At 53.3% G+C, this 115343-nt stretch carries 100 protein-coding genes, 1 tRNA gene and 3 pseudogenes (1 of these 104 only partly in view); 32 read left to right on the forward strand and 72 right to left on the reverse strand.

The window, feature by feature from the left end; genetic code table 11:
- Both H8B09_RS30605 and H8B09_RS20530 read right to left on the reverse strand, forming a co-directional pair.
- On the reverse strand, positions 1 to 199 hold a 199-nt coding region (locus H8B09_RS30605), incomplete at its 3' end, for a hypothetical protein (protein ID WP_224753809.1).
- A gap of 794 nt (positions 200 to 993) precedes the next feature.
- Positions 994 to 3216, reverse strand: coding sequence for a (Fe-S)-binding protein (locus tag H8B09_RS20530; RefSeq protein WP_224753810.1), 2223 nt, complete (start codon positions 3214 to 3216; stop codon positions 994 to 996).
- 250 nt (positions 3217 to 3466) lie between these two features.
- On the opposite strand from H8B09_RS20530, the gene H8B09_RS20535 reads away from it, so the two are divergent.
- The gene (locus H8B09_RS20535) at positions 3467 to 4228 is read left to right on the forward strand and encodes an electron transfer flavoprotein subunit beta/FixA family protein (protein ID WP_191205432.1); all 762 of its coding nucleotides are present in this window, start codon (positions 3467 to 3469) and stop codon (positions 4226 to 4228) included.
- 223 nt (positions 4229 to 4451) lie between these two features.
- The gene (locus H8B09_RS20540) at positions 4452 to 5456 is read left to right on the forward strand and encodes an electron transfer flavoprotein subunit alpha/FixB family protein (protein WP_191205433.1); all 1005 of its coding nucleotides are present in this window, start codon (positions 4452 to 4454) and stop codon (positions 5454 to 5456) included.
- A 124-nt stretch (positions 5457 to 5580) separates the two neighbouring features.
- Here the strand turns inward: H8B09_RS20540 and H8B09_RS20545 are convergent, their stop codons facing one another.
- Positions 5581 to 5949, reverse strand: coding sequence for a hypothetical protein (locus H8B09_RS20545; RefSeq protein WP_191205434.1), 369 nt, complete (start codon positions 5947 to 5949; stop codon positions 5581 to 5583).
- Positions 5950 to 5996: 47 nt separating this feature from the next.
- Complete coding sequence (locus tag H8B09_RS20550; RefSeq protein ID WP_224753811.1) at positions 5997 to 7271, reverse strand: stalk domain-containing protein; 1275 nt, start codon at positions 7269 to 7271, stop codon at positions 5997 to 5999.
- Positions 7272 to 7539: 268 nt separating this feature from the next.
- On the opposite strand from H8B09_RS20550, the gene H8B09_RS20555 reads away from it, so the two are divergent.
- Positions 7540 to 8091: a glutathione peroxidase gene (locus tag H8B09_RS20555; protein WP_191205436.1), complete on the forward strand. Its 552-nt coding sequence runs from the start codon at positions 7540 to 7542 to the stop codon at positions 8089 to 8091.
- 68 nt (positions 8092 to 8159) lie between these two features.
- Here H8B09_RS20555 and H8B09_RS20560 read toward each other — a convergent pair whose 3' ends face one another.
- Entirely contained in the window at positions 8160 to 8861 is a 702-nt protein-coding gene (locus tag H8B09_RS20560; protein WP_191205437.1) for a hypothetical protein, read from the reverse strand.
- Between the two features lie 209 nt (positions 8862 to 9070).
- Between H8B09_RS20560 and H8B09_RS20565 the strand changes: the two genes are divergently transcribed.
- From H8B09_RS20565 to H8B09_RS20575, 3 genes are read left to right on the forward strand one after another with little or no spacing between them, the layout of a single operon-like run.
- Complete coding sequence (locus H8B09_RS20565) at positions 9071 to 9847, forward strand: ABC transporter permease (protein ID WP_191205438.1); 777 nt, start codon at positions 9071 to 9073, stop codon at positions 9845 to 9847.
- Complete coding sequence (locus H8B09_RS20570; RefSeq protein WP_191205675.1) at positions 9847 to 10638, forward strand: ABC transporter permease; 792 nt, start codon at positions 9847 to 9849, stop codon at positions 10636 to 10638. Before H8B09_RS20565 ends, H8B09_RS20570 begins: the two co-directional genes overlap by 1 nt.
- Positions 10639 to 10667: 29 nt before the next feature.
- Complete coding sequence (locus tag H8B09_RS20575) at positions 10668 to 11651, forward strand: ABC transporter ATP-binding protein (protein WP_191205676.1); 984 nt, start codon at positions 10668 to 10670, stop codon at positions 11649 to 11651.
- A gap of 64 nt (positions 11652 to 11715) precedes the next feature.
- On the opposite strand, the gene H8B09_RS20580 is transcribed toward H8B09_RS20575, so the two are convergent.
- On the reverse strand, positions 11716 to 13047 hold the full coding sequence (locus tag H8B09_RS20580; protein ID WP_191205439.1) for a transglutaminase domain-containing protein: 1332 nt from the start codon (positions 13045 to 13047) through the stop codon (positions 11716 to 11718).
- 290 nt (positions 13048 to 13337) lie between these two features.
- Here H8B09_RS20580 and H8B09_RS20585 point away from each other — a divergent pair, with 290 nt between their 5' ends.
- Together H8B09_RS20585 and H8B09_RS20590 are read left to right on the forward strand one after the other, a co-directional pair.
- The gene (locus H8B09_RS20585; RefSeq protein WP_191205440.1) at positions 13338 to 13691 is read left to right on the forward strand and encodes a DUF4870 domain-containing protein; all 354 of its coding nucleotides are present in this window, start codon (positions 13338 to 13340) and stop codon (positions 13689 to 13691) included.
- Between the two features lie 159 nt (positions 13692 to 13850).
- The gene (locus H8B09_RS20590; protein ID WP_191205677.1) at positions 13851 to 14057 is read left to right on the forward strand and encodes a hypothetical protein; all 207 of its coding nucleotides are present in this window, start codon (positions 13851 to 13853) and stop codon (positions 14055 to 14057) included.
- Between the two features lie 108 nt (positions 14058 to 14165).
- Here the strand turns inward: H8B09_RS20590 and mgrA are convergent, their stop codons facing one another.
- Positions 14166 to 15164 (reverse strand): L-glyceraldehyde 3-phosphate reductase, encoded by a 999-nt coding sequence (gene mgrA / locus H8B09_RS20595; protein WP_191205441.1) that lies wholly within the window; start codon positions 15162 to 15164, stop codon positions 14166 to 14168.
- Positions 15165 to 15293: 129 nt separating this feature from the next.
- Between mgrA and H8B09_RS20600 the strand changes: the two genes are divergently transcribed.
- A complete protein-coding gene (locus H8B09_RS20600) occupies positions 15294 to 16136 on the forward strand; it encodes an AraC family transcriptional regulator (RefSeq protein WP_191205442.1) in 843 nt (280 codons plus the stop codon).
- A 91-nt stretch (positions 16137 to 16227) separates the two neighbouring features.
- On the opposite strand, the gene H8B09_RS20605 is transcribed toward H8B09_RS20600, so the two are convergent.
- Entirely contained in the window at positions 16228 to 16722 is a 495-nt protein-coding gene (locus H8B09_RS20605; protein ID WP_191205443.1) for a GNAT family N-acetyltransferase, read from the reverse strand.
- Positions 16723 to 17001: 279 nt separating this feature from the next.
- Between H8B09_RS20605 and H8B09_RS20610 the strand changes: the two genes are divergently transcribed.
- Entirely contained in the window at positions 17002 to 18273 is a 1272-nt protein-coding gene (locus H8B09_RS20610; protein ID WP_224753812.1) for a stalk domain-containing protein, read from the forward strand.
- A gap of 61 nt (positions 18274 to 18334) precedes the next feature.
- On the opposite strand, the gene H8B09_RS20615 is transcribed toward H8B09_RS20610, so the two are convergent.
- The 3 genes from H8B09_RS20615 to H8B09_RS20625 form a co-directional block, all read right to left on the reverse strand.
- Complete coding sequence (locus tag H8B09_RS20615) at positions 18335 to 18778, reverse strand: VanZ family protein (RefSeq protein WP_191205445.1); 444 nt, start codon at positions 18776 to 18778, stop codon at positions 18335 to 18337.
- Positions 18779 to 18814: 36 nt separating this feature from the next.
- On the reverse strand, positions 18815 to 19483 hold the full coding sequence (locus H8B09_RS20620; protein ID WP_191205446.1) for an SOS response-associated peptidase: 669 nt from the start codon (positions 19481 to 19483) through the stop codon (positions 18815 to 18817).
- Between the two features lie 78 nt (positions 19484 to 19561).
- A complete protein-coding gene (locus H8B09_RS20625) occupies positions 19562 to 20413 on the reverse strand; it encodes a helix-turn-helix transcriptional regulator (RefSeq protein ID WP_191205447.1) in 852 nt (283 codons plus the stop codon).
- 164 nt (positions 20414 to 20577) lie between these two features.
- Between H8B09_RS20625 and H8B09_RS20630 the strand changes: the two genes are divergently transcribed.
- Positions 20578 to 22593, forward strand: coding sequence for a glycoside hydrolase family 127 protein (locus H8B09_RS20630; RefSeq protein WP_191205448.1), 2016 nt, complete (start codon positions 20578 to 20580; stop codon positions 22591 to 22593).
- A gap of 181 nt (positions 22594 to 22774) precedes the next feature.
- Here the strand turns inward: H8B09_RS20630 and H8B09_RS20635 are convergent, their stop codons facing one another.
- The 4 genes from H8B09_RS20635 to H8B09_RS20650 all read right to left on the reverse strand — a co-directional run bounded on the left by H8B09_RS20635 (position 22775) and on the right by H8B09_RS20650 (position 25975).
- Positions 22775 to 23596 (reverse strand): hypothetical protein, encoded by an 822-nt coding sequence (locus H8B09_RS20635; protein ID WP_224753813.1) that lies wholly within the window; start codon positions 23594 to 23596, stop codon positions 22775 to 22777.
- 205 nt (positions 23597 to 23801) lie between these two features.
- Positions 23802 to 23948, reverse strand: coding sequence for an RICIN domain-containing protein (locus H8B09_RS20640; RefSeq protein WP_191205449.1), 147 nt, complete (start codon positions 23946 to 23948; stop codon positions 23802 to 23804).
- Positions 23920 to 24897 (reverse strand): RICIN domain-containing protein, encoded by a 978-nt coding sequence (locus H8B09_RS20645; RefSeq protein ID WP_318152688.1) that lies wholly within the window; start codon positions 24895 to 24897, stop codon positions 23920 to 23922. Before H8B09_RS20645 ends, H8B09_RS20640 begins: the two co-directional genes overlap by 29 nt.
- Positions 24898 to 24952: 55 nt before the next feature.
- Positions 24953 to 25975: a LacI family DNA-binding transcriptional regulator gene (locus tag H8B09_RS20650; RefSeq protein ID WP_191205451.1), complete on the reverse strand. Its 1023-nt coding sequence runs from the start codon at positions 25973 to 25975 to the stop codon at positions 24953 to 24955.
- Between the two features lie 196 nt (positions 25976 to 26171).
- On the opposite strand from H8B09_RS20650, the gene H8B09_RS20655 reads away from it, so the two are divergent.
- From H8B09_RS20655 to H8B09_RS20685, 7 genes are all read left to right on the forward strand, one after another.
- Entirely contained in the window at positions 26172 to 26555 is a 384-nt protein-coding gene (locus tag H8B09_RS20655; protein WP_224753815.1) for a GntR family transcriptional regulator, read from the forward strand.
- 44 nt (positions 26556 to 26599) lie between these two features.
- Complete coding sequence (locus H8B09_RS20660; protein ID WP_441343351.1) at positions 26600 to 27262, forward strand: ABC transporter ATP-binding protein; 663 nt, start codon at positions 26600 to 26602, stop codon at positions 27260 to 27262.
- A complete protein-coding gene (locus tag H8B09_RS20665) occupies positions 27259 to 28833 on the forward strand; it encodes a hypothetical protein (protein WP_191205453.1) in 1575 nt (524 codons plus the stop codon). The genes H8B09_RS20660 and H8B09_RS20665 overlap by 4 nt, the downstream gene beginning before the upstream one ends.
- 512 nt (positions 28834 to 29345) lie before the next feature.
- Positions 29346 to 30617 (forward strand): threonine ammonia-lyase IlvA, encoded by a 1272-nt coding sequence (gene ilvA, locus H8B09_RS20670; protein WP_191205454.1) that lies wholly within the window; start codon positions 29346 to 29348, stop codon positions 30615 to 30617.
- A 13-nt stretch (positions 30618 to 30630) separates the two neighbouring features.
- A complete protein-coding gene (locus H8B09_RS20675; RefSeq protein ID WP_224753817.1) occupies positions 30631 to 32520 on the forward strand; it encodes a GAF domain-containing sensor histidine kinase in 1890 nt (629 codons plus the stop codon).
- The gene (locus H8B09_RS20680; RefSeq protein ID WP_191205455.1) at positions 32517 to 33173 is read left to right on the forward strand and encodes a response regulator; all 657 of its coding nucleotides are present in this window, start codon (positions 32517 to 32519) and stop codon (positions 33171 to 33173) included. The genes H8B09_RS20675 and H8B09_RS20680 overlap by 4 nt, the downstream gene beginning before the upstream one ends.
- A 156-nt stretch (positions 33174 to 33329) precedes the next feature.
- The gene (locus tag H8B09_RS20685) at positions 33330 to 33896 is read left to right on the forward strand and encodes an NADPH-dependent FMN reductase (protein ID WP_191205456.1); all 567 of its coding nucleotides are present in this window, start codon (positions 33330 to 33332) and stop codon (positions 33894 to 33896) included.
- Between the two features lie 37 nt (positions 33897 to 33933).
- Here H8B09_RS20685 and H8B09_RS20690 read toward each other — a convergent pair whose 3' ends face one another.
- The 4 genes from H8B09_RS20690 to H8B09_RS20705 all read right to left on the reverse strand — a co-directional run bounded on the left by H8B09_RS20690 (position 33934) and on the right by H8B09_RS20705 (position 38917).
- Positions 33934 to 35736 carry an ABC transporter ATP-binding protein gene (locus H8B09_RS20690; RefSeq protein ID WP_191205457.1) on the reverse strand — a complete coding sequence of 601 codons (1803 nt, stop codon included), beginning with the start codon at positions 35734 to 35736 and terminating at the stop codon, positions 33934 to 33936.
- A gap of 12 nt (positions 35737 to 35748) precedes the next feature.
- Positions 35749 to 36699 (reverse strand): phosphoenolpyruvate carboxykinase (ATP), encoded by a 951-nt coding sequence (locus H8B09_RS20695; RefSeq protein ID WP_191205458.1) that lies wholly within the window; start codon positions 36697 to 36699, stop codon positions 35749 to 35751.
- An 89-nt stretch (positions 36700 to 36788) separates the two neighbouring features.
- A complete protein-coding gene (locus tag H8B09_RS20700; RefSeq protein ID WP_191205459.1) occupies positions 36789 to 36944 on the reverse strand; it encodes a paeninodin family lasso peptide in 156 nt (51 codons plus the stop codon).
- A 29-nt stretch (positions 36945 to 36973) separates the two neighbouring features.
- Entirely contained in the window at positions 36974 to 38917 is a 1944-nt protein-coding gene (locus tag H8B09_RS20705; RefSeq protein WP_191205460.1) for an asparagine synthase-related protein, read from the reverse strand.
- 332 nt (positions 38918 to 39249) lie between these two features.
- On the opposite strand from H8B09_RS20705, the gene H8B09_RS20710 reads away from it, so the two are divergent.
- Positions 39250 to 39825, forward strand: coding sequence for a metal-dependent hydrolase (locus H8B09_RS20710; RefSeq protein WP_191205461.1), 576 nt, complete (start codon positions 39250 to 39252; stop codon positions 39823 to 39825).
- Between the two features lie 81 nt (positions 39826 to 39906).
- On the opposite strand, the gene H8B09_RS20715 is transcribed toward H8B09_RS20710, so the two are convergent.
- On the reverse strand, positions 39907 to 40884 hold the full coding sequence (locus H8B09_RS20715; RefSeq protein WP_191205462.1) for an aldo/keto reductase: 978 nt from the start codon (positions 40882 to 40884) through the stop codon (positions 39907 to 39909).
- A 429-nt stretch (positions 40885 to 41313) separates the two neighbouring features.
- Between H8B09_RS20715 and H8B09_RS20720 the strand changes: the two genes are divergently transcribed.
- The 4 genes from H8B09_RS20720 to H8B09_RS20735 are packed head-to-tail and all read left to right on the forward strand — an operon-like array spanning position 41314 to position 44701.
- Positions 41314 to 42507, forward strand: a complete 1194-nt coding sequence (locus H8B09_RS20720) for an MGDG synthase family glycosyltransferase (RefSeq protein ID WP_191205463.1) — start codon at positions 41314 to 41316, stop codon at positions 42505 to 42507.
- A 13-nt stretch (positions 42508 to 42520) separates the two neighbouring features.
- A complete protein-coding gene (locus tag H8B09_RS20725; protein WP_191205464.1) occupies positions 42521 to 43720 on the forward strand; it encodes an MFS transporter in 1200 nt (399 codons plus the stop codon).
- 15 nt (positions 43721 to 43735) lie between these two features.
- On the forward strand, positions 43736 to 44341 hold the full coding sequence (locus H8B09_RS20730; protein ID WP_191205465.1) for a TVP38/TMEM64 family protein: 606 nt from the start codon (positions 43736 to 43738) through the stop codon (positions 44339 to 44341).
- A gap of 27 nt (positions 44342 to 44368) precedes the next feature.
- Positions 44369 to 44701, forward strand: coding sequence for a hypothetical protein (locus H8B09_RS20735; protein WP_224753818.1), 333 nt, complete (start codon positions 44369 to 44371; stop codon positions 44699 to 44701).
- A 14-nt stretch (positions 44702 to 44715) separates the two neighbouring features.
- Here H8B09_RS20735 and H8B09_RS20740 read toward each other — a convergent pair whose 3' ends face one another.
- Together H8B09_RS20740 and H8B09_RS20745 are read right to left on the reverse strand one after the other, a co-directional pair.
- On the reverse strand, positions 44716 to 46110 hold the full coding sequence (locus H8B09_RS20740) for an extracellular solute-binding protein (RefSeq protein WP_191205467.1): 1395 nt from the start codon (positions 46108 to 46110) through the stop codon (positions 44716 to 44718).
- Positions 46111 to 46198: 88 nt separating this feature from the next.
- A complete protein-coding gene (locus H8B09_RS20745; protein WP_224753819.1) occupies positions 46199 to 47605 on the reverse strand; it encodes an ABC transporter substrate-binding protein in 1407 nt (468 codons plus the stop codon).
- A 300-nt stretch (positions 47606 to 47905) separates the two neighbouring features.
- Here H8B09_RS20745 and H8B09_RS20750 point away from each other — a divergent pair, with 300 nt between their 5' ends.
- The gene (locus H8B09_RS20750; protein WP_191205469.1) at positions 47906 to 48049 is read left to right on the forward strand and encodes a hypothetical protein; all 144 of its coding nucleotides are present in this window, start codon (positions 47906 to 47908) and stop codon (positions 48047 to 48049) included.
- Positions 48050 to 48127: 78 nt separating this feature from the next.
- A complete protein-coding gene (locus H8B09_RS20755) occupies positions 48128 to 48421 on the forward strand; it encodes a transposase (protein WP_397376085.1) in 294 nt (97 codons plus the stop codon).
- An 84-nt stretch (positions 48422 to 48505) separates the two neighbouring features.
- On the opposite strand, the gene H8B09_RS20760 is transcribed toward H8B09_RS20755, so the two are convergent.
- Positions 48506 to 50389, reverse strand: coding sequence for an ATP-binding protein (locus tag H8B09_RS20760; RefSeq protein WP_224753820.1), 1884 nt, complete (start codon positions 50387 to 50389; stop codon positions 48506 to 48508).
- Between the two features lie 217 nt (positions 50390 to 50606).
- Between H8B09_RS20760 and mscL the strand changes: the two genes are divergently transcribed.
- Together mscL and H8B09_RS20770 are read left to right on the forward strand one after the other, a co-directional pair.
- Positions 50607 to 51116 carry a large conductance mechanosensitive channel protein MscL gene (gene mscL, locus H8B09_RS20765; RefSeq protein ID WP_191205471.1) on the forward strand — a complete coding sequence of 170 codons (510 nt, stop codon included), beginning with the start codon at positions 50607 to 50609 and terminating at the stop codon, positions 51114 to 51116.
- A 19-nt stretch (positions 51117 to 51135) separates the two neighbouring features.
- Entirely contained in the window at positions 51136 to 51777 is a 642-nt protein-coding gene (locus tag H8B09_RS20770; RefSeq protein WP_191205472.1) for an NUDIX hydrolase, read from the forward strand.
- Positions 51778 to 51848: 71 nt separating this feature from the next.
- On the opposite strand, the gene H8B09_RS20775 is transcribed toward H8B09_RS20770, so the two are convergent.
- The 8 genes and pseudogenes from H8B09_RS20775 to H8B09_RS31400 form a co-directional block, all read right to left on the reverse strand.
- Positions 51849 to 52358 carry a hypothetical protein gene (locus H8B09_RS20775; RefSeq protein WP_191205473.1) on the reverse strand — a complete coding sequence of 170 codons (510 nt, stop codon included), beginning with the start codon at positions 52356 to 52358 and terminating at the stop codon, positions 51849 to 51851.
- Positions 52359 to 52496: 138 nt separating this feature from the next.
- Entirely contained in the window at positions 52497 to 52931 is a 435-nt protein-coding gene (locus tag H8B09_RS20780) for a hypothetical protein (protein WP_191205474.1), read from the reverse strand.
- A gap of 259 nt (positions 52932 to 53190) precedes the next feature.
- Positions 53191 to 53865, reverse strand: coding sequence for a FapA family protein (locus tag H8B09_RS20785; protein ID WP_191205475.1), 675 nt, complete (start codon positions 53863 to 53865; stop codon positions 53191 to 53193).
- Between the two features lie 28 nt (positions 53866 to 53893).
- The gene (locus H8B09_RS20790) at positions 53894 to 54580 is read right to left on the reverse strand and encodes a hypothetical protein (protein ID WP_191205476.1); all 687 of its coding nucleotides are present in this window, start codon (positions 54578 to 54580) and stop codon (positions 53894 to 53896) included.
- Between the two features lie 22 nt (positions 54581 to 54602).
- Entirely contained in the window at positions 54603 to 55238 is a 636-nt protein-coding gene (locus tag H8B09_RS20795; RefSeq protein ID WP_191205477.1) for a DUF4004 family protein, read from the reverse strand.
- A gap of 288 nt (positions 55239 to 55526) precedes the next feature.
- Positions 55527 to 55602: transfer RNA gene (locus H8B09_RS20800), tRNA-Thr, on the reverse strand.
- 131 nt (positions 55603 to 55733) lie between these two features.
- A pseudogene (locus tag H8B09_RS31315) lies at positions 55734 to 55955 on the reverse strand (ATP-binding protein); the annotation flags it as partial.
- Between the two features lie 645 nt (positions 55956 to 56600).
- Positions 56601 to 56795 (reverse strand): annotated as a pseudogene (locus H8B09_RS31400) (histidine kinase dimerization/phospho-acceptor domain-containing protein); the annotation flags it as partial.
- A gap of 778 nt (positions 56796 to 57573) precedes the next feature.
- On the opposite strand from H8B09_RS31400, the gene H8B09_RS20810 reads away from it, so the two are divergent.
- Positions 57574 to 58182, forward strand: coding sequence for a hypothetical protein (locus H8B09_RS20810; RefSeq protein WP_191205479.1), 609 nt, complete (start codon positions 57574 to 57576; stop codon positions 58180 to 58182).
- Positions 58183 to 58870: 688 nt separating this feature from the next.
- Here H8B09_RS20810 and H8B09_RS20815 read toward each other — a convergent pair.
- From H8B09_RS20815 to H8B09_RS20910, 20 genes are all read right to left on the reverse strand, one after another.
- Positions 58871 to 59599, reverse strand: a complete 729-nt coding sequence (locus H8B09_RS20815; RefSeq protein ID WP_191205480.1) for an EAL domain-containing protein — start codon at positions 59597 to 59599, stop codon at positions 58871 to 58873.
- A gap of 269 nt (positions 59600 to 59868) precedes the next feature.
- Positions 59869 to 60882: a LacI family DNA-binding transcriptional regulator gene (locus H8B09_RS20820; protein ID WP_191205481.1), complete on the reverse strand. Its 1014-nt coding sequence runs from the start codon at positions 60880 to 60882 to the stop codon at positions 59869 to 59871.
- Positions 60883 to 60970: 88 nt separating this feature from the next.
- Positions 60971 to 61777: a 5-deoxy-glucuronate isomerase gene (iolB, locus tag H8B09_RS20825; RefSeq protein WP_191205482.1), complete on the reverse strand. Its 807-nt coding sequence runs from the start codon at positions 61775 to 61777 to the stop codon at positions 60971 to 60973.
- Positions 61778 to 61847: 70 nt separating this feature from the next.
- Positions 61848 to 62858, reverse strand: a complete 1011-nt coding sequence (gene iolG, locus H8B09_RS20830) for an inositol 2-dehydrogenase (protein ID WP_191205483.1) — start codon at positions 62856 to 62858, stop codon at positions 61848 to 61850.
- 120 nt (positions 62859 to 62978) lie between these two features.
- A complete protein-coding gene (locus H8B09_RS20835) occupies positions 62979 to 64439 on the reverse strand; it encodes a CoA-acylating methylmalonate-semialdehyde dehydrogenase (RefSeq protein ID WP_191205484.1) in 1461 nt (486 codons plus the stop codon).
- Between the two features lie 77 nt (positions 64440 to 64516).
- Entirely contained in the window at positions 64517 to 65527 is a 1011-nt protein-coding gene (gene iolC / locus H8B09_RS20840) for a 5-dehydro-2-deoxygluconokinase (RefSeq protein ID WP_191205485.1), read from the reverse strand.
- The gene (gene iolE / locus H8B09_RS20845) at positions 65524 to 66447 is read right to left on the reverse strand and encodes a myo-inosose-2 dehydratase (RefSeq protein ID WP_397376086.1); all 924 of its coding nucleotides are present in this window, start codon (positions 66445 to 66447) and stop codon (positions 65524 to 65526) included. Before iolE ends, iolC begins: the two co-directional genes overlap by 4 nt.
- A 19-nt stretch (positions 66448 to 66466) precedes the next feature.
- A complete protein-coding gene (gene iolD, locus H8B09_RS20850) occupies positions 66467 to 68341 on the reverse strand; it encodes a 3D-(3,5/4)-trihydroxycyclohexane-1,2-dione acylhydrolase (decyclizing) (protein WP_191205486.1) in 1875 nt (624 codons plus the stop codon).
- Positions 68342 to 68520: 179 nt separating this feature from the next.
- Positions 68521 to 69201, reverse strand: coding sequence for an MgtC/SapB family protein (locus tag H8B09_RS20855; protein WP_191205487.1), 681 nt, complete (start codon positions 69199 to 69201; stop codon positions 68521 to 68523).
- 39 nt (positions 69202 to 69240) lie between these two features.
- Entirely contained in the window at positions 69241 to 71514 is a 2274-nt protein-coding gene (locus tag H8B09_RS20860) for a glycoside hydrolase family 88/105 protein (protein WP_191205488.1), read from the reverse strand.
- Positions 71511 to 73277, reverse strand: a complete 1767-nt coding sequence (locus H8B09_RS20865; protein ID WP_318152672.1) for a hypothetical protein — start codon at positions 73275 to 73277, stop codon at positions 71511 to 71513. The genes H8B09_RS20860 and H8B09_RS20865 overlap by 4 nt, the downstream gene beginning before the upstream one ends.
- Positions 73278 to 73362: 85 nt before the next feature.
- Positions 73363 to 74031 (reverse strand): hypothetical protein, encoded by a 669-nt coding sequence (locus H8B09_RS20870; RefSeq protein ID WP_191205489.1) that lies wholly within the window; start codon positions 74029 to 74031, stop codon positions 73363 to 73365.
- A gap of 4 nt (positions 74032 to 74035) precedes the next feature.
- Entirely contained in the window at positions 74036 to 74986 is a 951-nt protein-coding gene (locus H8B09_RS20875) for a sugar phosphate isomerase/epimerase family protein (protein ID WP_191205490.1), read from the reverse strand.
- A 92-nt stretch (positions 74987 to 75078) separates the two neighbouring features.
- Complete coding sequence (locus tag H8B09_RS20880) at positions 75079 to 75954, reverse strand: carbohydrate ABC transporter permease (RefSeq protein WP_191205491.1); 876 nt, start codon at positions 75952 to 75954, stop codon at positions 75079 to 75081.
- 67 nt (positions 75955 to 76021) lie between these two features.
- Positions 76022 to 76933, reverse strand: a complete 912-nt coding sequence (locus H8B09_RS20885; protein WP_397376087.1) for an ABC transporter permease — start codon at positions 76931 to 76933, stop codon at positions 76022 to 76024.
- A 122-nt stretch (positions 76934 to 77055) separates the two neighbouring features.
- A complete protein-coding gene (locus tag H8B09_RS20890; RefSeq protein WP_191205493.1) occupies positions 77056 to 78681 on the reverse strand; it encodes an extracellular solute-binding protein in 1626 nt (541 codons plus the stop codon).
- Between the two features lie 280 nt (positions 78682 to 78961).
- Positions 78962 to 81193, reverse strand: a complete 2232-nt coding sequence (locus tag H8B09_RS20895; protein WP_191205494.1) for a helix-turn-helix domain-containing protein — start codon at positions 81191 to 81193, stop codon at positions 78962 to 78964.
- 265 nt (positions 81194 to 81458) lie between these two features.
- Positions 81459 to 82343, reverse strand: a complete 885-nt coding sequence (locus H8B09_RS20900; protein WP_397376088.1) for a D-alanyl-D-alanine carboxypeptidase family protein — start codon at positions 82341 to 82343, stop codon at positions 81459 to 81461.
- Positions 82344 to 82460: 117 nt separating this feature from the next.
- Positions 82461 to 83918 carry an HD-GYP domain-containing protein gene (locus H8B09_RS20905; protein WP_224753821.1) on the reverse strand — a complete coding sequence of 486 codons (1458 nt, stop codon included), beginning with the start codon at positions 83916 to 83918 and terminating at the stop codon, positions 82461 to 82463.
- 29 nt (positions 83919 to 83947) lie between these two features.
- Complete coding sequence (locus H8B09_RS20910; protein ID WP_191205496.1) at positions 83948 to 84832, reverse strand: multicopper oxidase family protein; 885 nt, start codon at positions 84830 to 84832, stop codon at positions 83948 to 83950.
- 377 nt (positions 84833 to 85209) lie between these two features.
- On the opposite strand from H8B09_RS20910, the gene H8B09_RS20915 reads away from it, so the two are divergent.
- Positions 85210 to 86511: a Rossmann-fold NAD(P)-binding domain-containing protein gene (locus H8B09_RS20915; protein WP_191205497.1), complete on the forward strand. Its 1302-nt coding sequence runs from the start codon at positions 85210 to 85212 to the stop codon at positions 86509 to 86511.
- 109 nt (positions 86512 to 86620) lie between these two features.
- Here H8B09_RS20915 and H8B09_RS20920 read toward each other — a convergent pair whose 3' ends face one another.
- Positions 86621 to 87655: a globin-coupled sensor protein gene (locus tag H8B09_RS20920; RefSeq protein WP_191205498.1), complete on the reverse strand. Its 1035-nt coding sequence runs from the start codon at positions 87653 to 87655 to the stop codon at positions 86621 to 86623.
- Between the two features lie 173 nt (positions 87656 to 87828).
- Between H8B09_RS20920 and H8B09_RS20925 the strand changes: the two genes are divergently transcribed.
- The gene (locus tag H8B09_RS20925) at positions 87829 to 88701 is read left to right on the forward strand and encodes an SDR family oxidoreductase (protein WP_191205499.1); all 873 of its coding nucleotides are present in this window, start codon (positions 87829 to 87831) and stop codon (positions 88699 to 88701) included.
- A 63-nt stretch (positions 88702 to 88764) separates the two neighbouring features.
- On the opposite strand, the gene H8B09_RS20930 is transcribed toward H8B09_RS20925, so the two are convergent.
- The 18 genes and pseudogenes from H8B09_RS20930 to H8B09_RS21010 form a co-directional block, all read right to left on the reverse strand.
- Positions 88765 to 88905 carry a hypothetical protein gene (locus tag H8B09_RS20930; RefSeq protein ID WP_191205500.1) on the reverse strand — a complete coding sequence of 47 codons (141 nt, stop codon included), beginning with the start codon at positions 88903 to 88905 and terminating at the stop codon, positions 88765 to 88767.
- A 255-nt stretch (positions 88906 to 89160) separates the two neighbouring features.
- Positions 89161 to 89880, reverse strand: a complete 720-nt coding sequence (locus tag H8B09_RS20935; protein WP_191205501.1) for a phytanoyl-CoA dioxygenase family protein — start codon at positions 89878 to 89880, stop codon at positions 89161 to 89163.
- Complete coding sequence (locus H8B09_RS20940; protein WP_224753822.1) at positions 89877 to 92321, reverse strand: SAM-dependent methyltransferase; 2445 nt, start codon at positions 92319 to 92321, stop codon at positions 89877 to 89879. Before H8B09_RS20940 ends, H8B09_RS20935 begins: the two co-directional genes overlap by 4 nt.
- A gap of 4 nt (positions 92322 to 92325) precedes the next feature.
- Entirely contained in the window at positions 92326 to 94149 is a 1824-nt protein-coding gene (locus tag H8B09_RS20945) for a hypothetical protein (RefSeq protein WP_191205502.1), read from the reverse strand.
- Positions 94146 to 95855: a DNA repair protein RecN gene (locus H8B09_RS20950; protein WP_191205503.1), complete on the reverse strand. Its 1710-nt coding sequence runs from the start codon at positions 95853 to 95855 to the stop codon at positions 94146 to 94148. The genes H8B09_RS20945 and H8B09_RS20950 overlap by 4 nt, the downstream gene beginning before the upstream one ends.
- 216 nt (positions 95856 to 96071) lie before the next feature.
- A complete protein-coding gene (locus H8B09_RS20955; RefSeq protein WP_191205504.1) occupies positions 96072 to 97175 on the reverse strand; it encodes a toxic anion resistance protein in 1104 nt (367 codons plus the stop codon).
- 43 nt (positions 97176 to 97218) lie between these two features.
- Positions 97219 to 97947 carry a hypothetical protein gene (locus tag H8B09_RS20960; RefSeq protein WP_191205505.1) on the reverse strand — a complete coding sequence of 243 codons (729 nt, stop codon included), beginning with the start codon at positions 97945 to 97947 and terminating at the stop codon, positions 97219 to 97221.
- 71 nt (positions 97948 to 98018) lie between these two features.
- On the reverse strand, positions 98019 to 99101 hold the full coding sequence (locus H8B09_RS20965; protein ID WP_191205506.1) for an ATP-grasp domain-containing protein: 1083 nt from the start codon (positions 99099 to 99101) through the stop codon (positions 98019 to 98021).
- Complete coding sequence (locus tag H8B09_RS20970) at positions 99098 to 99937, reverse strand: HAD family hydrolase (protein WP_191205507.1); 840 nt, start codon at positions 99935 to 99937, stop codon at positions 99098 to 99100. The genes H8B09_RS20965 and H8B09_RS20970 overlap by 4 nt, the downstream gene beginning before the upstream one ends.
- Positions 99934 to 101046 carry a cysteine protease StiP family protein gene (locus H8B09_RS30615; RefSeq protein ID WP_224753863.1) on the reverse strand — a complete coding sequence of 371 codons (1113 nt, stop codon included), beginning with the start codon at positions 101044 to 101046 and terminating at the stop codon, positions 99934 to 99936. The genes H8B09_RS20970 and H8B09_RS30615 overlap by 4 nt, the downstream gene beginning before the upstream one ends.
- A gap of 135 nt (positions 101047 to 101181) precedes the next feature.
- Positions 101182 to 102546: pseudogene (locus H8B09_RS30620) on the reverse strand (phosphoribosyltransferase family protein); the annotation flags it as partial.
- The gene (locus H8B09_RS20980) at positions 102491 to 103714 is read right to left on the reverse strand and encodes an HpcH/HpaI aldolase/citrate lyase family protein (RefSeq protein WP_224753823.1); all 1224 of its coding nucleotides are present in this window, start codon (positions 103712 to 103714) and stop codon (positions 102491 to 102493) included. The pseudogene H8B09_RS30620 and the gene H8B09_RS20980, both read right to left, overlap by 56 nt.
- Before the next feature lie 97 nt (positions 103715 to 103811).
- Positions 103812 to 104537 carry a TerC family protein gene (locus H8B09_RS20985; RefSeq protein WP_191205509.1) on the reverse strand — a complete coding sequence of 242 codons (726 nt, stop codon included), beginning with the start codon at positions 104535 to 104537 and terminating at the stop codon, positions 103812 to 103814.
- A gap of 167 nt (positions 104538 to 104704) precedes the next feature.
- On the reverse strand, positions 104705 to 105286 hold the full coding sequence (locus H8B09_RS20990; protein WP_191205510.1) for a TerD family protein: 582 nt from the start codon (positions 105284 to 105286) through the stop codon (positions 104705 to 104707).
- A gap of 84 nt (positions 105287 to 105370) precedes the next feature.
- Positions 105371 to 105946 carry a TerD family protein gene (locus tag H8B09_RS20995; protein ID WP_191205511.1) on the reverse strand — a complete coding sequence of 192 codons (576 nt, stop codon included), beginning with the start codon at positions 105944 to 105946 and terminating at the stop codon, positions 105371 to 105373.
- 47 nt (positions 105947 to 105993) lie between these two features.
- Positions 105994 to 106590: a TerD family protein gene (locus H8B09_RS21000; protein WP_191205512.1), complete on the reverse strand. Its 597-nt coding sequence runs from the start codon at positions 106588 to 106590 to the stop codon at positions 105994 to 105996.
- Positions 106591 to 106919: 329 nt separating this feature from the next.
- Positions 106920 to 109730, reverse strand: coding sequence for a glycoside hydrolase family 3 protein (locus tag H8B09_RS21005; RefSeq protein ID WP_191205513.1), 2811 nt, complete (start codon positions 109728 to 109730; stop codon positions 106920 to 106922).
- 220 nt (positions 109731 to 109950) lie between these two features.
- Positions 109951 to 111150: a helix-turn-helix domain-containing protein gene (locus H8B09_RS21010; RefSeq protein ID WP_191205514.1), complete on the reverse strand. Its 1200-nt coding sequence runs from the start codon at positions 111148 to 111150 to the stop codon at positions 109951 to 109953.
- Positions 111151 to 111430: 280 nt separating this feature from the next.
- Here H8B09_RS21010 and H8B09_RS21015 point away from each other — a divergent pair, with 280 nt between their 5' ends.
- The gene (locus tag H8B09_RS21015) at positions 111431 to 112171 is read left to right on the forward strand and encodes a GT-D fold domain-containing glycosyltransferase (protein WP_224753824.1); all 741 of its coding nucleotides are present in this window, start codon (positions 111431 to 111433) and stop codon (positions 112169 to 112171) included.
- On the opposite strand, the gene H8B09_RS21020 is transcribed toward H8B09_RS21015, so the two are convergent.
- On the reverse strand, positions 112161 to 113522 hold the full coding sequence (locus H8B09_RS21020; RefSeq protein WP_318152674.1) for a nucleotide sugar dehydrogenase: 1362 nt from the start codon (positions 113520 to 113522) through the stop codon (positions 112161 to 112163). The genes H8B09_RS21015 and H8B09_RS21020 overlap by 11 nt on opposite strands.
- 119 nt (positions 113523 to 113641) lie before the next feature.
- Here H8B09_RS21020 and H8B09_RS21025 point away from each other — a divergent pair, with 119 nt between their 5' ends.
- On the forward strand, positions 113642 to 114484 hold the full coding sequence (locus tag H8B09_RS21025) for a glycosyltransferase family 2 protein (protein ID WP_224753825.1): 843 nt from the start codon (positions 113642 to 113644) through the stop codon (positions 114482 to 114484).
- Between the two features lie 43 nt (positions 114485 to 114527).
- Here H8B09_RS21025 and H8B09_RS21030 read toward each other — a convergent pair whose 3' ends face one another.
- A protein-coding gene (locus tag H8B09_RS21030) for a glycoside hydrolase family 43 protein (protein ID WP_191205517.1) crosses the window boundary here: on the reverse strand, positions 114528 to 115343 show its 3' portion. It continues 159 nt past the right edge of the window; only the last 816 of its 975 coding nucleotides appear in the window; its start codon lies off the right edge, out of view — the gene reads right to left on this strand; it ends in the stop codon at positions 114528 to 114530.

Genomic DNA, 115343 nt, shown 5'->3' on the forward strand with positions numbered 1-115343 from the left:
CACCTTTGACGACTTGGGAACGTATGCCCGCTCTTGCCGCGCCTGCGCGGCAAAGCTCTGTGATCAATGTGCCTAGTAATGTTTCAGCGTTCGCATACTTTGTTCTTTCGTGTCCACCTGTCTCCACCCATTGATGGTACTCGACTGCAGTCCTCTTGGGGCTTTGCCCCTGTGGACCCCATTCCACTTCCACTTCCACTTCCTCTACCCACCCAAACCCTCCCTGCAAGGGAGGGCCCCAAAGGTCGTGTGACCTCTGGACTCCTCACAAGGACGCACCTTTGACGACTTGGGAACGTATGCCCGCTCTTGCCGCGCCTGCGCGGCAAAGCTCTGTGATCAATGTGCCTAGTAATGTTTCAGCGTTCGCATACTTTGTTCTTTCGTGTCCACCTGTCTCCTCCCATTGATGGTACTCGACTGCAGTCCTCTTGGGGCTTTGCCCCTGTGGACCCCATTCCACTTCCACTTCCTCTACCCACCCAAACCCTCCCTGCAAGGGAGGGCCCCAAAGGTCGTGTGACCTCTGGACTCCTCACAAGGACGCACCTTTGACTACTTGGGAACGTATGCCCGCTCTTGCCGCGCCTGCGCGGCAAAGCTATTTGTTTACTGTGCCTAGTAATGTTTCAGCGTTCGCATACTTTGTTCTTTCGTGTCCACCTGTCTCCGCCCATTGATGGTACTCGACTGCAGTCCTCTTGGGGCTTTGCCCCTTGGAGCCGTATCGAATCTCAGCGTTGCTATTTGCGCTTGAAGAGCTCAATTTGTGCTGTTAGGAACTCGGTTGGCGCTATTGGGTCGGAGTTGGAGCTTCATAACAGAAAATCCATCATATAAGCGCGTTTGAGTTCGTTACAATTTGCCGAGACTGATTTGTTGCGAATAGCGCCTCCTCGGTTCGTTAGAACGAGTGCTAGTTGAAGACGCATCCTGTGGGACAGCTTTCTTTCGAACACATTGCTAAGTTATCTGTGAGACTTCGACCCATTGTTACTTGCCGCAGACGGATTCGGCGAGGAGTTCGGCGACGTCGCGGGCTGTGACGGTGTCGCGTTCGAGTTGGCGAAGGCCGTCCTCCATCATGGTCAGGCAATACGGGCAGCCGGAGCCGATGACTTCGGGCTCGGTAGCGAGCGCTTGAGTGACGCGTGCGACGTTGACGCGGACGCCGGCTTTTTCCTCCATCCACATCATGCCGCCTCCGGCACCGCAGCACATGGCGTTACGGCCGGAACGTTCCATCTCGACGATGGACACACCGGGTACAGCGCGCAGAATACGCCGAGGCGCTGCATACGAACCGTTGTAGCGGCCCATGTAGCAGGAGTCGTGGTAGACGACGCGGGCATCAACATGTTTGACAGGTCGCAGCTTTCCTTCATCCAACAGCCTCGTTAACAGCTCCGTATGATGGATCACCTCGACGTCGGATGGCAGGCCAAAATCAATGTATTCGTTGCGCATGGCATGAAACGTGTGCGGACACGCCGTCACGATCTGGCGGATGTTATAGCGCTCGATCGTTGCAATGTTCTCCGCACACAGCTCCTGAAACAGCAGCTCGTTGCCAAGCCTTCGCGGCGTATCGCCAGAGTTGCGTTCCTCCGCGCCGAGCGTCGCGAATCGAACGCCCGCCGCGTCGAGAAGTTGAACGAGCGCAAACAGCACCTTGCGGCTGCGCACATCGTAAGCACCCATCGAGCCTGCCCAAATGACCCAATCCGGCCGCTCGCCCCTCCGCTCGTAATCGCGCACCGTCTCGATCGTGATGCCAGTTTGCTCCTTGCACGCATCCATCCAGGCTGAGCGATCAGCGCGCGGCAGCCCCCACGGGTTACCCTGACGCTCGATGTTTTGCATCGCGCGTTGGCCTTCGACCGGCAGGCGGCCTTCCATCAGGACGAGGTGACGACGCATGTCGATGATTTTGTCCACGTGCTCATTGCCAACCGGACATTGATCCTCGCAATTGCGGCAAGTCGTGCACGACCAGAGCTCCGACTCGGTCATGACGTCGCCTATCATCGCTACATCTTCGATTGCGGTGCCGGCGGCCTTTTGCCAAGACTCGGCTTGTGCCTCCATTGTTGGGGCGATCGACGTATCCGCCGCATCACGGCTGCCATTCCAGATCGGCATCGACGCGCCCATCACGTGCACCTGCTGCTCATCCTTCGAATGTCCTGCCGCCCAAGCCCATGCAGGAACGTACGGCTGACGCTTAGTAACCGAAGCTCCCTTCTCCGTCAAATGATCACGCAGCTTCACAATCAGATGCATAGGCGACAGCAGCTTGCCGGTGTTAGAGGCCGGACACACATTCGTGCAGCGTCCACACTCGACGCACGCATACAGATCAAGCAGCTGCTTTCGGCGAAATTGATCGATCTGGCCGACGCCGAAGGACTCGGCATTGTCATCCTCCAGATTGATAGGCTGGAGCGACCTTCTTGTCACTCCCCTTCCGAGCCAGAGATTGATAGGTGCGGTCAAAAGGTGAAAATGTTTCGACTGCGGCACATACACCAAGAATGCGAGCAGGACGAGCAAATGGAGCCACCAAGCGGTTTCATATCCGTATGACGCAGAATGCTCGGTGAAACCGATCGTCTTCAATAAGTCAGCAATCGCTGATGAGATCGGCGAATACTCCGCGCTGTGCGCCGTATCCGGTGAGGCGATCCGCCCAAAGCCAAGCGTCAGCAGCACCGTTATACATATGCCGCCGATGAACAAGGATACGACGGCAGGTTTTAGACCTCTTCGTAACCGCTCAAGCCGTTCCCCGTACCTGCGGAAAACGCCGTACAGCACAGCGACCAGCACGACCGCAACCGTTATTTCCTGCGATATGGCGAATGCATTCCAACGCGCATACGGCAGCAAATGGTCTGTCAGTCCTTCCCAAATAATCGCCAATGCGCCAAATTGCAGCACGATAAACCCGTAAAAAAGAAGTAAATGCATAACGCCGCTCCGAACATCCCTTAGCAGCTTCCGATGCCCGAACACCTGCCCAGCAACATCCGCCGTCTGCGCAACCGCTGACTTGCCGCTGCCGCCTTCACGTGGAGGCGAACGGAATTTGTCCTGACCCAGACGCATGTAAGAGACCCGATTCATCACAGCCAGCCCGAACCACCCAACCGCCAACCCTATCACGAACCCAAACAACAACCACCTAACCAGCTCGATTACAAAATGGTCCGTCAACGCAGCACCGCCCCCTTCAAGCGCTCGATTGCTAGGACAAGTCGTTGAAGCGCTTTCATGTCTGCGCGTTGTTCCAGTATATGAGTACCGCCCATTGAACATGCATTTGCGTCGCCTTCAAACGCCTGCATCGAGAAACTTGTCTATAGCGGACAAAGGTGCCCGCTAGTCTATTCGATGGTACGAAGTCATATCGTAGCACTGATGGCTATCGATCGACCGAAACCGATCAGGAGGAGGCTGTACGACTATGAATATCGTCGTGCTCGTGAAGCAAACGTTCGATACCGAGGAGAAAATCATCGTCCAAGGCGGCACGGTGTCGCAGGATGGTGTGAAGCTGATCGTCAATCCGTATGATGAATATGCGCTGGAAGAGGCGCTGCGACTGCGGGAGAAGCATGGGGGTACGGTTACCGCCATTACGTGCGGCAACGAGCAAAGCACGGAGGCGCTCCGCACCGCGCTTGCGATGGGAGCCGATGAGGCGATACGGCTGGAGATAGAGCCTGGCGATGACAGCGCTTCGCTCGCCGCAGCAATCGCTGCCGTCGTGCAGCCGCTAAAGCCGGATCTGCTGCTTGCGGGTTTGTTCGCGGTCGATACAGGCTCGGGCAGCGTCGCGCTGCAAGTCGCGGAACGGCTGGGGCTCCCTCATGCTTCAGCTGTTGTGAAGCTGGAGGTTAACGGCAGCACACTTATTGCCGACCGAGACGTTGAGGGCGACACGGCTACCGTGGAGGTGCCGCTGCCTGCACTCGTCACAGCCCAGCAGGGGCTCAATGAGCCGCGCTATCCATCTCTGCCCGGCATCATGAAGGCGAAGCGCAAGCCGCTGCGCGTTGTCAGCCGCATCGAGCTGGGACCAGATGCGGCTGCACCAGCCACGCAGCGGCTATCGGTCGAGACGGTGCCTCCGCGGGCAGCCGGCAAACGGCTCGGCGGCGGTACGCCAGCCGAACTGGCAGCACAGCTTGCGAAGCTGCTGCATGAAGAGGCTAAAGTGCTGTAGAGGCGGTGCCACACAAGCAGGAATTAGGTGAAGCGATTCCTACGAATGTGCAGCCTCTTGAGGCTTAAGCGGCCAATGATGTTCGGAATCTGTACATTTGCATCTTACAGCCACTCCATGGCCGAGGCAAACCGACCGATAACAGCTGCTGATGCTGTGCTGCGTCATACTTTTGCTCGAAAACAACGAATCTCATCATCCATCCGCAAGGAGGTCACCATATATGAGCATAAACTGCCTAGTCTACGCAGAATGCAAAGATGGCAAGCTCCGCCGCGTCGCGCTCGAAGCGCTTGGCGCTGCGCGGCAGCTTGCCGCAGACAGCGGTGCTGTGCACGCGCTGCTCGCCGGCGCGGACAGCACCGCGCTCGCCGAGGCTGCGGCGGAGCTTGCCTCGCGCGGCGCGGCCGTCGTGCACATCGCCGACGACGCGGCGCTGCGAGACGGCGCGCCCGAGGCGGTGCAGGCAGCCATCGCCGCCGCTATTGCCGCGGCGCGGCCAGACGCGGTGCTGCTCGGCCACACCGCGCTCGGGCGCGAAGTCGCGCCCCGCGTGGCCGCTGCCATCGGCGCGGGCCACGCCGCCGACGTCACCGCCATCGTAACGACTGGCGATGGCGGTGACGTTGTATTCGCGCGGCCGCTCTACGCCGGCAAAGCCGTCGAGCGGCTGCGCATTGCCCCTGGCGCACCGATGGTCATCTCGGTGCGCCCGAACAACCTGCCGCCAGCGGAAACGCTGCCGGCAGGAGCCGCGCCTGGCGCGGTGTCGGCGCTGGCTTACAGCGCGCCGACGCTCTGGACGACGGTACGTTCCGTCGTCCGCAAGACGACCGGCGCCGTCGACTTGGCTGAAGCCGACATCATCGTCTCCGGCGGCCGCGGCGTGCGCAGCTCCGATGGATTCGCACCGCTGCAAGAGCTCGCCTCGCTGCTCGGCGGCGCGGTCGGAGCCTCCCGCGGCGCCTGCGATGCAGGCTACTGCGACTACGCGCTGCAGATCGGCCAGACCGGCAAGGTTGTCACGCCGCAGCTGTATATCGCCTGCGGCATCAGCGGCGCGATCCAGCATCTCGCCGGCATGAGCGGCTCCCGCGTTATCGTCGCCGTCAACAAAGACCCGGATGCGCCGATCTTCGGCGTCGCGGACTACGGCGTCGTTGGCGACCTGTTCGATATCGTGCCGCTGCTCACCGGCGAGTTCCGCCGCATACTCGGCGCGAGCTGACTGTCTAGCACTCTGCCCCAAATTACTTAGCTATATCAACAAAAAAATGCCACAAGCGGCTCATCTTGAGCCGCTTGCGGCTATTTTAAACAGCTTTGTCTGCCGATTGCTGAAGAGGTATCCCTTAAGAAGCTTGCGTATAAACCGCGTATCCCCATTCTCCCAGATAGATGAGCTCATGGGTCAACGACGGATTGCCGTTGATATACATATTAAACACCGCGTTCTCGCCTTCCCCTAGCTGCGTGTATACACCATCTTTACATGTCAAATACCCTAATTTCATCCCCGGTTCAGCAGCTTCATCCTTCGTCGCCTTCAGCTCATACTTCTTGTTCGACCAATCGATGAAGCGAGGCGGCACACTGCAGCCCTCCCCATTCAGCTCCTGATTTGGCATCGCATCCGCTTGTTCTTGCTCTCTCGATGAACCGCATCCCGTCAACGATACACACACCAGCAGTACAAGAAGCGCCAGCCTGTATGGTGTCATCCGAATTGCCTCCCTCTGATACACAGCTCAGCCATATACTCGCTGTTTCATGACAACTGCAAGGTATATCGAAGCTCGGTAATACGATCTTCCGTGTACGGAATGCTGTCATGCAAGGTCTCATGAGAGAAGATCAGCACATTACCATCTCTTCGCTCGAATGCAATCCGATCACCCTGGTATTTAAAATCTGTCGGTTCGGTCTTCCACCTATTCATCATCTCGACTTCATCTTGCGGCAGCAGCTCCTTGTACAGCTCTGTCACAGTCCCGGCGTTCATATCGACCAGAAGCATATCGTAGGTGCTGTAAGGCTTGACCAAAGCGATACGCTCCTCCACCGATACATATTCCAGCGTGAACGCTTTATCAAAGGAATAACCCGGCTTATCTACTGTCAACTGCTCATTCACTAACTTCAGAAGATCGATACGCGCAGTCAGTCGGCCATTCGGCTGAACGAGCTGAAGCTCAGTGCCATTCATCATAGCAGCGATTCCCCCTCCAGCCTCCGCGTACTGTATCGGTTGTACACCGAGATAATGAACGAACGATTCGCGAACCAGCATGCCACGGTACACGATGAGCCGGTACTCGTCATTATTCAGTTTAAGCGTCGGCGACCCATAGTTGTGGTTGATAGACAGCAAGGTTGAATTCTCTGCCAGCTCAGTTATCCGAATGGAATACTGGTCGCCTGCCCGAACCTTCGATCGTCCGATCTGATGCGGCATTTCGCTTCCGGCCGCCGTATAGACGATGCCATTATCTCGCCGTACCCAGTAGGTGCCCGAATCTCCCGCTATTACCATGCTTCTCACGGTATAAGCGATCGTTAATTTCCCTTGCGCATCAACGTTGACCGTTCCTCCTGCCCAGCTGACCACATCACGAAGAGGCAGGTATTGGACGCCATTTTGAACAAAAGAGGCTCCTGACATCTTCCGCTTTACTCCGTTCATAACCGCATAACGTGAGCCCATCGACAAGCTTAACGTGTGATTAGGCCCTGATACTTGTATGGAACCGGAAGGTGTACCCACCCTCCAGACCAAATCGCGCAGCATCGCAGCCAGCTGAGACTGGGATATATAGGTGACGCCTTGACGTACGATTATCGACGAATCCTTAGTCTGCAAATTGCAGCTCCACACCTCAGATGTAAGAGCTGCAGCAGGGATCTCCCCCTCAACAATACGAGCCGAAACTGATGCCCCAGCTGACGTTTCCTTGACCACCCCCGCCGAAGCGTTTGCCGACTGACCCGCTATCAGCAGCAGCATTCCCATAAGCATGATAGCAGCCGGCCATTTCATCCTCATTCTCCACTCCATGAGTTCCGCTCACCTTTCCTGATTACAAGGTCACATACACGTTCAACAATGATAGACGTAACCATCATGGAAAAGTTATACATTTCGTAAAATTTTCTCATCCTACCTTCTTCCATCGCCCACTCTATTTATTGTAATTAATTATAAACAAAATAGGTTCTATATATTAGACCAATAACCAAAACCTCCTCTACAATAAATCCATCAAGTCTCCCAATGATGAAGAAACTATCCCACCTGTTAGGAGGTATGTGCATTGTCCGTTTACGATTATCCGATTAACACGATCGATGGAACATCACTCGACTGGTCCCGCTTCAAGAACCAAGTATTGCTCATTGTGAATACAGCCAGTAAGTGCGGCTACTCGCGGCAGTTTGCCGGACTTCAACAGCTCTACGTGGACTATCGGGAGCAAGGATTTACCGTACTCGGTTTTCCATGCAACCAGTTCAACAGCAAAGAACCAGGCGACCATAACGAGATCAACGCCTATTGCGAGCAGAACTTCGGCGTGACATTCCCTCTGTCCGAGAAAATCGAGGTAAGAGGTTCATCCGCGCATCCGCTGTTTCAATACTTAACGGAAACAGCCCCTTTTCAAGGATTCGATCTCGGCACGCAAGGCGGCGAGTGGATGAACCATTTTCTGCAGGAGAAGTATCCCGACATCCTCGAAGGCTGCGGCATCAAATGGAACTTCACGAAGTTTCTCATCGATCGCAGCGGCCAGGTGTTTCGCCGATACGAACCAACGATTGAACCAGCGGAGATAGAAGCCGACCTTCAGCGGCTGCTTGCCCAGTAATATTTTAGACCACACAAAGAGGTGCCCGTCGATCAGGTCTTCCCTGTTCAACTGCACCTCCTGCCTAACTATCCCTCATTCAATCCGCTATCATCCGATGTAGAACGATCGTACGCCACCGTCTCTTTCGTCCCATCCGCATACTCCAAATCAATAGAGTCAATCGTAATAGAGTTCAATGCGCTCTGATATGTAAACCGATTGAAAACAACGATCTCTTCACCTGGCTCGACAGGCCCGACATACTTAACCTGGAACGTACTTTTAGCCGAGTGCCGATCATACGATGGATCGCCTACCGCATTATAAGTACTTACATTGAGCGTATAATAATTGATTTTCTTTCCGGACAAATTGTTGGCGAACCAGGACAACGTAATGCCGTCCGCTGAATTTCTTCCGAATTTAAAATCAGTCGGCTCCGAGAAACGCTCGCTTGCCTTAGCCGTTTCGTGATCTATTATGTTGCCTGTATCATTATCCGATGGAAAATCCGATTCTTCCGGCGCCGCGCTCTCAGACGCCACCTTCTCTCCCGCATCCAGCCCTGCTTCTTTAATGCCTGGGTCATCCTCTGGCGTCTCGACAATTGGAGCTGCGCTTGGTGCAGATGGCTCCTCTGCAATCGGACTCTTCTGTTCTCCAATCTTCACGACGCTATCTCCAAGGTTCAAGGCCGACTTCACGTTATCGGACATTTGAACGCCGGCAAAAAAAGCGACGAGCACAACGATAAGAAATAATAATGCAATATTCACTTTACCAATCATATGGAAGCCCCACTTATCTGTTTTTACTCATCCTATACAATTATTCCATCTATTAAAAGTTAAATTGTGGAAACAGATAAATCTGTTGTCAAATCCTACTGCCTTATGATATATTCTCCTTCCGCTCTCTACGCACTTTCACCTAAACGAGGTTGTTCAAAAAGTCCGCTTTTGAACTCGCACTTAACAGGATGGAGGTGTTTCTTGTCATGCTTTTCTACGTATTGTCCCGCAAAACGTATGCCCGCAACTTGCAATATCGCGGCGCACACATGGTCCACAACATCGCAAGCGCATTATTCGGCTTCATCTACACGTCCATCTGGACAGCGATTGCCGCGGATCAACCGCTTGGCGAATATGGCAGTGCCGGCATCGTAAGCTATGTCGCTTTTAACCAGTGCAGCTTATGGGTAGCAGCTTTCATGACCAACGGTCTCGGCATTGAGCAATCCGTCCGGACAGGCAGCATCGCACTGGAGCTTATGCGGCCGGTTCATCTGTTCTATCAGCTCATGTGCAAGGAATGGGGACAGGTCGCCTATCAGTTCGTCTACAAATTTATCCCGATCTACGCCCTGTATGCTGTCGTTCTCCCCATGTACATCCCTAAATCGCTCATGACTTGGCTGACAACAGCCGTCGCTCTCATTCTCGCCGGTTACCTTTCCATCTGTATTAATTACATCATTGGTGCCGTTGCATTATGGACGACGGAATCGCGTTGGTTGTATTGGGTGAACCACGCCTTCAGCATGCTTTTGTCCGGCTTTCTCATTCCGCTGGAATGGCTGCCAGAACCGCTTGCCTTCATCGCTCGCTGGTCCTTCTATCCATTCCTGCATTATGTACCGACTCGAATCTATTTAGGCATGTCCTCCCCATTATCGCTATTGGGGTCATTGGCATGGGCTGTGATCCTGACTGCCATTTGCCTTGGACTGACAAGCTTGATGAGGCGCAAAGTGGAGGTGCAGGGCGGATGATGAGTGGATTACGCATGTATGGACTGCTGTTTCGAGCGAGTATTCGAAGCCGAATGCAGTACCGCTTCAACTTCTGGTTCTCCTCGGTCATGTCGGCCGTTATCAGCATCGTTGAATTTCTAATGCTTGCCGTTATTCTGCTCAAGTTCGGCCATATCAAAGGCTGGAGCCTCGCCGAAGCCGGTTGGCTGTACAGCGTACTGTCGCTGTCGCGAGCCATCTATCGAACAGTCGCCAATGACGTTCATAACATCGAGAGCTACCTCGTCAGCGGCGATCTCGACGGCTTGCTGCTCCGCCCAATCCCTGTGCTGACCGCACTCATGTCACGCAACGTATCGATCCGGTTCGGCGAAGTGTTCCAGGGCATCGCAGTGCTCGTCGTCAGCATGTCGGCGCTTATACGGGAAGGGCAGATCGGCTGGCTATCCATCCCGCTTACGGTATTCGTCATTATATCCGGCGCACTGCTGCTGTTCTCCGTCGGTTTGCTTACGGCATCGGCTGGTTTCTGGCTGACCCGGATCACCGAGCTTCAGAACATTACCGAAGACGCTGCCCGCACTGCTGTCCAATATCCCGTATCGATCTATCCGCGCTGGCTTCAAGGTATACTGGTGGGCATTATTCCCGTTGGCTTCGCCAATTATATGCCGGGACTATTCGTGCTGCGCGGCGATACAGGCTGGTGGATGCTGCCGCTGACGGCTGGCATTGCCGCAGCTTTGTTCACGCTTGCCCTATTCGTATGGCGGTTCGGCATTAGCCGTTACCAGAGCACAGGTAGCTGAAGAAGAGGAGAATCTAGAGCATGAAACCAATGATTACCGTCCATCAACTGTCCAAAAGCTTCCGATCGCCGCTTCCGGCGCCGGAAGGACCTTTTCGCGGGCTTCGCACGCTGATGTCCCGACAATATACCGAGAAAGAAGCCGTGCGCGGCGTCAACTTCTCCATCGCGCCTGGCGAATTCGTCGGCTACATCGGGCCGAACGGCGCAGGTAAATCGACGACCATTAAGATGCTTGCCGGCATCCTCCACCCGACCTCCGGCGAAGTTCGGATCGACGGCCTCAATCCGCACCGCGACCGGCGCCAAGTCGCCAGACGGCTTGGCGTTCTATTCGGCCAGCGTACTCAGTTGTGGTGGGATTTGCCCGTACGCGATTCATATGACATTCTAGCGGCGATGTACGGCATCGACGCCGAACGTAAAGACGCGCGCATTAATGAGCTTGCCGATCTGCTGCAGCTTGGGGAGTTTATGGACACGCCGGTCCGTAAGCTCTCGCTTGGACAACGGATGCGCGCCGATCTCGCAGCCGCCTTGCTGCATGACCCGGATGTGTTGTTCCTGGACGAACCAACGATCGGCCTTGATGTAGTGGCGAAGCGTAGCATTCGCGAATATTTGCACAGCATTAACATCGAGCTTGGCAAAACAGTGCTGCTTACCACCCACGACATGGACGATATCGAGCAGTTGTGCAGCCGCGTGATCGTCATCAATCGAGGAACGCTTGGATTCGATGGTACGATCGATGAGCTTCGCCGACGTATCGGGCTGCCGACGCTTATTCGGGTTACATATCGGCAGGCGCCGGTGCTGCCTTCTGCCGAGATTAATGAGAATGCCACATCGCTCCGCTTGGCGGAAGTCGATGGACGTACGCTTACAGCCGAGTGCAATCGTGAAGCAATTAGCGCGATGGAGGCGCTCCGTCTCTTGGAGCAATACGGGGACATAGAGGATGTACATATGGAGGAGCCGCATTTCGAAGATGTGATTCATACGCTCTATTAGAGACGAAGGCTCCTCCTGCAAGGCACAATCAATCGCCTGTTACAGGTGGAGCCTTCTGTTATCGTTAGATCGCATCAAGTCGAACGAGCTGGTGGTCATCCGTATAGTAGTAGAGCGTGCTGTGCGCTCCGGCATTATAAACATAAAAACCTGCCAAAGAGCTCTCCCTGGCGCTGCTGTTCAGCAATACCCGGTTACTGCCGTCTATATCTCTCTTGCATATGTCGCTTCTGTATGAGCCGTCTTCTGTAGGCCCGAATGTACTGTAATAAATATGATTGTTGAATACAATGAAATGAACCGCATTACGATCGCCTTCATTCATGATTCGTTCGCCTGAGCCATCCAGCGACGTTTTCTTCAGCCCATCGATCTCCATATAGTATAACTCTCCGTTATAGATTTGCGGTGCGCCGAATACACCGTCTGGCGAGTGTGATATGGCTGTCTTGCCGGACTTGTCTCCGAACTTCTTGCTGTATATGAGATAGTCGTAATTGTTGCCGATATCATAGTAGGTTTCATTGACATAATCGAAATTGAAACCATACCGGATTCGATCCAAATATGTATATTTCACGCTTGTCGCATTCGTCTTCTCGTTCCAACGATGATCCCGCTTCATATTCTGGTCCGGCTGTAAGAAATAATGCAATTGACCGATATAACCATCCCCCCACGTTGGATCGACGTGGTAATAAAGCCCGTCCAGCTTCACCAGATTCCACGCATGCGCTTCATAGCCCTTGCCGCTGCCGTTATTCGCGGTGCCTTCAATCACCTTAGCCTCAATACCAACCTTAGTCAGCAGTAGCTGAAGCGCTGTCGCATAACCGTCGCAGACGGCCAGCCCATTGGCAAGTGCACCATTAGCCGTATGAGAGAGTGGATCTCCGCCGGTTCCGAAATACAGATCATAATCATAGTCTACAAACTCATCCAGCCTCTGAAACAAATAGATAAGCTTGACGAGCGGCGACTTCAACTTCTTCGCCTCAGCAGTCCATGTCGTTACGTTATAGCTGCTTACGGCATCCACCATACAGCTGCGAACTTTCTGTGGCACAGCCTCATACTTGATGCTTGAATTGCCCAGCACATACTTGTCATTATCGATGAAGTAATATTTCTGACCATTCCTTACATCTACACGATATACTCGCGTCACAGAGTCGGTGCTTAATGTCATATCAGACTTATAAGGTTCTGAATCATTCTCAATATAAAGATTGACAGGCTGGGCCTGCCCCTTGACCGTAATTCTACCTTGAGGAACCTTCGTCATCGTCGGTTCATACCAACTCGAATCGCATGCCGGCTTGGCTGGCTGCTTCGCAGTGGCTGCAGCCCGTACATCTGACGGCGTAATCAAGCTCAGTGCAACAATCCCTATCATTCCTAGTACAAGCCACCTCGAGCGTCTCAATGCTTCACTCTCCATTATTCGTGATCCCTATTAATCTACAAAAGGTAGTTCAAACATAAGAACCGTACTTTTTGAACTCGCGCTACTAAGCAATTATATAGGATGAATAGTAAAAAATTAACTATATATTCGCATTCTAGATTTGTATTCTAAAAATGAAAAAACCGAATAGCTACCGTTGCTGCCGCATATCGTGGATCGATAGGCCAACAATCCAATCCGCGCGGCCTGCAGGCACGTCGGATTCGAGGAGGTAAGTGATGTTACCAGGTCAACTGTCGAACGATGAACGCCTGTATGGGATGCTGTGCCACTTGCTCGCTTTCGCCGGACTAGTCATCCCGTTAGGATCCATTATTGGGCCGCTTGTCATCTGGCTCATCAAACGGGAGCAGTATGCTTACGTCGATGCACAGGGCAAAGAAGCGCTCAATTTTCAAATCAGCATCTTAATCTACGGCATTATCTCCAGCATTCTGATCGTCATCTTCATCGGAATCTTGACTTCCATTCTTATCGGGATTGCCTGGATCGTCCTGACCATCATCGGCACTCTGCGTGCCTATGAGGGACGACATTACCAATACCCGCTTACGATTCGGTTCCTCAAATAACGCTCACCCGCTGCATCTCCCTGTGATACATCGTGATCAACAGTCGAGGCATGTGCATACACTATCTCGTCATCAGACTCCATGTGCAAAGGATGAGATATTCGTATGTTCATGCCAACACCTGGTCCTATGCAGCCAGGAGCGATGCTGCCTGGAGCCATGCCTCTGCAGCAGAAGGCGACCAGCCTCATCGGGCGTCCTGTCGGCATTTCGATGCGCAACGGCACGGGTGTCTCCGGCATTCTGTGCAGCGTACAAGGCGGCGAAATCTACGTACTGCAATATATGTACCAATCGCAATTCGCAACATTCCACTATCCGTTCAATCAGGTTGCAGACATTATTCCGTTCCCTGCTTGTCGATAAATCGAATCACACATGTATGCACCAAGAAGCCTTCAGCCGCATCAAGCGGAACTGAAGGCTTCTCTTCTGGTATAGGTAGTTCATTTCTATTGCAACGCCTTGCGGAGATCAGTTCGGCAGCGCAAGAATATCTTCGATACGACGAAGCTCTTCTTCGGTGAACGACAGGTTGTTCAGCGCCGCTACGTTGTCGTCGATTTGCTCCACGCGGCTAGCGCCGATCAGCGCAGACGTCACGCGTCCGCCGCGAAGCACCCAAGCGAGTGCAAGCTGTGCCAACGACTGTCCACGCTCTCGTGCAACGTCGTTCAGCTTGTGGACTTTTGCCATTTTGCCCTCGGTCAGGTCGCGTTCATTGAGGAACACGCTCGAGCCCCCTGCACGGGAATCCGAAGGTACACCTTGCAGGTAACGGTCCGTCAGGACGCCGCCAGCAAGCGGCGAGAAGACGATCGATCCGATGCCTTCTTGGTCAAGCACATCCTGCAGGCCGTTCTCGATCCAGCGGTTCAGCATCGAATACGATGGCTGGTGGATGAGACATGGCGTGCCAAGACGTTTCAGAATAGCCGAAGCTTCTGCCGTCTGCTCAGGCGAATAGTTCGAGATGCCGACATACAGCGCTTTGCCGGAACGAACAGCGCTATCCAGTGCACCCATCGTTTCTTCGAGCGGCGTGTTCGGGTCAGGACGGTGCGAGTAGAAAATATCAACATACTCGAGTCCCATCCGCTTCAAGCTCTGATCAAGACTCGATAGCATATATTTGCGCGAGCCCCACTCGCCATAAGGCCCTTTCCACATATGGTAGCCGGCCTTCGTCGAGATGATCATCTCATCGCGGTATGGCGCCATGTCTTGACGCATGATCTCGCCGAAACTCGTCTCTGCCGATCCCGGAGGCGGACCATAGTTGTTCGCGAGGTCGAAATGGGTAATGCCCAGATCGAACGCTCTGCGTACCATCGCACGTCCATTCTCGTATTTATCGTTGCCGCCAAAATTGTGCCACAGTCCGAGCGACAGCGCCGGAAGGCGCAGGCCGCTTCTGCCGCTGCGATTATATGTCATGGTGTCGTAACGTTGCTCGTCTGCTACATATACCATTTCGTATTCATCTCCTTGTCCGTTATGCCAATATTGTAGCATTTCATGACAACATTGCCCAATGCCAGAATGACGCGTTTATATGGTATAATGTCAGAATTCCAACATGAAAGTTAGCAGGTGTTTAACTTGACCATACAGCCAACCAAAGACGGTATCCGCAAACAAACAGCCCCCTCCAGCGGGAGCAACGATCTGAATGTCTCGTATTGGGGCACACAGCCTTGCCCGCCAGGACATAACTGGGGGCCAGGTGTCCGCGATCATCATAAGCTTCATTTTATCCATAGCGGTAAGGGTCAATTACGCTTCCGAGGCGTTACGTATGAACTTAGCGGCGGACAGGGCTTCTATGCGCCGCCGAACGAAGTCGTTCATTATACCGCTGATACGGACGAACCGTGGGTCTACAGCTGGCTCGGCTTCAGCGGCAGCCAGGCTAGTGCGATTATTGCAAGAACAGCGCTGCCGGATCAACCTGTGTTTGATAACCCGATTGTCGTGAATGAAAGCTGGTTTGACCGGTTATCCGAAATGGCGAATCGACCAGGCGGCGACTTGCTGCTGCAAGGCGTATTGTTCGAGCTGCTTGCCGCGCTCATTAAACAGGCTCCCGCCCCGGCGAGCAATCCCGATACGGTCAAGCCTCGCGAGGAATATGTGCGCCGCGCCGCCGACTTCATCCATCGCCACTATGACGAGGAGGTGTCGATGAAGCAGCTGTCCGATTATTTGGGGCTGGACCGCAAATATGTCGCGACGTTGTTCCGCGAGTCGCTTGGCCTCCCGCCGCAGCAATATTTGCTCCGCTACCGGATGGACAAAGCGTGCGAGCTGCTGCGCAGCACGGGTCTGACGGTCGCTGAAATCTCGCGCTCTGTCGGCTACAAGGACGCGCTGCTCTTCTCGCGCATGTTCAAGAAAGTCGTTGGCGTTCCGCCAAGCAAGTACGGACGCGAGACGGAACAATAACATGGAAGGCGGGATGGTTGGATAGGATATTTCGATGTATCCTATCCGACTGCCCTGGCTGTGTTGGATACTTAAGTTGCTTTCAACTACTCTATCTCTCCGATGCTCGCCTTACATCGCGAATATACCATGCATCACATGAGTAATGCTCAGACCCGGCAAGCGGGGCCTCCAACGCTTGAAAGCCATGTTTCACATAAAAGCGGTTCGCTGCTTGCATGCTTTGAAGCGTCTCCAAATAGCAGGTGCGATAATGCTGACCTGCAAACCGCAGTGCATGCTCAAGCAGGCTAGGGGCAAGACCTGTCCCTCGCGCCTCCGGCAGCAAATACATCTTCTGCAGCTCACAGACCCCGCCCTCCAACGAACCGAATTCCGCGATCCCGCAGCCGCCAAGCATCTTCCCGCTGTCATCCAACGCAACCCAATAAGCCCTGCCTTCACGATGATAATAATCGGACAAATGACTCAAGCTTTCATCCTCCCACGCCAGCCCCGCACGGTTCCCGCCAAACTCAATTAAACAATTCCGAATAATAGCTTCAATATCCTGATTATCTCCTGGTTGAATGGGTCTGATCATCATGCTGCCGCCCCCTAAACTATATCTATCTCCACGCTTATCCTATCATTGTGCCCAATCAGGCGCGATTTCTCGCTCCAATCCATGCAGTAAAGCTCAACGTCGCTACTCACTGCAACGTTCGAACAACCCCATCGGTTTGTTTTTTTCATACACGTTTTCCATATATTTAATTATAATTGTGCAACTATCCCCTTACGTTTCGCGTTATGATCGAAGAAGCGCTATTACGTTCGGCCAATGGCTTGACGATCATTCCGATAACGTTAAAGGAGATGCACGATGCGCATGAAATTACGAAACTTGTTCCTCTCATGCTGCGCGGCAGCGATGCTGCTAACAGCTGTGCCAGGCACATCGACTGCTGCTGCTGTGACTACACAGGCTAAGCCAGTCACCGTTATGCTCGACGGCTTCCCGCTTCCTTTTCCTTCTGCTCCGTTTAACTCGGCAGGCACAATTATGGTGCCGTTCCGCGCGATCGCCGAAGCGATGAACATTCAGGTCGCTTGGTCGAACCAGACCCACACGTTAACGGCGAAGAAGAAACAAGGCAGCTCTACAACGGAGGTCATCCTCCGTCAATCTCAACTGACAGCTACGGTTAACGGACAGAAGAAACAGCTTACCAAAGCGCCAATCATCAAGAATGGCACCTTCTTCGTCCCGCTCAGCTTCTTCAGCACCCAATTCGGTGCGCAAGTCGGTTGGAATGGCCCCTCGCAGACCGTTACGATTACTTCATCTGTTGAACCCATGTATACCGAGGCGTTCTACGCCATTCGTTCCTTCTTCGAGCTTGAGTATGTGAAGAATTTCGATGCTGTCTCCTATGGCTGGACGCGGATTGATCCTGCGACTGGAGACCTTACGCTGGAGGGGAAAGATTTCTATTGGCCTGAAGCCGCAGGCAGCATTACGCCGGATACGATCGTTGGCGATACGACAACGCAGGGCAGCGGCGCGAATCTGATGGTGGCGGCCATGGACGGCAATGGCGAATTGACCAAGCTGTTAGGCGATGCCGATCAGCAGAAACGTGTAATCGATCAAATGGTTGAGCTCGCTGTGGAGCATCATTTTACCGGTATAACGCTCGACTTTGAAGGGCTTGGACTGACGGGAGATCGTAAGGCGGTACAACAAACATTCAACAGCTTCGTTCAAAAGCTTGATCAGCAGGCAGAAGCAGCAGATCTAACACTGACGTTGGCGCTTCATCCTCAGAACAGCTCGTATCACGGCTATGATTACGCGACATTATCCCGCTATGCAGATGAAATCATCCTTATGGCTTATGACTATAAACCTTACGCTAAGGCTCCCGAGCCACTCTCACTTGTGAACGAAGCGATTCAGCTGGCGCTTAAGGAAGTGCCCAAATCGAAGCTCGTGTTGGGCATTTCGCTAGGCAGCGAAACGGATCAATCGATCGGCAGCAAAATCGGACTAGCCAAACGCTACGGACTCAAAGGCGTCGCGATCTGGCGAATCGGCCTCATCGGCGATAAAATGATGAGCGCTATAGGGAAATCGATCACACCGATTCATTAAGCAGCAGCGTTCGGTACACAAAACAAAGGGACAGAGCCATCCGCTCTGTCCCTTCTGCATTCTAATAATACATACGGCTGTTCCGCCGCGAATCCCGCTTCACGCTTCCTGACAATCGCACGATCAGTGCAGCCAGCACAATGCCCGCACTATCAATGAACATATCGACGATTCTTCCGTCACGGCCGAAGAACGGCTGCAGCAGCTCCGTGAATACCGCGAAGCCAAGCGCGAACAGAAAACCGCGTCTGAATGCCGCGCGGCTCCTCGCTCCGAACGTAGCGATCAGCGTCAGAATGAAGAAGCAGGAGAAATGCCCGATTTTCTGCGTGACATAGATTCGGCTGTGCAGCGAAATATCGCTAACCATCAAATAATCGCTTAAGACAGGATGCCTGTTCAACTGGAACGACACCGTCCCATGATCAAGCAGTTGCTGGAAGTTAACCGTACAGACGCAAACCAGAATAACAAAGCACCATAATACAATTCCTACGTTTCGCAATGTGACACAAACCTGCTTTCCTACAAAATCAACACGCTATATCGTTCCCAGATTCAATTCCAACGTGCAATCCGGCGCTTCATAGCCTTCATCGTTCACGGCATTCGTAACCGGATACGAGCGCAGCTGGAATGGCTCCAGCGGTTGAACATACGTGCGCACCTGAGCAAAATCGGTAATGTCAGGATTCAGCCAAACTTCCACGGCCTCGGCATCCAGTACGACGGGCAATCTCGGCTGCCAAGCTGCCATCGGTCCCGAGGCAGGAACCGTCAGAATCGTAAACGCCCGTTCCTCCACGCCTTGCGGGTTGACCCAGATATCATAGATGCCTGCCATCCCGAACAGCGGTTGACGGTCCACAACGATATGCATGGCCCGCGGATCCCGCTCGATTCCGTCCTGCTTCCAACCGAAGAAGCCCGTGCAGGGCACAATGCACCGCTGACTCTTCAGCATACGGTAAAAATACCGCTTCGATTCTACCCGCTCGCCGTCGGCGTTCACCGATTCCTTCGCCCAGAACGGATACAAGCCCCACCGCGCCGCATCGATCGACCGCTGACGCAGCCGATCCGTCATAATAATCGAAACCGCTTGCCTCGGCGCGATATTGAACCGATTGGCCATGCAATTCTTTACCTTCCATACATTAAACTGATCTACGATATCTGTAACATCCGACCGCAGTGCAAATCGCTCCACAAGCCACGCCTGCCTTCACTCTAGGATACGGTAGTATCTGGCAGAATGCAGGAAGATTATGCATGCGGGCTGCAATTTCTAAATGGTGAACCGTTTGCGGAACCGGAGCGGCGACAGCCCTGTATGCTCGGAGAATAATCTTGAAAAATGCGGCGTCTGTCTGAATCCTGTCTCCTCCGCTACCCGCGCGATCGGCCAGTCTGTCTTAATAAGCAGCAGCTTAGCCTGATCCAGCCGATAGTAGAGCAGAAACTGCTGCGGGGTGCAGCCGAACACCTCGGTCATGCAGCGAGCTATGTAATTGGAATGCAGATGCAGCGCCTCGCTCAGCATCCGATTGCTAACGGATGAACGGTAGTTCAGCTTCATATAAGCGGCAGCCCGTTCAGCAACGGACACGGCAGCCTTCGCTTCGTCCGTCCGCCAGCCCTCGTCCAGCATCTGAAGCAGATGAAGAAACCGCTGCTGCCGCTCCCAGAATGCTGCATGGGTTGAACCCATCGCTGCCTCATGCAGACCTGCAAACATTTCCTTGGCCTCATCCGGATAAGTGAGCGTCATATGCTTAGGAAGCCGAATCGCATAGGTGTAATAGTCTCCGCGGAGCGTACCGGACTGCGGTCCGTCCGTCTCCTCCCAATTGCCTGGCGCTTGGAAGTGGACCCAGTCAAATACCGTCTCCTGCTCGCACGGCTTAGTCGAGTAATGCCAGCGGTCCGGCCGAAGAATAAGCATCTGCCCTTCTCCCAGCGTCCACTGCTTGTCCTCTTCTCCGATATGCAGCATGCCTTTATGAACGAATAACATATCGAACACCCCGAGGTTCGCCCTCGTCGGATGTTCTTCTCCTACCGCATAAGTCGTGCGATTGGATTCAATAAAATAAGGAAGCGGCGGCGATAAATAAGTGAGCAGCTGCTGGTTCGTCATCGGGAGCAACCCTTTCTCGAGTTAGAAGACTGTGTAATTATGCAAAATTAACATTGTATAAGTTGCTGTTTCCCTTTCATTTTATCAAATAAAATAGGGTTGTAAAGCAAACTTATATCGTCATATATTTGAACGAATCTTGCAAAATTAAGGAGACTGACAATATGCCAATCGATCGTTTGAACGACAAGCTTAATCCTGCATCCGCTGTCCCGCTGAAGAGTGTCTCCATCCACGATCCATTCTGGACTTCTTATGCCAATCTGGCGCGTGAAGCGGTCATTCCCTATCAATGGGAAGCGCTTAACGACCGCGTCGAAGGCGCCGCGCCAAGCTATGCGATCCAGAACCTGCGCATCGCAGCAGGCATCGAGCAAGGAAGCTTCAACGGCTTTGTATTCCAAGACAGCGACCTGTACAAATGGCTGGAAGCCGTCGGCTACCGTCTCTCGACCCATCCTGATCCGCATTGGGAGACGATTGCAGACGAGGCGATCGACCTGCTGGAGAAAGTTCAGCTCCCAGACGGCTATATTAACTCCTTCTATCAAATTAACGGGCTGGATAAGCGTTGGTCTAACTTGACGGAAGCGCATGAGCTGTACTGCGCAGGCCACCTCATTGAAGCGGCGGTCTCGTACTATCACGCAACCGGCAAACGCAAAATCCTAGATATCGCTTGTCGCTTCGCCGACTGCATCGACCGCACCTTCGGCACCGAGCCTGGCAAGATCCGAGGCTATGACGGCCACCAAGAGATCGAGCTTGCACTCGTGAAGCTGTACCAAACAACGGGCGAAGAACGTTATATAAAGCTTGCTGCTTATTTCATTGATGAGCGCGGCAATTCGCCAGCCTTCTTCCTCGATGAATTCGAGAAACGCGGCCGCACGTCGATCTGGTCGCCGAACCCGCATATGCCGGACAATACGCGCAAGCCGGATCTGAAATATTTTCAAGCGGATGTACCCGTACGCGAGCAAAAGCACGCAGTCGGCCACTCCGTTCGCGCCGTCTATATGTACACGGCAATGGCGGATCTCGCGGGCTTGAACAATGATCCAACCCTGCTGGAAGCTTGCCGCACGCTGTGGAAGGAAATGACGCGCACGCAAATGTATGTAACGGGCGGCATTGGCTCGACGCATCATGGCGAGGCGTTCACAGCTAGCTACGACCTGCCGAACGATACGGTCTATGCCGAAACTTGCGCTTCGATCGGTCTCGTCTTCTTCGCAAGCCGCATGCTCCGTCTGGAGCCGAAGGCTGAGTATGCAGACGTGCTGGAGCGTGCGTTGTATAACACGGTTATTTCCGGTATCGCGCTTGATGGCAAAAGCTACTTCTACGTCAATCCGCTCGAAGTGTGGCCGCATGCTTGTTCATGCAACCCAGGCAAGCATCACGTAAAGCCGGTTCGCCAACATTGGTTCGGCTGCGCTTGCTGCCCGCCGAACATCGCGCGTCTCTTGACGTCGCTCGGCGAATACATCTACACGACGGATGCTGTAAGCCGTACGGCATATACGCACCTGTACATCGGCAGCGAAGCGAACGTACAGCTGGGTGATTCCTCGTTCAAGCTGACGCAGACGACGGCAATGCCTTGGAGCGGCAGCGCATCGTTCAAACTGAACGAGCTTAACGGTTCCGCTTCGTTCTCGCTTGCGTTCCGTCTGCCAGGCTGGACGAATGGCAAACGCCCATCGGTAGTACTGAATGGACAACCGCTGGCCGACAGCGCTGCTGAAGTTCGCGATGGCTACTTGGTGATTACGCGCGAATGGAGCAGCGAAGATACGATCGAGCTGACGCTCGACATGCCTGTCCTTCGCCTTACGGCGAATGCCGAGGTTCGCTACAATGCAGGTCGTATTGCCCTGCAGCGTGGTCCGCTTGTTTACTGCCTCGAAGAAATGGACAATGGCAGCAAGCTGGCATCGCTCTCGATTAAAGCCGATGGTGAGTTTACGACCGAACAGAACGACAACCTGCTGCCAGGCGCTGTTGTGCTCGTAGGCGAAGGCTATCGTGATGCGGTGGTTGTTGAAGCGGATCAGTTGTACAGTGCGGCATCTATCCCTCAACCGGAAGCGGCTGCAGTTCGTGCGGTACCTTACGCGCTGTGGGGCAACCGTACGCCAGGCGAGATGTCGGTCTGGGTTCGTTACCGCAACTAGCAACTAGTTGAATAAAAAAAGACCTGCCGGCATCTCCGGCAGGGCAAGGCAGCGGCGCGGCACATTAGCGCAGCTGCCTTATTCAATTAAAGGGGGTAGTACGAAACGTGAAACGCGAATGAGTGAAGCATTCGCCATCATTGCCCGACGCACACACGCCTGCGGCGTCGGGCCTTACTACTTAAGGAAGATCCATCTGCAGAATGCCCTCGAACAGCGTTGCCATATACAGCTGGCCATCATGCGTATCGACATCCGTCACCGGGAACCCCAGCTTAACCGCGAACATCGTAATTTGACCGCACAAATAACCAATCCGATACAAACCTTTATCCGTACAAGCATAGACATCACGTCCATACCGAATAAGTGTGAATACGAGCCGGTTGCCAAAGCGGACAACGTCGAAGCCGCCCTGCTTGTTGCCTACGATCAGTTCGCCTCCCTCACCTGTGCCAAGCAAATGACCGTGATAGACCGTCAACGATGTAACGCCAACGCCTAATTGGAAGTCCACCCACTCGTCGGTGAATCGATCATAGATAGAGACGCCTTCCTCGTGCCCAACAATAAGAAACTGCGGCATATTCAGGAAATCGTACACTTTGCGCTCCGGGCAAGCGACCTTATGCCAGGCACCATCTCCACACCGATGCCATAATCCATAGTCTGTACCCATGAAGCTGCATTGTCCTGATGTTTTATATTGATAGCATGGGACCGAATGCTCCGGCTGCTCCCACTGCCCGTCTTCAAATGTATATAACCCTTCATTCGTGCACGCATATAACTTGCCTTGAATCAACTGCAGTCGATTGACCACGAGCTCATCAGACAACGTCTTGCTAATATGCTGCCAGTTACCAGACTCATCGCCGCAATAAATGCCATTGCCAGGCGAAGCTGCGTATAGTTGGCTGCCATCTGTCTTTACCGACGAGAACGGATACGTCATCCAATCCCATGGCGTCTGCTTGCTAAGCGTCTCTCCGCCCTCCATCATGCCAGCCTCCTATTCATATGTGTGATAACGATTATCAATTGGATGTTTTAAATGATAACGATTATCAATCGCATTGTCAACCCTCATTTGGAAACTACTTCTCCTCCTACATTATTCCTCAAGAACCGGCGGCATTCGGCCTGACAAACCATCCAAACACAAAAGAGACAGCCCAACTTCGGCTGCCTCCGATTCGTACAACTGATTACGGCGTCTGGAACGAGAATAGCTGGTTGTCAGCGCCTGTATAAGTCCACTGCTGAACGACAGCGCCGTTAGCTGTCGATACATTTGCGATATCCAACGCTTTGCTGCTGTTGCGATTAATAATCTTGTAATAACCGCCGCTCACCGCGACGACCTGCCATTGCTTGATTGTTGCCGCCTGCTCCGGACAAAGCCCACTGTTGAATAACGCCTCCATTGGCTGTCGAAGCACCGGTGACATCCAACGCTTTGCCGCTGTTCACGTTAATGATGTTGTAATAGCCGTTGCCCGCATCCTTCAAATACCACTTCTGATTGTTCCCGCCTGCATAATCCCATTGCTGCACCTTAGCGCCATCGGCTGTCGATGCGCTAGTGACGTCCAACGCTTTGCCGCTATGCTTCGCGACGATCTTGTAGTTCGTATTCACCACTGGCGTAATCGGCGGTGTGGTCGTGGACGAGCCCGCCGTCCATTTGAATGTAATGGCGCTCTCGGTCGGCACCTGATAGGTGAACGATTGCGAGCCCCATTGAATCTTCACAGACTTGGAGCTAGTGAGACGGTTGGACAAAATAACAGCGATCGAGCCGTCCGGATTCTTGTACGCGACGTCCTCTATATTGTCCTGATAGGTGTTCGAGTCGATGCGAAGCGCACCTGGATCAACGAATTTGCTGCTATGGCCGAGGCCGTAGTATTGCGAATTGTAAGTCACACTGTCGTTCACGTCCGAGCGGATCGTAAGCAGACCCCGGTTGGTGTTGCCGACACCGGCAAGCGCTGGGCCTCCATTTTGATCCAATGCGACATTCCACATGATATACGACTTCGCCCAGTTTCGAGGGAAACGAATCGTATGCATCATCAGATCCTGGAACATGCCCTTGTCTGTGCCGCCGCCGATCCACGTGCCGCTGCCGCCTTCCGTGAACCAGATGTCCTTGCTTGGATAATTGTTATGAAGCGTCGTCAAATTCGAATGGCTGAGTGAGGAGTAGTAGTGGAATGCGCTGCCGCTAACATAAGATGAGGCATTGTTAAGTACAGTGGTCGGATAGCTGATGTCATCGTAGTTGTGGTCATAGGCGATGGTATTAGACTTCTAAGACAGCTTTCTTGTAACACCGATTCTGGCAAGCGGATTGCTAGCCTCGCTGATAGTTGGAAGATTCTCTTATGATGAGCCTCGCATTAATAACGGTCCGCTTACTTCCGCCCGATTGGCCGCTCTCGTTCACGTCGTTCAACTGATCGATGAGCTTCTCGGCCAGACATACGCCCATCTCGTACTTCGGCTGCTCCACCGTGCTGAGCGTTGGCACGATGTAACCTGTGATCCGGTTGTTATCGACGCCAACAACAGCCAGGTCTTCCGGTATGCGCAGCCCCTTCTCCCGACAGGCTCTATATACGCCCAGCGCCATCTCGTCATTGGCCGTATACACCGCAGTGAACGGCTCTTGCCGATCGAACAGCCTTATCGCTGCCTCATATCCGCCGCTTTCCTGAAAATGACCCGAATCAATAAGACTCGGCTTGAAAGGGATTCGATTATCCTTCAGCGCCTTCAAGTATCCTTCCATCCGCTCATAATTTTCCAATGAATCCGAGAAGCCGCCGATATAAGCAATCTGCTTATGACCTTGCTCGATAAGATGGCAAACAGCCGATTCCGAGAACTGCACATTGTTCGTTTTGCAGCTCAGAATGACATCGCTATCAATCTCTCTGCCGATGACGCCAAGCACATAACCCTTCTGAGAGTAATCCTTGATTACTTCATCACTAACGAACGGTGTAACGAGAATCATGCCATCGACCGTCCGATTGGAGAGCAAGCCGAGATATTCCATCTCTTTCTCCAGCTCATTGTCCGAGTCACAAATAATTACTTTATATTTGCGGGCATACGCTGCATTTTCGATTCCTTTGATGATCTCCGAGAAGTAGGAGACGATAATGTCGGGTACGATGACGCCGATCGTCATCGTACGCTGAGAACGCAGCTGCTTCGCAGCCGCATGCGGATGATAATCCAGCTCCTCGATTGCTTGGCGCACCTTCTGCTTTGTTTTGTCCGATACAAGGCCGCTGTCGTTCAACACACGCGATACGGTTGCAGCCGATACGCCGGCTCTCTTGGCGACATCTACGATTTTATTGTCCACGATACAATCAACCTTGTCTTTTTTATCAAAATTATAGGCTTTAAGTCTAGCGATATCAACCTATACCTGTTTTTTTGTCATATCTTGGCATACCCCTCTTGCAGTGTATGGTGACGCGTGATACACTGTTTCCAATATCTAGTGTATGGTCTGTAATCATACACCTCAAACAAAGAAAGGGCTGGTGAACGATCCAATGCCCCCAGATATGATTTGGCGGATTGACGAGTTTCAGATTGATCCGTCCCGCCCGCTGTACGAGCAATTCGTCGAACAGATTCGGGCAATGATCGCCAAAGGCCAGCTGGCACCTGGAACGAGACTTCCCTCTGTCCGAGAAACCGCATCGTCGCTGCGCGTCAATCCAACAACCATCATGAAAACCTACCAAGAGCTGGAGCGACTGTCGCTGCTCGTTACCTATCGCGGACAAGGCACGTTCGTTACGAATGAAGAATCCGCCATAACGCGTTCACGCCGCGAGCTGGCACGCTCAGCGGTTGCGCGACTGGAAGAGCTTGCGCAATCAATCGGCCTGACGCTTGAGCAATTCATCGCCTTAGCCCAAGAGGAGGAATAATCATGATGGAACAAACGGTAACCATTCAATGCACCGGCGTCGAAATGATTTTCAAGAAGAAGCAGGCACTCCGCAATGTCACGTTCTCCACGAACAGCGGCTCTATTGTTGGTCTGCTTGGACCAAACGGCGCCGGCAAATCGACGCTCATGCGTATTCTGACTGGCATTCTTGAACCTACTGGCGGTTTCGTCGAAGTGCTTGGACGCAAGCCTGGCGTCGAAACGCTCGCGCAGCTATCCTTCCTGCCGGACCGTGGACAACTTCCCAATTGGCTGACGGCTGACCAATGGCTTGGCTATGCTTCCGGCATCTATCCCGACTGGGACATTGCGCTGGAACGCGAATGGGTACGCAAGCTGGAGGTTGATCGCACCATGGGGATCGGGACAATGTCCCGCGGTCAAGAGGCTCGGTTGCAGCTGTTAACATGCTTATCCCGTCGCACGAAGATCGTCATACTCGACGAGCCTTTCACTGGTGTCGATTTGCTGTCGCGAGAACGCATCTCCTCGGCGATTGCAGAAGAAACGGCCGGCGGCGATCGCACCTTCCTTATCGCAACGCATGACATTCGCGAGATGGAATCGATGTTCGACCGTATCATTCTAATCGGGGATGGCACGATTAAAGGTGTTTATGATACAGAGGAGCTTCGCGATGAGGGGCACTCCGTCGAATCCTGCTATAGGGAAGTGTTCGCATGAGCCGACATCATCGTTCCTTTAGTCCGATTGTTGCGTTCGAGCACAGCGCTTTTACCCCCTATCTTCCAACAACGAAGAGACGCGCCGCTTACTGGCTATTCGGTATCGCCATCACTGTCCTTGCTTGCCGTATTGTATTCGGCGATCGCAACGAACCGGAAGCCATCTACCTGCTTGGTGCATGCCTATCATGGATTGCATTCATCATGCCGAATAGCATTCGCGCCATGCAGTCAACGCATCAGCCGTTTCAAGAATGGTGGCTGACATTCCCGCTCGACCGCCGCACGCTTATACGGGCAAAGCTGCTAGCCACCCTTCGGTTGAACGGCTATATTGCTGCTGCATTCTGGCTCATAGCCACCATTCATAACTTTGGTGCAGCGATGTTGACGGAATCGCCCTTTCATGCAAGCAACGGACGTTTATGGGCAGACGCAGGAGCATACGGGTTGTTGTATGCAGCGATCGTATTGTTCGTCACAAGCATCACCGCTCTTGTTCCCCTAATGTTGAACGGATGGTTCCGATTTATCCTCCTGCCTTATATCCTCATATGGTCTCTGCCAATGGGGAACTTAGGAAAGTTAATAAACAACGACTATCTGATGCCAGCTCGCTGGCATCAATCGGATATGGTTGTACTCTATGCATTGGGACTCGCATTGCTCGGCTGGGGCGTCTATCATGCTGCGATTCGAGGCGTTGCGAGGTACGGCACGAGGGGACTTACGCCTCGCGAGACTGGGAAGGCTGGCGTCAGTCCGCGTCGTCAACCTAGCCTGATTCAGCGCGCCGTCCGCAGTCGATCGGCAGCAACCGGCTTCCGCTGTCTCATCCAGCTTGAGCGTTCCAAGCACAGGAGCATCGCATCTAACAAATGGATGAAGCTTACAAGAGGAATTCTAACCATCGGGCTTGCTATCGGCGGGTATTTCGCCCTCAGAGAGAACGAAGGCGTCAGCATGGTACGGGTTATTCTTATTTTTCCAAGTGTTTTCGCAGTCACACTCATTACGCTCTCCTACGCGAATGATATTACTAAGCGCCGAATGGAATGGATCTTCAGCTTTCCTTACAGCCCATTCAAGATTGCGCTGTCCAGACTATTCGCTATGTGGACAACAGCCATTCTATGGGTGGGTGGCGCCCTGACCGCAGCAGGTGTAGGCGCAGTCGTCCGCTATATCGTTCAGCGTCCGGATATAATCGCAACAACGAACGACATAGAGGGAGCAAGTTTTCTCCTGATCGCCTTCCTGACTTATTTCTTGTTCGGGACGCTTATCATCCATGCCCAATACGGCAATATGAAGAATCCGTTGCTCGCCGCTATCGGTCTTCCTTTTGCAATGGCGTCGTACCTTGTTCCTACGATGATTAACATGTATGTATTGCCGGACTCATTCGGCGAGAACGGGGTCGCGCCGCATTGGTGGATCGGGCTTGGCATCACGGCTGCGATCGCCATTCCATTCGCTTCGTATATTTTCATAACCTCTGTGCGAACGATCACCACTTCAATGCTGAGCTCGCAGGCCAGAGTTGCCGGTCGATTCAAGTGGAAGTAATAACTTCTTGACAAAGATGACCGTTCGGGAGTATAACATTACCAATCCGAACGAAGTATAATTGCAAGAGGATGACATCTCACATTCAACGAAGGGAACACGTTCACCGTTCACGCACTCCCCAGAGAGTCGGCAGCCGCTGAAAGCCGATGTGTGCGCCCGGATCGAGCATCCTCCCCGAGAAGCCGTGCTGAACCAAAGCTCCAAGCGAGCTGTAAGCGCGGACGGCCGTCCCCCGTTACCGGGAACGCGTATGAACACGTACGCGACTAAGCGCTGCCTTCTCCAGGTTATAATGGGAGCGGCAGAACAAGGGTGGTATCGCGAGTCAATCTCGTCCCTATGAGGGACGGGATTTTTTTGTGTACAATGCAATGCTATTATGGGCTTAAGAGGTAGTTCAAAAAGTCCGCTTTTGATCACGAAGTAGCACAAGAAGTGGATTCGCCATCAGGTGCTGAAAACCGAACTTTTTGAACACGCATTTATAGCCATTGAAAGGATGACGCCAGATGAACGCAACGAGCAGTCACGAATCACGCAAAATTTCACTCGAAGAAATCATGCAAGCTCACCTGCACCTTAAGGAGGTCGTGACGCGTACGCCGCTGCAGCACAGCCGTGTGCTGTCCGAGCGCTACGATTGCGACGTCTATCTCAAACGCGAAGATTTGCAAATCGTTCGTTCGTTCAAAATTCGCGGCGCTTATCATATGATCCGTTCGCTGTCTTCGGAGCAGATCTCGCATGGCGTGATCTGTGCGAGCGCAGGCAACCATGCGCAAGGCGTCGCTTATTCATGCCAAACGCTCGGCATTCGCGGCAAAATCTATATGCCAAGCACAACGCCTCGGCAGAAGGTGAAGCAGGTATCATTCTTCGGCGGTTCAGAGGTTGAGATTGTACTTGTCGGGGATACGTTCGACGATGCTTATGCAGAGGCAATTGCCGAGAGCGGTCGAACAGGCATGACCTTCATCCATCCGTTCGATGATTCGAAGATTATCGCAGGCAATGGCACAATCGGCATGGAAATTATGGAGGCGGCAGAACGCTCGCCTGACTATATCTTCATTACAGTAGGCGGTGGTGGTCTCGCGGCAGGCGTTGCCTCATATGTAAAAGCCGTCTCCCCTACGACCCGCGTCATCGGCATCGAGCCCAAAGGCGCCCCTTCCCTGCAGCGTTCGCTCAACGCAGGCAAGGTCGTCCCGCTTGATGAGATCGATAAATTCGTAGACGGCGCCGCAGTCAAACGAATCGGCGAACTGACCTTCGAGATATGCCAAGAGCTGGTCGACGATGTGCTGATCGTACCGGAAGGCAAAGTATGTACGACACTGCTCGATCTATACAACGAGAATGCGATCGTCGCCGAACCGGCTGGCGCGCTTCCGATTGCAGCGCTGGACCTGTATCGGGAGCAGATCAAAGGCAAGTCGGTCGTCTGCGTCATCAGCGGCGGCAATAACGATGTGGATCGCATGCAGGAAATTAAAGAGCGTTCGCTTATTTATGAAGGACTCAAGCATTATTTCATGGTCAACTTCCCGCAGCGCGCAGGCGCTCTACGCGAGTTTCTCGACGATGTGCTGGGACCCAATGACGACATTACCCGATTCGAATATACGAAGCAGCATAACAAAGATAACGGCCCAGCGCTTGTCGGCATTGAGCTGAAGCATCGGGAAGACTATGCGCCGCTTATGGAACGGATGTATGCGAAAGGCTTAACATTCTATGAGCTGAACAAAGATCCGCTGCTGTTTAATTTGCTGATCTAAGGAGGAATAGGCAATGCCACGAAGCGATAAGAGGGCTTTGCGGAGCGAAGGCACAAGCGCCAGCCATAGCAATAGCAGCGCTGATGACATCCGAATCGAATGTGATGACGAATGTGAAGAAGCAAGAAGCGCCGCAATTCATGACGATAAGAAATGTGCAGAGGCCGCGCTTGCTCCTGGCCCCTCGTCGCTGATTATGCCCAAGCACCGCGTACATGAGATGGTGCTGCTCAAGACCATTGCAGAGACGCTTAATCAGTCCCACGAGCTATCCTCCATGCTGCACTCGGTGCTTGAGAAGCTATTGGAACTGACAGGCCTGACGACAGGCTGGATTTTCTTATCCGAACGGTTTATGGACTTCCGCTGTGTAGCGGAGCAGAACCTCCCCCCTGCCCTGACAGGTAATAATGGCAAGCGGATGAACAACGGCTCCTGCTGGTGTCTCGAACGGTATTGGGACGGCAGACTTGTCAATGCCATCAACATATTGAACTGCAAACGGCTGGAGGATGCGGTTGCCTTCCGCTGGGGGGATACGGAAGGCATTACGCATCATGCGACTGTGCCGCTTCGAACGGGCAAAGAGCTCGTCGGACTTCTTAATGTCGCCGCGCCCGGTAAGGTGCACTTCACCGATGAGGAGCTCGCCTTGCTCCAATCCGTCGCCTTCCAGATGGGCAGCGCGATCGAACGCATTTATTTGTACGCAGCCGAACAGCGCCGTGCGGAAATGTTTGCCCGACTGGATGAGTTCAGCCGCGCGCTCACCAGCCGAACTGGCGGGTGCTCCGATCTGGTGCCTGTCGCCAAGGCTTCACTCTCTCTAATTGGCGAACACTTCAACTGGCCAATCGCGGCGCTCTACGAACAATCTGACAGCAAGCTATCGCTGCGGTCCGTTTATACTAGCGATGAGTCGTTCGAACTTCCGGAACGTATGGCGATGGAGGAGTCCGGATGGATCGGCGAAGCCGTTACCAACCGCCGCCTGCGAACAGCCTCCGCTGAAGAGGCCGCTCTCCTATTCCATGCCGAAGGCCGCGAAGGCAGGCGCCGCCCTGCTGCGAAGCTCGCCACGGCAGCAGTTGTTCCGCTGCCATTCGGCGATACCGGCTACAGTGTGCTTATAGTCGGCAGCACGAAACGCGATGAATTGAAAGCTGAGGATCGTCCTATTCTAGAGGCGCTCGCCGAACATATCGCCGGTGCGCTGGAGAGTACGCTGCTGGCTGATCATCGCAAGGAACTGACCCGAATCGAGGAACGGAACAGGCTGGCGCGCGACCTTCACGACTCGGTCAGCCAGCTGTTATTCTCGTTGTCGATGACCTCCCGCGGTGTGGAAAGCCTGCTGACAGGTCCTTCGCCGGATACGAAGGCTGCACTGTCTGCCGTCCGCGATCTGCAGAGCTTATCACAGAGCGCGCTGAAGGAAATGCGCTCCCTTATTCTGCAGCTGCGCCCCGCTGAACTGCAGGCCGGACTTGTTACTGCGCTGCGTGAATACGCTGAGCGGCTCGGACTCCAGATTGCTGCACGTGTCGATGGTGTCGGCGCGCTCCCGCGTCCAATCGAGGATGCATTGTGGCGCATCGGACAAGAAGCGCTTAACAACGTCAGCAAGCATGCGGGCACGCCGGCTGCTGAAGTTACACTCACGATTACAAGTCTTGAAGTGACGCTGCGCATCACCGATAAAGGAAAAGGGCTGCCGGGGAGTATCTCAAGACTGTACGGCTCCGCCACCTCCATTGGTCTCTCTACCATGCGCGAACGAGCTGAGGGACTCGGCGGGACCATCTCCATCATGCCAAGAAGAAGCGGCGGTACGGCAGTGGAGGTCATTATTCCGATGAGAGCCATCAATCAGTCGAACGGAAATAGGGGGAATGAACGATGACAATCAAGCTGCTGCTCGCGGACGATCATGCCATGGTTCGCAAAGGGCTGCAAATGTTCCTGTCCACCCAATCGGATCTGCGCATTGTCGGAGAGGCGTCGAACGGCCAGGAGGCAATTGACCGAACGAATGAGCTGTCGCCGGATATGATTCTAATGGATTTGCATATGCCCATTATGGATGGCATTGAAGTTACGAAGAGGTTGAAGCAGACACATCCGAATGTAAAGGTCATCGTGCTGACCTCCTTCTCGGATGACGATCACGTCCTCCCTGCCATCCGGGCCGGCGCCAAAGGCTATCTGCTGAAAGACATCGAGCCCGACGAGCTCGTCCGCGCTATTCGCCGCGTCTGGCAGGGCCAAGTCGAGCTTCATCCGGATGCTGCGGTCAGGCTGATGAATCTGCTCTCTACTCAGGAAGATGTCGTCCAAGACGAAGACACCTCCGCCGCCCGCCTTGCCGAACTGACAAGGCGCGAGATGGAGGTGCTTCAGCTCATTGCCGCCGGTAAGAGCAACAAAGAAATTGGCGATCTGCTATCGATAACGGAGAAGACGGTCAAGACGCATGTAAGCCATGTGCTCGACAAGCTTGGCTTCTCGGATCGCACGCAAGCGGCCATCTTCGCCGTTAAACACGGATTGGATTAACCTCTACGACGAAAGTCGCATGCCGCATACGACCGAAGCCGAATCAATTTGTATTCCATAATCATCCTGCGTCCTGACGCTTCTTGACTCCCGTTCCGTTACGATAAGGCTACACAAGAGAGATAGCCATTCGGCTTATCGGAGGAGGAGAAAGCCATGCAAATCGTTATTATTGCTGGCAGTAATCGTCAAGGAGCAACAAGTACGAAGGCAGCCGCCTATGCTGGTCAACGGCTTGCTCAGCAAGGCCATCAGGTTCGGCTGTTCGACCTGCACCAGCAACCGCTGCCGCTCTATTCCCCTGACGCGAATAGTACAGCGGTCGAACCGGCGGCCGCGCTTCAACAGGCAATGCTGGCAGCGGATGCCGTCATTCTATCGACACCTGAATATCATGGCAGCTTCTCTGGCGTTCTGAAGAACGCACTCGACTTCCTCGGTCAGTCACACTTCAGCGGCAAAACCGTTCTCTCCATCAGCACCGCTGGCGGCCCGATTGGCGTCAGCTCGCTGCAGCAGCTTCAGACCATCGTACGCAACCTGCACGGCATTAACTGCCCGGAATGGATATCGATCGGCGGCACGCAGCGCACAGCCTTCGAGCAAGGCGGAGACTACGAGACCCATGCCGCTGTATTCGATCGGATCCATCGTGCCCTTGACACGTTCGTTGACTTAGCGAGCCGATTGCAGCGTTCGGCGGCTGCACGCACGATTGGATAATAACGAAGGCGGCGATCAACGGATCGCCGCCTTCTTTTTATCTACTAACCGCTGCTATCTCTTGCTGGTGCAGCAGTTGACTAAACATGCCGTTGGATGCATTAGCAAGCTGACTGTAGCTTCCACGCTGAATAATGCCCCCATTTTCCAACACGATGACCTGATCCGCGTGACGAATCGTCGACAACCGGTGCGCAATAAAGATAATCGTCATGCTCCCTCTGATTCGTTCGAGTGCCAGCTGGATCTTCGCCTCATTCTCGCTGTCCAGCGCACTCGTCGCCTCGTCCAGGATAAGGACAGAAGGTTTGCGCAATATCGCACGAGCCAATACAATCCGTTGGCGCTCGCCGCCGGACAAGCGAACCCCACGATCGCCCAGCAACGTATCCAATCCATCAGGAAGACGTCTCACGAATTCATCCGCTGCAGAGAAACGAAGCGCTTCCCATAGCTGTTCCTCTGTTGCATCCGGCGCTCCCATACATAAGTTTTCCCGCAGGCTCAAATGAAAGAGAAACGGGTCCTGCGATACATAGCTGACCGTTTGCCTGAATTGAAAGGAGCATGTCCGCATTGGCATCCCATCCACCATAATGTCCCCCTGTTGAGGCTCAATCAGGCCTATTAAGAGATCGATGAGCGTGCTTTTTCCTGCGCCGGATTTCCCTACAATCGCAGTCATGCTGTTAGCTGGAATATTCAAGTCAATGTGCCGCAGCGCGTAAGACGAGCGATGCACGTCGTATTGGTAGCACACACCACGACATTCGATGCCATGCTTCATGCGCCAATCACTTTGTATATCCACAGAGAGATTCTTCAAGTCGAATTCCCTGGCTTGTTCCGAGTTGAATTGCAGTTCGCGTAAGGTTCTGCATGCGGGCATAATTTGCGCAAGCCCTTCCCAGCTGGATTGCAGCTGCGAGAACTTGGGCCACAACCGCGAGAAAATGATAACAATGAGAAGGAGCATAGAGCCTTCTGCATGAAAGAACGCCGTAGCGATATAAACGAATAACGCAATGAATACGCCTGATGCAAGCTTGTAATAAAATTGCGAGCCCGATTGCAGGCGTGAGAATCGAACTACATTGTGCTCCATCCGAATCGTTAGTGCACGGAACCAATCTACATGCTGACTTTCGGTCATATTGCTCTTAATATCTTTAATTCCATTGAAATGCTCGGTCATGCCAGCCATATAGCTCTGCATAAGAGTCGTCATCTCATCGCCAATCGACCGCGAAGCCGTAAAGGACTTCCGGTTAACGAATGCAAGAATTAGACCGCACACTAGGACTAGCAGGGTTAATTTGTAAGAAAGCCACAATGCAATGCCGATCTGCACAAGCGTAAACAACACACTCATTATCATTTGCAGAAACGTAAATATCCCGTAACTGACTCGCGGCAGTTCCGTCGTCATAACGTGTGTAAGATCTGATTTTCTCGTCCCTAAGAAGAAGGGCCAATTGGCTTCGAGCAGTGAGCGATACACATCGTTACGAATGTAACGGATGAATCGCTGCTCCAGCTGAATGTTCCGATTGCCGAGAAACCGCGACAGCGATGACTGGCTGATTAACAGAACGAGGTAAATGAGCAGCACAGCTGGCAGCTGGACGGCTGCATCAAGTGATCGAAGCGGCTGCACAAGAGCCTCCAGATAGGAGTTGCTAAACATGCTTGTAAGTCCAATCAGACTGAGCATCGGAAGCAGCATCAGGATGCCAAGCCCATCAAGCAAGCTGCTGACCGTCATTCCAGCCATATTCAGGTACAGCTGGAGCCCCGCGAACCGTTGAAACTTCCTAAGATAAGCGAGCAAATCCTGCAATCGAAGCCCCCCTTACTCTGCTATCGGACTCAAACGGTTGCTGGCCCCTGCTAATTGAACAATCCGTTCTGCCAAATCATTGATTGTCATTCGCGCGGATGGACGCTGCAATTGATAGATTGGGACCATGCCGCACAGCTTGGCGGTTTCTGTGAAATGCCATTGGGATAAGCCAAAGGAAGGAATTAAGAAATTCCGGAAGGTGTGGGTATGAAGTACGTGGAGCCCTTTGATCCCTTCACAGACGGTGAACGTGGTTTCCTCAAGTTCTTCGTTCTTTACTAGTTCAATAATGCCGCCTAGCGGAGTTACTTCCTTGGAAAACATCCGTGTCACAGGGACAGCAAACTTGTTCTCGTATAACGTGGCATAGGAGCCAGAATTCATTCCTAGCTGGTCCAAACTTTGTTCCCATAGCTTTTGCTGAGGATAGGCCGGAATAACGGCAGGAACCTGTTGATCTGAACCGCACCAAGATAAGGCAATGACATCATCCGTAAGCAGCTTATATCCCTCTTGCAGCAGTGCCGCTGCAAGCGTCGACTTGCCTGCCCCCGATTCGCCGACTATCGCATAGGCTTTACCGCCGATCACAATCGCACTGCCATGAAGCGGCACTATGCGTCGCTGCAGTAATATGGCGCCCATGCAAGTCCCAAGCAAATAAAGCCGAATTTTGTGCTCATCTGCATCCCCATAAGGCGACACAATAATCTGCTTCCCTTCTCGCACGCTGAACAATGCAAGATCAGGGATATGCATCATAAATTGTTCGTTTGAGAACGCGTAGTAGCTGTTATAAATCTCACTCTCATTCCAAGCCTGCTCTAAATCGCCATAAACAATCGTGACATCCGGCTCTTGCTCTTCCTGCACTTCTTGCCAGAATGAAGCCAGCGCCTCCGGCAATGCCAGTTCACTCGCGATCTGCAAGCCGAATGCTCCATAATTCTGCATGCTCACTTGATAAATCCTCCTTTCTTGGAAAGGCCCTTAGATGCTGACTGCCGCCAAGGGCCCACCGGTTCAAACATCAATACTGAGATGATGAATTAGGAAATAGTCGGACCAGGGCCTTCATCGTGGCGGTTGTTTGCGCCTTTGCCGTTTTTATCCGGCACAACGCCATTTGGTCCGCCAGCCGTCATTTTAACATCAAGCGTTTCCAGTACAGGCGCCTGCCATTGTTTCAACGTTTGATTGCTCATCCATTTCACCTCCTTTCATGCGCGCTGCATCACACAATCTTGGTAATAAAACGGGCCACAATCAGGCTCTGCATCACTAGTTTGACATGAGGGTCATAGGCTTGCTCCGGTTTCGGATCTGGACCAATTCGATCAAGCGATGCACGGATCTGATCGATATGAAGCAATCCCTGGGCAGCACTCTGCCTATTCCGGATGAAACTCATGACTTCTTGTGTGATAGCCCCCCAATGGGGACGAACGCGATGGATCCAGTCTGCGCCTTGAATGCCATAGACTCGTTGATTGAGTCGGATCTGATCCGGCAAATAGCCAACGGTTGCCCGCCTGATCAATGAACGACTTACCCCGTCCTGAACATATTGCTCGGTAGGAAGAGAGAGACAGAAGCGGACTACTCTAGGATCACTGGTAGGATCACGCTCCACAACGCCGTAGCGAAGGGAAAGCTTGGTGGAGGATACGCCGTAATGGTTAGAAACGGCGAGTTGGTTGAATTGATAGTCTCTTGCCTCGAATTCATCCATTTCATATTCATACAAGCCTACATCATGTCGCCTCAACCTGTTATAAATATTCGTTCGTGCCGCAAGGTCGGGGTGAATAAGCTGCGGTCGATCGGACGTGCTGTTACGCGTGAAGGCACGTGTGATGAACGGGAATGCCATCCGTGCTACTTCTGGCAAGATACGAGATCGTCTAGTGTATTGATTATGGCCGAACTGCTTCAGCTCTCTATGTAAGCGCATCCATTGAAATCTTCTCAAAAGCCTGGCATAGTAATCATATGCCGGTCCCCATGAGATGGAATAATTGCCGCGAGAGCCGTTTAATACAATGCCGACTTTATCCTGTCGGGCTTGTTCGAGTATTCCTTTTAGCCAAAACGAGTTTTCGATGAATTTATAAGGGGCTTCCATCATATCAAGAATGTCATCGACGTCTTCGAATGAGTTTCTGCCGGGAAAATCCATATAGTTCTCTTGTATATTCCCGACATGCCGAGCGATTGTCTGAATGAATGGCGTTTCATCCGGCATCCAGTTTCTTCCCGTCCAATCGGTAAAGTCGCGGGGCGGCACATAGCTGTATGCTTGGAGCGGCTTTCCGATTTCACGAAGCGGCGATGCTGCGAAGCTAACTACCGTACCGGAATCTAATCCGCCGCTTAAGCTGATACCAACCTGGCGATACGTACGCAACTTTGCATGGACCGCTTCTTGAAACACTTCACGAAACGCTTCCTCATATTCTTCATTTGATTTCAGTTTCAGCGGTCCATCCAGCGGATCCAGACGATCGAACTGCGAGAGGTGCAGCCGACCATCTTCCAATGAAAATGTATGAGCAGGCGGCAGCATCTTAATCTCTTTGTACACCGTCCCGTGCACATCGATGCTGTCCATAATAATCGGGATTGCCAGAAACTCGGCAAGCCACGATTCGTTCAACTGCTTCTTCATTCCAGGCAATTGATAGAGGGGTTCAATTACCGTACAGAATGCAAAATGGCGGGGAGTTTGATGATAATACAGCGTTCGGTTTCCTAGCAAATCTCGGGCACCAAACAGTCGGCGCTTGTCCGAATCCCATATGACGAAGGCATAATCCCCGATTAAATATCGCGGTGCTTGGTCGCCCCATCTTCGGTAGGCCATCAGAATAAGCTCACTGTCAGTGATCTGCTGCCGCCTCGTGGAATTAACCTGCAATTGCTCGAACAGTTGCTGTCGATTATCAAGTATGACATCTGCCGTTATGGCCAGCCGGTACTGTTCATCATAATAAGGCAATGTATCGTACACCGACTCCGGAGTGATCCATTGTGCATGGCACCCCATACTGATCGAGTCGCCATGCCATGTTCGGGCAGCATCAGCAGGATATTTGCGCAGAGAGCGCATCATGCATTGGACCGATTCGTATGAGTCTGCAGCCGGATCGGAATTAAGAATGCCGATTATTGCACTCATAGGACCCTCCATTCCTGCATTCGCATTAGTACTTTGTTACTAGCGTGAGATGATCATAACATACAATGATACAGTTTGTAACTATTTTTTTATAAAAATCTTAACCTTTTGTTACTAAACGTAGCATAGCATAAGTCTAAGTTACGACTTGCGCCTATGTTCAGATTGGTTTGGTCCCCTCTTGTGCCAAGTACATTCCAAAAAACTTATTTATATTGTAAAAGCGCGCTCCCCTCGTCTTTCTTAGGAGAATAGTCTCTTGAAGGCCTGCATTGCTTAAAGCTAACTTATTGTCTGACGTTGCTATATCTATGCGAAAGGAAGTGCTGTCAATGTTCGCAGGACATTTTGGCCTTGCAGCGATCGTTAAGTCTCGTACTAACCGAGTGCCGCTATGGGCGCTGCTGGTCAGCTCGCAAGTGCTGGATGTTGCGTTTATTCCTATGGTGATGACAGGTGCGGAGTCGATGGATGAAACCAAGTATGGCGGCGGCTATGGAGGAGCGATCATTCACGCGGATTACACGCATTCCTTGCTGGGCGCGATTATTCTTACACTCGCAGCGGCATTCGCAGGAAGATGGATATGGGGCAAACGAGCGGGCGTTATTATAGGGGCGGTCGTATTCAGTCATTGGCTGCTCGACCTCATCGTCCATCGGGCTGACATGCCGCTGCTGCCAGGCAATTGGGGGGATCTGCCGCTGCTTGGCTTCGGACTGTGGCAGTATCCTTGGATCTCAATTACTCTCGAGGCTCTGCTCATCGCCGCCGGTACTTGGATGTACGCCAGGGCGGCATTCCAACAGAGCGGTGAACGTAGTCGGTTCGCTCGTGTTGCTGCATCCTCTCTGCTCGGGGTTGTGCTCGTGCTGCTGCTCGTGTCTGATGCGGCAGGCTGGTTCTAAGCTATATTCTCCGGATACCTCTTCTTCTGCACAAAAAAGAGCTCTGGACGCTTCGCGCGCCAGAGCTCTTCTATACCTACCTTACCAAGCATACGCCCGCGGCGCTTCGCCGCCAGGGCCTGGGAAAATCTCGTCGATGCGCTTCAGCGCCGACTCGTCCAGCTTCACGTCGACCACACGCAGCGTGCGCTCGAACTGCTCCATCGTACGCACGCCGATGATCGGCGCCGTTACAGCAGGCTGCGCCAGCAGCCATGCCAGCGCTACCGTATCCTCGCGCTCGCCAAGCTCGTCGCATAGCGCGCCGAACTGCTCAAGCTGCGAAGCGTGCTTCTCCAGACGCTTCGCATCGCCGCTCCGCTTGCTGCCGCCGCCATGGCGAGCGTTACCTGCGAGCAGGCCGCCGTCGAGCGGGCTCCAAGGAATAATGCCGAGGCCAAGCGCTTTCGCGGCTGGCAGCACTTCAAGCTCAGGCAGACGGCAGAGCAGATTGTACTTGTGCTGCTCGCAGACGAGGCCTAGATGGCCACGCGCCTTCGCTTCGCCTTGTGCGACAGCGATATCCCAGCCCGCGAAGTTGCTTGAGCCCACGTAGCCGATTTTGCCTTGTGCCGCAGCAATCTCGAACGCGCCCCACAGCTCTTCCCAGCTTACGCTGCGGTCGATATGGTGCATTTGGTAGAGCTCGATGTGATCCGTTTGCAGCCTTCTGAGCGAACCTTCGAGATGGCGGCGAATTTTGTAAGCGGAAAGTCCCGCTTCTCGGTTCGGTCCATCCAATGGGTCATGCATATCACCATACATCTTTGTTGCGAGAACGGTCCGTTCACGGCGTCCGCCGCCTTGCGCGAACCAACGGCCGATAATTTCTTCCGTCCGTCCCGAATTCTCGCCCCATCCGTAAATATTAGCTGTATCGAAAAAGTTGATGCCCGCATCCAGCGCAGCATCCATAATGCGAAATGATTCCTGCTCATCCGTGTCAACACCGAAATTCATCGTACCAAGACAAAGACGACTTACACGCAGACCTGACTTACCAAGCTTCGTAAATTCCATAATCATTTCACTCTCCTAAACTTGTATAAGTTTCGTGTTCAAAAAGTCGGGTTTTCAGCACCGAGAAGATTGCGAGAACCTGAAAAGCGTATGCTTACGAAGCTGTTATTTGCTCGCAGGTTGTAATACTTGAAGTATCGCAAATAACCTCAGGAGGAACGGAGTGTAGGCAGTACCTACATGTACAAGGTTTCCAGCGGAAACCTACATCGGAAGCATAACCTCCGGACTCCGAAGGTGAACGCAAGCTTCGACGTCGAATAGGCTTCCAGACACTCTTCGTGATCAAAAGACGACTTTTTGAACAACCTCTATAAGGTATGTATTACCTCTGCTATAGTAACATAGCCCAAACTCAAACCCAAATTCAAGCACCGATAATGCTCCGATGACAATTGCAAGGTATACTCCGTCCAGGAGGTGTGTCGTATGCCAATACCTACTCTGACTGCACCGAATTCAGCCGGTCGCATTCTGATCATCTACGCCTCATACGGAGACGGCCATCTGCAGGCTGCCCGTGCTATACGCGATGCTCTTGAGCGTCAAGGAGTCGAGCCGAAACGCATTAAGCTCGTCGATCTGATGGCTGAGGCTAATCCGCTGCTGAATGAAGTATCCCGCCGTTTCTACATGCACAGCTACTCGAAGATGCCCACGCTCTATGGCTGGGTCTATGACCGTACGCGCCCGATGAAGCACGACTCTTTGTTCGGAGGCTGGCTCCATTCCTTCGGCAAAGAAAAGCTGCGCCGATTGCTGCTGTCCGAACGTCCCGATGCAATCGTCTATACATTCCCCGTATTCGCTGCTCCCTCCTCACGCAAAAGCTTACTTCCGCATGTACCGACTTCCGCTGTTGTCACCGACTTTGACCTTCACTGCCGCTGGGTTCACCCGCATGTGGACCGCTATTTCGTCGCTACGGATGAATTGAAACTCGAATTAATGCGACTTGGCATTGCCGAGCGTCGTATTACCGTGAGCGGTATTCCAATCAAGCAAAGCTTCACCGCTCTTCGCCCTAATCCGCAATGGTTTGCCCGATACGGCCTTCCTGAAGATCGGCCTATCGTGCTTATAATGGCAGGCGCTGCTGGCGTCATGCCGGATGTGCCGGAGGTATGCGAAGCCTTGCTGCAGGACAATGCTGTAACTGTAGCGCTTGTATGCGGACGCAATGAAGCGCTGGCATCCTCGCTTCGAGCCCGTTTCCATGGTCAGCTGTCCACTTCTAATGGCGGGCGGTTGCATCTGTTCGGCTATGTCGAGACGATCCATGAGCTGATGGCAATTGCAGACTGCCTCGTTACGAAGCCAGGCGGCATCACACTATCCGAAGGTCTCGCCACCGGTCTGCCGCTGTTTATTTATCGTCCGGTTCCTGGCCAAGAGAAGAACAATGCGCTCTACTTGCACAGCAAGGGCGCTGCTCATATTACCCGTAACCCACAGGAGCTCAGCAATGCGGTTCGGTCGTTGCTGTATGATCCGATTAGGCTCGCTGTTCATCAGCAGGCTGCACGCGCGCTTGGCCGGAGTGGAGCTGCCGACACGGTTGCTTTGGATATTTTGCGACAATGTCTTATAATGGAAGAGGCGTCCTCTCCGACTCATTATTGAAGGAGTTATTGCCGTGGCATCTATAGCTATCCGATGGTTCAACGCGGAGAATGTACTATTCTCCGCTATTCTGTTTCTAGTCGAGTTCATACGTGGTGCAGGCGTCATCAGCTTTCTGCCGATCTATGGCGAGAAGACGCTTGGTCTATCGCTGGATGTCATCGGAATTGCAGTTACCGCCCACTATGTAACCGATACGGTATTGAAATTGTTCATCGGTTACTTGCTTGATCGCATATCTGCCCATATCGTCGTTCAGGTCGGATTGGTGCTCACGACAGCCGGTATCGCCATCCTTCCTTACAGTCAGAGCCCTTGGCTCTTCATCGCGGCGTCCGCCTTGTTCGGCATCGGTATCTCGCCCATCTGGATCGTCTGTTTGACCCGCGTCTCCAATCAGAAGCGCGCAACTCAAATGGGCTTTCTCTACACGATATGGTTCATCGGTCTTGGTACAGGACCGATCGTTGCGAATGTGCTGCTTGACTACACACGATCTGGCACATATATGATGCTGTTAATTGCTTCGGCAGCAGCCCTGGTGCTGTCGCTGCTTATGAAGCCCGGACGCGCAACCGGTATTGCAACGATTCCGTTCAAGGAACAGATGCGCATTCTTCAGCACAAGCTTAGCCAGATGAAACTGCTGCTGCCGGGCATGATCCTGCAGACGACGGGAGCGAGCATGTTGGTGCCCATTCTCCCCAGCTTCGCAACGGATCAGCTCGGATTGACAGGAGCGCAGTATTCGCTGCTCCTCGTTGTCGGCGGCGGTTTCACTGTCGCGGGCTTAATGCCCCTCGGTCGGCTAGCAGACAAGCTTGGCGGGAAGAAGTGGTTCCTTGTGATCGGCTTCTTCTGCTTCGGGCTTATGCTCTACTCGCTCGCTTGGCTGCCTTCCTTCTGGCAGTGTCTGCTGCTTGCAGCCATTCTAGGCCTTTCCTATGCCGCGGTACTCCCTGCCTGGAACGCATTGCTCGCTTCCTATGTTCCAGTGAAGCAGCAGGGTCTTGGTTGGGGGTTGTTCTCGACGGTTGAAGGAATAGGTGTTATGATCGGGCCAATCGTAGGCGGCGTCATTGCATCGCGGATCGGCGTTCCGGCGGTCGTCTGGTACAGCGCCGCGTTGTTCGGGCTTATCGGTCTATTCTACTTGTGGTTCCCGTTTCATCATTTCAAAGAGAAGCAAAGCGATTCGCGCAAGAAAGGTTAAGGTGAATTTATCAGCATGAGTCAATGGCAGGACTGGCTGCATCATCTCAAAGCACTCGATCTCGAGCATATGGAGCGTACGCTGCAAAGCTACTCGGCGTACGGACCGCTGCCTGGATTGCTCATGCCGATTGCGGAGGCGCTTATCCCGGCGCTTCCGCTCATTGTTATTGTTGCGGCTAATGCAAATATCTATGGACTATGGTACGGCTTCCTATTATCTTGGATTGGCGCTACGATTGGCGCAAGCATCGTCTTCTGGATTGCCCGTAAGCTTGGCGGAAAGCTGGGCGGACGTTTTCGTAGACGGTTCCCGAAGTCTGAGCGTTTCTTCGACTGGATCGAGCACAAGGGCTTCACCCCGTTGTTTCTATTGGCCTGCTTCCCATTCACGCCATCTGCACTTATTAATATTGTTGCAGGCTTAAGCAAGCTTCCGTTCCAAACGTTCTTCTTGGCTACGCTGCTTGGCAAATCCGTCATGATCTTCAGCATTTCGATCGTAAGCGCCGATATATCTAATCTAGGACGGCAACCTTGGCGTATCTTTGTACTAATTACAGTGCTGGCTGTCATGTGGTTCTTCGGGAAACAGTTGGAACGCAAATACGCGCTTAAATAAAACCTCTTAAGGGAGTCGAACATACGAATGACGATGAGCATCAACTGGTTTTCGGCTGGCGCGACCGCCCTTGTGCTCCTGTTGACCTTCGGCCTGCTCGGGGCCATGTTCCTTATTATTAAGCTATCATCCGATGATACAGGCAAATACAAGGTGCTCAAGGACATGGTCGAGACGTTGTTCGAGACGCCTGCCCATCTCCGTTCCGGTTCGCCTCCTAAGAACGACGCCGACAACAAAGAAGCGGCCGCACAATCGGCGGCCGCTTTGGAGCCTTTCGTAGAAACATGTCCTGCCTGCGGGGATACCGTTACCGAAGCGCACCAAGAATGTCCTTCATGCGGCCTGCGGCTGCAATGATTGCTGCCTACGGCTTAGCGCTTAGCTGCCTTCTCCTGCGCCATAGCCCAATCGGCGTTAATGCGATCCAACTCTTCATCGAACTTGGCATTGGCCGTAAACGACTTGCCGGCCTGCCCGTCAACTACATCCAGGGCTAGAATTTGCAGCCTCATAGCCGCATCTCCATAGCCAGGCGCTCCATTCAAACTAAACAAATTACCTTCATTCGTCTTCACGATATATTCGAGCCGGTCTGCCATTGTCGGATCCTTGAAACTGCTTCGCCATGCCTCGCGCACTTTGTCCGACAGCACAAGCGGCATTGTAACATGCTCATTCGCGTACACGATGTTCGCATCTTCGCTCCCCGACATATACTGCGCGAACTCGATCGCCTGGTTGCTATGCTCGCTCTTCTTCGATACCGCAAGCGCCTCTATCGTCCCCGCCCCTTGCTGTTTCATGGCACCTGCAGGGAATGGGGCAATGTCCACATCCGGCATGAGCGTCAACACATCCCGTAGCTGTTGGCTGAAGCCTACCATCATCGGAACCTCACCCTGAGAGAATTGATTCGTGTAACTGCTCGCCCCAGCTTCAACATCTCCGCTGATCTTATCCACGTTCAACGCATCCAGCATAACTGACAGACCCTGTCTAAACTCTGCATTGAGCTCCAGCTTGGTCATCGCCTCATTCAGTGGGTCTCCCCCGTAGGACTGCCCAGCGGGCAGAAGCAGCAGCCCTCCCTGCTCCAACCCTGTCTTGAGTTGCTGCTGCTGCATGATTGTTCGTACTGAACGAATCATATTCTCGTACGTCCAATTCAAGGTCGGCATCGAATCGCCGGTCATCAGCTTCTTGTTATAGAAAATCATCATGGATGAATTCACAATCGGAAACCCATAGATGCCTCCGTCTACCATCAATGAACTCACAAGCGAGTCATAATAAGCATCTCCGCCCATGTCGCTCTGGTAAGAGCTCAAATCTTGCACGAGGCCGTCAGCGATAAAGTCCTGAAGATCTGCACGATTCTCGATCCAATACAGATCCTGAGCCTCGCCCGGCTCCATCAATTGATCCAGCTTCACGGGCTGGGTTCTAGGATGCAGCTTCCATACAACATTGACTTCGGGATGGTTCTTCGTGTAACCTTCGGCCGCTTTCTGCAATACAGGCAATGTAAAGTCATCCTGCGCGAAGTAATGGACTGTCAGCGTAATCGGGTCGAGCTGTTCCGAAGCCTTATCGACCGTATCCGTATCAACCGGCTTCGCGCTGCTGTCCTCGACGAAGCCGTCTTCCCAATCTTCTATCGCCTCTGTGTCTTTCCCGCCATTTGTATCACTTGAACAAGCACTGACAGAGAGTATTACTGCGACAAACATAATAAGACCTAACCGACTTGCTATCTTCTTCAGCATACTTATACAACCTCGTCTTCCCTATCAAAATAAAGCAGCCGCATCCATCGGCTGCATCGATTCATCGAATCTGCTAACCGACATATGTTTATGGCTTGGCCGCTTTATCCTGCTCCAGCTTCCAATCCGCATTAATCTTCTCTATTGCTCGATCAAACTCATCATCAAGCTTTCGAGTTCCGCTAATAAGTCCCTTATCCGGACTGATTAATAGATTGGAGAACTGGACCAGCGCATTCTGGAAGCCTGGGGCCGCTGTCGCTGTATACATATTCCCGCTATCCGTCTGCACGATATATTCAAGCTTCTCGGCTAGCGACGGATCTGTGAAGCTGCTCCTCCATGCTGCACGGACCTGATCGGTCAGTACAAGCGGCAGCGAATAATGATCGTTCACATAGACGATGTTCGCTTCCTCGCTGCCTGATAAGTATTGGACGAGTTCAATCGCTTCTTGTTGATGCGTACTTGCAGTAGAAACGGCAAGTCCATCCGTGTAACCTACGCCTTGCTGCTTGGCTGGTCCTGCAGGGAACGGCGCAATATCAACGTCCGGCATGCGCTGCAGCACATCGTGCAGCTGCCAGCTGTAACCGGCCATCATTGGAACTTTTCCTTCGAAGAAGTCGCTGTTGATTGAACTATCAAACCCGGTACCGTTCTTCCAATCGGCTTCTGCCCTGCCATCAATCCGATCCTCCGTGAGCGCGCGGAGCATAACCGACAACCCTTCGCGATACCTCTCATTCAGTTCGAACTGCGTACGATCTGTGTTAAGCGCTTCTCCTCCGTAAGCCTGTCCGGCTGTCTGCAGCAGAATGCCTGCAAGCACGATGCCTGCACTGTTCTGCTCCTTCATGATCGTCTTCGCCGAGCGAATCATATCCTCGTACGTCCAGCTTAACGATGGTGCCATATCCCCTGACATTAACTTCTTATTGTAGTAGATTACATACGAACTGCTCGCAACCGGCAGCGCATAAGAACGACCATCATAGGTGAATCGGCTTGCCAGCGATTCATAATAGGCATCCCCACCCATCTCGCCCTGATAGGGACTCAAATCTAGAAGCTTGCCGCTCGTTACGAAGTCTTGATAGGTCAACCATGAAGGAATCCAGAAAACATCATGCGGATCACTGGATTGAATCAAATCAGCTACATTCGTCGAACTGGATGCATCAATCAGCTTCCAATCAATTCTGAAGCCAGGATGTTTTGCGATATATCCCTCCGCCGCTTTCTTCATAGTGGCGAGCATATTCTCATTCTCGTAAAAATAATTCACGGTAAGCGTTACCCGCTCCTCGTTATCAACCTTAGCATTGTCATCTGTCTCCGTCTTCGGCTGTACAGTTGCAGGTTCTTTCTCTATAAAGCCATCCTCCCAATCTTCCTCTTCATTCGTACTAGAGCCGGAGCCGCTTGAACAAGCAGTTGCTGCTAACATAACAGCAATCAACATCATGCACATTCGACTAATCTTCCGTTTCAAATTGCACGCTACCTCTACTCTCTTACGATAAATTTTTCGGCGATAACGTTCCCCATATTTCTTTTTTTATGATATTTTTACCACCAGGACCATTAAACTGTCAAATAAATTTAACCTTAAAAAACCTTCACAGGAGCTGAATCGCGAACAAGAGGAAGTCCGAATTACAGTATGAACTGAAGGATTATAACTTTTGTTTTCGGCTTATATTTGACCGCCTTTTGCGGCAAACTGTTGAAGCAGCAGCTTCCGCAGCGTCGATTACGATCGGCAATGCCATCATGGAAGGAGAAGGTTAGCATGTCCGGCAAATTACCATCTGACAAACAAAAAGCAGCACGCAAGCAGCAGTCGCTTGCAGATCGGGGCCAAGTGAGCAAATCAGCCGCGAGTGAGCTTCAATCCGATGCGGACAGCGCAGCCGTTCCTAAACACGGGTTGTGAGCCTTATATGGAAAGTGCTAACGAAACTGGCATCGATAGTGCTGTATTCGGGCGAGTAGCACGAAGGAGGAAATCCGTTTGAGTACTGACAATCAGCATAATAAAATGGAGCCCATCTCCGGCGAGCAGGTTGAAGTCGAAGGCGTGTACCGCAATGAGTGGGGCCGCGAGGAGAAGATGGAACGCGGTCAGATGTTTCCTTCGGATCCGATGCTTGGCAATACGGAATGGGAGCTCGTTGAGCTGGATTTCGACAATCATCATAAAGGCCACACTGACCCGCGGCTTGTCCCGCACGACGATGATGACAACCCGGAAGCGCATATGCAGCATCCGCGGCGCCATCCCGAAGATACACGCTCCGAGAAATAAAGACGCTATAGGCACAAAACAGCCCCGTTCATTCCCCTCTTCAATAGAGTGGAGCAGACGGGGCTGTTCAATTCATGAAATCCGCTATGTACTGCGCTCGCGAGTAGCAACGCCGATTTGAGGCGGCCAAGGCAGTACACGGAGCGCCGTATCCGATGAAGCACGGTGCAGCGTGGACGGCTCAACAGGAGCTGTAGGTTGGGATGTTCTTCCGCTTGGCGGCGCTGAATACGGGAGCAATATAGTGAAGATTGCCCCTTCGCCCATCTCGCTGTGCGCGGTAACGGTACCGTTGTGATTATCGATTATTTTGTACGTTACCATAAGACCGAGACCTGTCCCTTTGTCCTTCGTCGTATAGAAGGGCTGCCCCATCTTAGATAGCTGCTCCTGCGAAATGCCAGGTCCCTGATCGGCAATTTGTACAATAACCGACTCGCCTTCCAGCCTGCAGTGAACCGATATTTTCCCGCCGTCGACCATCGCTTCAATCGCATTCTTGAGAATATTAATAAAGACTTGCTTGATCTGATTCTCTACCCCAAAAATCCACAAAGGCTCCTTGCCAGCATCGACTACGATCTGCGTGTCATGCAGTGCGGCTTGCGCTTCAAGCAGTGTTACCACATCATATAAGACGCGTCTTGTATCCTGATGCGTCAGCTCATACACCTGCGGCTTGGACAACATCAACATCTCGCTAACGATCGACTCGATCCGATTCAGCTCCGACTTCATAATGTCGAAGTAGTTCTTGCCGCTGCCTCGTCCCGACGAGATAAGCTGCAGAAAGCCTTTCAGCGACGTAAGCGGGTTGCGAATCTCGTGCGCTATGCCTGCTGCCAGCTGTCCTGCCACATACAGCTTCTCGGAGTTGATCAGCAATTCCTCATTCTTCTTCCGCTCCGAGATATCCCGGATAATGATCTGGAAGGCCGGACTGTTCGGCATCGATGTCGGCGCCAATACAATCTCTGTGTACAGCCGCTTGCCCGTAACGGTGAACCATTCAAGCTCCACGGGACCGTGCGTCAGTCCAGGCTCCAAGGTGCCGAGAAAGCCCGCCATCTCTCCATGATGCTTCGGATCAAGGAACAAATAAATGGACTTCCCGACCATCTCTTCCGGCGTGGAAGCATTGAACATGACAAGACCCGAACGATTCACATACTCCCAATGGTTGCCGTCCAATACAGCGATCATATCGATGGAATTCTCTACAAGCAGTTTGTAGCGCTGATCAGCAAGCCGAAATCGACGATCCGCTACTCGCGTCATCAAGCTGATCGCAAGAATCGTTAAGGTCGCAGCGCCTAGCACAATCGCCAACACGAGATAAAATTCGTTCAACCGCTCGCTCGTCATCACTTCGCTGTAGTGTATCACTATCCCCTTCATACCAAGCATGTGCATCATCATACATGAGCTCCCCAGTACAATGCTTGCCGGCCAGACCGAGGTTTCCATATTCGTCTCGTGCAGCAGCAATGCAATTAACGTACCAATTAGCATAATAGCAATCGACAAAGCAAACATTACCGGATCAAAGTCAATCGAGAGGAAAGGTGAAGATAGCCTGCTCAAATAATGAAGCAGAAGCGCGCCCGAACTGAGCAGCATGGATGCAGTTATTACACGAATGGAGAAATGCTTAATCCGCTCCGTTCCTATTGCGAGGAATGAGAAATAAGCGAGTCCGGCAGCAACAACTAACGTCAGCAGCATTTGGACATTAATAAAGGCATATTGCTCGGTGGATAATAAAGACAAGAAGTGCATCGCCCACAGGCCGATTCCGATTACGGCTGAGCCGCACAAGAGCCACACATGACGGCGCCTGTTCTGCTCTCGCTTAAGATGGCCGATTAGCGTAAACATGGTGAAGGAAGAAAATACGATAATGACGAACGCCAGTATAAGAAATACAAGAAGCTCCGTTCTGACACTCATCCCTAGGTAATCATTCATAGATCAGCACAAACCTTCTTCTTAAGTCTAGTCGCTTCGTTATAGTTCGACAATTTTCCAGATAATCCTTTTAATTTACCAATTATTTTACATAGTTCAATAGACCTAATTTATTCCTCGAGCTCCTCCTAGCTGCATTATCTAGTCGTCGCTCCTGTTCGATATACCTGATTAGCGGGTATAATAGAACGATAATAGGCAGGAAGGATAAGATAGAATGAAAACCTTATTGAAAGAATTCAAATCGTTCGCCGTTAAAGGCAACGTAATCGATCTTGCAGTCGGTGTCATCATTGGAGGTGCCTTCGGCAAAATCGTCTCCTCGATCGTCAACGATCTCATTATGCCGCCGATCGGATTGCTGCTTGGCGGCATGAGCTTCGTCGATCTGTACATTAATCTGAACGATATTGACAAAAGCGGCACGCTAGCCGACGGCACGTCGGTCGCGAAACTGTCCCTTGCACAAGCTCAACAGCATGGCATTCCGGTCATTGCATACGGGCAGTTCATTAACGTCGTGCTTGATTTCCTTATCGTAGCGGCATCTGTGTTCCTGATGGTCAAGCTGCTCAGCAAGCTGAAGCGTACCGAGGAAGAGAAGCCTGCGGCGCCGACAGAGAAGGAATGCCCGTACTGCTTGTCTTCTGTTCCAATCAAAGCGACTCGTTGCAAACACTGCACTTCGCACCTTGAGCCTGCTGCGGAAGCTGGAGTGACCATCTAGAAGGAGTGAAACGCGAGAGATGAAAGCAGAGCTATTCGATATTTTCGATGAAGCAATGAATCTGATCGGACAGGCTGCACGATCGGAAGCGCATGCGAAGGGCTACTGGCATCAGACGTTTCACTGCTGGCTGACTAGGCGCGAGGGCGATCGGCGTCTCGTGTTGTTCCAGCTTCGCACCGCGAATAAAGATACGAATCCAAGCTGCTATGACATTACGGCAGCCGGCCATCTCGCTGCGGGCGAGACGGTCGCTCAAGCGGTTCGTGAACTTGAAGAGGAGCTAGGCGTCGCTGTGCCATTCGAGCAGCTTGTCCCGCTTCTGCGCTGGCAAGAGGAAGATGAAGGCGTAGCGAACGGCGTCTCTTACATCGACCGGGAGTTCAGCCATGTATTTGGACTCGTATGGGACGAGCCGCTGGCGACAATGCGGCTTCAAGCCGACGAAGTGGCTGGTCTCTATGAAGCGGAGCTGACCGATATGATCGCGCTGTTCGAAGGGCAGATCGAGACGGTTGTTGCCTCCGGTATCGCGCTTCAGCAGAGCGGCAGCGGCAATGTGAACGTTGCCAGTCAGGCAGTCGTTCGCGCATCGCAATTCGTGCCGCGCGATCTATCCTATTACATCCAGGTGCTTCGCGCACTGGAGAAGCTTACTTAATATCGGACTCATACGAAGAAGCCGGAGCACACGATGAAGTGCTCCGGCTTATTTTGCACCATAAACCGCGTCTATTCCTTGTCCGTACGAATCGGCCTGCGCCCGCTCTGCTGACCTGTCGCTTGCTCCCAGTTTCGATACCAGTTGTCGATCAGGCCATGAATGCTGTAAAACACCGTATTGCGCGGCGCTACATCAAAATCATTAATGTCCGGTTCGCCATAAATTCTAGCCGCTGTCATATGAATGCATGCGTGTACCTGGCTCGACTCCATGAACCGCCCCAGCTCATCAAGCGTAGCGAATGACTCCGGCTGATTCACGATACGATTCTCTGCCGCCCAGTTGTAGCAAGGCGCACGCCGGATCGCATCCGGCACCTGCGGCCAAGGCGCAACCCAACGCGGGTCAAGTCCTTGTTGTTCATACCAGCTTAATGCCCGGCGAATGAACTGGCGGTGAAACCGGAGGAAACGATCTCCCCAGCCCACTGGCACGAATGTCCCGTCCACATGATTGGCATGGTGCCACAGCCGGTGCTCCTCCAGCAGCTGCGGAGGAAAATTCGGAATCGTCGGCATGCTTCAATGCCCCCCTTCAACAATAGCCCATACTCTCACGTGCTGTAGCATATGCACCCCCCTATTGTCCCGTGACATCCCTAATCCGTTGCCTAAAAGAAACAGCGGCCTCCTTGTGGGAAGCCGCCGTATATGATGCTAGTATCGACCGCAAGACGATTTTCTACGTTTAATGCAGATGTCGAACGTTACCTTGACTTCATTCCATTTGCCGAATTCGCAGCAGATGCGTACGCAATCGGACTCGCTTGTACAAAAGAAGCCGACAACCTTGCAATCGCAACCGCAATGCCTCAGAATTTCTTGAACAACACGGCTCTCACGCCAACGAATCGCTTTCGCTAGTTCTTCTGCAACCGCTCTGTTTTGCATAAAGTTGAAAATGCAGCTCAGCTCTTTGCCAGCATCTTGAATGCCTTCAACCGCTGGATCATCACCGCCGGAGCGACACCCGCCGCTGCTGCGTCCACAGCCGCACGAGTTGTTGGACGACCAGCTTGTCCGGGCGCCGCGTTTCTGTGCAGCGGAGTAACGGATGCGTTTGAAACTCATCGTAGCCGATTTCAATGTCATTCTTTCTCCTCCTTTTTAAATGCTCACCATATCCTATGCCAAGGCGATAAGAAGGTATGGACAAGAACTAGCCGATAAGCGCGCATTGTTAAACTCGTAATGCAACTAAACAACTTACGGCATCCCGTCATTTGCGGCATAGACGAATGCGTACGCGGACAAGGCAACTTATCGGACGAGTGAGGGGGAATGACTGCGCGCCAAAAAAGGATGAGCAGCATTGTGCCCATCCTTCTCCTGTTTGCTCAAGCTCATCAATCTACATTTGTACTTCAACACCCGTCTTAGCTGAACGTGAAACGTGAAGGGATTTCCGATATTCGACGCGACCGATTTCACAGCCTTTGCCGATATGAACCTGGTTGCCCCGAACGACGTCCGCCTTGGTATACTCCAAATAAATATCATCGCCCTCGATCACAGAGGCCGTCAGCTCCGTCTTCGTCTGCGACTTGATCCAATTCTTGACCGACATCCATGAGCTTCGACGTATTCGGATCTCTCTGCCCCCAATTTCTTTGACGCTGCACGGACCATACAGTCCAATGTCAATCTGTTCAGCATTGATCAACCCATCAACCGTAATAGCGCCTTTGATGGTAAGATGCTCGGCCTCGACATACCCCCGAGCCTCCAAGCTGCCGGTCGCCGCTACTACTCTCCCCCGAACATTGCCGCGAATGACGATCTGCCCAAGCAGCTTCAGTTCTTCGCCGCTCCACTCGCCTTCGACCGTTACATCGCCGGTGGCCTTAAACTTTCGGTCTGCATGAACATGACCTTTGATTCTGCAGTTGCCCATACAACTGAACGTATGGCAATCAATCGGACCAAGCACTTCGCTGTCGCCCATTATCCGAACGGAGTCATAAGAGCCGCCCGCGATCGATCCGTTGCCGACCACCTTGGCGCTTCCTCGATATGCTGCATTCATGCCAGTTCCTCCCCATTATCCTAATAGGCTAGATTTGTACGCGTTCTCTCACAGTAGACGAAGGATCAACCTGCAGCTCCGTCTTGTATTCCACGCGCCCGATCGTGCAGCCAGGTCCAATAATGACGCTGCGGCCGCGCACAACTCCCGCTAAGGTCGCTTCCAGCGTGACGTCGTCTCCTTCAATCAGCTTGCTCTCCAGCTGAGGCACAATCATGGGTACAAAATAACGAAGCGGTCCGATCCACCTTTTGTTCGTTTGTTTGACCCGAATAGACGTACCGCCAATTTCATTCACGCGGCATCGCGCTTGCAGACCAATCTCAATATGGCCCGCATTGAGGAGGCCGCTTACTTCAAATCCGCCGTTTACAATGACATTCTCCGCTTCGCAATCGCCTGAGAGCTTAAGCCATCCATTCAAGCGAATATCGTCTCCCGCCACTGAACCGCGCATCCGTACTTTGCCTTCAATTGCAACTGTATTGGCAGCAATATCGCCTTCGCCGTTCATAATGCCGTTCACATCGAGCCGGTCCGCCTCGATGCCGCCTTTCATTTTGCTAATCCCGTTCACTCTCATTGTCTCGCACTTCACGCCGCCATTGATTGTCGCAAGCCCGTCTACATTCACATTGCGGTACCATCCGCCTGCGGCCCGTCCTGTTCCGTTAATCGTCAGATCGCCGCGATTCGTTTCTTGCTTGCTGTCCATTACCGGCTCCTCCTCATCGCTGTCATTCATATGTGTATAGCTTCGACCTGAACGCCTCAGCCGCTTCATCAATTGATAAACTCGCTGCAATTACAACAGCTTCCTCCGGGTACAGCGGACCGCCCTCCAGCAGCACCATGACTCGCTCTTGCCCGGATGTCTGGAGCACGACAAGTTGGCAAGGCCGCTCTTCCAACTGCGGGATTCGTCCGTTCAGCAGCTGCATGAGGCGAGAACCTTCGTCCTCCGTCATCCCCCCTGGCAGCACGCGATGCAGCCAATCTGCAACGAAGAGATAGAACGCCTGATCGAAGGCCAGCTTGCCATCATCGAGCATCTGAAGGGCATAACGCTCCATAATAGCCGTTGATACGATTCGTCCTTGAATCTCTTCTGCCCGAATTCGAATATCGGATTGCAGGGTAGACAGTTTGCCGACAAGCTCATCGAGCGAGAGATCGTCCTTCATCGAGAGAATATGACCGATCCGTCCAACAATAAGTCCCTTAGGAAAAAAGGTCTCCTGACCCGTAAACGTCGACTTGCGGATGAACCATTCCTCTGGAATGAGTCGTTTTCGCTTCCAACGATACAATTGGCCGTAGGATATCCCCATCTCCTCAAGCAGATCCTTCTTCGAAATAAGTTCCTGTTCCATCCTGCCACTCCTTTCCGATCGGCCAGTGCTCAGCATATTAACTAAAATATCGCGAAACATAATAGTGTAACATAACACTGTTACGTTACTTAGATGCAACAAAGCATCAGCTTTGCAGCCTCGGTCCGATTCGAAAACCATTGATCTGTTCTTATCATACAAGAACCATTTTGCTTATTACAGCGCCCGAAGCATGAACATGCATCCGTCTGTAGACGGAGCGCGCGTAGTTTAATTAAAAATCAAAAAACGCGATTCCATAAGGAATCGCGCTCGAATGTGAATGAATGGTGCTGATGAAGGGATTCGAACCCCCGACCTACGCATTACGAATGCGTTGCTCTACCAGCTGAGCTACATCAGCATGTCCGCCTTTTTAAGAGGCCTAGTCGCATTAGCGACTTTTATAATATACCTCGCGGGCGAACAGAAGTCAACCTATTTCGCGAAAAACTTTCACTCCGTTTGCGGTTCGGGCTCAGACACGGTCTGCAGCGGTAATCGCAAGGTAAAGGTACTGCCTTCTCCCTTGACACTCGTTAGCGATAGCGAGCCGCCGAGCAGACGAGCAAGCTGCAAGCTGATCGATAGGCCAAGACCTGTACCGCCATATTTGCGGTTGACGGCGCCGTCCTCTTGCTGGAACGCTTCGAATATAAGCTGCTGTTTCTCGTCATCGATGCCAATGCCAGTGTCGACGACCGACATCGTCAGCCAGTGTTCTTGGTGCTGCTGTGAGTTTTCTTGCTTCCGCTGCCTTCTGGCCGTATCGTACATGTCCGGCTGGAAGGAATCTTCCTGCCACTCCTGATTGGAGGTACTGGACGCTCGAGCTGCTGCAGACTCTTGCACCGCAGCTGCCTCCTGCTTCGCTGCACCTTCGCCCCGCTTCAGCACGGATAGCGCAGGAGCGACTGCCGCTTCATAGACCGACTTGCGAAGGCGACCTGTTGTCGTCTGGCCGGAACGAACAATAATCCCTTGCGACGACGCGGGACGTCCGCGGTACAGCGCGGACGTCCAATCGCGAATACGGCGCTTCGTGACAGCCGTATCGGTCAACGTCTCCATCGCTACGCGAAGCGTTATGGAGCCCTGATCGGTAAATTTGAAGGCGTTAACGAGCAGGTTGCGCATAATCTGGTTAACCCGAAGGGCGTCCGTATACATCGTGTACGGCACGTCCTCTGCGATTTCCACAATAAATGGCAGCGACTGCTGGTCCGCCATCGGCTGGAACATCGCTTGAAGCATCTGTACCAGATCGAGTGGTGAGATCGGCTCGATGACGATGTCCATTTTGCCCGCTTCGACCTTCGACAGATCTAGGATGTCGTTAATAAGCTGCAGCAGCTCGTTGCCCGCAGCGTTAATGATCTCGCCGTAGCGCACCTCGTCCATCCCATATCGTTCATCGTCATTGTCTCGAATGAGCTGCGACATGAGCAAAATGCTGTTCAGCGGCGTTTTAAGCTCATGCGACATATTGGCAAGAAACTCCGACTTGTATTTGGAGGCGAGCATCAGCTGCCTTGCCTTCTCCTCCAGATCCCGCTTCGCTTCGCGCAATTCCTTCGTCTGCCGACGGAGAATGATGTTCATCCCTCGCAGCTCATCGATCCGCTGCTGTTCTTTGTGGAAATCGCGAATCATGAATACGAAGAACCCGCTGAGCAGCGTGGATAACGGCAGCGTGATCGGCGCCACCTCATGCCAATATTCACTGAACGGAATGGAGCCCATCATCGCAACATCAAGCGCGTTTAATAGGTTGATGAGAATGACGGCAACGGTCGTCTTCCAGACGAAGCGCCAATCCACCGCCTGCAGAAAAGCATTAATCGCCGCCGCGAACACGCCGAGCAGCGCCATGTTCATACATCCCGCCCACGAGGTTTCGTTCAATCCGTACATCAGTCGTCCGACACCGATGCCGGTGCCAATCAATACGAATGTGCTCGGCCGCGTAAAGACGAGAATCGCCATTATGAGCGGAACGAATCGCAGGTCGAACAGTTGGGTCTCCCCGACCCGCAGTCCGAATAGCATCGTCAGCCAGCCTGCCAGAATGAAAACAAATACGGAGATGCTCTTCTTCATTCGGCCTGAGATGCTTGGGAACAAATATTTGTAACCGATGTTGAATAAGTAAGCAATCGTGATGAGTACGCTCAAGTTGATAAAGAATACGCTGGAAAAGGAAACCTCCATCCTATCGCCTCGTTCCTGCAATGGTCTACCTTTACCATTGTACACGATTGGCGTATTCGAATCACCGCCAGGCTATCGCCCGCATACCATATAGCACCAGCCTAATGCACCGGAGGGATTTGCCTTGGAAAAGTCAGAGAAGCAACCGAAGATGGAGAAGCTTGAGAAGATGGAAAAGATCGAGAAGCATCACGACAAACACGAGAAAATGCACGAGAAGCACGAGAAACAGCACGACAAATATGAAAAGCATGAGAAGCACGATCACCATCATCACCAGTACCATCAACCGTATGACGGGCAATATGGTCAGTACGGCAGTCAATACGGCGGTGGTCATGGCAATCAATATGGTAATCAATATGGTAATCAGTACGGTGGTCAATATGGTCAATACGAAGCGTATGACAAGTACGAGAAGCATGATAAATATGAGAAGCAGCACAAACAAGTAGCAATTCATGAGCAGAAGCTAATTTACAAAGCCGACCCTGCCCATGTGAAACATGTACTCGATATCCGCAGCAAAATCAATCCGGTTTGCAGCAACTATTTGAACCGCCATGTGACGGTAGAGACGGTCGATGGGCACAAGTATTCGGGCATTATCGTCCATGTGGATGATCGCTGCCTGTACTTGCAATGTGCATGGTTCGATCCGCGCGGCTTCGTACCTTATAATGCGATTCTGCCGTTGGTGCTGTTTGAGCTGTTGGTTATTGCTTTGATGTAGATTAGCCGAAAAAAAGGCATGCTAGAGCCCTCGTGGGAGAAGCGTATTCGACCGCTCCGAGGGCGGCATCATTCTTCCGATCGCTGTTGTGTCCAGATTGTTCTGATTATATAAGTTCAGAAATGGAGACAATCCGGACACAAAGGCGAACGCTCCGCTTCTCCAGAACGATGCAGCCCTCTCCGCTGAAGGTTTGCAGCGTCCAGTCAGCGGGATGGGAAACTTGGTCGTTCGCGATCTTAGATCCGCTCACGGAATGAAAGGCGGCAACATTAGTTTCTGGCTGAGCGCTTACGTTTTCGATGGCGCATAATTGGGTGGTAGAGCATGCTGCGAGTCATGTTGTCGATCAGGCAAGGTTCACTGGATAACGGTTTTGCGCAGAGCTTAATTAGGTGGTAGGGCATGCTTTTGTGGAATAAGGGTTGTGGGCGTGCCTATTGGTCCTGTTTCGAGGGCAAACCGGCCTGAATTGCAGCAATAACACCTGTCATAACCGTTACGAGTTTGCGAAGCCTGATTTGATCGAAATAGATATTGTGGCATCCATTAGGCGTAGCGCGTGACGACAGCGGGGGCGTGTAGTGAGGGGCGTGTAGTGAGGAGCGACAATCAGGGCTGCAGAGAAATAAAAAAACAACTGGTTGAGCGTTAACTCAACCAGTTGTTTTCCTTGCCCGGATCAAGCTTAGCGCCCGCATGGGAGCAGCGCGGGGCGACCGAGCCAGTAGCCTTGGCCGAGCGTTACGCCGAGGCGTTTGGCGATTTGCCAGTCCTGCTCGGTCTCGACACCCTCGAGGATGAGCAATGCGTCATGCCGGCACAACTCCGCCATCATGTTGACGATGCGCTGCTTCTGATTCGAGTCGGACAAGCCGCTCGCGAAGTAGCGGTCCAGTTTAACGACATCCGGCTTAAGCTCAACAAACTTACGCAGTGACGAGGCACCTTCACCGGTGTCATCCAATGCAATGCGGAAACCGCGCTTCCGCAGCAGATTGGTGCCTTGCTCAAAATTCGATGTGTTCCACAGATGAGCTTCCTCCGTCGATTCGTTCAATTCAACGACAATTCGACGGAAATACCGTACGTAATTCACCTCCAGACCTGCGATAAAGGATGAAAACAACGGATTACCAATAGTCGATGGTAGAAGATTGAGGAATAGCAGCGATTCGTCGTCAGCGGCCCGCTCCTTACCGAAGAAGGATTCGATCGCCGTCTCGAATGAGACCGTGTCCAGCTTGAACAACTCTCCTCGCTGCCTTGCCGTCTGGAACAACCGATCCGGGCCGATACCCGATTCACTTCGAATAAGCGCTTCGTAGCCATAAACCTCGGCGGATTGTCCCTCAACAATCGGTTGGAAATGATGAAACAGTTCATCATAATCGAACGACTTTAATACTCTAGACATGAGTGTGTACGTTCCTTTCTCGTCTATGACCCAATCTCCAAAAGGGACTACACCATCTATTCGACATTAATCGACTAATTCCTACTTTCTTCCTAAAAAATTTATTATTATTTCCTCTTGTTTATGTGTATCGGACTGTTATTGCTATAATCATTGGCCAAATCTCGATTCATCCCCCATCCAAAATTCGACATTTTACACTCCATTCCGCCATTTGCAACTGGGTTTTTGCTACGACAACAAGCCGTCCTCGCAAGAGGACGGCTTGTTTACGCAAGTGGAGCAGGCGGCGATGTAGAGTGCCGAACCGTAAGTCGGGGAGGAAGCACGATACGACTCATGCGATCATCCGGATGCTCCTTGGAGCGGACGAGCAGCCTGACGACAGCCTGCCCCATTCCTTCGATCGGCTGCGCGACTGTCGTAAGAGGCGGATTCGTTACGGATGCTAGTATCGTGTCGTCGAACCCCACTACAGAGCAATCTGTGGGTACGCGCAGCTTCAGTTCCCTTGCAGCCTGCAGCGCGCCTATCGCCAGCAGATCGTTGCAGCAGAACAAGCCGGTCGGACGCTCCTCCGCAGACTCGCGAAGAAGCGCGGCTGCGTGTCGTTTGCCATCTCGAAGCTCGCAGGCAAGCACATGCTTCTCATCGAGCATTACGCCTGCTGCAGCAGCCGTCTCACGGAAGCCGCGCACCCGCTCACGGCTGCTGACGACCGTATCCTCTTCGGCCAGTACGGCCAAGCGGCGATGACCAAGACTAATAAGATGTTCGGCCGCCGCAGTCCCACCGGCATAGTCGTCAATGACAACCGAAGGAATGGTTTCCGAAGGAAAGTCCCGAGCAATAAAAGCAACCGGAATCCCCTTGCCCAGCAGAGGGTTAAGCGCTTCCAGCTCACTTAAGCCCGTACCGACGATGACCCCATCAACGCTCTTCTGCTCAAGAAGCGCCGCATAACGCGCAGTCTTCTCGTCCTTGTTGTCCGTGCTGCAGATGAAGACGCTATAGCCAAGACGCTGTCCCTCGTCCTCCACAGCTCTTGCCATCTCCGAGAAGAAAGGGTTCGAAATATCCGGTACCAGCAGCCCTAGCGTAAAGGTCCGCTTGCCTGTCAACGCGGACGCGATGAGGCTGGGCTTATAGTTCATGTCTTCCATGATGCGCAATATTTCTTCCCGACGATCCTTGCTGATCTTCCCTTTCCCATTCAACACATGGGACACGGTTGCGATCGACACGCCGGCTGCCTTGGCAACGTCGTAGATGGTGGCTTTCATGGGCCTCTTTGCTCCGTTCGCAGATTATCGGTAAATTTAATGTTTTTAATATTTTCATTATGCTAGGAAAATGTTCTTCTTTCAATGATTATCTAGGCATCAGCCAGTCATGGTCAGGATCGTTATGAAACTTCCATGTGCGCTTTGGTCCGGCCATGACATTCAAGTAATAGACCTCGTAGCCCGGCGGTGCCGATACCGGATGATAGCCCTCCGGCACAAGTACGGCTTGCCCATCACGTACGGCGAGCGTCTCGTCCAAGCTTCTGTCGTCCGTATAGACGCGTTGAATCGCAAAGCCCTTCTCCGGCTGAATGTGGTAGTAGTACGTTTCCTCGAGCAGCGACTCCGTCGGCAGCGCGTCACGATCATGCTTATGCGGCGGGTAGCTCGACCAGTGTCCGCCAGGCGTGAACACTTCCACGACTAGAAGACTGTCAGCAGGCTGGCTTTCGGGCAAAATGTTATGCACCAGTCGCGCCATATTGCCGTTGCCGCGATTTTCCACACCAACATTATGCGGGGCGATAAGGCGCGCTGGATGCTCCGCTTGCCCTGGAGCCAAGCAGATGGCCAGCTCCAGATCCGTCAACGCCGTAACGTTGTACGCATCTCCGCTCGGTACATAGACCGAATAGGGCGGAATTTTCTCGAACACGCTCATGCGCGAGCCGATCTCGTTCCACCGTTCCTCGTTCGTCGAGACGTCGGCTTTGCCGCTAAGCAGCACAAGGCAAGCTTCCTGCTCGCCCGTATCGCGCTGCAGCGTTTCTCCTGCTGCAAGGCGAAATACTTCAAACCCAACATATTCCCAGCCGGCCGATTCAGGCGTTACTGCCAGCACGCGTCCATCTTGATCCGGTGCGGCGCTAGCCGGTACGATCAAATTCACCATCGCGTAATTCCTCCCTTATAGTCGAGTTCAACAAGTACGGTCTTAAGCACCGCACTTGTTGAACTGCCTCTTATACTTCGCTCAGCTTGATGGGACGGCCCAGTTCCACCGACAGCTTCGCGGCTAGCGCGATGCGCTCCGCCTGCAGTCCGTCAAAGCCCTCAACTGGCAGCGGCGCTCCCGATTGGATGCTTTCGACGAACATGCGAACCTCATTGACATAAGCCTCGTTATAGCGCTCAAGGAAGAAGTGCAGCGGCTTATCCCGAACGATGCCTTCGTCGTCGCTGACGATGGTCGTGTTCGGGTAGTCGTTGTCAGCGGTTACGCTCCCTTTGGAACCGAACACCTCGACACGCTGGTCATAGCCATAAGCTGCGCGGCGGCTGTTGTCAATAACGCCCAGCGCACCATTCTCGAAGCGCAGCGTTGTAATGGCCGTGTCGACATCGCCGTGCTCCGCGAAGACAGGATCGACCAGCACGGTGCCATGAGCCGACACCTCTGCAACTTCGCTGCCGGACAAGAAACGTGCCATATCAAAGTCGTGAATGGCCATGTCCATGAACAGGCCGCCAGATACTTTGATGTAATCGGGATGCGGTGGATTCGGATCGCGGGAAGTGATTTTGATGATATGCGGTTCACCGACACGGCCCTGCTGCACTAGCTCCTGAACGCGCTTGAAGTTATGGTCGAACCGGCGGTTGAAGCCGATCTGCAGTTTGACGCCCGCTGCGCGCACGCTGTTCAGCGCTTCCTTCGTTCGTTCGATATCCATGCTCACTGGCTTTTCGCAGAAAATATGCTTGCCCGCTGCTGCCGCCTCGATGATGAGCGGTACATGCGTATCCGTCGGCGAGCAGATGAACACAGCGTCAATATCCGGGTTGCCGATGATCGCTCCGCTATCCTTCGCGACATGCGTAATGCCTCGCTCGCTCGCCCAAGCGCGCAGTTCTTCGCCCGCGAACGGGTCGCTGATTGCGATAACTTCCGCCCCTGGCATGCGAAGGAGATTATCTGCGTGAATTTTACCGATACGGCCTGCGCCGATGATGCCGACTCTCACTTTACCCATTGCTGCTTCTCCTCCTGAAGTGCCCCGGCATAGAAGGCAAGGCTGCCTTGCCGGGGCTGTTGATGCTAGCATGCATGCTGTGCTTAGCTTGATGCTGCTGTTATAAGCCTCCGCTTACTACTACCAGCGGGTCGTGATCATTTTCTTGCGCGTATAGAACTCCACGCCATCGGTACCGTTCGCATGAAGGTCGCCGTAGAACGATTTCTTCCAGCCCGAGAACGGGAAGAATGCCATCGGCGCCGGTACGCCGAGGTTAACGCCCAGCATGCCTGCATCGATATTCTCGCGGAAGTGACGAACGCTGCCGCCATCCTTCGTGAACAAGCAAGCGCCATTCGCGAATTCTGATTGATTCGCGATGTCGATCGCCTCGTCGAGCGTTTCCGCGCGCATAATGGATAGTACCGGAGCAAAAATTTCATCTTTCCAAATTTTCATCTCGCACTGAACGTTATCGAACAGTGTAGGGCCAACGAAGTAGCCGTCGCCGCTTGTCGCTGCATCTTTTCTGCCGTCGCGAAGCAGCGTTGCGCCTTCCTTCTCGCCCGACTCGATGTAGCCAAGCGTCCGTTCTTTGTGTGGTCCGCGGATAACCGGTCCCAGGAAGATGCCTTCTTCCATGCCGTTGCCGATCGTGATCGCATCCGCTGCTGCCTGCAGCTTCTCGACGAGTACGTCGCCGATATTGCCGACAGCAACAACGACGGAGCAGGCCATGCAGCGTTCGCCAGCCGAACCGAAGGCTGCGCTGATGATCTGCGTAACCGCAGCATCCAGATCAGCGTCCGGCAGCACGATCGAATGATTCTTCGCACCAGCCAGCGCCTGAACGCGTTTGCCATGCGCCGATGCCGTGCGGTACACGTACTCTGCTACCGGTTGGGAGCCTACAAACGACACCGCAGCGATGCCCGGATGCTCGAGGATGCCATTGACCACGTCGTGCGCGCCATGCACGATGCTCAGCACGCCGCTTGGCAGACCAGCTTCGATGAACAGCTCCGCCAGACGTTGTGCCAGCAGCGGCGTACGTTCGGACGGCTTCAGCACGAAGGTGTTGCCGCATGCGATTGCGAGCGGGTACATCCAACAAGGCACCATCATCGGGAAGTTGAATGGCGTAATGCCGCCAACGACGCCGATTGGGTAGCGATACATGCCGGACTCCAGGTTCGTCGCGATATCCGGCAGCTGTTTGCCCATCATCAGCGTAGGAGCGCCTGCCGCGAACTCGACGCATTCGATGCCGCGCTGCACTTCGCCATAAGCCTCGGCGTAGCTCTTGCCATTCTCCTGCGTGATCAGACGGGCGAGCTCCTCCCAATGATCGACGAGCAGCTGTTGATATTTGAACAGAACGCGCGCACGGCGAGGCACCGCTGTGCGGCTCCAGCTCTTGAACGCTTCTTGCGCAGCGCGGACAGCCTGGTCAACCTCTTCCTTCGTAGAGATCGGAACGTAGGCAAGCACTTCTTCGGTAGCAGGATTATAGACAGGCTCGGTAACGCCGGATGCGGAAGGCACCCACTGTCCGCCGATCAAATTGTTCAACGTTACTGCGGCATTTGTATTAGTCATGGTGGGAATCTCCTCTCGAATGGTCAATATAGGATGGAAAAGGAATGAGCTTAGAAGTACCTATTAATTCGTCGCTATTAATTCGCTACAATTTCGCCTCTGTTGCAGCGCTCGATGTAATCATGCACCTGCTCTACGGTCGGCATTGCGTCAGAGCAGCTGTGGCTGGAGATGACAATGGAAGCGGCGGCGCTGCCGAATGCCATGCTGTCGCTGATCGTCCAGCCTTGCATCAGGCCATACAGGAAGCCTGCTGCATAAGAGTCGCCTGCGCCGAACGTCTTAACGACCTGCGCCGGGTAACTTCTTGCACGGTGAGAGTCGCCGTCCTTCGTGTAGGCGATAGAGCCCTCCTTGCCATGCTTGATAATGACGATCTGCGCGGAATGATCGAACCAACGAGCAGCCGTTACGCGATCGTCACGGTCCGGGTTGTGCACGAACCGCTCCATCATGTCGAACTCTTCGCGCGTTCCGAGCAGAATGTCGCATTTCTCGGCGGCTAGGTTATAGTAAGCGGCCGTCTCCTCGTCCGACGTCCACGTGTAAGGCCGATAATCAAGGTCGAACGCGATGACGACGCCGTGCCGCTTCGCGTATTCGAGCGCTTGGAACACCGCCTCGCGAGAAGGGCTCTTCGCAAGCGCAGTGCCGGAGATAAGCAGCATCTGGGACTGTGCGATCACATCTTCCGGCACTTCGGTCGACTCCAGCAGCAAGTCAGCGGCATTGTCGCGATACATAAGAATGCTGCAGTCCGTCGGGCTTTTGATCTCGGTAAAAGCAAGCCCCGTCACCGCACCCGTCCGATCTACCGAGACACCCGTGCGGTCGATGCCTTCACGATCCAAGTATCCCGTAATGAATCGGCCCATCTGATCGTTCGCAACCTTGCCGATAAAGCCGGTGCGCAGCCCCAGTCGGGACATCCCGATGCAGATGTTAGCCGGCGATCCGCCGACATATTTGGTGAATGTCACCGTCTCTTCCATCGGTCGGTTGATCTCGTTTGCATTCAAATCAATGCACAACCGCCCGATGGCGACAAAATGATTCGGCTTGCTCCCGTTCCACGTAATCGGATTCATGCTTGCGCTCCTTTCCCGACCTCTGCGGCCAGCTTCCCGATATGAATGAGTGCTCGCAGCGCATAATCGAATGGCGGATGAAGCGCTGGATCCTGCTCGCCCTCCAGCATCGCCCAGCCATCGTAGCCTCGGCTCAGCAGTTCGGTGATGATCGGCTGGAAGTCTAGACAGCCGTCGCCGGGCACTGTGAACACGCCTTTGCGAATGCAAGTTACGAAATCGGCATTCTCTGCTCTTGCTTCGTCCAGCACCTGCTGGCGTACGTCCTTCAGGTGCACGTAAGCGATTCGATCATAATGCTTGCGCAGCAGCGCAAGCGGGTCCGATCCGCCATAATGGGCATGGCCGGTATCATACAGCAGCCAGACGAGCGACGGATCGGTCATGGCCATCAGTCGATCGATCTCCTCGTCCGATTCCACGACCGTCCCGCCGTGATGATGATACGCAAGCTTCATCCCATACTCGGCAGCGATGCTCCCCGCAGCGTTGAGCCCTTCCGCCAGCGACTGCCAGCCAGCTTCATCCAGTCGCAGCACTTCTTTCTCGTTAGGCGTGCGACGCGGATCAAAGTGCAGCGAGCCGCCGACCTCCGCCGTGCTGATGACCTTGCTGCCCATGCGGCTTAGAAACTCGACATGCGCCCGATAAGCAGCCAGCTCTGATTCGCGATATTCCGGTGCGGAGAACAGCACCGATTTCCACTGCGACACCAACTGAATGCCTCGGGAGTCAAGTGCCCGCTTCAACACATCCTCGTCCGTCGGATATTTGCGGCCCATCTCCGTGCCGGTCAAGCCAAGCTTCATAATATCGTTAAGGATCGTTTCGTATGTCGTATCAGCCCCGTGCTCGCGCACGTCTTCGCCGACCCAGTTGATGGGATGGGCGCCTAACTTGAACGTCAAGTTGCTCAGCATGCTTACTCCTCCTGTCTGCTTATCGATACGTCCGCGACGCTGCTTCCGCCGTCTTGCTTACTGACTCCGCATGCGCCTCATTCACCTTGACGCTGGCCGATACTTCCGGTACATCAACGCGCCACCACGAATCATAACCATCCGTATTCGTGCCTGGCAGAACCTTCACCTCGATCAGCGTCGTCGTGCTGCATTGCCGAGCCTCCAGCAGCGCTTTGCGAAGCCCTTCAGCTGTCGTCACCGTGCAAGCCGGAACGCCAAGGCTGCGAGCATGCCCTGCAAAATCAATCGGCATATAAGAGCCGCTCAGTTGCCCTGTATCGTGATCGCGGAAGCGGAATTCATTGCCGAAGCCGTCGCTGCCATGCCCGCGCTGCAAATTGTGAATGCACTGGTAGCCATTGTTGTCGAACAGCACAACCGTCATCTTGACACCCTCTTGCAGGCTCGTGACCAGCTCGGAATGAAGCATCAGGTAGCTGCCGTCACCCACGAATGCGTATACATCGCGATTCGGCTCTGCCAGCGCGGCGCCAAACGCGCCGCTTACCTCGTATCCCATGCAAGAGAAGCCGTATTCCATGTGATAGGTGCGCGGCTCCGACGGTCGCCATACACGATGCAGGTCGCCCGGAAGGCTGCCTGCCGCACAGACGATCACGTCGGATGGCTGCAGCGTCTCGTTCAACACGCCAAGCGCGCGTGTTTGCGTCAAGCCAAGATCGCTCTCCAGCGCATACAGCCGATCAACCTCGCGCGTCCATTCCGACTTCAGCTCCTCAAGCTCGCCTTCGCCATAACCGCTTGTATAACCGGTTTCGGACAACGCTTCGCGCAGCTCGTCAAGCGATACTCTCGCATCGCCAATAACGGCGCAGCCATCCAACTTCACCGAGTCGAATGGGCTAATGTTCAGATTCACGAACTGCACGTTCGGATTCGCAAACATCCACTTCGATGCCGTTGTAAAATCGGAATAACGCGTACCAACGCCGATGATGACGTCCGCTTCGTGAGCCAACCTATTCGCTGCAAGCGTACCGGTCGTACCGACACCGCCCATGTTCAACTCATCGTTCCATGGAAGCACGCTCTTGCCCGCCTGCGTCTCTGCGACCGGGATGCGGAATGCCTTGGCGAAAGCATGCAAGCTCTCGGTGGCATCCGCATAGTGAACGCCTCCGCCTGCGATGATAAGCGGCTTGCGCTTCCCGGCGATCAACTCTGCCGCCCTGCGCACTGCGTCAGCAGATGGCGGTCGACGATCGATGTGATGTACCCTCTTAGCAAAGAATGCTTCCGGATAGTCGTACGCTTCCGCCTGTACGTCCTGCGGCAGCGCCAACGTTACCGCTCCCGTCTCTGCAGGGTCGGTCAGCACGCGAATCGCCTGAAGCGCAGCCGTCATCAACTGCTCCGGCCGAACGATTCGGTCCCAATAACGGCTTACTGGCCGGAAGGCGTCAACAGCCGATACGGTGTAATCGCTCTGCACTTCCAACTGCTGAAGCACAGGATCTGGCTGCCGGCATGCGAAGTTGTCGCCCGGAAGGAGCAGCAGCGGAATGCGGTTAACAGTCGCCGTACCCGCCGCTGTCACCATATTGAGCGCGCCAGGTCCGATCGAGGAAGTACAAGCCCAGATTTGTCGGCGTCCGTTCTGTTTCGCATAGGCAGTTGCCGCATGCGCCATTCCTTGCTCGTTCTTGCCTTGAATGAATTGCAGCGTTCCGGCGCTGCGCTCCAGTGCTTCACCGATTCCCGTCACGTTCCCGTGTCCGAAGATGCCCATCACGCCGCGGACGAATTTCGTCTCCTGCCCATCCACGGAGATGTATTGGTTATCGAGAAACCGGAGAAGCGCCTGCGCCATAGTCAGTCGAATCGTAGTCATGGCTATCTACCTCTCTTTTCACATTTGGGATTAAGCGCTTAACCTTATTTAAAAAAGCACTGTCCGCTCCGCATCATTGCGTTGTCGGCAGATCTATCATTTTCAAACCATGTATGATAACTATCGCTATCGTGTATTGCCACTGCCACATTCAATTAGCATATAGCTGCGTTCATCCGTCAGGAGCTGATGCTCTCCACCTCGACCGAGATGACCGGCTTCAGCCGCTTCATCTGCTCGTAAACCGACACCGTCGGATAACGATCGGCGGAAGATAGAACGAGACGGATTTCCTTATGCCCGTCGCCCGTATCCCGAATCTTCGTATGCTTGACCTGATGCTCGCCGCGAATGCTTGCCATGACGTCATTCAGGTCTTCCGCCATATCGACGATCAGACAGACCGATATGTCTTTCTCCCGCAGCTTCGAGGGCCCGAATGCACGAACGGCGAACGGCACCAAGTTAACAGCAACGATAATGAAACAAACGGCCGTGAAAGCCTCTTTATAAAATCCCGCGCCAGCCGCGATCCCGAGCGCCGATGCCGACCAGACCATCGCCGCCGTCGTTAGTCCGGAGATAACGTCGTTGCTGCGCCGAAGGATGACGCCGGCTCCGATGAAGCCGACGCCGCTAATGATCTGGGCAGCCAGCCGCATTGGGTCCATATTCGTCATGCCGGGGTGCGTCAGCTTGCCCGAAGCCTCAATGGATACGATCGTAATGAGACAGCTGGCAACGGCAATAACCATACTCGTCTTCATGCCGAGCGGTTTATGGCGAAGCTGGCGATCCACACCGATGAGCAACCCCAATGCGAGAGCGGCCGCCAGTTTAACCGTATATTCCAACGCCACGGCTAGCCACCTCCCCGTCCGATCAGATGCACCGCAGGCTTAGATCTTAGCAGCTTCCGCAGTTGCAGCAGCACCTACGTCTGCTCCGAGCGCCTCTTCAAGCTGCATGATCTCCACGCCGGCAAGCATCATAATGCCAATGCCGTGATTATCGTTAATGACCGTACGCAGATCGAACATGTAATATTCCGGCGAGAACGAGTAGCGCGATCCGCTGCAAACGCCGTGTACGCTGCCCGTTCGGTCAATCGCCTTCTCCGTTAGTCCGCGCCAAGCCTTCTTCGCTGCGGTCGTATACGACGAGCCGTCCGCGAACCAACCGAACCGAACCCCACGAGCGAAAGCATAGGTGAACATCGCCGTGCAAGAAGCTTCTTCATAAGCTTCAGGCTGGTTCAGCACCTGCCTCCATAGGCCGGATTCACCCTGCAGGGCAGCGATTCCGCCGCACATCTCGCGGAAGAACGACAGCAGTTCTTCCCGATCTGGATGATCCAGTGGCAGCCGCTCCAGCAGCTCGGTCATGGAGAACAGTACCCAGCCATTCCCGCGACCCCATGGCATTCTCGTCGCTTGACCGTATTTGAAATCATAGACATGCGACATGATGCGTTCGTCTTCGATAAACAGATAGCGGCGGAACAGTAGAAACTGCTTCGCAGCTTCATCCAGCGCTTCTCGACGCCCTGTTGCACCTGCGTAACGCACTAGGAATGGGGTGCTCATATACAGGTCATCCGCCCACATCGTATTGGCTGCATATTCGCCCGGGCATAGGCGGTAGAAGGCGCCATCCTCCCGACGCTCCAGCTTGTTCAGCATGAAATCGGCGATCGCATCAGCGATTCGCAGGAATACCGGATCTCCTGCCATCGAATGCGCTTCGAGCATAGCGGAGCCGAACGAGCCGCAGTTATCCAGCATTTTGATGAGAACCAACTGCTGGTTGACCGACGGGAATCCGTATTGATCGCGATCCCATAACGAGTAATCATACATCTCGGTGCAGCTGCGGATATGGCGAAGCGCATAGTCGGCAAGCTCCGGCCGGTTCAACGTCCGGGAAGCCCGAAGCAGGCCGTACATCGTAACGCCAAGCGGATAATCCCAGCGGCCGTAGTTGGTCGCAGAGCCTGTCGTCCATTTGTTGCTCAACATCGCATTCTCGTAATACGGCCGCACTCTCGTATCCGGCGCATCTACCGACCAATACGTATGGCCGGATGGACGTCCTTTGGCATCAATCGCTGGCAGCAATGAGGTCATTGAGCGGACAGATGACGGGTCCGTGCTTACCTTCGGATCCAACGGACCGGCATACAGCCATGCCCCGTCGTATCCGTGCACAGGCCGAGGCAGTTCGAATGCGAGCTGGCGGCCTTCTGCGTGGGCATGGATGTCGAAGCCCCAGCCTTTCGGGCCGTTCATGGTGCGAATGAGCAGTTCCGGATGCGAAGATCCCAACGTCACGGTCGTACGGAACGATCCCGCTTCCGCCAGGCTAAGAACCTGCTCATTATCTAACCAGACGAATGTCGGGCCGTGAGCATACCCTTCGAGAGAGACTGTAAGTCCGTAGCCAACTGCATCAAGCCGCGTCCAGCCGTATGCTGCCGTCTGTCGGCTAGGCAATCCGAACAACCGCTCCACATTGGGCCTTCCTGAACGTTCTGTGTCCCACTTCGTCGCTGGAAGCCAAGCAAGGCCGCTGGCCTCCTCTACCCCCTCCGAATCAGGGAACGCTCCACTCACTCCGAATCGCGATGCCGAGACGGGCTCGGAATAAACCCAGCCAGCCATTCCATCCCGCGCTTGGAACGGAGCCAGTACGTTAAGGATTCGAACCTTGGCTTCTTCTGCGCCGAAGCGGCAGCCGAAGCCGGCTGGCGATCGGCGAACCTCGATCAGAATGTCGTTCCAGCCTTGGCGAAACAAAAGGGGCACGATTACTCGTGCGTCCGGCTTCATCTCGTCAACTGCACCGGATCGATACAGATGCTCTCCGTTCAAATACAACGAAGTCGGACCAAGCGGTTCCAACACGCCGTCGATCGACCGCTCATCGTCGCTCCACACGCGCCCGAGCATATAGACGTATTCGCCGTGTTTGGCTTCCGGCAGCCTGCTTGCCATCTCCATGTCGTATAATCCTTCGGCCGTCTGCATAATCCCAGCGGTCGAGAAGGCGCGAAGCGCGAAGGGGACTGGCGGATTCGCGCCGGTATAACGAGACGAGACAAGCTCTACAATGCCGCGAGCGTCATCTCCGAACGCATATTGCGAGCTTTGACGCTTATTGAAATATACGGTCATTCCGTTGCTCCTCCTTGCCCTTCATCACTTGACAGTCGGATATGGAACGTTCGATCGTACGGAGTAAGTAAATTAACGATCAACGTCTTACAATCGGAAGGCAGCGGTACATTGCGTATCGACTTGGCCATATGCTCATGCGCGCCGCCATCCAGCTCGATCCAATCCCCGCCTGACGCGTAGCGAACCGTTCCGTCCTTCCACCACTGCGTGCCGATATCCGCCTTCTCCAATTCGCCGCCTTGGAACTCGCCGTCGCGACCGAATACGAATGAAATTTGCGTAAGCAGCGGATCTGGCTTCTGACACACGACGCGAAGCGTATAGCCATCTGCCGTCCGCCTCAGTTCTACACCGACGCGATGCCCTTGCAGATGCGTGACCTCACGAAGCTGATGCGGCAGCAGGTACCAAGGACTGACCGACTCGCTCGCCGACTGCGGGAGCTGATTCGAGGGAATCGGCGCATAGTAGCCCTTAGACTCCACCCCGAACATCCGATAGCCATCTTCCAGCTCCTCCATGCCATTCATCTTGACGTAGCCTGGCTCGAACGATGAACCAACCCCAACTGCCAGCAGTTTCGCCTGCCCATGCCGCAATGCGAAGAAGGCATTCGTCTCAGCCATGACCGTCGTGCTCGTGATGCCAGAACGTTCCCTTGCGACCGGTGCGCCGAATTCGGGATGAAGTCGGCTGTGGTAGATGCGCCCGCCATGCCCCGCTCTGGCCATCTCGGCAAGATAATGCTCGCGCGAGAAGTCGCCGTTAATGATCACTCGGTACTCCTCAGGCAGCGGCCCCGGCTCAACAGACCCATCAAGCAGTTCCGGCCGAAGCAAGCAGCCCAGCAGGCTGTTGTTCGGTCCGGCGCCAGGATGATCCAACGCCTCGCCCGCCAGCTTCGCGAGCGCAGCAAAGAACGGATCGCGATCCTGGCTTGCCATCAGCAGGCTGACAAAGTGATAGCTCGACATATCGAACTTGCTGCCGAAGTCTTGACGTCCGGAATAGTCGGTCACGACCTCGCCGTCTGGATGAATGAGATAAGCCATCATTCGGAGGTTGCGGCGTACCGGCTCCAGCAGCTCAGGACGATCGAACAGCTCCGCCGCATGATAAAGCATGACATCGCTAACGCCGTTATAGATGCCGTTGCTCCGCTCCGTCCATTCGCCGTCCGGCGTCAGATCGATGCCCTCTGCTAGCCACTGCTCAGCTCTTTCCTTCAATTCCGGCTCACCCGTAAGCTGGTAGAGGAAGCCGAGTGCCGCCGACAATACCCAGCGATGGTTCGGCGTATGGCAGCCTCCGGTCGTCATTGCCGGAACCGCTCGCTCCAGAAACCGCCTCAGGTTCGTTCGCGTTTGAGCCAGCAGCTCCCATTCTTGTCGATTCAGCAGCTCAAGCACTTGCGCAAGCCCGACGACGACGAAACCCGTGTCCGGAGGCGAATGCAAATTCGTCCAGCCCGGCGATATGGTACCGTCGTCATGCTGGAAGCGCAGCATGAATGAAGAAGCAAGCTCCAGCCGTTCCAACATCGCCTCATCCCGATAGAAGCGAGAAGCCGGACTGGACAAAGCGCATGCCCAGAACGCCATTACCATCTGCGTCCCCGTATGGGTAGGCCATGCGATACCCGTATCGGCATCTGCAACGCCCCCGTAGAAACGATTCTCCTCGGCCAGTACTTGCCGGGCCATTCCTTCTGCTGCCCAATGATCATTGACGGCGATCAGCTTGTCGAACATTTCGATCATTCCTCTCTGCATCCATGCTACACGCACCGAGTAGCTCTATTTCCCTATCATCTATTGATCTATCATTTATTGATCTACTATATTGTTATTCGCCAGGAAACAGCCGAATCTTCGCGAGCTCTCGCTCGATCCGAATTGGAATTTCCTCAAATAACGATTGCCACGGCACGAACAGCTCTTGCGGCCACTCGTAGTCATATTCCTCGAAAGTGTCATCCGGAACGAACCGGAATCGATTGTACAAATAGAGACGCACTCTTGCATTGGTGTCCGCACTCGTCTCCGGCCGATTATCGAACCATTCGGGAAGCGTTAGGCCATCCAGCCCGGCATCCCGGTCCGTGCAGGTAAGATAGCCAGGCACTAGCTTGAACAACTCTGGCATCGGCGAGAATGCATGCTTGCCCGGCTGCGAATAAAGCCGCACCTGCGTGCCATCCAGATTGGATCGGTCCGGCAGCAGCGACTTCAAATATCGGCCGTGGAAGCTCGCTTCCGCGTCGCCCACTGTTCCGTCCTTATTGATATAAATCCACACATGCTCCAGTTCATAGAGATGTTGGATGTCATAGTCCCAGTAAATGGCGTACTCTAATACGTAGTCGATATCGGCGCTGTCGAAGGTGAACTTCCTGCGGAACGAAGGCGACTGATCGCCGTCCTTCAACTCCGTCACGCCAATTCGAACGGGATAGAACGGTTCCTTGCGGTCGAACAACAGCTTAGGCGCATACTTCAGCCAATTCTCGTTCATATCCTTATACCTCTAGCGCAGCAAGCTTAGAGAGCAGCTTGTCGTGGCTCTCTTCGATTTCCTCTGCCGTGCAGGCAGCCTTCAGTTCATATACCTTGACCGGCGCTGCGGCGATAATCGGAAGGAAACGATCGAAATACTCATTGTCTCCGCTGTGCACATAAGGGCACCAATGGTCCGACAGGCCAACCGTTTCGTGAATGTGAATGCCAACAACACGATCCTTAATGAGCGGTATGTCCGCTGCATTGTCGTACAAGCCCATTCGTTCCATCATCATGCCGTGGCCAAAATCGTACCACAGCCCGACCGGCGCATCTGGCAGTCTATCGAAAATCGTACGTGCCTCGCGCAGCGTCGGCATCTGGTAACAGCGCGAACGCGTCTCGATGCCGATGGATACGTCCCAACCCTTCGCAGCAATACGGTCGCATACTTCTTCAAGGCTGTTGCCGATTCGCTCCAGGTAATGCCCGTTCAATGACTCGCGGCGTTCGATCATCTCGGACCATAGCTGACGATAGGCGTCGGAATCCTTGCCCTGTTCGTGATAAATCCCTTTAAGCGCCTGGTCGATGTTGTAATCGAACGGCACCTCGCCGGGATGGACGACAACAGCCTTCGCGCCGTAACGATGTGCGTATTCAGCCGAGCGGAGCAGCAATTCGATCGACCGCCGGCGCTTCTCCTCATCATCGAAGCCAAGCAGTACGGAATCCGTGCCGTAATCGGGATCGGGTACGTGAGGAAATGTATTGTGAACACTTGATACGCCGATCTCGCCACGTTCGATCATAGGTTCGATCGTCGAGAGCAATTCGTCGTTCACGTTATAATTAAGCTCGACATAACGGAAGCCAAGCTCCTTAATTTCTTGAATCATACTGCTGCCGACGGTATGTCGTTTAATATTCCAGCAGGTCGAGAACGAATAAATCCCTTTGTCTTTTCCCATAAGTGCCTCCTGTATATGGCGGCGGCCTGTTAGGGGGCTGGCTCTTCCTATTCTTTAGGTACTTCCAAGCCGCCCTGTATGGCTTTCAGCCGCTATCCTTTCACTGCACCCAGCATGACGCCGCTGACAAAATAACGCTGCAGCCATGGATATACGATCAGAATAGGTACCGTCGCAAAAATGACGCTGGCTGCCTTCAAGCTTTCCGGCTGCAGCATGTGCTGGCCCGAAGCGCCCTCGAGCGACATAAGCTGACTCACCATGTTGTTCTGCACAAGCTGATACAACTTCAACTGCAGCGGATACAACTCTGGACTCGTGATGTACATCAGCGTGTCTGTGAACGCATTCCAGCGGCCGACTGCGTAGAAGAGGCTCAACGTTGCCAATACAGGCAGCGACAGCGGTACGATAATGCTGATGAGCGTACGGAAGTAGGAGCTTCCGTCGATCTGAGCGGACTCCTCCAGACTATCGGGAATGTTCTGGAAGAACGTAATCAGAATAATCAGATAGAACGGGCTAATGAGCCCCGGCAGCACAAGTGCCCATATCGAATCGAGCAAGTGCAAGTTCCGTACAAGAATATATTCCGGAATAATGCCGCCGCTGAAGAACATTGTAATGATGATGAAGAACATGACCGACTTGCGTCCGCGAAGCGACGTCTTCGAGAGCGGGTAAGCCGCCGCGATCGTCATCGAGATACATAGCACAGTGAACAGTGCCGTGAGCATCACCGTAAAACCAAGCGAGCGGATCATGGAGGAATCCGAGATGACCTGCGAATATGCGCTCCAATTGATCTCGATTGGTATTATGCTGACCTCGCCGGACATAATGGAACGAGCTGAGCTAAGCGAAATTGCGATTATATGAAGAAACGGAGCTAAACACAGCAGCACGAAAACTAATAAAAGAATGAGGTTGACCGCATCAAACATGCGGCCTGCGTGGCGATCGTTCATGTCGTTCGCTCCTTTCTTAATGTTCGAGAGCCAAGGCGACTCTTACATTCTGAGGACGAAGGATGCCTTACAGAATGCTCTGGTCTGCCAGCTTCTTGGACGCATAGTTGGCGCCAAGGACGAATACGAGACCAACAACAGCTTGGAACAAACCAACAACCGTCGCAATCGTATATTGGCCGGATTCAATACCAACTCGGTAAACGAACGTACTTAATACGTCGGAATAGTCCCGTACAGAAGTGTTGCCGATAATATAAGGACGTTCAAAGCCAATTGCAATCATATGGCCGAGGTTGATAATAAGAAGCGTAACGATCGTAGGCTTCAAGCTCGGCAATGTAATGCTCCAAATTTTGCGGAAACGTCCGGCGCCATCCACATCTGCCGCTTCGAACAGTTCCCGGTTAATGCCTGTAAGCGCTGCCAAGTAGATGATCGTTCCCCAACCTGCGCTTTGCCAAACCCCAACAACCAGATAAGTGATCAGCCAATCGCTCTTGTCTGTAAGGAATGGAATGGCATCAAAGCCCATTGCCGTTACGATATTGTTGATCATGCCGGACTGCGTGCCGAACACCTGATAAACAATGCCGCCGATAATAACCCAGGAAATAAAGTGCGGAATGTACAGAATCGTTTGCGAGAGCTTCTTGAACCAAGTGATCTTTAACTCATACAGCATAACTGCGAGAATGAGCGGCGCCGGGAAGGACACCAGCAGGTCCAGAAAATTCAACATCAATGTATTGCGCAGCGTCTTAATGAAATCCGGCATCGCGAACACTTCGCGGAAGGCGTCGAGCCCGATCCATTTGCTGCCGTTAATGCCTTGGAAGAAGTTGAAGTCTTTGAAAGCGATAATGATGCCGTACATAGGCCCGTATTTGAATATGGCAAAATAGAGCACCGGCAGGAAGAGCAGCGCATATAGCTGCCAATATCTCTTGAAGTACAAGATCGCGTTCAACGCAATCATCCTCCCTCTTGCTTGCAATGGTTCCCGGGCGAGGGGCGCCCGCCATGGCTGAGATGCTTATCGCACCCGCGCATTCATGGCCTCACGTCCCTGCCCAGAAACATCAGGTATTGCCGCTTATATTATTTCTTCATCGCTGCGTAAGCCGCCGTACGCTCGTCAATGATCGCTTGGCCGCCGTTTGCAAGATATTCTTTGATCATTTGATCGTATGTGCTATCGAATTGATCCGGTTTCGACATCGCCAGTTTTACGATAATCTCGTTAAACTTGTCGAGCAGCGCCGTGCCATACTTCGCTTGCGCCTCGATTGGCTTGTCGAACAGAATTGGCTTGATCGTATCCGAACGGGAGATCGAAAGGGCTTTACGCGTATCTTCTTGGTACTTCTCAGGCATGCCGACAACGTAAGCTTCCACGTTCTTGTCCGCATCGCCGAGCTGCTTGCCGTTGGAGATAATCGTCATGTCACCCGAGTTGTAGAGGCGGTTCTTCACATCGTCAGGCGCATCCAGCTTCATGACCGGAACGCCGTTCACGAGCGTGTGGTTCTCGCCTTCAACGCCGTTCTGCATCTTGAACAGATTGTCGCCCGATGCCATCCAGTCGAGATATTTGACCGCTTCAGCTGCATGCTTGCTCGCTTTCGGAATCATGATGTACATGCCGATTGGCGCATATTCCGGCTTCGGATGTTTGCCTTCCTCATTCGTGTAGACGTCTACAGCATTAAGAACTGCGTTTGCATTGTTCTTCTGAAGCGTTGCGTACATGCCGTCTGCGTAGTATGGGTTCATGTCGTCTTCGCTGAAGAAGCCGACCAGCCCTTTGGTCACATTTTCGCTCAGCTTCGTTTTGTCCTTATCCAAGCTGAAGTCTGGGCTCATAAGTCCTTCGTTATAAAGTTTGTTCATGAACGACATAGCGTCTTTGAAGCCAGGGAGCAGAATCGGATAATCGCGGGAGCCGAGTTGCTGCGTCAGCGTATAGCTCTGCTCTTCCGTCATCGGCTTAATGAACGACCAGATCAACGGCTCATATTGCGCCGGAGCGATCGACATGCCTAGCGGGATTACTTTGCCGCCTGTTTGGCCTGGGTCTTTCTCTTTGAATGCTTTCAACGTGTTGTAAAGCTCATCCGTCGTTTGCGGCACTGGCAGACCCAGTTTATCCAACCAGTCTTGGCGGATGAACGACGAGTATTTGCCCAAGTGCGAACGCTTCGCCGGAAGTCCGAATTGTTTGCCTTCCAATTGGCCGTAAGCCAGCGTATCTTCCGTCAGGAATTTCTTGAGGTTCGATCCATACTGATCGAGCAGCTCCGTCAGATCCGTTAAGCCGCCTTGCTGTGCGTATCGATAGAACGTGCCGGAATCGTATGTGAACACGATATCAGGAACATCGCTTCCGCTTGCCATAAGAACGTTCAGTTTGTTTACTTCTTCCGAACGAGGAACCGGAACGAACTGTACATTAATGTTGTTTGGTTTGCCGAAGTTGTCTTGTACGAAATTCGTTAAATAGTTGTTCGTAATCGTACTGCCTTTAGGCGAGTTGCCGCGATCGAACACCTCTACTTTTAATGTAGACGCCTTCGAGGACCCGCCATCCGTACTAGCGTTCGTGCCCGAATCGGTGTTGCTGCTGCCGCCGCCGCAAGCAGCCAATACCATTGATGCTGCTACAGTCAGTGCAAGCGCTGCGCTTGCTTTTTTCTTGGAGCTTGCCTGCTTCAACTTCTGAACCATGGTTACAACCCCTTTATGTGTTGTTAGTGCTCCCGGTTCGGTGCAACTTTGTAAACGCATCCAAAGCATCGTTAGCCGCCTCGTACCGGAATGCACTCAGTATGTCATGCTGTGATTGACCGGGGCAATAAACTAGTTTCCTCGGAGCAAACCGATGAGCAGAACGTTGATTTGACGCGGTTTTCTGCCTACGGATACACTGTTTTCCCGATATAAACTAAAACTCGGGCGGCACTTGTCCGCCCGAATAAACTAATCTCCTAAACCGTATTCAAGCCATTTACGCCTGTGGAACGGAAGGGCGCATTTTGAGCTTACGGAAATCGCCCGGCGTCACGCCGACCGTCCGTTTGAATACGCGTCCAAACGTAATCGAGTTAGCATACCCAACTTGAAGTGCAATATTTTGCACCGTTTCTTCCGTATCCGCAAGCAGACGCTCGGCATGCTGCATCCGAAGCTGCACGAGATAATCGACGAACTTCATATCGTACTCCAGCTTGAACAGATGGCTTGCGTATTTGCCTGATATTTGGAACCGATCGCTAAGATGCTTGAGCGACAAGTCTGGATCTGCGAAATTCTCTTGAATATAGCCACGTATCTCGGTGACCATTGCTTTGTAGCTTTTCGTCTCGCTAACCGCGACATACGTGCGATAAATTTCTGTCATCCATTCGAGCAGCCGCGTCTCCATCTCGGCTAACGAACCCGCTGCGAGCAGACGTTTATGCCACGCCTCGGCTTGTTCTCCTTCAAAGCAGTCGCGCAAACTATCGGACAGCTCCTTCAGCTCGCGTCCTAGCATGCCAAACAACAGCTCAATTAATGAACGAATGTCCTCGTCTTTAGGTGCACTATTCTCCAGTTGGATAAACATAAAGTCCACTCGCTCCCGCCAGCTCTCATTAGCCAGACGGAATGCCCCTGCAATATCGGCGCACATCCCCATGTAATCGAACATTGTGGTCTGTCCTTCGCGAGGGAGACTATCCATAACCATAACGGCATTATGACCGATCGCCAGTTGGTGCTCCATTGCGGATGACGCCGTCTTGAAGGCTTGGTCCAGCCCGCTCCAATGCGATTCGATGGCGCCGATCCCGAACGAAAGCGATAGATGCAGATGCTCCGCAACCCAATTACGCGCATTTGCAGCAGCGCTTCTCATCTGTTCCTTCATGGAGGAAGAGCCCGCCTCGTCAGGGGAACTTAGAATGAATGCGATCGTATCCGGCGCAATCCACTCTCCCCAGCCATCCATTCCTTCGTTATGAGCCAACTCTTGGATCACATTGCCCAGCGCATACTTCAGCATGTTCTGCTCGGCTGGCGAATAGAGCTGCTGGAATTGTTCATGCCCATCTAGCCGTGCCAGCAGAACACCATACTGACCGGCATCGTCTGATATCTGATCCAGTCTGGCAACCCGTTGTTCCAGCCCTTCTGAACGGACGCCTCCGATCAAATCAAAGAACAGCTGGCGGCGTTGGATGAGCGTGCTTTCGCGCTGCTCTTTCTCATAGTCCATCGTCTGGTGAATCAGTTTCTCGAGTGTACGGTCAATCCGTGACAGGTCGTCCATCTGCATAGGTGCGCCATCACTGCGCAGCTGCAGTGTCTGAATCCGAGTCATCATCAACTGAATCGGTTTATAATTTCGGCGCGTAATCCAAATGATATAAACGATAGCGCCCGCGAATGTCACAATCGCCAGGATCACCCAAACATAAGACACGACAGACACCCAGCCGAAGAGTTGGCCTGCTTGAATGCCGCTCTTGAACGTCCAGCCCAGCATATCGGACCGTACAGTCGTCAGCACCTTGCCATCGCCAGCCGAATCGGTACTGCTCGGATAAACCACGTTCCCTGCTCCATCCGTAATGTGCATGAATGACACGCTGTGGTTGGTCATGCTTCCGATCATTTTCTCGAGCTCGTACAAGTTCGCATTAATGACAATAAGCCCTGCATCGCCAAACGGCAAAGGTGCACGTTTGTACATGGATATAACTTCGACCGGCTTTGCGCCTGAATATTCCGCGTACGTCCGGCTTGGTGACCATCCGCGATTATCGAGATTAGCCATCGCCTTCTTGATGAACGCCTGATCTCCGAACGCCGACAGCTCTGTCTGACCGTTCTGCGTCAGAATGGCTCCGTCAGATTCGCGATATACATAGATCGACTGAATAAGTTCGTTGTTATCGATCATCGCGCGCAAGCTGCTGACGATCTCATACTTCGCATCGCGATTCGATTCACGATTCATAAAAGCAGAATAATTCACATTTTTAACAGCTTCACTTAATACCGTCATCTCCATCTCATGTACCGTTCGTTCGACGCTGTCAACCGTATAGCCGGTCGAAATCCGGTCCGCCTTCTCTGTCTCGGAACGTGATATTTCATTGATGGCAATAAATGATAGGAACAAGATAATCGTGAACGTTAGAACTAGAATGGGGAAATAGGAAAACAGCAACCGAAAGTACCAATTACGCAGCATATATGAAACCCTCCTAAGCAGGTTACTACGAAATAATGGAAACGCTGTCATTTTACGTTTTAAGGGAGGTTAAGCGGTTTACTTCACACTGACCATTGTAGCATACGGATTGGGAGAGAGAAACAATGAGGGGATCATTAAACAAAACAAAAAGCTGCGAAAATTAAGCATATCGCTTAACTTTCGCAGCATGATTAGTCGGTTAAACATTGCATAAGGTTATGACTAGAATCGGATCAAAATGTATCATGCCCTATCGTATCTACTATGCAGCGTGTTGTTCCGAATATTCTTCAAGCGTCAATCCGCCAGCATGGATCAACTCTGCGAGATCAACGCCGACGTAGCGTAAGTGCCACGCCTCATATTTGTAGCCCGTTACATCTTCCTTGTCTTGCGGATAACGGATAATAAAGCCGTATTCCTGCGCATGGTCTGCCAGCCAATTCGCCTCATCCGTGCCAGCGAAGCAATCCTCTGCTGCGCATTTGCCGTCCTTGCCGGATACATCCATCGCTAGACCCGTCTGATGCTCGCTGAAGCCTGGCTTTGCGCTATAACGCGATGCAGCCTCAAGCCCGTCGCGCTTCACATAGTTATCGAAGAGCGTACGCTGACGGGATTCCGAACGATAGCCCGATACGCCAGCCAGTTCTACGCCATCCTTCTTCGCCGCATCGAACAATTCCTTTAACGCATCCGCTGCTTCACGGCGCATTTTACGTTTATCATTTAGTTCGCTGAATATAAACGCTACGTCCGGATACACAAGATCATCCGGCTCATAACCTTCCGGGAGACGATGCGTCTTGTTTACGAGCACTGCAACAGACTTCGGATCCGATACGGTGATCGTATCCTTGGACCCGCTGTCCCCCTTGCTGCCTGACGTTTGGCCGCCCGACGCTTGTCCATTTCCTGTATCCTTGCCAGTCGATCCATTGTCAGATTGTGAAGGCTTGTCCGTTTCTTGCGACGAATTATCCGTATTATCGGAACCTGATGCCGTACCGTTATCCGGTATTGCCACCGAATCACTTGGCTGCAAGCTATCATCCGCTGACGAATCCTTGCTTGTCAGAACCACATACGAACCGCCAATAACAAGAGCCACCCCGATGAGGGCGGCCCATATCCTTTTGCTCATCATGCGCTACCTCGTTTTCTATGAAGTCTATGAATATACTTTTCTATTCATATAGACGACATAGTTCGAGTTAAGTTGCGCTTTGGAAGTATGCATATTGTGGTTGATTCACCGATTCCTTCAGGTACTGGAACCAACAAGCTGCTGCGCTTGCTGTACACCGCGGTCTGTACCTGACATTTGTTCGAAAAAGTCTTGATCCTCTTCCACTAGTTTCATCCAGGCATCCACGCACATCGGATCGAAGTGAACACCGCGTTCCGACGCGATAATTGCAATCGCCGCCTCGTGAGACATCGCCTGCCGATATGAGCGTGACGAAGTCAATGCGTCGTATACGTCAGCAACAGCCGTAACACGTGCCAGCAGCGGGATATGGTCGTGCTTCAGACGGTCCGGATAGCCTGTACCGTCCCATTTTTCATGATGATTGCGAATAATCGTCAGCTCTTCCTTCATAAAACCAAGCCGTTTGCACACGTCATAACCGGCCAACGGATGGCGCTCAATAATATCTCGTTCAAAAGGCGTTAATTTGCCAGGCTTGTTCAGAATCGAATCCGGCACCTTCAGTTTCCCTACGTCATGCACGATGCCGCCAAGCGCGATGGCGCGAAGCTGCTCCGCATTCAATCCCATTCGCTCGCCTAAGCGAAGCGCATACAGCGCAACTCGATAATTGTGTCCGGCCGTGTAGGCATCCCGTCTCTCGGTTGTCACGATCAGCGCGCGAACGTTCGGGGATAAACAGGTTTCAATCCATTCACGCGGATTCGCACGGAACAGCCCAAGCAGCGACGAACCCGCCGCATCCTGTGCCCAGTACTGACGCATAACGCCGATGATCATGAACACCACGGATATGAGCAATGTCACGTGATATTCCCACCAGCTAATGTGCCACATCTTTCCAGTCACCATAATGAATTGCGAGACTATGAGCAGCCCGCAGCTGTGCACGAGCATGAAGTGGAGCGGCGACCCCCAAGCTAGATACGACTGCCAGTACCGCCTCATCGTCCAACCTATCAGTCCGATTTCAACAATAGACTGCGCGCTTTTGAACCATTCATTCGTAACCAACCCGCTATGAATCCATTCCGTGTGCGTGAACAGCAACGAACAAACAATGAACAGAAGGAGCGTCCACATCGGCAGCAGCATCACATTGTGACGCGCCAGCAGCCGAATGACCAGACGGTCACTCGACATCGAAGACAACCACAACCAGAACACTGCAAGGCTTAAGCTGAGCTGTGCGGCAGCAGTCGGCAGACTCGATGCATGCACTAGAAAACCAGGCGTGGAGAGCCCATGTAAGGTAAACACTTCAGCAAGCGAAATATAGGCAAGCGAGACGAACGTTACCTTCACGTTACGCATCCGAATGCCGGCAATCCCAACTGCCAAGGCCAAAATAAAAGCTATAGCCGCGACCGTGCTAACGATATAGAAATGTCCTGTCGGCGCCTTGAAGGTATGATCCATTGAACTAAAGCGGTATAGCAGTCCATAGCCGATCAGCGGCAACAGCATAACGATTAGAAGTGTGTTGCGAATTACTGCTTTGCTCCGCAAAAGCTCGTACCTCCATTCAAGTGGGATGGTTAGTAGTGGATGAACGTGAACATCCCTCCAACTTGCGAGGTGAAATTGTTCGCGTTATGGTGCGGAATGTGGCAGTGAAATGGCCAACGACCCGGATTATCCGCAACAAATTCAATATCTCTGGTCTCTCCGGAAGCAACGCTGATCGTGTTCATTAACGGACGGCTCCCTGGAAGGAGCTTGTTGCCGTCGAGCGCTGTCAATTGAAACTGATGGCCGTGCAAATGCATCGGATGAGCATCCATCCCTATACTGCCGAGCCGAATGCGTACTCGATCGCCCTGCTTCGCTATCATGGGCCGAACATGCGGAAAACAACGGCCGTTCATGGTGAAGAAATTAAAGTTATCGCTGTACGGATCAATCCGATAACGTCCCTTCACCAGCTCCCCCTTGGACAGTCCAAGCAGACGAAATTGCTGGAGCATATACACATAATCGTGCGCGATTCCTTTCTCATTCGGGTCCATAATGACCAGCATGCCGCCAAGTCCATTAGACATCTGACGAACGACATCGACATGCGAATGATACATATGCGTGCCGGGCCGATTCGTAATCTGAAAGCGATATTCGTAATGCTGGCCTGGTTGAATGAGCGGCGTTGGCTCAATGCCTGGAACGCCGTCCATCGTGTTCGGCACATCGAGTCCATGCCAATGTACAGAAGTTGGCACAGGGAGACGATTGTCAACGCGTATCATAACGTCATCGCCCGTGCGGACAACGATCAACGGACCCGGAATGGAGCCGTTATAGCCCCAACCTTCCATCCAAATGCCCGGCAGCAGTTCTTGAGTGACCGGCTCGGCCCTCAGCTCAAACAGCTTCACGCCCCCGTCAATTCGGCAAGGCAGAATCGGCAAATCTGGCGCAACGATCATCGCAGCACTCCCCCGTTTCTGAAATCAGCCATCTAAGTCCAGTTCGGTTTTCAGCACCAAGAAGGTTGGATGCAGCAGGGAATGAGGATCGGAGCGTAGTGATGTGCTACGTGAGAACCGGAAGTCTCTGCTCCATTCAAGATTCGCTGCCGAATTCACTTCTCGTGTTGCTTCGTGATCAAAAGCGGACTTTAAGCGGATACCATCAACGTGAAACATATGCTCTCTACCTTGATTTATACCTGACAATATTGCTGTCGTAAAGTAAAAGTTTCCAATAGAGGTGCGAATCTGTCCTGCCTGTCCGCTCTTGCAACAGTCGTTTTAATAGTTTGCGGAATAGGATGTACAAATTCGAATTGGAAGGAGGCGAAAGGATGGACAACCCTTTCGTCATAACAGTACTCGGAAGCTCGGGAGGCGTCGCTCGGGCTCTGCTTACGCTGTTCGAGCATTCCTTATTGGACGAGCACGCCCCGCTTCATCATTATCTTAGCAATGCCAAAATTCACGGTATCGACCGTGAGCAAAAACCGCGCAGCTATTACCGCGAGTTTGCGCCCGAACTCTCTTCCCGTCTCAAACTGCATCAGCTTGACCTCACGCATGCCGAATCGCTCAAACAGCACTGCATGCGCACCAAGACTCAGCTCGTCATCGACCTGTCATGGGCCGATACGCGCAGCATGATCGATTGCTGCGATGAGCTTGGCATCGCCTACGTGAACACGGCGCTCGAAGATACTGAAGTGGACGAAATGCCAGAAGTGGAAGCTACCAGCCTACTGGAGAGGATCGACCGTTTCGAGAAGGTCGAGCACACGTTCAAGCAGGTGAGAGCAATTGTATGCTCGGGCATGAATCCCGGCGTTGTGCAATGGATGGCTGTGAAGATGATGAAGGAGAACAAGGAGCAGATGCCGCGCGCGATCTACGTTGTCGAGAAGGACGATACGTTCTACGCAGACCGTTCGCTTGCGAAACCGAAGACGGTCTATGTGACATGGTCGCCGGAATGCTTCCTGGAGGAAGCGATCTCGAACTACCCGGTTTACTCCATCAGCGACACGACTTATATGCTGTACGATGATGTCTATAACCGTGAGTATACGGTTCGTCTCGGAGATTTAGAGTTCTCTGGCTGCATTATGGCACATGAAGAGACGATTGCGCTCGCCGAAGACTATGAGCTGGAGACGGCGTTCATCTACCGTGTCAACGACTATACAACGGAACAAATCCAGGATAATCTCGACAACGTCGATGATCTGTGGGAATATGACCAGAAGCTGCTTCACCCGGATGATGGCGAGCTCGAAGGTTCCGACCTCGTCGGCGTACTGCTTGTCTATGATGATCATGAGCGTTACATGTACAATGTCGTTAAGAATGCGGATGCTTATGCAGAGTTCAAAACGAATGCGACTTACGTCCAAGTCGCTAGCGGTGTATACGCTGCTGCTGCTGTTATTCTGCTTGATGGGGTCGCGCCTGGCGTCCATTGGGTTCATGATCTCACGGAGGCGGAAGACAGCCGCTATGGCGACTATGTTACCTACTATTTGCGCGAGTTTGTAACAGGTACGAATGAAGGTACCGATGGCTTGCTGCTCGCACGACTCGTAGACGACGACGATGAAGATGAAGAAGACGAAGAAGATGATGTTCCGACATTGTAACAACAGCATTGTTGTTATGAACTTCTGCCCTTTATATGACGAAAATCCGCGGTCCCGTTAGCTGCATTACGCTATCGGTATCGCGGATTTTCGTTATGGGCCTATTTGTTTAAGCCTGCTGCAGCTTCCCAAGCTCCGATGCAACGGACTCTATCATTTGAATGAACGCTGCGAGCTCCTGCGAGCTTGCTGCTTGTCCTTCGGCAAGCTTCAACGTTGCATCGCTGCCGGTACGGACATGCTTCAGCGCGTTGTCGATGTCTCTCAGTTTCGTCTGGATCACATCAAGCGAGCTCTTCGAGTTCGCAGCCAGCTTGCGGATTTCATTCGCGACAACAGCGAATCCGCGCCCCTCATCGCCTGCACGCGCCGCCTCGATCGAAGCATTGAGTCCAATCAGATGCGTCTGGTCCGATACATCCTTCATCGCGGAGCCCAGCTCGCCAATCGCTTTCACATGCTCATTGAGCGCCAGCACCTGTTCGTTCGAGCTTCGCTGAAGCTCGGCTGTATGAAGCGCGGAATGTGCCATCGTCTTGCTGCTCGCCGTCAGCTCCATGATCATCGTCGACAGCTCCTGGACCGCCGCGTTGACGCGTAGCAGCAAATGCTCCTTCTGGTCGACCATCTGCTGAATTTTGTCCTTTTCGCCTTCCTCATACGCCTCAAGCACGATCTGCGAATCCAGATTGAACAGCTTGCTGAGCGCAAGCACAATAACCGGCCACTGCTCCGAAGATTCCTTCTTCAACCAGCCTGTTGCAATATCAAGGTAAAGCATATACGTGCCCAAATACCAGTTCGTCGTCAATCCAATCCGAGAGTGAATGCGCCCAATATGCAGTCTCCGCTCAAAAAAAGCTTCGTCGATCGTCCCGTCCGTCAGCGACTCGAAATACCAGCGCTGCGTTTCCTTCAATCGCTCTAATGTACTATGCCGTTCAATAAGAGCCGCAAGCTCTTTCTCTTTCATCAACCGATCATATAGTTCATCGACAACCTTATTCGTAATGCGCTTGAACAGCTCGCGCTGCTCCTGCAGCAGTGACAAATCCTCTTCGCGAATGCCAGTATACGTTACCTGCTGAAGACGTTGGCCTGTCAATTTGATGCCGTTCTTTGCGTGCCGCCATATCGTATTCATCACTATTCTCCTCCAGCCGAAGCCCCTTGTTCCTGTACCTCTCAATATCGGCTCATATCCATGCAATAATTAGTTAAATGTAACATGGATCACGATTTAAGCGTATAGTTTCATCTGAAATCCTCATAATAAGGGCGAAATTTACAACGATTCCTTCAAAGGGGGTTTAGGCATTGAGTCCTTCCCAACCGCAGAAGCATCAAGTGCTTCCTCCGCAGCATCAGAACCGGCAGCCCGGCATTGAATCCGAGATGAATCCGCTGCCCGCTTTTGAATCGCCGTCCTATAAACCCGCTGGCAAGCTTCAAGGCAAGTCCGTCCTCATTACCGGCGGCGACAGCGGCATCGGCCGCGCGGCAGCCGTTGCGTTCGCCAAGGAAGGCGCCGACGTTGCCATCATCTACTTGGACGAGCACGAAGATGCGCAGGCAACAAAATCGATCATCGACGGCCTAGGCCGCCGCTGTCTGCTCATTGCCGGCGATATTGGCGACGAAGCTTTCTGCCAGCAAGCGGTTCAACAAACGACTGCCGCTCATGGGGGTATCGATGTGCTCGTCAATAACGCGGGCGAACAGCATCCACAGCAGAAATTCGAGGAATTAACGGCGCAGCAGATCGAACGCACGTTCAAGACAAACGTGTTCGGCATGTTCTATCTGACCCGAGCGGCACTTCCTCTGCTGAAAGCTGGAACTGCAATTATCAATACCGCATCCGTTACCGCCTACAAAGGAAACCCGCTGCTTATTGACTATTCGTCAAGTAAAGGTGCGATCGTGTCGTTCACACGTGCCTTAGCCGTTCATCTCGCCGATCGCGGCATTCGCGTTAACGGAGTTGCGCCAGGGCCCGTCTGGACGCCGCTTATTCCGGCTTCATTCGATGCGCAGCAGGTGTCCGAATTCGGCTCCGACACTCCATTGAAACGGCCAGGCCAGCCTTACGAGATGGCCGCCGCTTATGTATACTTGGCCTGCGACGACTCGTCCTACATGACAGGACAAATCATGCATATTAACGGCGGGGAAATCGTGAACGGGTGACGTTAATCGGCACAAAAAGGGGCTGATCCGTCCCGCACGCACTCGTGTCGGGGCCGATCAGCCCTATTTGTCCGCATGCCGTTTATCATCCCTTTGTCTTGCATCAACCGGGTCATCCTCGTTCAGTTCCGCGATCGATTCCGCTCGCTCGCTGCTCGCCACTACGATCAGTACGGCGATAATGCAACCAAGAGTGATGGACATAATCATTCGCCTCCCTCATTTCGCATAGGGCTGTGGTTGGTACTGCCAGACTATGCAAGTCGAGACGAGAAGATGACGCGATGTAAAACGTTAGGAAAACCTTTTTATAGAGGTGTTCATCAAGTCTGCTTTGGATCACGAAGCATCTTGAATGAAGCAGAGAGATCTCGCGTCAGATCGTTACGCTCCGATCCTCATTCCTTGCTAATATGACACCAAAAAGCCCGCCAGCAAGAGGCGGGCTTACAATTTCGATTAGGGAGCCTTCCCGTCTTCGATGCGAGCGATGATGCGATTCATAAGATCGACGCCCTCCGCGCGAGTTGCGGCTCCTTTGTATGAGAAACGCATATCCAGACTGATTCGAGTCACGCCGCTCTCATTCGGCACCGAGCCGTGGCCGATGTACCCGCCGTCGAAGATGAGCACTTCCCCGTAACGAACAGGTATTGGCGCATAATCTCCAGCTCCGTAGTCGCTTTCCAGCCACAACGTCGCCGTACCGTCCACGTCGGTGAAGGGCATCCAGAAATTAATCTGGTCGATTCGCTTCGTCACGATAATATCGTGATGGAAGCTGCTGACGCTCTCCGTACCTGGAAAATGGACGCGCATCTTCGGATGGCTGGAGTAAGAAAGCCCTCTGCCGACCAACGGAGACAGCACCTTCAGCATAAAGTGGCGGTACAGCTTATAGAAGGGCGAGTCGTCCGGCTGATCCTGCATCATCTTGCGGACGGTCAGGTTATCGTTAGCCGACAGACGCTCGCTAAGTCCCAAGGAACGCCGTTTCGCCTGCAAATATTCATGGAGCGCCGACAAGTTCCGAACCTTGTATACGTCCCGAATAAGCAGCTCGGCGAACGGAAAACGCTGCGTATCATACGCCAGAATGGTCCAAGGCTTGAGCGGCTTCGGGCCTTCCGCCGCCAATATCGCCCTGGCCTCGGCTCGCTGAGGACCGCCCATGCTCATAAGTGCACCTCTTGAAGAATGGAACGAAGACCGGCCAAATTTTTGACTGCTTTGTCCCAGCTATGCCACAGGAAGTGCCCGCCTTGACCGTTCGCTTCCGCCGCGATGGTAACCAAATGATCCCACGCCCATGGCGGAAGATTGAATTTCGGCAAAGACCGAATGAGCATCACGTCATGGTGGCCAATCGGCGCCATGCCGACGAGCGAGAACGATTCCATCGTATCCGACCGTCCCGTTCCGAACAGCATCGGGCGCAGCGTGATCGGGTCCAGCAGCATGGTCGCATCTCCGCGCGCCAACAGGCCGGCATCGGACTTCCAATTCAGCGTCGAAGCTTTCCCTCTGACGTTGTCCATCGCTTGGTCGTTCAGCATGAGCACCGCTCCGTCGTATGCCAGCCGATGCTGCTGCGAGCCTTTGCCATTGACCGCCCTTATTCGGTATTCGCCCTGCAGGTGGGGATGCACGTCGCCGATGATTTTGCCTGCGTACGGGACGGCCAACCCGTCCAAAGCGAATCCGTTCGCTTGGAACGCCACTTGGCCCTGAAACGGCTGCCCGTCGATCTCGATCGCCATGACCGGTGCGCTCTGGCCGGGATAATCCGGCCGAACGACGACCGAGACCGTCCGGCCACTGCCGTCTTTGACCCGGTACTCGCCGGCGATAGCGCTGAGCTGCGTGGCATGCGGCATGAAGTGTTCGAGAGCCGCCAAGCGATGCTGGGAACCCATGGTCTCCCCTTCCGGCCATATGGCGCCGACAAGGCGCCTTGCACCCTTCGGCGTGAGATCCGTATGGAAGAACCCGTTATTCGGATTGCCGTCCTCGGCATACCATCGGATGGAGCCCTTGCTGTAGCGCACGTGCTTCAGCGCCTGCCCATTCATATACACCGCTTGGTTGAACACCGTGCCCGTGCCGCCCGTTTGGATTCGGCCATGAAGGAAAAAGCTCAACTGGCGATCCTTCGCCAGATAGAATCCAGTCCAAGGGAACAGCGCGGTGCGCATCAGAATCGTAAGGTCTTCCGTTGCGACAGACCAATCGACCGTATAGCCGTTGCCGGCGCTCCAATCGTCCAGCGCCTTCCTGCGTTGGTTCGGCTCCGCTCGCTGCACCGCGCTATGGAGACCGCGAAGCACGGCTTTGTTGGTCAATAATGCCGTCAGCATCCGCGCCGAATCGGGCGAAGACTTCGCTCGGATCCCTTTGGCCGCGATTTGCATCGAGCCCGCGTCGCGACGCGAGAGCAGCGACTGGTCGCGAGGCGTCAGCCCCTTCATCGACCACTTCGCGACCGCGGCGGCCGGATCGCGAACATAGAGGTCCCGCAGCCCGCCATCTTCCCTTAGCGCGAGGATGAATCGGGCGGCGGCCGTATCTTCCTGCCAATAATAGGAGGACGGTACGCGGAAGCGTTCGAAATCGTCGAACGCCTTCATCTCTCGGGCTCCGTAACGGTCGATTTCCCTAAGCGGGCCCGTCGGCGACTTGGCCGTCTGGCCAGGCTGCAGCAAGCCAAGCTTCAGGAGCATGTTTTGGTCTGCGGCGGCGGCATCCTTCGGCGGCAAATAAAAGGTCGATATGCCCGTGACCGTCGTCTGCGTCTCTGGATCGCGCAGCGAACCGATCGTATGCTCGCCGATCAGCGGATCGATGCCCGGGTATCGGGAGCCGATGTAATGGATGACGGTATGATCGGCGCCATAGATGTCTTCCAAGTAATCGAGCAGGACTGCGAATCCGCTGTTCAAATAACCGGATCGCCGATAACCGAGTTCTCCGATCAACCCGACCTGCCAGAGCACGAGATGCAGGCCCGTATCCGGCTTGCGGCCGCGAATTAGCATGTCGGTGGCTTCATACATCTGCATGCCCGGCTGGCTCGGATCGACGCCAAGGTCCGCGCAGAGCGTATCGAGCGCGCTCACGCCGGCCCGCATGACCGCTTGATGGCCCTCGCGCCGCGCAATCTGGATCGCTCGATGCGTGGAGAGGACGAAGATGCCGGGATGGCCGTAGTAGATCGCGACGACTTTCTTGCCCTTTCGGACGTAGTGCAGAATCGCTTCGGTCATCTGCATATAGGTAAGATACCGAAGCTTCGAGTCGTCGTAGAGGACGTAAAGATCGTAAGCATCCGGACGAAGCGATTTGATCCAGACCGACGTCGCCGGATCGGCGACGCAATAGAACACGTACTCCGCCTCGTGAATAAGAATTTCGTCCGAGGACGTGAATCCGACCGCTTCGATGCCCGAGCCTATTATCGTCAATTCCCCTCGGGCAACGGCGGGAATGACGAGCTCTGGATCGTCGGTCATTCGCTCGCGCTCGGCAGCGATCGCCCCAGCTAGCTCGACCCACCTTTCGCCATGCGCTTGGCGCGTCGGGTAGCTTCGGACCGAGGAGGGAATCATTTGATCCGTTGACATCGCCTCAGCCTCCCTTCTTCAAATAGTCCATGGCTACCTGCGCGCCGACTTTGACGGGCAAATCGCGTCCCTGATACTGGTATCCGCCCAGTGCCTGAAAAGCCTGATACTTGTTGTTTCCGGTATACTGCGCGAGGGCGGCCACGGCGGCGTTCTCCGCATCGGTCGACCAGCGCCAATTCGTAGCCGCCTGGTCGGCCGCAGAGTTGCCGGCCATAATGATCGTGCTTACGGTCATCTCGATCGTGGCATTGTCCGCTTGCGACTGCTGCACGTAATCCGCGAACGTATTCCAGCGGGTCTGAAGAGAAACTTGTTCGTTGAGCATATAGTTGACGAGGAGGCCGAGTCCGGTCGACTCGCGCGGCTGCAAGTTTTGAATGCCTTGCTCGTCGGCGTGCCTCCAGGCTTGCAGCAGTTGGGCGGCCGACATGAAAGCCAAGTTGATGGCCAGCATCTCAGTCAGCGCCGGCAGAGCCTTCTCCATGATCCAGCCGCCGACTTTGTTGAGCAGTCCCCGGATCATGCCCGGCTGTACGTCAACATCCGTATCGATGTCGATGTCCACGTCGATGTCCACGTCGGTTTCCGTATCCGTCACAACGTCGATATCAATGTCAATGTCCACGTCAACGTCAACGTCGACGACCGCGAGGAAGTCAACGTCGACATCGATGTCAATATCAACATCCACATCGATATCAATGTCAATGTCGATATCAACGTCAATATCCACGTCAATGTCCACGTCGATGTCCACGTCAACGTTGACAGGATCGACGTCGTCGCCAATGCCCGAGCCAGGTCCGGCAGAGTCCCCCGTTTCGTTCGCCCACTGGCGGATATTATCGTACAGCTTGCTCAGGTTATCCTTCAAAAATTGCAGGCCGTTGCGGATGCTCTCCAGCATATGAACGGCCATATCGAGCGCCATCGCGATCTGCACCAGAGTGAATGCCCCGTACACCATGTCGTAAGCGACCGCGTACCACGGCACGCTCGGATTCTGATACGGCTGCGCGATCATTGCCGCGCCGTTATACGTGCCCACGAAACACATGCCGATCTGGTCCGGCTTGCCCTCCCATGCGAAATCGCGCGGAATGCTCGTCAGCGCAATGCCGTTCTTGTTATCAGCCCCGGCCGAGGTCAGCTTCGATCTGGCGAACAGAAGCGTCTGCGTGCTGCCGTCCGCAGCCGATGTATAGGCAGCGGTGCCGTTCGCCACCGTAATCGTTCCGACCTCGTCGGGCGGAACGATGAATCCGTGCGTATCGCTTTGCGGCTCATAGCAATAATAGGTGCCCGGGAACGCATAAAGCGAGTTGGTCGCCCAGAAGCTGACCATCGAGAAAATGCCGAAGTCGACGCCCGCATACCCGTTCGCGGAGAAGAAGCTTGCCGCCTGCCCGTTCAACTGCGTCGGATCCGTATTGTTCAGCACCAATTCGTTGAACTGCAGCGCAATCGGCTGGTAGGGCTGGCTTGAATACGATTGGTAGAACGTCCATGCCAGCGCCGTCGACTTCCCGTCATCGTCGGTTACGGTAACGGATTGGCTGTCAGGGTCGAGCGTGTCGACGATGGCGAGCTTAAGCGGAAAATCGTCGGTCGCGCGCGCAATCACGATACGAGCCAGCGGATTGCCCGTCGAGAAGCTTCCCGATTGATTGGAATCGACGGTGCCCAACTGCGTATAGACCGGATAGTAAGCATCGTGATCCAGCGACGGCGGATCCGATATCGGTTGGCTCATCGTCGAGAAGACGACAACCGTTCCGCTTCCGCTATTGCGAAGCGAGAAAGGGTAGCTCGCGGAACCGGTCATTCGATTACCTCAGGCTCAATAGGGTCCTCGCCGTTCTCGATATCGTTGGCGGAGCTGTCCATCTCGTCGGCGGTTTCCTGGAAATCGTCGATCGCCCGCTGCGAGTCTTGCAGCTGTTCGCGTAGATCGTCCGGAATGTCCATTTGGTCGATGGCCGTATTGACGGATGTTTTCACATCGCCAAGACTGTCCTTCACCGAACTGAAGTCGCCCGACTCTCTGGCTTCCTCTAAGTTTCCTTTGGCCTCTACGAGCTTGTTCATGGCATCCTCGAGCGAAGGATTCACCTCGATCTGCGCAAGCTCCTTGAGCTGGAATTCATACTCCTCAATCATCGCATCGTAATTATCCGCCGTTATTTCCTTTAGCGTATCGACGATATAATCGTTCACGCTGCTCACCGTCGCATCCAGGCTGTCGATATCCGGCACGTCGATTTCGTCCGAGTCTAAGCGGCTTGCATTGCTGCGCTCATCGTCAAGAGCGGCACGCCCGACATCGTCCGCCGATTGGTCAGCCTGCCTCTGTTGATCGTCGGTCGGGTCCTTGCCTTTGTTCTCGTTCGTCTTATCGTCCTGGAGCTTGTCCTTCTTCCCTGCGAACTTCGTCTTCAAGAAATCGTATGCCATCCAGATGCCCATAATTTTCAAGAACGAATTCACGAGATCGTCAAAGCTTTTCGGAACGAGGTTTTTAAGCCATTTGACGAACGCATCCTCCGGCTTTTGGCTCACGCCAATGACCTTGATGCCGTTGAGCGTGCCGACCAACGCCGGCCACAGCACCGAATCCTTCGCATCTTGGGTAAACTGGCTCTTCAGCGCGAACGTCCATTGCAAACAGATGGACGGCGTGTCGGCCGTCGCATCGTCGACCAGCTGCATGCTGCTGAATGCAAGCTTCTGGCTAGTGTCCGAATCAGGCGTGTAAGTAATCGTATAGCCGCTGTTCGGATCGTTCGGATCGGCTGGGTTAGGCGCGCTGGACGGACGGGACAGCTTAATCGAGCCGTAATTGACGACAGCGGATCCCCCGCTGGACGAGGAATTGGAGCTTGGCACGCCATACAGCCAGAACGTTCGTCCCGGGTTGCCGTCATCATCCAGACCCCATTTCCATGCAAATGCTTTCAAGTAGGTGCTGACTGCGAGATAGCTAGGAAAATCAAGCCCTTTGAAGCCTTTCGTACTGTTAAAATAGTCGGCGATCTTCTTCATCATATCGTCGACCGTCTTCTCTTTTTGCGCATCCGTTAATGCTTGCTGGAAATTTTTCGCGAGGTCCGTGGTTGGGTAGGCCATGAGGTGTTGACAGAATGTAAAGGCGAGGCTCATATTTTTGGCTGCGGCCGCAGTGACCGTAACGGGAGGATAGCCCATCGAATCAAAATCGAGCGCCACGCCGACATTCATGACGGGGAACAACGAATCAGGCTCGCTGATTAACAGCTGATACAGGTAATTCGGCTGCGTCTTCCCGCTGGAATCGGTGCGCGTGTCGTTCAGCGTCACCGTTCCTGTGCCGCCATTGGAAATAACTTGTCCGCCTTCGGCAAGGCTAAGCATTTTCAGCGACTGCTGGTATCCTTTCTTGGGCGAGTTGTTGGCGACATTCGTAGACGAATCGAAGGCATCCAACACGACGACCGGCTTTCCTGCGTTGTTCGTGATCTTGCACGCGGTGTTGACCGAAGAGGTAATAGACATTAATAATTCCTCCTTCTTTTTGAAACAAATTTGTAATAAGCGTATAAATTTTAATACAAGACAATTTATTCCATCCTCTTCGTTTTATTCCTTCCGCCTATACCTTGCCGCGACCGAATAATTTCTCGACACGATCCAACATCATGCGTTAACACAAAAATGGCGGCGCAGGGATCGCTCCCTGCACCGCCATTCTTCTATCGCTCTATATCCATTCTAGCTCAAAAACGAGCTGACGCTATTACTATCAGGCTGCTGCGCCGCGTTCAACGCCTTCGGCTGTTCGCCGCCATGTCCAAGACGGTTCGCCAGCTGCGTGTTGATCGTCGTCATTTTGTTCGTATAATCGTTGCAGCTGTCGATGATGCGACGGTTCGATTGCTCGGACAGATCAATCGCTGCCATCAGGTCCGTGATGGCCCGGTTAACGGCTTCCATCGACATCGATGGTTTCGCCAACAAGTCATTCGTCCGCTCCGTTGTCTGCCGAAGCAGGCGGGCATTCTCTTGGAACTGGTTCTCAATCGTTTTGTTTGTAGCATCAACGGCACTAATAACCTTCTCTTGGTCATTCAGCGCAAGTGCGATCATCGCCGACACCGTAATGAGATTGGACGTCTTATCGATCGCGTTGTTCACTGAATCGATAAGCTTATCGTTGTTATCATTGATGATATCCGTTGCTGCAATCGCTTGGTTGTACAACATGATCATCTCTGTCATCGACTGAATGCGCGTCACGACTTTGCGCAAGCCGCGCTCCAGTTGTGCCTTGCGGCCCTCGTTCTCCGGCTTTGCAATTTCAGCCTCGAACAGCTCCTTCAGCTTGTCGCCGAACGCGATCTTCGTCTGGAGCGAATAGATTTCCTCGAGTGAAGAGCGCTTCAGCTGGCGCATATTCACGATGCTTTCTTCAAGCGTATCTTTGCCGTCGCGCAAGCCGTTAATGATTACGTCGACGTTCGTTTTGACCGACTGATACTTGTAAATATAGTTCTTCAGCGGACTCTTACGAACGAGCTTGCCAATAAATCCGACATTTTTGCTCTGCTGGAGCGTCTCGCATTCGTTGCGGAGTTTCAGTATCATGTTGGATACTTCCGCACGACTGCCGCCCATCAGGTCATTAACCGGACGATCAAGCAGCTTAAGCGTTTGACCCGCTTTCTCTTGCGTCTTCATGCCCAGCTTGCCAATCTCGTCCATCAAGGAATCCAGCTGTACGGAATCCGTCTGCGCGACCTGACCGATCAGGCGCGATGCTTCCTGTACGACCTGTTGTTCGTCTTCTTTCTTCAACTGCACGAGCTGTGTTGACATATCGATTGCCTCCTTTACGATAAGGGGAAAATGGATGGCTCGATTAGAGCTCCGATTGCTTATAGCGTTGGTGGATAAGCTCAGCCTTCGTCTGAAGCTCCAGCAAATCCTTATGCTCAACCGTCGAGACGATATCGTTAATCTTCGAGTTGACGTCCCGCAGGCCATTAAGCAGCATGCGTCGGTTCTGACTCTTCATCTCGCCGCTCAGACGTAGGAATGGGTTGATGACACCGTTCAAGTCTTTGAGCACAAGTCGGCGAACCGTATGATTGATGTTACTGTCGCTAAGCTCACTCAGCAGCGGAATAACACGTTGAACCCGTGCGAATAATGCAAGCGACTTATCGACGATCTCGCTGTCGAGGTTGTTCTTCTGGCCTTCGGAAATAATCATATCCTCTAGCACCTGCAAGTACTCCACAACCGACTCGAAGCCCTCCGGAATGGAAGATTCCTGTTGTGGCTGTGGACGTGCCGCCGCCTGGCCTGAAGCTGCGGAGATCGAAGCTTGCGGCGGCAGGGCACTAGGTGGCATGAATGGCGATGGACTCGGCTGCTGTGGCTGCTGAGATGGCAACGGCTGCGCGCCATTGGACTGATCTCGATTCAAGCCCGGCGGGTTATTGCCATTCGGACGCGTCGGGATCAAACTGCCAACAATTGCGCCACCCGCAGGCAGCATAAGCGACAGCACCTCAGGCAGCGCGAAACCCGTTATAACAGCAGCGACGTAGCCGACTGCAGCGCCGATTAGTGTATTTTTGTTCACGGACGATTCCCTCCACTACTGGACTGGACACGTAGTCTCTTCCCTTATTGTAGGAACCGCCACAAGCGCTGTCAATGTGACCGGTCACCGGCTAATGAAGCCTCACGCTCTTGACCCGCCTCGAATGTTGCCATCCGCATAGCAAGTTCAATATGGCTCGTCATCATATTGTACTCCAGTTTCAGCTCGCCAATCGGCTGTCCCAGCGCTGCTTTCACGCCCAAATACGGGAAGTTAATGCCCGTCAGGCAAGTGGCATGAAGACCGCCGGACATGCGCGGATTAATTTCCAGAAGTTTCGGAACACCGTTCGAATATCGCATTTGAATGTTGAAATTGTAGGGAATTCGATAAGCCTCAGCCACGCGTTGCGCAATCGCCAGCAGCTCTTCGTTATGCTCGAGGACACGTAGACGTCCATCCGCTTTGCGCCGTGGAATCGCAGCATGCAGATTGCCTTGGCCGTCCGCAATACAGTCAATGCTGTATTCAGGACCTTCCAGCAGCTCCATGACCATCATCGATGGGAAACTGTCCGCCTGTGACAAAATCGAATAAGCTTCCTCGAACGTCAGCTCATTCGTTACATAACCAAACAGGTCACTCAGCGCATTCCGTTGATCATTCACGATGCGAAAGCCTAATCCGCCCTCCGAATCCGTCGGCTTGAAGCAGACGCGATGGCCTTCGGCGAGAAGCCGCTCGTACGCCTGCTTGAACCCTGCCGCGTCCGTTACGACCTCGTACGCCGGCACTTCCATAATGCCGCTCTCACGTACCTCTTCATAAAATTTGTCCTTGATCGAAATCTTCTCTAACAAATCAACGTCGCGACACACGGTTACCTTCGTGCCAATCGCGTCGAACAGTTCGATATTGCGGGCGATATCGAGCATCCGCAGCCGCGGAATGAACACATCGATCTCATGCTCCTTGCAGAAGTCAGCGAGCCACTGCACATATTCCACACCTTGAAGGACAGGTTCTGTCGCAGCATAGTCTGCCGCTTGCAGCGCCATATGACGGGGATCCGGATGCGTGCCATACAGCTTGAACGGAAGGCCGTCCTCATTGTTGCGGATGCTGTTCATATAATGATAGGCAACGGAAAACCAACGGTTAAAGTAGACGCGATACTCCTTCTTGCTCTTCATGACGAACGTTCCCCCCATGTTCTTTGTCCCAATGATTCAGCCTTCGTCTGCACGAAAGACGCAATCTCTTCCCCTGCATACAAGCCCGAACGCTCCGTAAATACCCAACTGCCATGCTGCCCAGTCGTCTGATAAACGCGGTACAGCTCTCCATGAGCAGGAGCGATCGCATCATCTGCTGCCTCCAGCAGGCTTCGATCCAGCAGTGAATCGCCTGAGGCGATAAGCGCTGCTTCCGGATGACGCTGCCTAATATAAGAGACAGCATCCCTCTTGTTCACAACAGCAGGCACGAGGTACACCTTCCGTCCCTGCACCGATACTTCCCATCCCCGCTCAGCGAGCAGCTCCGCACGCTCCTGTACGGCTTCCAACGGCAGCTTGTCTCGGTCCACCATATACACATAAAACAACTCATCGCACAGACGTTCTTCCTTCACCCATTCCGGCTGAACGATTGGAGCAAACCATTGCCGCGCCTCTTCGGATGAACACGCGGCGCGCTTCAGCCGATCCTGTACAAGCTTCTGCCAGTAGGCATCTTCTTCGCCTCGGATCAGAATACGGCCGCCATTGCTCGTTATCGCATAAGCAGGCACGATATCCCGCTGGAACACCTCGATGCGGCGGTACTGCGCCATCGTCCGCGTCGTTACGGGAACGAACACAAGCCTCTCATTCAATTCTTTCAACACCGCGATGGATGCCTCGGACATGAAGGACTGCGACTTGCCGTTGATCCATTCCACGATGCGAATGCCTGGTTCGTCTTCCGGCACAATCATCGACCGTCTGGAGAAGATAAGCGTCTGATCCAAGTCGCTTGCATAGATCATGCGGACTCTCCCTTCAATGGCTTAATGATGCCGCAGCACGAAAAGGCAAGTCCCGGAAACGGCTCAACCGGCACGCCCCGCTCCTCTGCAAGCAGCAGAATAGGCGCAAGATGCGGATTGTCCACTCGGTCAACAAGAATCTTCCACGGCACGCGCCGCAGCAGCACACGGCATGTCTCGCCAACCCCCGGCTTGATTAGGTTAATATCCTCAATACCGAACGCTTGCTGCACCGCTTGAATGTCCGCAAGTCCCTGCCAGGTCGCTTCCGGTGATTCCTGCTTGTTCTTATCCGCACAACCAGCCGCTGTCTGCGCGATGACCTCAAAATGCGCCGCAATACGTTCAACGAACCGATTCGATTCATCGATCGAACGCCAATGCTCATAGAACTTGGAGCCATGATAATCATCCGGCCCGATCAGCCCGGGCTTCAGCACTGTACGGCTCATAAGGCCAGACACCGTGGCATTCAGGCACGCACTTGGAATGAGATAGTCCTCCCGCGTCCCGAACGTCTCCGAACAACGTCCAGGATCGGCCAGCACGGCGAGATCATCGCTCAACCGTACGCCATACTTGTCTTCGAATTGGCGGCATGCTTCGATCAACGTGCGGCGTATCGCCCCTTTGCCCGTCCAACCATCAACGAACTGAATCGATGCCTCTAACCCATGTTTTTGCAAAATATAAATGAGTGCGTTCTCGTCGATCCCTTTGCCCCGAATAATCGAAATGCTGTAATGCGGCAGCGAGACGCCGTAACGCTGCTCGATATACCGCTTAATAAGAACGCCTACCGGCGTCCCGGCCCTCGCCAGCGACACGAGTACGCACGATAATCCGCGTTTGCGAACAATAAGCTCCGCGACGGCTGCAATCCCTTCGGCGACCAGAGGCGCCGAATCGTCCAGCGTCTTACGATACAGCTGCAGGTATTGCTCCGAGGGCTCGTATTCCTTCGGCAGCATCTCCGAGTAATGAACGCCGGACTGAATCGCTTCTTCCCGGTCTTCGGTTGGCATCTCGAGCTGCGCTCCACGCAGGTCCTTCAGCAGGAACGTTACATCCGAAGGTGCATAACTGCCAAGCGGCACAGGCGGCTTCATCGTCCGTTCGAACACCTTCGCCACTCGTGGATCACGCGCCGCATGCTGGTCGTCCAGAGGATTCACAGGTTCTGAAGCGCTCGTGCAGCACACCGCATGAATCACCTTGCAGTTGATATGCTTCAGTGCTTCCAGCATCGGCGCGAGCCGCTCCATTGGCGTTGCCCGCTCCACAATAACGAAGACATCCTCATAAGCGTGAGCGCCGAGATTATAAAGATAATGCCGGACACCTTCATCGTCAGGCGAAGGGAATGTCACTCCGTCCTTGACCGCATAATCCGCACGATCCAGCGGATGAATCGGACTTCGCGTCGAGGACTGATAATAGACGCTGCCTTGCATCGCCGCAGCAATTTGCATCGGCACGTACATGAACTCCCCTGTGCCGATGACGAGCGTATTGCCACCGCTGCCAGTACGAAGCGCCTCCAATTGGGAAGCTGCGTTCTGTATCGCATCATCCGCCCGCTTCCGCTCCTCTGTTGCAATACCGAAGCGCCCCGTCTGTCTCATATACGGAGCATGATTCGAGCGTCCAGCCTGGTCAAGCGACACCGCCCCCACCGGCTCGAACACCGATTGCAGCATATGTACGCGGCATTCCGGGCAGGCAATAGGCAGCGCCTCGTCGGTATCCTCGCCACTGTTCAACAGCCCTTGCGGCGCCCCGTTCGGGAACGCCACGCCGTTCACTTCGATCGTTCCCCGATAGAGCGTAATCGTCTCAATCGAAATGTCGAACTCGTTCGCAAGCGAAGCGAATGCCTCTTCTGCCGTTTCACTGCGCCAATCGAGCAGCGATGCAACGACATACCGCTTCCGCGGAAATTTCGCATGCATGTCCCGAATGAGGTTCAGCGTCGTCTTCCCTGTCGTCATCTCGTCATCGACGAATACGACAATCTCGCCGTTATCCCAATAATCGCTTCGCTCCGCGTAACAGCGGTGTGCCACCGCATGCGAATGCTCCTCGTCGAACTGCAGCACCGAATCTCGGTCCGCCAACAGTTCTCGCGTCGTATGCAGATAGGTCGCATTGCTCTCGAATGCATCGAACATGGCATGTCCCAGCGCCGTTGCCGTCTCCGCGAAGCCGAGAAGCTTGAGCGGCATCGGCGGCCGCAGCCGTTCAGCAATTACCTTCCGATACACACTAGGCGCTTCAGTCGGGTCCGTTAAGCCTTTCATCGTCTGCTGCAGCAGCGGCTCCCATTCCGATGACCGTTCAGGCTGCAGATGCCGACACAGCAGTACAGCCAGCGCATAACCCGCAAGCAGCGAGATATGCGGATCGATTGGAATATGCTTGCCGAGCAGCTTGCTTACGAATAGAAACGAACGTTTCGGATTGTTGCGTGCCGCCATATGAAATAAGGATGAGATCGGAAGTCCAAATGGATTATCTTTCTCTGACACCGTCACCTGCAAGCTGCCGGCAATGTTATAAACGTGCGTAGCCTTGCTCTCGGAATAAGGCTGTGTAGCGTTGCTCATCATGCAGCACCCCGTATATATTCGCTCTCGCAATCATTTTTCTCGCCCAGTAATAATGCGGCTTAAATTCGTTCATCTTATTACCATACTCACTCTTCATGACGCCAAGGCTGCCATCCCGATTCTCCAGAATCGCGAGCGCATCCATATACTCTTCGCGCGTAACGGTGTACATGGCCTGTACCGTACGCAGCTGAACCGGGTGGATTACCGTCTTGCCGATCAATCCGTTCTCTTTATCCAACATAATCTCGCGAATGAACGTCGCACTCACATCTTCTGTTAACGTACCAAGCGCGGAGTGGCGTTGGTTCGGCAGTTCCGGCATCAGTGCATCACGCAGACGCGTTTCCCGCAGCGCTGCCAACTGATGAGGCCGATCGTTGCCCGTTCCGAAATATTCCCACACCGGGCCTGATACGACATACCCATCTTCTGCTCTGCCGAAAATATTCATAATGTCCGCAATGCAATCTCGTATCGCTGCAAGGTCATATACCGTCAGCTCTGGACTTCGTCTCAACCCGAATAGACTGGAGAAATCCGTCGCGCCAATCCGCACATTCAACACATAGTCCCGATAAGCGTCCAGCAGCCGCTTCGTATCGAGCAGCGTTTCCAATCGGCTCTCTCTATAAATAATCGAAGCACTCTCTAATACTGGCATACCATATAGCGGAGGCTCGTCCTGCTCTCTGCATCGGTTGTAGTCATCCAGCAGCCGGAAGTACCGTTCCCCTGTAGACGGCGTGAACTTTGGAAATACGAACCCGGTTACAATACGAACCGAATCCTCTAATCGGACTAACAACCTCGCCATCTGATCCGTTGAACGAACCCGAATGAAGAGGAGCGGCAGTCGTTCCTGCGGCAGCACGCCGCTATCCACAGCCGCGGCAACACGCGACAACTGTTGTATGAGCGAATATTCGGCTGCATCGACCATAAGGTCTGCTACAGCATCTTCAAGATCGATAACCGCCGTCACTAGTTCACTCAGCTTCCCCGTGATCAAATCGGCTGCAATCGTCGGACGCGTCGCAGGCATGTACAAAGCCGCTCCAACGGCATAAGCAAGTTGTTCTCTTGGCGTACGGTTCGAGAACGACATCGGCGGGCAGAAGAACATCGCCCCTCTTTCCTCTTCGGACAAATCATCATAATAACGCATGACGCTCGCTCCTCCCTTCTATCCCTTATACGAACGAATCCCTCCATAGTGGAGGGATTCGTATTATTACTATGAAAGAGCGCTGATGCAGATCTCTTTAAGCATTCTCTTTGACCTTCTTGCGGCGAAGGATACTCAGCACGATCGCACCGCCGAATACGAGGAACATCGCTGCGAAGAACAGGTAGTGCGAAATATGAACGCCGAATGCTCCCAACAGCATTTTGATGGCGATAACAGCGATCAGAACGAATGCTGCTTTCTCCAGCTCTGGGAAACGCTCGATGAGCTTGAGGAATACTTGCGCAACGCCGCGCATCATGAGAACGCCCAGAATACCGCCCAAGAACAGAACCCATACTTCGTTGCTCACACCGAATGCCGCGATAACGCTGTCGATACTGAATGCGATATCCATCAGTTCGACCATTAATACAGTCTTCCAGAAGCCATAGGCTTTACCTTCGGTCTGTTCATCTCCGCCGTGCTTGAACAATCCCTTGTATGCGATGAACATCAGGTAGGCCGCACCAAGTACCTTCACCAGCGTAAACTTAACGAGGTATGTACCGAAGCCAATCGCTAAGAATCGGAATACGTAAGCGCCAAGCAAGCCGTAGAACAATGCCTTTTTCTGCTGATCTTTCGGCAGGTGACGAACCATAACGGCCAGCACGAGCGCGTTATCCGCAGATAGCAGGCCCTCTAGCAAGACGAGGCTGAGAATGATGCCCCAGCTTGCCGGGTCCGTGAATGTTGCTGAAATGTCTGCCCAGGAGAAGAAATGACCATAGCTCTCTCCTATTTTGTTCAACCAATCCATGAATGCTGCCTCCAATAGAAAATGGGATAATCGTATTCGAAACTCTCCATTACGCTATACGCACAGCTGCAGCTGCAAGACAAGCGGAGAAGTTGTTTTCGATCGTTATCGATCGCACGCCCAGCTCGTACTGCCCAGCTTGCTCCACAGACAAGCCGGGCTGCAATCTAGTTCGCGTCTAAGCCGTAATTACGGCATAGCGCCATCAGTCCGCCTGCGAAGCCGCTGCCGATCGCTTGGAATTTCCACTCGCCGCCGTGACGGTAGAACTCGCAGAATACGACAGCCGTCTCTGTCGAGAACTCTTCCCCGAGATCGAAGCGAAGAACTTCGCGGTCCGAAGAAGCGTCAACAACGCGGACGAATGCGTTCGAGACTTGTCCAAAATTTTGCTTGCGCGATTCGTAATCATAAATCGTCACTGTAATGCCGATCCGATGGATCGAAGCTGGCACTTTGCTTAAATCAATGTTGATCTGCTCATCATCGCCATCGCCTTCGCCTGTCCGATTGTCGCCCGTGTGAACGACCGAACCGTTACCGCCCGATACATTGTTGTAGAATACGAAATCATCGGCGCCCTTCGCCTTGCCATCCTCGTACAGCAGAAAAGCCGATGCGTCCAAGTCGAAGTCAGCACCGCCGACATATTTGTTCGTGTCCCAGCCTAGACCAACGACAACTTGCGTAAGACCCGGATTTGTCTTCGTAAGATCAACGCGTTGACCTTTAGATAGTGAGATGCTCATCGAATTCTCTTCCTCTCCTGACCAAAATGGCGTGCGGCAGACCAGCCGCTAGAGCGAAGGTCTGCCGCACGGGCTTTCACCTGCTTATTGCAAGCCGTAATCGCGTACAAGGCCAGCCAAGCCGTCCTTGTAGCCGCTGCCGATCGCGCTGAATTTCCATTCACCGCTGTGGCGATACAGCTCGCCAACGACAACGCCCGTCTCGATCGAGAAGTCCTCGCCGAGATCGAAGCGGATCAGTTCCTCGCTGTTCGCATCGTTCAGAATGCGGACATAAGCGCGGGATACTTGACCGAAGTTCTGGTTGCGCTCTTGGGCCTCATAGATCGTGATCGTGAACGCGATCTTCTCTACGTTCGCCGGAACGTTCGCAAGGTCGATGTTGATCTGTTCATCGTCACCTTCACCTGCGCCAGTCCGGTTGTCGCCCGTATGAACGACCGAGCCGTTCTCGTTCTGAGGGTTGTTGAAGTAGATGAAGTTGCGCTCGCCCTCAACCTTGCCCGCTGCGTTAGTCAAGAAGACCGACACGTCGAGATCGAAGTCTTTGCCGCCGTCGTATTTGTTCGTGTCCCAACCAAGGCCTACCGTTACTTTCGTCAGCCCCGGGTTTGTTTTCGTCAAATCGACCTTCTGGCCTTTCGTCAAGCTAATTGCCATGGTATACACCTCTCTTCTGCAGAGCCGGCTTAGCAGCCGGCCACCGCTTATTTATGCTCAGCAGCTAACTGATTGATATGAACGGCGTGCGTGCCTTCACCGATCGCCGAAAATTTCCACTCGCCGTTATGACGGTACAGCTCGCCACAGATAAGCGCCGTCTTGCCTGCATAGCTCTCCGACAGATTGAAGCGAACGAGCTCATTGCCCTTCGTTCCGTCCATCACTCGTATGTATGCGGACTGAATCATGCCGAAATCCTGTTTGCGGTTAACGCAATCGTAGATATTAACAACAGCAAGAAGCTTGTCCACGCCAGCAGGAACCTTCGCCAGATCAATGAAGATCTGCTCGTCGTCGCCATCGCCTTCGCCGGTAATGTTATCACCGGAGTGAATAACAGATTGACATGGGCTTTGCTTATTGTAGAAACAAACAACGTGATGGTCGTTCGTCAATTTCGACTGCTCGTTAAGCATCAGGACCGAAGCGTCGCAGTCGATATTGGCAGCTTGCTTCTTCAAACCGAAGAGTCCGCCTTTCGTCTGCACAGGATCCCAGCCCAGACCAATCGTAACTTTCGTCAAGCCTGCATTGCCTTTCGTCAGATCAATCTTCTGACCTTTCACCAAACTAATCGACATCGTTTGTCCACCTCCCTTTCCAATTGTAACTGCAGGATGAATGCCGTTGAACCAGAAGGTTAAAGCCTTGAATTTCCAGACTCTAACCCCAACTATACTCTAGTAATCATCAAAAATCTACTTGCTTATACAAACATTTAGGCTCGGCTAAATAAGCTGATTTCATACGTTTCATGCATGATAAATTGTACTTAATAACAGCTTATAACCTTCCATACGTACGGTCGCCCAGAAAGGATTCAAAAAAAATACATTTAACATCATTTTCTTGCACAAAAAGCCTTACCGATCGTCTCTATCAAGATCGGTAAGGCTTTCACGCTCTCCAATTAAGCCAGTTTCAGCCAGCTGACACGAACGTCGCCTGTCAATGTTACGAACACGTCTTGACGACCCGCTGCGCCTTGCAGCGCAGAGTCGAACGTACGCCATGCTTGCTCGCCGCCTGTTGCTGCGATGTCAATCGACCCAACCAGCGTTCCTTGCGCGGAACCGAGGCGAACCTCCAGACGGCCGCCCTTCGCTGCAGCCGCAGCACGAACCTCAATCGCAGCTGCGCCTCCGCCAAGCTCAACGTCCTTGAACGCGATCCAGCCTGCCTCGCCGCTAAGCTCGACAGCTGCGAAACCTTCTTTGCTCTCGCCAAGGAAAGTGCCCTCATAGTCGTCGAAGTTCTCTGCCTTCGTCTGAACGCCAAGGTTGCGCGCAGGAATCGTCTCGCCGTTGATTCTCACAACTTCCGAAGTCCGGATATCATCGGACGTGCTGCCGATCAGCAGCGTGTACTCACCCGATTCAACCGCATACTTCTCGCGGGTAACATCCCAGATTGCCAGTTCAATCGCCGGAACCGTGAACGTAACCGTCTGTGATTCACCCGGCTGAAGCGCGATACGACGGAAGCCATACAGCTTCTTCACCGGACGCTTCACGCGGGATTGCTCAGCGCGGACGTACAATTGAACAACCTCTTCACCCGCAACGCTGCTCGTGTTCTCCACCCGAACCGATACCGTTACTTCGCCATCGCCGTTAATTTCAGCTGCAGCGACTTGCGCCGTGCCATATGCGAACGTCGAGTACGACAGACCGTGGCCGAATGGATAGAGCGGCTTGTCCTCGAAGTACAGGTACGTACGTTTACCTTTAATAATGTCGTAGTCCATAATGTCTGTCAGTTGGTCAGCCGAACGGTACCACGTCATGTTCAGACGGCCAGCTGGGTTGAAATCGCCGAACAATACGTCAGCCAGCGCAGTGCCGTGCTCTTGGCCGGAATGCGACGAGTAGATGACTGCCGGAATGTTCTCGTTGATCCAGTTGATTTCGAATGGATAGCCGCCCGTTACAACAACGACCGTATTCGGGTTCGCTTCATAAACAGCTTGTACCAGACGAAGCTGCGCTTCAGCCAACTCAAGACCTGGACGGTCGATTTCTTCCTTGCCGTTCACGAGTGGGTTGTTGCCGACGAAGACAACAGCCGTTTCTGCTTGCTTTGCTGCCTCGATTGCTTCCTTCTGACCGTCACGTACGACTTCCTTCTCGAACAATTCGGATGCTTCGAACGTCTTCGAATCGTTCACGCCAAGTCCAGCTTCAGCCGCGGTAACCGTACGATTGCTCCAAGTCGTGATCGCGTGAGCGCCATCGCCTTGCGGCACAAGATGGAACACTTCTTTCACGAACCAGCCATATACTTCTTCCGCCGATGCCGTTACTTTCTCCTCGTCCGTCGTTACATACTTGCCGTTGCTCTCCGCTTGCAGCGTCAGGCTGCCCCAGCCCCAGTCGCCTACATTAAATGTTTCAGCGCCTGCAGCATCTGCCGTTGCCGCCAGCTGTTTGCTCTCGGCTTCACTGATCGTCAGGTATTGGCCGTTTGCCTTTGAACGAAGCTTGATGCGGTCATTGCCATCAACGAAGGAAACCGATTTGCCAGCCAGCTTGCCTTGGATGGCTTCAAGCGGCGTTACTTTATAAGGAAGCGTACCGGAATACCAGTCGCGATAAACGATATCGCCGAGCGGACCGATAACGGCTAATTTGTTCAACTTGCTTGCATCCAGCGGCAGTGCGCCATTGTTCTTGAGCAGAACGACGTTCTTCTGCGCAGCCTTGAGCGACAAGGCTTGATGCTCAGCTGTCATTAGCGATGCGTCATCAATCGCTGCATATGGTACAAGCTCCTGTGGATCGAACTCGCCAAGACGCATCCGAACGCGGAACGTGTTCGCCACCGCTTTGTCCAGATCGGATTCCGCAAGGAGTCCCTGTTCAAGCGCTTCACGGATCGCTTGCGTGACGACCTTGAAATCGTCCGTAACGCTGTCGATACCTGCTTTGATCGAGTCAGCGACAGCAAGCGCCATCGAATCATAATATTTGTGATCGTTAACGATACCTATCATATCTGCCGCATCACTTACAATGAAGCCGTCCATCCATTGGCCCTTAACAACGCTGTTAACCGTCTCATGCAGAAGCGCTGGCGTGCCGTTAATGGAGTTGTAAGCCGTCATCATCGATTGCGCGCCGCCTTTGACGAACGCAGGCTCGAATGCTTTGAAATAATATTCGCGCATGTTGCGCGGGTCAATGCTCGCGGAGCAGCTGCCGCGGTTGATTTCGTTGTTATTGCCTAGGAAGTGCTTCAGCGATGCGACTGCCTTCAAGTATTTCGGATGGTCGCCTTGAATGCCTTGCGTCAGCGCAGCCGTCAATTCGCCAGTCAAATGCGGGTCTTCGCCGTATGCTTCCTCCGTACGTCCCCAACGCGGGTCGCGCTCCATATCAACCGTTGGCGCCCACAGCGTCAGGCCGTTAATCTCCGGCTTGCGCTTATAGAATACGCGAGCCTCCGTACCGATAACGTCACCGATCTGTTTCAACAGATCTTGGTCCCATGTCAGGCCAAGGCCAATCGGCTGCGGGAAGCTCGTTGCCTCTCCCAGCCAAGCGATACCGTGTGCACCCTCCGTACCGTGCTTGTAAGGCGCGATGCCCAGGCGTTCGATCGCAGTCATATACTGCGGCATCGAATCCACTTTCTCGTCAAGCGTTAGACGCGAGACCAAGTCCGCTACACGTTCTTCGAGCGGCAGTTCCGGATTGCGGAACGGATATTCGTACTTCGTCATTGTTGTCGCTCCTTTATTGGATAAATAATGAATTAGTTTAACCTTTAAACGAATGAACGATGCCCTCATTATACTAAGCGAAAGCATATAAAACAATTGCTAAAACGATTTCGATAACGCTTACATTAAGTATAATTTCAAAATTATTACAGTGCAGGCATTCCATTGCCTGCACTGTACGCTTACGTTCTTATAAAGTTAATCGCCGCTCCTATTCAAGTTACGATTGCTGATGTATACCGCTTAACATCGCACTGATCATAGCGCCAAGCAACTGCTGATCAAGGAATGGCGCGAGACTGGCGATAGAATTCGGCGACAGCTCTCCCGCTTCTGCCGCACGTTGTACAAGCCCGGCTAGTTGTTCTCTACCTAGGAATGGCGCAAGGCTAACAAGCGTATTCAACGACAGTCGTCCACGTTCCGATGCTCCCTGGACGATCGCATTAAGCCGTTCTCTGCCGATGAAAGGCGCAAGACCGATGATCGCATGCTCGCTAATCTCGCCTTGCAGCCCGCGTTCTGCAAGGCTGCCAAGCGCATCCTGACTCATGAATGGCGCTAAGCCGAGTACAACCTCCGTACGTATAGAGCCTTCTGCCGCCATCTCGGCGAATCGGTCGACAGCGCCGCGCTCCAGGAAGGGCGCAAGACCAACGAGCAGCGAGCCTTCAATCTCGCCATTAATCGCCCGCTCCGCTAAGTCTCCAAGTGTCTGACGGTCAAGGAACGGTGCGAGCGATACGACCATATGAAGGTCGAACGCCCCTTCCTCCGACGCCTTTACAAGTCGGGTCAACTGTTCCTTGTTCAAGAATGGAGCGAGGCTAACGATACGCTGCGCAGAAACGGAATGTTGTTCAGCCGCCTCAACAAGCCTGTTCAGCGATTCTTCGGAAAGAAACGGTGCAAGGCCTTCGATGAATTCCCAGCCCCATGTCTGCGATACGGAAGTAACGACCTTATGCAATGACTGCTTGGAAACAAAGGGAGCCAGTTGGAACGCGAACTGTTGATTGAATACTTCCGGCTCTAGCTGCTGCGTCAGCTCATTCAGCGTGCTCGCCTTCAACATCGGCGCAATCTCGATTAAATCGTCTGCTGCCGCAGCATTCTTATTAATGAAGGATGCCGCTTCGTCCGTCTGTCCTTCCGAAAGCTTCTCAAGCAGCTTGCTGGCATAGACGCTGCCATTCTGTGTACGGTCCCTGCTGCCGCTAAGCAGCAGTTCATCTAGTGAGATTTCGAACAACTCTGACAACCGAGGCAGGATTGCAACGTCCGGCAGCGATTCGCCTCTCTCCCATTTGGACACCGCTTGATGGCTGATGTTGAGCTTCTCCGCTAAATTGGATTGCGTCATATCCCGTTCCTTGCGCAATTCTGAAATACGTGCCCCGAATTTTCTCGCGTCGATCATTCCGAATCCCCTCCATATCCAATGGAACAGTGCGCACTGTCTGAATCGAGCATAGCATACGACTCTTCCAATCGGCTATCTACTATCAGTTGAATCGGCTCAGCCCTTATAACAGGCGGGTTCTTGACCTAGCGGAAGCCGGATTCTACCGGCAGTAGAATTCGGTTTTACAAGCGCGGATAGGCATTTATTGTGACGGTACAAATGCATAACCCCTCAACGCGCCAAGCTACATATAATGCAGCAGTTACTTATTCTGCGGGGAAAGCGGGGATGGCGGTTGTCTGTCTACCTGGAACTGAACGATGTCCTCCGTAAGATCGATCAAGCATTGGTGGACCGCAAGCCGCTGTCACTCGTTCGAGTCGGAGACGGCGAGAATATCGTGCTCGCACAGCGGTCCGTGTGGACGGTGCGCCGAGTGCTGCGCGAACGCTGGGCGATCAAAGCCAATAATGGCGAAAAAGGCGTTACGCTGCCCAACATTAAACTGCGCAACGAGCTCGTCAAATCGATCAAAGCTGCCTCCATCGTCGGTCTGCTTCCCCTGGACGATGAACAGATCAAGGCGCCGAGTTATCTTAAACGGCCGCTTACGAATCGGATCTTTCGCCACTTCAAGCTGAACCCAGACGTGCAGTGCCATGCATGCGTCAATCGCGAGATGCCGAGCAGCGATCAATTCTGGCGTATTCTTCGCCGGAGAAGGATCCTTATCATTACCCGTAATCCCGAACCGCTTAAGGAAATACTGGAGCAGAAGCCGCTAGGGCTTCATGTCGCCTATACAATCCCGTTCTCGCATTACGATCAAATCGAAGAAACGATGGACATCGTTAAGACTATTCGTCACAAGTTCGATATTGCGCTTATCTCCTGTGGCGTCAACGCTGTCATTCTAGCCCCGCGAATTGCCGAGTTGACGGGCAAAGTCGCCCTTGATTTCGGCAAAGGCCCTGACCGGATTGCGGCAGCTTTGAAGGCTAGAGCTCGCTTACTTTCGAAACGTCCTATTCGCTGACCTGCTGCCTTGATTCTATGCTTGCGCGGGATCCTCCGCCGAGTCTCTCCAGCTTGCCTCTGCTCGTCAGTCCTCGCGTCGCGTTGCGCGCATCGTAAAGGACGGCAGCTTTCTCAACGATGCGCTCGATCGGCAAGTCAGCATGATCCGTATGAATGACAGTACAATCAGCGGCAGACAGCACTTCATCCGTAAGATCCAGAGAATGAATGACAGAGGTGCCAATCCGCACCGAAGGCACATAAGGATCGTAGTAGCTTACATCCGCCCCGGCTTGCTGCAGCAGACGGATAAGCGTCAGCGCACTTGATTCGCGCATGTCCGCAATATTTTTCTTATAGGCAATCCCGATCAATAGAACGGACGCTCCGCTCAATGTCCGATCAGGACCGAGCAGACGCGCGATCCGGTTCACTATATAGCGAGGCATCGTCTCATTCGTATGATGCGACAGCTCGATGAACCGACTCTCCGTACCGGAGCGACGTGCTGACCATTGCAAATAAAGCGGGTCAACAGGGATACAATGACCGCCGATACCAGGGCCAGGCTGGAACGGCATAAAACCGTAAGGCTTCGTACTTGCTGCCTCGATCACTTCCCATATATTCAACTGCAGCTCGTCGCACAACTTAGCGAACTCATTGATAAATGAAATGTTAATGAGCCGGAAGCTATTCTCCAGTAGTTTCGCCGCCTCTGCTATATCCGTTGAGGATACTGGCACAACATGCTGGAATATACGTCCATACAGCTCTTGGACTCTCATCAAACAGTCCGAAGATGTACCGCTAACGATCTTGGGCACATCTTGCAACTGGTGGATGTGATTGCCTGGGTCAATCCGTTCTGGCGAATAGGCAAGATGAAAATGTACGCCTGCCCGCAATCCGCCCTGCTCCAGCATCGGCTGCACAAGCTCGCGGGTCGTGCCTGGATAGGTCGTACTCTCCACAACGACGAGCTGACCGGGCTGAAGAACATTTCGCAGCTGCACACATGTATTCGTAATGAAACTGACGTCCGGTGTATGCTCCTCTGTCAACGGTGTTGGCACGCAAATGACGATACTGCCCGCTCCCATCAGTTGGTCGTAATCCGATGTTGCTAATAACTGCCCTGAACGGACAGCCGCCGCCAGTTCATCGTCGCTTATGTCTTGAATATAGCTCTTCCCATCCTTCAACAGCTGAAGCTTGCGCTCGTCGATCTCGATGCCAATCACTTGCAGACCGCTGCGAATACATGCCATGGCCAGCGGCAGTCCGACATAGCCAAGCCCGATTACGCCGACAATACCCGCTTCATACACATACCCGCCGAATGACGTTACCACATGCTTATCATGCACAGCTCCGCCCTCCCTCCTGCTTGTTGCTTCTCTTGTATAAGGTACGGACAAGAACAACGGATGCGCACGACCGATGACGGGGGAAAATCGACCATTTACATAACGGAAGGAGGTGCCGTATGCGCCGATCAGCATCTATGGGCGGAAGAGTGAAGAGCTGCACCAGCAGCAAAAGCACAGGCAGTGGCAGTGGCGGCAAAGGCGTCACAATCGTTACGCCAACGATTCGACCGCAATATATGGAGCAGTTGCTGAACAACTATGCTCGCCAGCAATGGGACCGCAAGGAGCTTATTATTGTATTGAATCGCCAAGCAATGAACTTGGCTCATTACGAAGAAGCTGCGCGAAACTATGACAATGTGCGGGTGCTTCGTCTGCCTGCTAAACATCCTCTCGGCGATTGCATGAATCTGGCTGCATCGGTTGCACAATATCCGTATATCGCCAAATTCGATGACGATGATTACTATGGCCCAGGATATCTAGCCGACGCTATGCATACTTTCGCACAGACGGGTGCAGATGTCGTTGGGAAACTCTCCTTCTTCTTCTACTTCCCTCATCGGCAGCTGCTGCTGCTTCGCAAGCGGACGATTCCTTCGCAAGGCGATGTCCGGCGCGTCGCTGGCGCAACGATCGTATTCCGGGCGAGTGTGCTCGAGCAGGTCCCGTTCGGCAAAAAGCGACAAGGCTCCGACGTGCAATTCATTCGTGATTGTCTGCAGCATGGGCTGGCGGTGCGAAGCGCGTCGCCGTATCATTTTGCCGCGATTCGCAGATCTGATCGTCTTACGCATACGTGGAAGGTTCAGGAGAAGAAGCTGCTAGCTGATCCGTCGTCGCAGCTTATTAATACCGAGGATTTCACGCCGTATGTTGACCAACCAGCTGATGGAGGGAAGCTTGCCTATACGAGTCAGAAAATAAAATCGCCTGACCGACATCGCCTCAAAACATAAAAAAGAGCCGCACAGTCATCAATGACTGCGCGGCTCTTGGTTGTTACGCCTTCGCTTCTTGCTTCGCGTCCGGCACTGGTACTCCGAATACCGGCATGCCGTCTTCGTTCCAAGTCAGCACTTGCGCACGCGCGTGGCGGTTCGGATCGTAAAGCGGATCGCCAACGATTTCTTTGTAGTTGCGAGCATGGTATACGAGGACATCATGCTTGCCGTCTTCGGAAACCGTGAAGCTGTTATGTCCAGGGCCGTATTGGCTGTTCGCTTCATTCGTCTGGAACACTGGCTCAGGGAGCTTATTCCAAGAAGCCGGATCCATCAGATCCGCATTCTCGTCTGCCCACAGCAGACCCATGCAATAGTTGTAATCCGTTGCGCTGCCGGAGAAGCTGATGAAGATCTTGCCATTGCGCTTCAGTACAGCTGCACCTTCGTTAACGAGGAAGCCGATTTTCTCCCACTCGTATTCCGGCGTCGTGATCATCACTTGCTTAGCGCCAAGCGTCCACGGATTAGCCAGTGGTGCAATGTACAGATTCGAGTTACCTTTAATAGAAGGATCCTTCTGCGCCCATACGAGGTACTGCGTACCTTTGTGGTTGAACGACGTTGCGTCCAGCGCGAACGATTCCCATTCTGTAATCACTTGGCCCTTCTCTACCCATTCGCCTTCCAGCGGATTAGCGGAAGCGTTCTCCAGTACGAACATACGGTGGTCGAACAGACCGTCTTGCGTCTCCGTCGTGCGTGCTGCAGCGAAGTAGATGTACCATTTGCCATCGATGAAATGGATTTCAGGCGCCCAAATGTTAGCGCTCATCGGGCCTGTTTCATACTTGCGCCAAGCTACAGACACCTC

It is taken from the genome of Paenibacillus terricola, from assembly GCF_014779765.1.
In the GTDB taxonomy this organism is placed as follows: Bacteria; Bacillota; Bacilli; order Paenibacillales; family Paenibacillaceae; genus Paenibacillus_T; species Paenibacillus_T terricola.

Excerpts from the sequence above, each read along its gene's own strand:
- H8B09_RS20540 (WP_191205433.1), top strand. The coding sequence starts at position 4,452 with ATGAGCATAAACTGCCTAGTCTACGCAGAATGCAAAGATGGCAAGCTC.
- H8B09_RS20585 (WP_191205440.1), top strand. The coding sequence starts at position 13,338 with ATGTTACCAGGTCAACTGTCGAACGATGAACGCCTGTATGGGATGCTG.
- H8B09_RS20700 (WP_191205459.1), bottom strand. The coding sequence starts at position 36,944 with ATGAGCAATCAAACGTTGAAACAATGGCAGGCGCCTGTACTGGAAACG.
- H8B09_RS20675 (WP_224753817.1), top strand. The coding sequence starts at position 30,631 with ATGCCACGAAGCGATAAGAGGGCTTTGCGGAGCGAAGGCACAAGCGCC.
- H8B09_RS20665 (WP_191205453.1), top strand. The coding sequence starts at position 27,259 with ATGAGCCGACATCATCGTTCCTTTAGTCCGATTGTTGCGTTCGAGCAC.
- H8B09_RS20605 (WP_191205443.1), bottom strand. The coding sequence starts at position 16,722 with ATGATGATCAGACCCATTCAACCAGGAGATAATCAGGATATTGAAGCT.
- H8B09_RS20680 (WP_191205455.1), top strand. The coding sequence starts at position 32,517 with ATGACAATCAAGCTGCTGCTCGCGGACGATCATGCCATGGTTCGCAAA.
- H8B09_RS20535 (WP_191205432.1), top strand. The coding sequence starts at position 3,467 with ATGAATATCGTCGTGCTCGTGAAGCAAACGTTCGATACCGAGGAGAAA.
- H8B09_RS20550 (WP_224753811.1), bottom strand. The coding sequence starts at position 7,271 with ATGAGGATGAAATGGCCGGCTGCTATCATGCTTATGGGAATGCTGCTG.
- H8B09_RS20580 (WP_191205439.1), bottom strand. The coding sequence starts at position 13,047 with ATGATAGGGATTGTTGCACTGAGCTTGATTACGCCGTCAGATGTACGG.
- H8B09_RS20900 (WP_397376088.1), bottom strand. The coding sequence starts at position 82,343 with ATGATGAGCAAAAGGATATGGGCCGCCCTCATCGGGGTGGCTCTTGTT.
- H8B09_RS20860 (WP_191205488.1), bottom strand. The coding sequence starts at position 71,514 with ATGACCGTATATTTCAATAAGCGTCAAAGCTCGCAATATGCGTTCGGA.
- H8B09_RS20610 (WP_224753812.1), top strand. The coding sequence starts at position 17,002 with ATGCGCATGAAATTACGAAACTTGTTCCTCTCATGCTGCGCGGCAGCG.
- iolB (WP_191205482.1), bottom strand. The coding sequence starts at position 61,777 with ATGGTGAATTTGATCGTACCGGCTAGCGCCGCACCGGATCAAGATGGA.
- H8B09_RS20630 (WP_191205448.1), top strand. The coding sequence starts at position 20,578 with ATGCCAATCGATCGTTTGAACGACAAGCTTAATCCTGCATCCGCTGTC.
- H8B09_RS21010 (WP_191205514.1), bottom strand. The coding sequence starts at position 111,150 with ATGATCGACGCGAGAAAATTCGGGGCACGTATTTCAGAATTGCGCAAG.
- H8B09_RS20835 (WP_191205484.1), bottom strand. The coding sequence starts at position 64,439 with ATGACTAATACAAATGCCGCAGTAACGTTGAACAATTTGATCGGCGGA.
- H8B09_RS21005 (WP_191205513.1), bottom strand. The coding sequence starts at position 109,730 with ATGACGAAGTACGAATATCCGTTCCGCAATCCGGAACTGCCGCTCGAA.
- H8B09_RS20720 (WP_191205463.1), top strand. The coding sequence starts at position 41,314 with ATGCCAATACCTACTCTGACTGCACCGAATTCAGCCGGTCGCATTCTG.
- H8B09_RS20715 (WP_191205462.1), bottom strand. The coding sequence starts at position 40,884 with ATGGAATTTACGAAGCTTGGTAAGTCAGGTCTGCGTGTAAGTCGTCTT.
- H8B09_RS20705 (WP_191205460.1), bottom strand. The coding sequence starts at position 38,917 with ATGAGTGCAATAATCGGCATTCTTAATTCCGATCCGGCTGCAGACTCA.
- H8B09_RS20950 (WP_191205503.1), bottom strand. The coding sequence starts at position 95,855 with ATGTCTATTACCTCTTCGGTCAACACCGCGTGCAAGATCACGAACAAC.
- H8B09_RS20990 (WP_191205510.1), bottom strand. The coding sequence starts at position 105,286 with ATGAGCATCTCACTATCTAAAGGTCAACGCGTTGATCTTACGAAGACA.
- H8B09_RS20895 (WP_191205494.1), bottom strand. The coding sequence starts at position 81,193 with ATGCTGCGTAATTGGTACTTTCGGTTGCTGTTTTCCTATTTCCCCATT.
- iolE (WP_397376086.1), bottom strand. The coding sequence starts at position 66,447 with ATGCTGAGCAACTTGACGTTCAAGTTAGGCGCCCATCCCATCAACTGG.
- H8B09_RS20570 (WP_191205675.1), top strand. The coding sequence starts at position 9,847 with ATGAGTGGATTACGCATGTATGGACTGCTGTTTCGAGCGAGTATTCGA.
- H8B09_RS20920 (WP_191205498.1), bottom strand. The coding sequence starts at position 87,655 with ATGAATACGATATGGCGGCACGCAAAGAACGGCATCAAATTGACAGGC.
- H8B09_RS20945 (WP_191205502.1), bottom strand. The coding sequence starts at position 94,149 with ATGACCGGTTCCGCGAGCTACCCTTTCTCGCTTCGCAATAGCGGAAGC.
- H8B09_RS20910 (WP_191205496.1), bottom strand. The coding sequence starts at position 84,832 with ATGATCGTTGCGCCAGATTTGCCGATTCTGCCTTGCCGAATTGACGGG.
- H8B09_RS20875 (WP_191205490.1), bottom strand. The coding sequence starts at position 74,986 with ATGGGAAAAGACAAAGGGATTTATTCGTTCTCGACCTGCTGGAATATT.
- H8B09_RS20890 (WP_191205493.1), bottom strand. The coding sequence starts at position 78,681 with ATGGTTCAGAAGTTGAAGCAGGCAAGCTCCAAGAAAAAAGCAAGCGCA.
- H8B09_RS20965 (WP_191205506.1), bottom strand. The coding sequence starts at position 99,101 with ATGAAGAGCAAGAAGGAGTATCGCGTCTACTTTAACCGTTGGTTTTCC.
- H8B09_RS20775 (WP_191205473.1), bottom strand. The coding sequence starts at position 52,358 with ATGCCGACGATTCCGAATTTTCCTCCGCAGCTGCTGGAGGAGCACCGG.
- H8B09_RS20635 (WP_224753813.1), bottom strand. The coding sequence starts at position 23,596 with ATGATGGAGGGCGGAGAGACGCTTAGCAAGCAGACGCCATGGGATTGG.
- H8B09_RS20820 (WP_191205481.1), bottom strand. The coding sequence starts at position 60,882 with ATGAAAGCCACCATCTACGACGTTGCCAAGGCAGCCGGCGTGTCGATC.
- H8B09_RS20735 (WP_224753818.1), top strand. The coding sequence starts at position 44,369 with ATGACGATGAGCATCAACTGGTTTTCGGCTGGCGCGACCGCCCTTGTG.
- H8B09_RS20625 (WP_191205447.1), bottom strand. The coding sequence starts at position 20,413 with ATGACGAACCAGCAGCTGCTCACTTATTTATCGCCGCCGCTTCCTTAT.
- H8B09_RS20560 (WP_191205437.1), bottom strand. The coding sequence starts at position 8,861 with ATGATTGGTAAAGTGAATATTGCATTATTATTTCTTATCGTTGTGCTC.
- H8B09_RS20885 (WP_397376087.1), bottom strand. The coding sequence starts at position 76,933 with ATGATTGCGTTGAACGCGATCTTGTACTTCAAGAGATATTGGCAGCTA.
- iolC (WP_191205485.1), bottom strand. The coding sequence starts at position 65,527 with ATGAATCCGATTACGTGGAACGGGAGCAAGCCGAATCATTTTGTCGCC.
- H8B09_RS20565 (WP_191205438.1), top strand. The coding sequence starts at position 9,071 with ATGCTTTTCTACGTATTGTCCCGCAAAACGTATGCCCGCAACTTGCAA.
- mscL (WP_191205471.1), top strand. The coding sequence starts at position 50,607 with ATGAAAACCTTATTGAAAGAATTCAAATCGTTCGCCGTTAAAGGCAAC.
- H8B09_RS20660 (WP_441343351.1), top strand. The coding sequence starts at position 26,600 with ATGATTTTCAAGAAGAAGCAGGCACTCCGCAATGTCACGTTCTCCACG.
- H8B09_RS20880 (WP_191205491.1), bottom strand. The coding sequence starts at position 75,954 with ATGAACGATCGCCACGCAGGCCGCATGTTTGATGCGGTCAACCTCATT.
- H8B09_RS20655 (WP_224753815.1), top strand. The coding sequence starts at position 26,172 with ATGCCCCCAGATATGATTTGGCGGATTGACGAGTTTCAGATTGATCCG.
- ilvA (WP_191205454.1), top strand. The coding sequence starts at position 29,346 with ATGAACGCAACGAGCAGTCACGAATCACGCAAAATTTCACTCGAAGAA.
- H8B09_RS20970 (WP_191205507.1), bottom strand. The coding sequence starts at position 99,937 with ATGATCTATGCAAGCGACTTGGATCAGACGCTTATCTTCTCCAGACGG.
- H8B09_RS20795 (WP_191205477.1), bottom strand. The coding sequence starts at position 55,238 with ATGGAACAGGAACTTATTTCGAAGAAGGATCTGCTTGAGGAGATGGGG.
- H8B09_RS20685 (WP_191205456.1), top strand. The coding sequence starts at position 33,330 with ATGCAAATCGTTATTATTGCTGGCAGTAATCGTCAAGGAGCAACAAGT.
- H8B09_RS20865 (WP_318152672.1), bottom strand. The coding sequence starts at position 73,277 with ATGATCGAAATGTTCGACAAGCTGATCGCCGTCAATGATCATTGGGCA.
- H8B09_RS30615 (WP_224753863.1), bottom strand. The coding sequence starts at position 101,046 with ATGAAGCCGCCTGTGCCGCTTGGCAGTTATGCACCTTCGGATGTAACG.
- H8B09_RS20955 (WP_191205504.1), bottom strand. The coding sequence starts at position 97,175 with ATGTCAACACAGCTCGTGCAGTTGAAGAAAGAAGACGAACAACAGGTC.
- H8B09_RS20780 (WP_191205474.1), bottom strand. The coding sequence starts at position 52,931 with ATGACATTGAAATCGGCTACGATGAGTTTCAAACGCATCCGTTACTCC.
- mgrA (WP_191205441.1), bottom strand. The coding sequence starts at position 15,164 with ATGGTATATGTAGCAGACGAGCAACGTTACGACACCATGACATATAAT.
- H8B09_RS20870 (WP_191205489.1), bottom strand. The coding sequence starts at position 74,031 with ATGAACGAGAATTGGCTGAAGTATGCGCCTAAGCTGTTGTTCGACCGC.
- H8B09_RS20790 (WP_191205476.1), bottom strand. The coding sequence starts at position 54,580 with ATGGACAGCAAGCAAGAAACGAATCGCGGCGATCTGACGATTAACGGA.
- H8B09_RS20980 (WP_224753823.1), bottom strand. The coding sequence starts at position 103,714 with ATGCGTTATTATGATGATTTGTCCGAAGAGGAAAGAGGGGCGATGTTC.
- H8B09_RS20750 (WP_191205469.1), top strand. The coding sequence starts at position 47,906 with ATGTCCGGCAAATTACCATCTGACAAACAAAAAGCAGCACGCAAGCAG.
- H8B09_RS20915 (WP_191205497.1), top strand. The coding sequence starts at position 85,210 with ATGGACAACCCTTTCGTCATAACAGTACTCGGAAGCTCGGGAGGCGTC.
- H8B09_RS21025 (WP_224753825.1), top strand. The coding sequence starts at position 113,642 with ATGCGCCGATCAGCATCTATGGGCGGAAGAGTGAAGAGCTGCACCAGC.
- H8B09_RS20590 (WP_191205677.1), top strand. The coding sequence starts at position 13,851 with ATGCCTCTGCAGCAGAAGGCGACCAGCCTCATCGGGCGTCCTGTCGGC.
- H8B09_RS20815 (WP_191205480.1), bottom strand. The coding sequence starts at position 59,599 with ATGTCTAGAGTATTAAAGTCGTTCGATTATGATGAACTGTTTCATCAT.
- H8B09_RS20730 (WP_191205465.1), top strand. The coding sequence starts at position 43,736 with ATGAGTCAATGGCAGGACTGGCTGCATCATCTCAAAGCACTCGATCTC.
- H8B09_RS20575 (WP_191205676.1), top strand. The coding sequence starts at position 10,668 with ATGATTACCGTCCATCAACTGTCCAAAAGCTTCCGATCGCCGCTTCCG.
- H8B09_RS20940 (WP_224753822.1), bottom strand. The coding sequence starts at position 92,321 with ATGTCAACGGATCAAATGATTCCCTCCTCGGTCCGAAGCTACCCGACG.
- H8B09_RS20985 (WP_191205509.1), bottom strand. The coding sequence starts at position 104,537 with ATGGATTGGTTGAACAAAATAGGAGAGAGCTATGGTCATTTCTTCTCC.
- H8B09_RS20710 (WP_191205461.1), top strand. The coding sequence starts at position 39,250 with ATGTTCGCAGGACATTTTGGCCTTGCAGCGATCGTTAAGTCTCGTACT.
- H8B09_RS20935 (WP_191205501.1), bottom strand. The coding sequence starts at position 89,880 with ATGAGCATGGGCGGTCCTCAGCGAGCCGAGGCCAGGGCGATATTGGCG.
- H8B09_RS20995 (WP_191205511.1), bottom strand. The coding sequence starts at position 105,946 with ATGGCAATTAGCTTGACGAAAGGCCAGAAGGTCGATTTGACGAAAACA.
- H8B09_RS20760 (WP_224753820.1), bottom strand. The coding sequence starts at position 50,389 with ATGAATGATTACCTAGGGATGAGTGTCAGAACGGAGCTTCTTGTATTT.
- iolG (WP_191205483.1), bottom strand. The coding sequence starts at position 62,858 with ATGGGTAAAGTGAGAGTCGGCATCATCGGCGCAGGCCGTATCGGTAAA.
- H8B09_RS21000 (WP_191205512.1), bottom strand. The coding sequence starts at position 106,590 with ATGTCGATTAGTTTGGTGAAAGGTCAGAAGATTGATCTGACGAAAGGC.
- H8B09_RS20785 (WP_191205475.1), bottom strand. The coding sequence starts at position 53,865 with ATGAATGCAGCATATCGAGGAAGCGCCAAGGTGGTCGGCAACGGATCG.
- iolD (WP_191205486.1), bottom strand. The coding sequence starts at position 68,341 with ATGACTACGATTCGACTGACTATGGCGCAGGCGCTTCTCCGGTTTCTC.
- H8B09_RS20930 (WP_191205500.1), bottom strand. The coding sequence starts at position 88,905 with ATGTCCATCACTCTTGGTTGCATTATCGCCGTACTGATCGTAGTGGCG.
- H8B09_RS20545 (WP_191205434.1), bottom strand. The coding sequence starts at position 5,949 with ATGACACCATACAGGCTGGCGCTTCTTGTACTGCTGGTGTGTGTATCG.
- H8B09_RS20740 (WP_191205467.1), bottom strand. The coding sequence starts at position 46,110 with ATGCTGAAGAAGATAGCAAGTCGGTTAGGTCTTATTATGTTTGTCGCA.
- H8B09_RS20770 (WP_191205472.1), top strand. The coding sequence starts at position 51,136 with ATGAAAGCAGAGCTATTCGATATTTTCGATGAAGCAATGAATCTGATC.